Source organism: Pseudomonas sp. P4_D7 (genome assembly GCF_056401755.1).
On record NZ_JBFUIR010000016.1, the window covers coordinates 57672 to 158706 of the forward strand.

The window sequence follows — 101035 nt, forward strand, 5'->3', positions numbered from 1 at the left end:
GGAAGCACCGGCCGGGTTTGCTTTCGACTACGGCGGCGCCTCACGCCAGTTCGTGCAGGAAGGCAGTGCCCTGTGGGTAACCTTCGCGCTGGCCCTGGCGATTATCTTTCTGGTGCTGGCGGCGCAGTTCGAGAGCTTCCGCGATCCGTTGGTGATTCTGGTGACGGTGCCGTTGTCGATCTGCGGCGCGCTGATTCCGCTGTTCCTCGGCTGGTCGAGCATGAACATCTATACCCAGGTCGGGTTGGTGACGCTGATCGGGCTGATCAGTAAACACGGCATCCTCATCGTCGAGTTCGCCAACCAGTTGCGCAAGGATAAAGACCTGACGGCGCGTGAAGCCGTTGAGGAAGCGGCAGCGATTCGTTTACGCCCGGTGTTGATGACCACGGCGGCGATGGTGTTTGGCATGGTGCCGTTGATTCTCGCCACGGGTGCCGGCGCGGTCAGTCGGTTTGATATCGGCATGGTGATTGCCACGGGGATGTCGATTGGCACGTTGTTTACGCTGTTTGTGCTGCCGTGCGTTTACACCCTGCTGGCGAAACCCGATCCCAAACAAACCGCATAACCCTGTGGGAGCGAGCTTGCTCGCGAAAGCGGTCTTTCAGTTAATACTTATAGTGCCTGACACACCGCCTTCGCGAGCAAGCTCGCTCCCACATTTGGTTGGCGTTTATCCATAAAATCCGGGCATAAAAAAAGGCCTCGCATCTGCGAGGCCTTTTATATGGGCTTCAATCGGTTCAACTCTGCGGCCTCATCCCTTGAGAAAGTCCGAACATGAACAACAACAGATCATGATCGGGTTTGGTCGCCACGGAGGCTTTTGCCACCCGTGGGACTGCGCAGTGGGCGTCGTCTACGGACGAGCCCACTACCTGCATGCGGGGCTGCTCCCAGGCAGCCACCGCCAATGACGCAACTGCCAAGGCTCCAACCAAAAACAAACCTCGTGCAATTTCTAGTTTCATCGCTATAAACCTTTGATAGCGCTGCCAAACGCCGTCTCATAAAAGTAGACGAGTTTTTTCCAGTCCGTGTCGCGGAACGACGAATGGCGGCGCAATTGCTTCATGTCGTGGGAAGCGGCGCGATAGGCGGTCAGACGCTGGCGGCATTTCTCCAGATCGATCAACGCGACTTCGACCTTGGCCGACTCGCCTTCGCCCGTCACACGCACAAACACGTGTTTGATGTAGATGCAGCTGTGCTGCCAACGGCCCTTGTGCATGCGCGCCAGGTTCTCGGCGAGGTCCTTGAGCACGCGCTCATAAACCACATCACCGCACTGATCGCGACCGCCGGCAGCCGCCAGCCAATGTTCCAGTTCCTGGAAACCGTCCAGGGACTTGGTGACCAGCAGAGCGCGCCATTTGTGCTGCGGATCAGGCTGAGCGCCGCAGAAAACGATTTGCGGCACGCGCACACCGAGCTTGCTCACGCCGGTCAGCGCATCAAGTTCACGCAAAACAGTAGGACGGCCAAAAGGGTGCAACCAACTGCGATAGATGTGACCGGTCTGGCGCTTGGCATACAGCAGTTGACCATCGCGCCCCACGACCCTTTGCACGCCACTTTCCCCGCCACGTCGAACATTGGGTTCTTCCACCCACTCGCCGCGCTGGTTCCAGTAAAAGTCAAAGCGATCTTGCGAAGCGACATCCGTTTCTGCTGCAAATTGCACTGCCATCCTGTTACCTCTTGCGTAATACGTAAACCCGCCACATGGCGTAGAGCGGAATAAAGTCCAGTTGTTCCTGAATCCGAAAACCTGCTTCCTCGAACTCCTTTTCCACCGTAGCGGCCGGTAACACAAAGCGATTCTGATACTCGCGTTTGTCACGGTTGCGCTCGGCTCGCTGGCGTTTCCAGGCTTTGAAATTGCCATCAACCCACAGCGAAACGATCACACTGTCCCGGGTAACGCGCTCGAATTCGCGCAGAATCGCCCGGCGATGCTCGGCTTCACCGATGTGGTGGAGCAGACGCATACAGAAAATGCTGTCGACGGCGTTGTCAGGCAAGGCAATGTCGAAGGCAGAGGTGTGCAAGGGTTGTACCCGTTTCACTACATCCGCCGGTTGCGACTCCATGGCCGTCTTGATCATCGACTCGGAATTGTCCGCGCCGATAATCACCCGGTTGGCCTTTTCGCCCAACAACGGCCAGAAACGCCCGGCACCGCAAGGCAGATCCAGCACCAGTCCCGGTTCACCCACCGACGCCAGCGCCTTGCGGGCCAGCTGTTCGTCACGCCAGTGGGAGAGACGCCGTCCAAGGCTTTCTTTGTGCTTGCGCAGGTATTTCTGCGCGTGTTGATCGTCGTACTTCTCGGAAAAATCGAGTTTGATCGGACCGGCCATCACCTGGACTCCTGAATTGCTGATGTCACCACCTTAAGGAGCGGCGTGTCAGCGTCAGGTCATCCATTTGTGAAAAAAATGTCCGGTAAACAGACAAATTATTACAGCGTTATACAGGAATTAGACAGGTAGGAGGGAGTAGCATCGAGCCACTCCGTGCATCAGATTTTGCCCAGATCCACCTCGAAGCGGCAGCCATTGGGTTCCATCGTGCTCAGGCTGACGGTCCAGCCCTGGTTCTCGCAGATCCGCTGCACCAGCGACAACCCCAACCCCAAGCCTTCGCCGCGCTTTTCGCTGCCACGCACGAAAGGCTCGAACATGGCTTCGCGTTTTTCTTCCGGAATGCCGACACCGGAGTCTTCCACCACAAAGCCGTTGGCCGTGAGTGTCAGGCGAATGAAGCCCTTCTCGGTGTAGTGACAAGCGTTGCGCAACAGGTTGCCCATCACCGCGGTCAACAACGTTGCGTTGTAGCACGTGGTCGGCGGATTTCCCGGCTCGAACTGCAAGGTCAGCCTTTTGCTTTCGATCGGCTCACGCCACACGCACAACAAGCTGTCCGCGACTTGAGCGAGATTCTGTTGCGGCGCCGAACCAGCATCTTCGCGTTGAGAGCGGGCGAGCATCAGGAAGGTCTGCACCAGCTCGCGCATTTCCTCACTGGCCCGGGCAATGCGCTCGACCTGATTGCGCCCACGCTGATCGATGGCCGGGTTTTCCATCAGCAGTTCACAGGAGCTGGCCAATACCATCAACGGCGTGCGCAACTCATGACTGACATCGCTGGTGAACAATCTTTCACGTGTCAGCGCCTGACGCAGACGCCCCAGCGTGGCATCGAACGCCACCGCCAGTTCGCCCACTTCGTCTGCCGCGTAATCCGGTGCCAGCGGCGGCGCCAGACCGAGCAACTGATCGCGATGGCGAACCTGCCGGGCCAGGCGCACCACCGGCGCCATTACCTTGCGCGCCAGCACCCAACCGAGGAACACCGCCAGGGCCAGGCTGAGCACAAAGCCCACCAGCACCACGGCAAACAGCACCCGCTCGCGCTCTTCGAAATCGCTTTGATCCTGCAGCAGCACATAACGCCGACCGTCGACGACTTCGACCATCGCGTGATACGACAGCTGCTCGCGGAACACTTCATGGAAACCCGCATCGAGGTGACGCAGGTCCTTGGGCAGCTCGAAATCGCCCGGGCCGCCACTGAAATAGAACAACTGGTCGGGTTCCGGGCGATGGCTCCAGTCCGAAACGTTGTCCATCAGCAGAAGCCGTTGCAGATCGCCGCCCAGCCCCGCCGAAATCAGTTTTTCTTCCACCAGGTGCACGGTCGCGACGATGCCCATGGCAAAGGCCCCCGCGACCAGCGCGCTCATCAGCGCAAAGGCAATGATGATCCGCTGGGAAAGGCTTTGCTTAAACTCCATCGCGGCCCTCGGCCAAGCGATAACCGACGCCGTGCACGGTTTGCAGCAATGGCTTGGCAAACGGTTTATCGATCACCTGACGCAATTGGTGGACGTGGCTGCGCAGGCTGTCGCTGTCCGGGCAATCATCGCCCCACAGCGCTTCTTCGAGAATTTCCCGGCGCAGGACGTGCGGGCTCTTCTGCATCAACACCGCCAGCAGCTTGAGGCCGACCGGATTGAGTTTCAGCAGTTTGCCTTCGCGGGTAACCTCAAGCGTGTCGAGGTCATAGCTCAGATCACCGACCTGCAACGCCCGGCGCCCGCCACCCTGGGTCCGACGCATCACTGCTTCGACGCGCGCGGCCAGCTCGGACAAGGCGAAGGGTTTGACCAGGTAATCGTCAGCCCCGGACTTGAAACCCTGGAGACGATCGTCCAGTTGATCGCGAGCGGTCAGCATGATCACTGGCGTGTCCCGACGAGCGTCTTCACGCAGACGTTTGCACAGGGTGTAGCCATCGATGCCGGGCAACATGATGTCGAGCACGATCAGGTCGTAATGCTCGGTGGCCGCCAGGTGCAGACCCGACAGACCGTCCTGGGCGCAATCGACGGTATAGCCTTTGAGCCCCAGGTAATCGGCCAGATTGGCGAGGATATCGCGGTTGTCTTCAACCAATAGAATTCGCATGGGCACTCCTCCGTACACAGTAACGGCCGTCATGGCTCGCGCAGCTTAAGGCCATCGCCAGCTCAGAGCTAGGGCTGAAAGCCTCGTAAATCAACTCTCTCAAGCAAATTCAAACCTTAACGAGTTTTTCACTATTGGTTCACAACCTGACTACAGTGACAACGCGAGACTCTCGCGCCATTAGATATAAGGAAATGTAGACAATGGACTTTTTCAAGACGGCGCCTATGCGCCTTCTGTTGCTGGTCACCGGTGTGTGGCTGCTGGTATTTCTCCTGACTCGAACCGTTCTGTTGCTGACTCATCTGGATGAGGCCGGCGGTGGCACGCTTTCGCTGTTTGGTATCGGCTTGCTGTATGACTTGGGGTTTCTTGCCTATGCGGCGTTGCCGATGGGCCTGTACCTGCTGCTCTGCCCGCCGGCCCTGTGGCGCCGCCGTGGCCATCGCTGGTTTCTGCAAGGGCTGCTGACCGTCAGCCTGTTCGCCATGCTGTTCGTGGCGGTGGCCGAGTGGCTGTTCTGGGACGAGTTCGGTGTGCGCTTCAACTTCATCGCGGTCGACTATCTGGTGTATTCCGACGAAGTGCTGAACAACGTGCTGGAGTCTTACCCGATCGGCACGCTGCTGAGCATTCTGGCGTTGCTGGCCGTCGCGCTCGGTTTTGCCCTGCGCAAACCGTTCAATGCCGCGCTGAATGCGCCATTGCCGCCGCTGCGTGGGCGCCTGCTCAATGCCCTGGGGCTGTTGATCATTGCCGGTCTGAGCCTGCAACTGCTCAGCCAGGATGCGCCACGTGCGCAAGGTGGCAATGCCTATCAGAACGAACTGGCCAGCAACGGCCCGTATCAGTTCTTCGCCGCGTTCCGGAACAACGAACTGGATTACACGCAGTTCTACAGCAGCCACACGCCCGAGGTGGTCGCCCGACAGATTCGCGCCGAACTGAGCGAGCCCAACGCGCGCTTCATCGGTCAGGACCCACAGGACATCCGCCGGATGATCGACAATCCCGGCACTGCGCGTACACCCAACATCGTCCTGGTCACCATCGAAAGCCTCAGCGCCAAATACCTGGGCAGTAACGGCGACAAACGCGACCTGACGCCCAATCTGGATGCGCTGCGTAAACAGAGCCTGTATTTCAGCAATTTCTACGCCACCGGCACCCGCACCGACCGCGGCCTGGAAGCCATCACACTGGCCATCCCACCAACCCCGGGGCGTTCGATCGTCAAGCGTATCGGTCGCGAGAGCGGTTTTGCCAGCCTTGGCCAGCAACTCAGCGCGGTGGGTTACGACAGCGTGTTCGTTTACGGTGGGCGCGGCTACTTCGACAACATGAACGCGTTCTTCAGTGGCAACGGCTATCGGGTGGTCGACCAGAGCAGCGTTGATGAAACCGAGATTCACTTCAAGAACGCCTGGGGCATGGCCGACGAGGATCTGTACAAACAGACGCTGAAGCTGGCCGATGCCGACTATGCCAAACAGCAACCGTTTCTGTTGCAGTTGATGACCACCTCCAACCATCGTCCCTACACCTACCCGGACGACCGGATCGACATCAAATCCGGTAACGGTCGCGATGGCGCGGTGAAATACACCGACTATGCGATTGGCCAGTTCCTCGACCAGGCGCGGCAAAAACCGTGGTTCGACAACACGATCTTCATCTTCGTCGCCGATCACACGGCGGGCAGCGCCGGTAAAGAAGACTTGCCGATTGCCAACTATCAAATTCCGCTGTTCATTTATGCACCGAAGCTGATCGAGCCTCGCGAGAATGGCCAACTGGCGAGCCAGATCGACCTGGCACCGACGCTGCTGGGCTTGTTGAACATGGATTACGAGTCGACGTTCTTCGGGCGCAACCTGCTACAGGACAACCCACTGCCACCACGCGTCGTGGTCGGCAACTACCAGCATCTGGGCCTGTTTGACGGCAAGGATCTGGCGATCCTCAGCCCGCGCCAAGGCTTGCGTCGGCATGACGATGCGCTGACCGAGAGCCGCGAATCGCGGGCCTCCAGCGATGATCCGTTGATCAGCCGCGCCATCACCTATTACCAAACCGCCAGTTATGGCTTCAAGCAACAGCTGCTTGCCTGGAAAGCACCCAAGGAGGGTGTTCCACAAGTCAGCGAACGTTAATTGAAACGCCCCGGGCTGATGCCCCGGGGCGTTTTCTTTTGTTCAGGATCCGACATGTCATCAAGTGTTGTACGCCCTACCCCTCGCCCGCTGAATCTGTGGCTGTATCTGGGTATTCCAATCATCGCGGCGATAAGCCTGATTCTGCTGGAAATGACCGACCTGGACATGGTGCTGGCGCGGTTGTTCTATGACCCGGTGGCCGGCGACTTCATTGGCCGCCACAGTTTTTTCCTGGAAGACATCCTGCACGATCGCGCCAAGCAGGTGGTGATCGCGTTTTCGGTGTTTGCGGTGCTGGGGTTTCTCGGCTCGTTCTTCGTCGGCAGACTGAAACCGTTCAAGCGCGAACTGGGTTGTCTGGTGCTGTCGCTGGGCCTGGCGACCTCGTTCGTCACCCCGGTCAAAGCCGTAACGGCGGTGCAGTGCCCATGGAGCCTGGAGCAATTTGGCGGCCATGAAACCTACAGCAAACTGATGGAACATCGTCCACAAACCGACAAACCTGGCCGTTGCTGGCCTGGTGGTCATGCGGCGACGGGGTTCACCTTGTTTGCGCTGTTCTTTGTCCTGCGTGATCGCCGTCCGCGTCTGGCCCGTCAGGCGTTTATCTTTGCCTTTGCGCTGGGTTCGGTGTTTTCGATCAGCCGGATGATGCAGGGTGCGCACTTCTTTTCGCACAACGTGTGGACGGCGATTTTCTGCTGGCTGATTTGCCTGGGGTCGTATTACTGGGTGCTGTATCGCCCGGCGGTGAAAACCGAGGCCGTGGTCAAGGCACAACCGGTCAGCGCCTGACATATAAATCCAATTGTGGGAGCTAGCCTGCTCGCGAATGCGGTGTGTCATTCAACATTAATGTTGGCTGATCCGACGCCTTCGCGAGCAGGCTCGCTCCCACAGGGGATTGGTGTGAAGCTGAAATTTGGGCAATAAAAAACCCCGCTGGCTTGCGCCAGCGGGGTTTTGCGTTACAGGGGTAAGGCTGGCTTACATCATGCCGCCCATGCCACCCATGCCGCCCATGTCTGGCATGCCGCCGCCTGCAGCGCCGTCTTTCTTCGGCGCGTCAGCTACAGCTGCTTCGGTGGTCAGGATCAGACCGCCGATCGACGATGCCGCTTGCAGAGCGGAACGAGTCACCTTGGTTGGGTCCAGGATGCCCATTTCGATCATGTCGCCGTATTCGCCAGTCGCAGCGTTGTAACCGAAGTTACCTTTGCCGTTCTTGACTTCGTTGACGACAACGCTTGGCTCGTCGCCGCTGTTGGCAGCGATCTGACGCAGCGGTGCTTCAACAGCGCGACGCAGCACAGCGATACCCACGTCCTGATCAGCGTTGTCGCCTTTCAGGTCAACCAGGGTTTGCAAAGCGCGGATCAGCGCAACGCCACCGCCAGGTACCACGCCTTCTTCAACGGCTGCACGGGTTGCGTGCAGGGCGTCTTCAACGCGGGCCTTCTTCTCTTTCATTTCAACTTCGGAACCAGCGCCAACCTTGATCACTGCAACGCCGCCGGACAGCTTGGCCAGACGCTCTTGCAGTTTTTCACGGTCGTAGTCCGAGGAAGTTTCAGCAACCTGAGCACGGATCTGAGCGATACGCGCCTGGATGTCGGAATCTGCACCGGCACCGTCAACGATGATGGTGTTTTCCTTGGAAATGGTCACACGCTTGGCGCTGCCCAGGTTTTCCAGGGTAGCGGCTTCCAGGCTCAGGCCGATCTCTTCGGAGATAACGGTACCGCCGGTCAGAACTGCGATGTCCTGCAGCATGGCCTTGCGACGGTCGCCGAAGCCTGGCGCCTTGACGGCTGCGACTTTGACGATGCCACGCATGTTGTTCACAACCAGAGTCGCCAGGGCTTCGCCTTCAACGTCTTCGGAAACGATCAGCAGTGGACGGCCGGCTTTGGCAACGGCTTCCAGCACTGGCAGCATTTCACGGATGTTCGAGATCTTTTTGTCGACCAGCAGGATCAGCGGGCTGTCCAGCTCGGCAACCATGGTCTCTGGCTTGTTGACGAAGTACGGGGACAGGTAGCCACGGTCGAACTGCATGCCTTCAACAACCGACAGTTCGTTTTCCAGGCCAGTGCCTTCTTCAACGGTGATCACGCCTTCTTTACCGACTTTTTCCATGGCTTCGGCAATGATGTCGCCGATGGAGTTGTCGGAGTTGGCGGAGATGGTGCCTACCTGAGCGATTGCCTTGGTGTCAGCGCATGGCTTGGACAGGTTCTTCAGCTCTTTGACGATAGCGATGGTCGCTTTGTCGATACCGCGCTTCAGGTCCATCGGGTTCATGCCGGCAGCGACGGCTTTCAGGCCTTCGTTGACGATCGACTGAGCCAGAACGGTAGCGGTGGTAGTACCGTCACCAGCGTCATCGTTGGCACGGGAGGCAACGTCTTTGACCAGCTGCGCGCCCATGTTTTCGAAGCGATCTTCGAGTTCGATTTCTTTGGCGACGGAAACGCCGTCCTTGGTGATGGTCGGAGCGCCGAAGCTCTTCTCGATGATCACGTTACGGCCTTTCGGGCCCAGGGTCGCTTTTACTGCGTCAGCCAGGACGTTGACGCCCTTGAGCATTTTTTTACGGGCGGAATCGCCAAACAGAACTTCTTTAGCAGCCATGATCGATATTCCTTAAATACTTTGTAGTAGCGGGAAAATGAACGGGGTTATCAGCCTTCGATAACAGCGAGGATTTCGTTCTCGCTCATTACCAGCAGGTCTTCGCCGTCGACTTTCACTGTGTTGCTGCCGGAGTAAGGACCGAACACAACCTTGTCGCCTTCTTTAACGGACAGTGCGCGCACTTCGCCGTTTTCCAGAGCTTTGCCCGGGCCTACAGCGAGAATCACACCGTGGTTGGCTTTTTCAGCAGCCGAACCTGGCAGGACGATACCGCCAGCGGTTTTCTTTTCTTCTTCGCTGCGACGGATTACGACGCGGTCATGCAGAGGACGAAGCTTCATTGTCGATCTCTCCTAATTGTGGTTTTCATCGGCCGGTGTAGTCCCGGCGGGTTTAACAAATCCGGCCTGCGCCGGTTGCGATTCGTCGAGCGAACCGCGGAAGTCTGTCCGGTTCAAATACCGGAAACCTTTCGGTGACCGATACATAAGGGCGCATAAGCTGATTACAAGGGCGAGGCGAAAAATTTTTCACCGATGTGTTGCACAAAAGCAGCCCATAAACGAACACGGCACCCGAAGGTGCCGTGTAGATAGAGCAGTTACTTGTTGTCGCGGTGTTCGAACTCGCCTTCGATCACATCACCCTCGCGGCCCAGAGGCTGGCGCGGTGCAGGACCGCCACGGGGTTGCAGGTCATCGGCGAACGCACGCTGGCGCATGGCCTGTTCTTCAGCGCGCTGGCGCATTTTGTTCGCCAGCAATCGACGGCTGACTGGCAACAACATGACCAGACCGACCACATCGCTGATGAAGCCTGGCAGGATCAACAGGCCACCGGCCAGAGCCAGCATCAGCCCTTCGAGCATGGTTTGCGCGGGCAGTTCGCCGCGGTTCAGGCTTTCACGGGCACGCAATGCAGTGGCCAGACCGGCGACGCGCAGCACGAAAATGCCGAACATCGAGCCGACAATGATCAGCAGCAGGGCCGGGAAAAACCCGATAGCCCCTGCCACTTTGACGAATACGAACAGCTCCAGCACCGGAAACAGCAGAAAGAGCAACAGAAAAGGGCGCATCAAAGTTTCCTCAACGCAAGAAATGCCTTGCAGTAAGCCTTAGATGACGTCGCCCTTTCGTGAATTCAAGCACCAGCCACCTCATTTTTTGGCCAGACCTCGGCGTGAGCCAGAGAAACCAAGGCTTCGCGCACTTGTGTCGGCGTATTACAAGGTGCCGGGAACGGCAGCCAGTACAACGCCTGACCGATGCGCAGGTGCATGCCCTCGGTGTCGATCCCGGCCAGTTGCGCCGGCACGGTTTTCGGCAGACCGGCCAGGTCGACGTAGTGCGCGATGGCTTTGGCGTGGTCGCTGTTCATGTGTTCGACCATGCTGATTTCAGCCTTGCCGGCAAACGGATTGGCCAGGGTCAGTTGATCGACCCAGTGAATCGCGCCGAAACCGCCGATGTAGCGGTGACGTACCGGGTTCAGCACCCAGAAGTCAAAATCATGGGCCTTGTGATAGTTCTGCGAATCGGGGAAATAACGGTAGTAACGCTCGGCGGCGGCTTCGATCGCGGCAACGTCTTCGAGCTTTTGCGCCTCCGCCAGATAGGTCAGGCGACCAACGGCTTGCACATCATCTGCCTCGCGCTCGCCGACGAGCATCGAGCATTTCGGGTCTTTTTGCAGGTTGTGGGTGTGCTGGGCGATGCGGCTGATCAGGATCAGCGGCCGACCCTGCTCGTCCAGGCAGTACGGCACCACGGAGCCAAAAGGAAAACCGGGCATCGATTTGGAGTGGGTCGACAGCACTCCACGGTATTCCTTGAGAAGCAATTCTCGGGCATTCTTCGCCACTTCAACGCTCAATTTATGACTCCTTAAATAGTATCCGTCGAAAAAACGGACGGGCGTCCGGGATCAAGTCCCAGTCTCGCCAGCGGGCAATTCTCATGTGCAACCCTGCCACGGCCGGTGCAGATCGGGAGTCGCTGAAAACAAAAAACTACTCAGACCTGCTATCGGGGCATGCGAATGCAACTCAACGACAAAGTAATCATTATCACTGGCGGTTGCCAGGGTTTGGGCCGCTCGATGGCCGAGTATTTCGCCGGCAAAGGCGCCAAGCTTGCGCTGGTCGACCTCAATCAGGAAAAACTCGACGACGCGGTCGCGGCCTGCAAAGCCAAGGGCGTCGAGGCGCGCAGCTATCTGTGCAACGTCGCCAATGAAGAGCAGGTCGAACACATGGTCGCCCAGGTCGCCGCCGACTTCGGCGCGATCCACGGCCTGATCAACAACGCCGGGATCCTCCGTGATGGCCTGCTGCTCAAGGTCAAGGACGGCGAAATGACCAAGATGAGCCTGGCACAGTGGCAGGCCGTCATCGACGTCAACCTGACCGGCGTGTTCCTCTGCACCCGTGAAGTGGCGGCAAAAATGGTCGAGCTGAAGAACAGCGGCGCGATCATCAATATCTCGTCGATCTCGCGTGCAGGCAACGTTGGCCAGACCAACTATTCGGCGGCCAAGGCCGGTGTAGCGGCGGCGACGGTGACATGGGCGAAAGAACTGGCGCGATATGGCATTCGTGTGGCGGGGATTGCCCCGGGCTTCATTGAAACCGAGATGACCCTGGGCATGAAGCCGGAAGCGCTGGAGAAGATGACTTCGGGGATTCCGCTCAAGCGCATGGGCAAGCCGGAAGAGATCGCCCATTCGGCGGCGTATATTTTCGAAAACGACTACTACACCGGGCGGATTCTGGAGATGGATGGCGGGCTGCGCATCTAACTGCCAACACAAAACAAATGTAGGAGTGAGCCTGCTCGCGATTGCGGATGCATCAATCGTCGCTGATGGTGATGTTCGGCATCGCCGGCGTCGCCGCTTCCTGCAACACAATCCGCGCGCCGACATGGCGGGCCAGTTCCTGATAGACCATGGCAATCTGGCTGTCCGGCTCGGCAATCACCGTTGGCTTGCCGCCATCGGCCTGCTCGCGAATCAGCATCGACAGCGGCAGTGAAGCCAGCAGTTCGACGCCGTACTGGGTCGCCAGTTTCTCACCACCGCCCTCACCGAACAGATGCTCGGCATGCCCGCAGTTCGAGCAGATGTGCACGGCCATGTTTTCCACCACGCCCAGCACCGGAATGTTGACCTTGCGGAACATTTCCACGCCTTTGCGCGCGTCGAGCAAGGCCAGATCCTGTGGTGTGGTGACGATGACCGCGCCAGCCACCGGGACTTTCTGCGCCAGGGTCAGCTGGATATCGCCGGTGCCGGGCGGCATGTCGATGACCAGATAATCCAGATCGCCCCACGCGGTTTGCGTGACCAGTTGCAGCAACGCCCCGGAAACCATCGGCCCACGCCAGACCATCGGCGTGTTGTCGTCGGTCAGGAACGCCATCGACATGACTTCCACGCCGTGCGCCTTGAGCGGCACAAACCACTTCTGGTCCTTGACCTCCGGACGGGTGCGCTCGGGAATGCCGAACATGATGCCTTGGCTCGGGCCGTAGATATCGGCGTCGAGAATGCCGACCTTGGCGCCTTCACGGGCCAGGGCCAGGGCGAGGTTGGCGGCGGTGGTCGATTTGCCCACGCCGCCCTTGCCGGACGCTACGGCGACCACGTTCTTGACGTTGGCCAGCCCGGGAATCTGCGCCTGCGCCTTGTGCGCGGCGATCACGCTGTTCACTTCAACCTTGGCGATCACCACGCCGTCGAGGTTTTCAATGGCCAGTTGCAGCAGTTGCGCCCAGCCGCTCTTGAACAGGCCGGCGGCGTAACCGATTTCCAGCTGCACGTTGACGCGATCACCGACGATCTCGATGTGCTTCACGCAACCGGCGCTGACCGGATCCTGGTTAAGGTAGGGGTCGGTGTATTGGCTGAGGACGGCTTCCACCGCTGCGCGAGTGACGGCGCTCATGGGCAACTCCGATAACAAGACTGGGAATAGATGCCGGGTATCGTACCTGAAAAAGATCGCAGCCTTCGGCAGCTCCTGCAGGAGATCGACGTACATCTGCAGGAGCTGCCGCAGGCTGGGATTTTTTCCGTCTGCTCATCCAATGAAACAGGCGCACAGGGTGAAAAATATGCGCCAGCGCTTTATAGTGGCCGACCTCCGTTTCATCAAGTAGCGAAGCCCCACATGTCCGAACCACGCAAGATCCTCGTCACCAGCGCCCTGCCCTACGCCAACGGTTCGATTCACCTTGGCCATATGCTGGAATATATCCAGACCGATATGTGGGTGCGCTTCCAGAAGCATCGCGGCAACCAGTGCATTTATGTCTGCGCCGACGACGCCCACGGTTCGGCGATCATGCTGCGCGCGGAAAAGGAAGGCATCACCCCGGAACAACTGATCGCCAATGTACAGGCTGAACACAGCGCCGACTTTGCCGAGTTCCTGGTCGATTTCGACAACTTCCACTCCACTCACGCCGAAGAAAACCGTGAGCTGTCGAGTCAGATCTACATCAAGCTGCGTGACGCCGGGCACATTGCCCAACGCTCGATCACCCAGTATTTCGACCCGGAAAAGAAAATGTTCCTGGCCGACCGCTTCATCAAGGGCACCTGCCCGAAATGCGGCACTGAAGACCAGTACGGCGACAACTGCGAGAAATGCGGTGCAACCTACGCTCCAACCGATCTGAAGGATCCGAAGTCGGCGATCTCTGGCGCCACGCCGGTGCTCAAGGATTCCCAGCATTTCTTCTTCAAACTGCCAGACTTTCAGCAAATGCTGCAGACCTGGACCCGCAGCGGCACACTGCAAGACGCCGTGGCCAACAAGATCGCCGAATGGCTGGACGCCGGCCTGCAGCAGTGGGACATCTCCCGCGATGCGCCGTACTTCGGTTTCGAGATTCCGGGCGAGCCGGGCAAGTATTTCTACGTGTGGCTGGACGCGCCGATCGGTTACATGGCCAGCTTCAAGAACCTTTGCGACCGCACGCCGGAGCTGGATTTCGACGCGTTCTGGGCCAAGAATTCCACCGCCGAGCTGTACCACTTCATCGGCAAGGACATCGTCAACTTCCACGCGCTGTTCTGGCCAGCGATGCTTGAAGGCGCCGGCTACCGCAAGCCGACCGGCATCAACGTGCACGGCTACCTGACCGTCAACGGCCAGAAAATGTCCAAGTCGCGCGGCACCTTCATCAAGGCCCGTACGTATCTGGATCACCTGTCGCCGGAATACCTGCGCTACTACTACGCGGCCAAGCTGGGCCGTGGCGTCGATGACCTCGACCTGAACCTCGAAGACTTCGTGCAGAAGGTCAACTCCGACCTGGTCGGCAAAGTGGTCAACATTGCCAGCCGTTGCGCCGGTTTCATTCAAAAAGGCAACGCGGGCCTGCTGGTCGACCAAAACGCTGCGCCAGAGCTGACCGAGGCTTTCCTCGCTGCAGCGCCAAGCATTGCCGATGCTTATGAAGCCCGCGACTTTGCCCGTGCCATGCGTGAAACCATGGCCTTGGCCGACCGCGCCAACGCCTGGATCGCCGACAAGGCCCCGTGGTCGTTGAATAAACAGGAAGGCAAGCAGGATGAAGTCCAGGCGATCTGCGCCACCGGCATCAACCTGTTCCGCCAACTGGTAATCTTCCTCAAACCGGTGTTGCCGCTGCTGGCCGCCGATGCCGAGGCGTTCCTCAACGTCGCCCCGCTGACCTGGAACGACCATACCACGCTGCTGGCCAACCACCAGTTGAACGAATTCAAACCGTTGATGACCCGCATCGACCCGGTAAAAGTGCAAGCCATGAGCGATGCCTCGAAAGAAGACCTGACCGCCAGCCAGACCGACACCGGCGCCGCCGCCCCGGCCGGCAATGGCGAACTGGCCAAGGATCCGCTGTCGCCGGAAATCGACTTCGACGCCTTTGCCGCGATCGACCTGCGCGTCGCACTGATCGTCAAAGCCGAACACGTCGAAGGTGCTGACAAGCTGCTGCGCCTGACCCTGGACATCGGTGACGAGCAACGCAACGTGTTCTCCGGGATCAAGAGCGCGTACCCGGATCCGTCGAAACTCGACGGGCGCCTGACCATGATGATCGCCAACCTCAAGCCACGGAAAATGAAGTTCGGCATCTCCGAAGGCATGGTGATGGCCGCCGGTCCTGGCGGTGAAGAAATCTACCTGCTGAGCCCGGACAGCGGCGCCAAGCCGGGTCAACGCATCAAGTAAGGCTCTGCAACAAATCGATCCCACCGGCGTGCCCCGCATGCCGGTGGGATTTTTCATATCTGGCCCACCCTGCGTGGCTGCCGGATAATGCCTAACCTTATGAGATAGCCGCCCGTTTCTCTGGCAGAACCATGACCGAACTCGTGCTTACGCTTATCAGTGCTGCGCTGCTTAACAACTTCGTGTTGCACTGGCCCCTGGGCGTCGATCCGCTGCTGGCGGGCAGTCGTCGCCAGGTGCATGCGCTGGGACTGGCGACGTTGTGCCTGATGTTGGTTGTGGGTGTAACCGGTTACGGGATCTGGCATTGGCTACTGGTGCCGCTTCACCTTGAAGCACTGCGGCTGTTCGTGTTTCTGCCATTGAGTGTGTTGCTGATCGCACCGCTGCTGAAACTGTTGTCCGGCGGCTTTCCCGGTCTGCCTTTCGACGGGCTATGGCCATTGTTGCTGGGCAATGCCGGAGTGCTCGGGCTGGCACTGATCAACGCGCAAAACGATCAAGGCCTGCCGCAGGCAATAGCGCTAAGTCTTGGCGCCGGGCTGGGTTTCTGGCTGGTGCTGAGCCTCTTCAGCGATTTGCGCGAGCGCACGGGCGACAACGATATCCCCCTGCCCTTTCGTGGCCTGCCGATTGATCTGATCGGCGCCGGACTGATCGCAGTGATTTTTCTCGGATTCAGTGGACTGATCAAAACATGAGTCTGATTCAACGCATCGATGCCCTCCTGCCGCAGACCCAATGCGGCAAGTGCGGCCATCCCGGATGCAAACCGTACGCACAAGGCATCGCCGAGGGCGAGCCGATCAACAAGTGCCCGCCGGGCGGTGACGAAACCATCGCGGCGCTGGCTGAACTGTTGAAAGTGCCGGTGCTGGAACTGGACATCAGTCGCGGCTCGGCACCGCCGCAAGTGGCGTTTATCCGTGAAGCCGAATGCATTGGCTGCACCAAGTGCATTCAGGCCTGCCCGATCGACGCGATCGTCGGCGCGGCGAAACTGATGCACACGGTCATCGTCGACGAGTGCACCGGTTGCGATCTGTGTGTCGCACCGTGCCCGGTGGATTGCATCGAAATGCATCCATTGTCGCCGGGCACGTTGCCGGTGGTGGGCGGCCTCGCCGTCAGTCTCGACGAGCAGCGCGCGCGCGCGGCCAAACGCGATCACGCGCGTCAACGCTTCGAGCGCCGAAACGAGCGCTTGCACCGCGAAGAACAACAGAAACAGGCTGAGCGTGAAGCGCGGGCGAAACGGGCGGCGCAGCCTCAAGTGACCGCGACCGATCCGGTGCAGGCAGCATTGGAACGCGTGCGTGCGCAGAAAGCCGCCACCGTTGACGCGGCGCTAAAGAAAGCCAAAATCGATGTAGCGATGAGCCGCGCGCAATTGCACAAATCGTTGAAAGCCTTCGGTCATCCACCGACGTTCGAGCAGCAGGCACAATTGATCGTGTTGCAGCAGCAGTTCGACGCGGCTGAGGAGGCCTTGGCGAAACTTGAAAGCAGCGCCCCGCCTGCCCCGCCTGCCCCGGCAGTCACGGCTCCGGCGAAAGATGCCGACTTGAAACGGGCAAAAATCCAGTTGGCAATGCGTCGTGCCGAACTGAAAAAAGCCCAAACCGCCGAAGCGGCGCCCGAACAGATCGCCGCGCTGGAACAAGCACTGTGCGATGCCGAACAGGCCCTGCACGCCGCCGAAGCTACAAGCGATCAGCCGTTGCCTGACCTGGTGCGCGTCGAAAAACGCCCGGTCAACAGCCAGCTTCGCCAGTTGAAAACCGAATTGGCCTACGCCCGCGCCGACCTCAACAAACTCGAACGGCGCGCCGACACGCCCACCGAAATCCTCGCCAAGGCCCGCGCCCGTCTGCAAGACGCCGAGCGCCAGGTGCAAGATCATGTTGCCCCTTGAGGCACCGGACAATCGCCTGCAACAGGCAATGAAGCTGGTGCTGCTGGCCGCTTTGCCGGGGCTGCTCGGACTGTTCTGGCTGTACGGTTGGGGGATGTTGATCAATCTGATTCTGGCGGCCACCACAGCATTGATTGTCGAAGCAGCGGTCCTGCACCTGCGTCGACAGCCCCTGCAGCCTGCGCTGAGCGACGGCAGCGCGCTGGTCAGTGCGACATTGCTGGCTGCTGCCCTCCCACCTTATTGCCCCTGGTGGCTGACGGTAACGGCCATGGCTGCGGGTCTGCTGTTCGGCAAGCACGTGTACGGCGGCGTCGGCAAAAACCCGTTCAATCCGGCAATGCTCGGGTTTGCCCTGGCCATGGTGATGTTCCCGCAACCGATGACCCATTGGCCGGCTCATGGCCTGGATCTGACGGCAACGTTTCAACAAGTGTTCGGCGCAGGTCAGGCGCCGGATGCTTGGGTCCAGGCCACCGTACTGGACAGCCTACGCATCAATAAAAGCCTGACCATGGACGAGTTGTTCACCAGCAATCCAGGCTTCGGTCGATGGGGCGGACACGGTGTGGAATGGGTGAATCTGGCGTTCCTCGCCGGTGGGGTGTTTCTGCTGCAGCGCCGCGTTTTCAGCTGGCATGCGCCAGTGGGCATGCTCGCCAGCCTGTTTGTCATCAGTCTGCTGTGCTGGAACGGTTCCGGGTCGGACTCGCATGGGTCACCGCTGTTTCACCTGCTCAGTGGCGCGACCATGCTGGGGGCGTTCTTTATCATCACTGAACCGGTCTCTGGCGCTAAGAGCGCGCTTGCCCGTCTGCTGTTCGGAGGCAGTGTCGGGCTGCTGACTTACGTGATTCGAACCTGGGGTGGATACCCGGATGGCGTGGCGTTCGCAGTGCTGCTGATGAATCTTTGCGTGCCTGCGCTGGAGCGATTTGCCGCGAGCCGCCAGTCAGAGGTGCGCCCATGAATCGCACGGCCAGCGCGTCTATTGTGCTGCTGTTGGCGGTCATCGGCGTCGCTGCGACTTATGTTGTATACCGTAGTACTGCAGCGCAAATTGCCAGCGAGCAGCGCTTGATCGAAAGCCGCAAACTGCTGGATTTGCTTCCACTCGATGCCTACGACAATCAACCGCTCGAGCAGCCTTTGGCCTTGGCAGACTTGAACTTGAGCCATAGCACCTTGACGGGTGGCTATCGCGCGACCAAACGCGGCCAGACCGTCGCAATCTTGCTACACAGTCAGACCCAGGGTTATGCGGGCGCCATCGAACTGTTGATCGCCATCGATACCAACGGCAAATTGCTCGGTGTAAAAACCCTTAAACAAAGCGAAACGCCAGGACTCGGCGGGCATCTGGGTGACTGGCCGAATACCTGGCTACAGTCGTTTATCGGCACATCAAGCAAGGAGCCGACTGATGCGGGATGGGCGCTGCAAAAGGATCAGGGACAATTTGATCAAATAGCTGGCGCGACCATCACCTCGCGCGCAGCCATCAGCGCGATCCATGATGCCCTGCGCTACTTCGATGAACATCGGGCCGCGCTGCTGGGGAGCGGAACATGAACCGATCAGCAGTCCTCTCGAACACTTTGATGCTGACATTGCTGCTTGGCACCAGTGACTCACTGGCAGGTGGTGTGGGGACATTATTGATGTTCGTTACTGTCGCAGGCTTGTATGGCCTGTGCATGGCTGCTTTGCGACCACGGCTCACAGAAAAAAGCGTGTTGCTCGCCAGCGTGTTGCTCGCCGCGACCCTCACCAATTGCGCAGATCTTTTGGCGCAACGCTGGTTTCTGCCCTGGCAGCAAACCTTCGGCCTCTATGTCGGCCTGATCGCCTTGCAATGCGTGGTGCTGGAGCACAACGGTTTCTGGCGGCAGTCGTGGATCGAGCGGCTCAAACTCTGCGGCATGTTCGGCGGATTGCTGCTCGGGCTCGCCGGGCTGCGTGAACTCGTCGGTCACGGCAGTCTCGGCCGGGGACTGTTCGAACACTGGCCAGGTCTTGTTGTATTTGGCGAAGGGCTGCACCTGATCACGTTGATCCCCGGTGCTTTTATTTTGTTGGCGCTGCTGCTGGCGGCGCGTCAGGCGATAGTTCGCCCGAACTCGATATCCAAGGAAAAACATCGCTCATGAATGCAGCAAAACGCCTGGAGATTTTCCGCCGCCTGCACGAAGACAACCCGGAACCGAAGACCGAACTGGCCTACTCCTCGCCGTTCGAGTTGTTGATCGCGGTGATTCTTTCGGCGCAATCGACAGACGTCGGCGTCAACAAGGCCACGGCAAAGCTGTTCCCGGTTGCCAACACGCCAGCGGCGATCCACGCTTTGGGCGTCGAGGGGCTATCCGAATACATCAAGACGATCGGGCTCTACAACAGCAAGGCCAAGAACGTCATCGAAACCTGCCGCTTGCTGGTCGAACGCCATGGCAGCGAAGTCCCGCAAACCCGTGAAGAGCTCGAAGCCCTGCCGGGAGTGGGCCGCAAGACCGCCAACGTCGTACTCAACACGGCTTTCCGCCAACTGACCATGGCCGTCGACACTCATATCTTTCGGGTCAGCAACCGCACCGGCATTGCACCGGGTAAAAACGTGGTCGAAGTGGAAAAGAAGCTGATGAAGTTTGTACCCAAAGAATTCCTTCTCGACTCCCATCACTGGCTGATACTTCATGGCCGTTATGTGTGTCTGGCCCGCAAGCCACGCTGCGGCAGTTGCCGGATCGAAGACCTGTGCGAGTACAAGGACAAAACTTCGGACGATTGACCGGCTATTGGAATAATTGATAAGTCGATTGAAAAAATCTTTTTTACCCGCCGCAGGAATATCGATATAAGGAGCGCCAAAGGCATTCTTAGCCGGGAGTTAGCTGATGAGTAGCGACAAAGAGCCACTTGATGTAGATGATGATATCGCTGCGGAAACTGAGGACACCGAACCTGTGGTCGAAGTCGCCAAGACCAATCTCAGCAAGCGCCGTACGATCGATAACCTGCTTGAGGAGCGCCGACTGCAAAAGCAATTGGCCGATTACGATTTTGATGACTGATATTTGAAAGCCTCCCGAAATGGAGGCTTTTCACTTTCTGCGGCTAGCTGAGTTCGACCGGCCCATCACCCTGTCAGCCATCGATACATTCAGACCAGACCATTACGCTGCGCCAACTCGATCAGATCAACCAGGGATCGCGCATTGAGCTTCAACAACAAGCGCGTCTTGTAGGTGCTTACGGTTTTGTTGCTCAAAAACATGCCATCGGCAATTTCCTTGTTTGTCTTGCCTCGCGCCAACTGCTGCAACACCATCATTTCCCGACCGGACAGACGATCCACCATGTCGGCTTCACTGGCATTGCCCAGACTGGTGCGGACTGTATGCAAAGCCTGATTGGGAAAATAACTATAGCCCGACAATACCGCCTTGATCGCACTGAGCAACTCGGTCAGGTCCTGTTGTTTACAGACATAGCCGGCCGCTCCCGACTGCATACAGCGCATTGAAAAGTGCCCGGGAGCCTGGGAGGTCAACACCAGAACTTTAATAGGCATGGCCGTCGTAGTCAGGCGCGCGATAACTTCCAGACCATCAAGCTTTGGTATTCCAATATCCAGAATGACAATATCCGGCATTTGTTCTCGAGCAAGTTGTAACGCATCCACACCGTTATCAGTTTCTGCGATGACTTCGTAGCCATGACGTTCCATCAGCATACGTACCGCAAGACGAATGACAGGGTGATCATCCACGATCAGCACTTTATTCATGGGCAAGTCCAGTTTCGCTGTTCGAATTTTTAGAACACGCACAATAGCCCAGTCACTTGCTCTATGGCATGCCAGTGTTAACACGCACCTGCATCGAGAGACATACCCTACAGTCATTGCGGACTATTCCTACAAAAAGCCGCTACCCCCAGTAAACATCCGACGTTATTTCCTTCTCCACTCACGGAAATATTTCGCTTCTAACTAGTTACAGACTACGACTAACGACACAGAAATCATGCCTTGTCGCTGAGTTTCACTATGCCCGAACGGCCATGACACGTGCAAATCTGCGCTCGGCCGAGAACTTTGATTATCAACCCGAAACACCATGCAACAGCCGACACACCAACCTCACAACTTCAAACCCGCTATAAACACTTGAAACAAGATATTTATACCTAACACAATACTTTTGCTATAAATACAAGTATTTGAAAGCCGATTACCAAGCTACTCAATCCACACATACTTACCACCAACGAGACAGATCAAACACAAGAGTACAAGCATGCTGAAAATAAAAAACAAAATCACTAACCCAATGACGGTAATTGCCATATTTGCAGCTATTTCGGAAACATCAGCCGCCATTTCACTGCCTTTTCTAGACAACAAGGACAGAGAGATCTACGTATGGTTTCTGATCAGCTTTCCGTTCTACTTGCTGTTTCTATTTTTTATAACTTTAAACTTTAACTACCGTTCCCTCTACTCGCCCTCGGACTTCGGCAAGGACAAAAACTTTCTTAAAGTAATCGATAACAACGATCGCGAGAACAAACGAAATACACCGCCCTTGGAGCCAGCCACGCAAGGGGCATTTGGACTATCAAGTTGTATCGTGCCCAGCGAGTCAGGCCCAACCGAATGCAAGGACGCGTGCAAAGTCCACAACGCGCCTGACCCGCCATCGGCCATCAACTCAAAACCGAACCTGATTGTTCAGCACAACATTCAGTTGCCCGCGTGGGTCAGTGACCTGCACCTCATCGACGTTCGGGGTGTCGATGCATCGAGAGAGTTAGCCACGATTCTGGAAAACATCCGGAACCTGGACCGGAAAACTCCCCGGGTGGTGGTGTTTCTTTCCAATCATGTATCGGATGTTTTACTGACGCAGCATTCATTGCTGAAGATCAGGCACGTCAGGAAAGGCTCAGGCAAAACGATTTGTATTGTTTATAACCTTTGCACACAGGCGGTAACGTTGCTGGGACGGGCATGAAAGATGAGTCGTAGCCACAGATGCCAAGATCAGGAACAGGCTTCAATCAGACGCAAACAAAGAATCATGCAAAAAGGGCGGCCTTGTCTCGATGACAAGGCCGCCCTTTTCATTACGCTTCAGACCAGAACGCTTAGAACAGCTTGCGGCCCTTGTTGGCAGCAATGCGCATGCGCAGSGCGTTGAGCTTGATGAAGCCCGCGGCATCAGCCTGGTTGTAAGCACCGCCGTCTTCTTCGAAGGTCGCGATGTTGGAATCGAACAGCGAATCGTCGGACTTGCGGCCGGTAACGATCACGTTGCCTTTGTACAACTTCAGGCGCACAACGCCGTTCACGTTGACCTGCGAAGCGTCGATCATCTGCTGCAGCATCAGACGCTCTGGGCTCCACCAGTAACCGGTGTAGATCAGGCTGGCGTATTTCGGCATCAGCTCGTCTTTGAGGTGAGCGACTTCGCGGTCCAGGGTGATCGATTCGATGGCGCGGTGAGCGCGCAGCATGATAGTGCCGCCCGGGGTTTCGTAGCAGCCACGGGACTTCATGCCGACGTAACGGTTTTCGACAATGTCGAGACGGCCGATACCGTGAGCGCCACCGATCTTGTTCAGCGTCGCCAGCACGGTGGCCGGAGTCATTTCGACGCCGTCCAGTGCAACGATGTCGCCGTTGCGGTAGGTCAGTTCCAGGTATTGCGCTTTGTCAGGAGCGTTCTCCGGGGAGACGGTCCATTTCCACATGTCTTCTTCGTGCTCGGTCCAGGTGTCTTCCAGCACGCCGCCTTCATAGGAGATGTGCAGCAGGTTGGCGTCCATCGAGTACGGGGACTTCTTCTTGCCGTGACGCTCGATCGGGATCGCGTGCTTCTCGGCGTAGTCCATCAGCTTCTCGCGGGACAGCAGGTCCCACTCACGCCAAGGCGCGATCACTTTCACGCCTGGCTTGAGCGCGTAGGCACCCAGTTCGAAACGCACCTGGTCGTTACCCTTGCCGGTGGCGCCATGGGAAATGGCGTCAGCGCCGGTTTCGTTGGCGATTTCGATCAGACGTTTGGCGATCAGCGGACGTGCGATGGAAGTACCCAGCAGGTACTCGCCTTCGTAAACGGTGTTGGCGCGGAACATCGGGAACACGAAATCACGCACGAACTCTTCGCGCAGGTCGTCGATGTAGATTTCTTTGACGCCCATGGCCTGAGCCTTGGCGCGGGCCGGCTCGACCTCTTCGCCTTGACCGAGATCAGCGGTGAAGGTCACCACTTCACAGTTATAAGTATCCTGCAGCCACTTGAGGATCACCGAAGTGTCCAGGCCGCCGGAATACGCCAGAACGACCTTGTTTACGTCCGCCATGCCATCACTCCACGGGGTTCTACGGAAAGCCGAGGAGTCTACCGCCCAAACGCGATAATTTACAGAGGCGCGACAGCTTAAGACGACAAAGCGACAGAATCTGTCGAGAGCGCGACGATGACCGGAGGGTCAGGAAGTCGCCGCAGTATTGGCTGGCGTGCTCGCTTGCGGTGCCGGAGCCGCGACCGGCGCCACGCGCGCCAGTTTGACATTGACCCGACGGTTCTTCGCGCGATTGGCCGCGTTGGTGTTCGGCACAATGGGATATTGCTCGCCATGGAAACGCACGGTGATCTGCGATTCCTGAATGCCGTTGGCCTTGAAGAAGTCGACCACCGCCAGCGCGCGGCGGCGCGACAGTTCACGGTTGGTCAGGCGATTACCGCTGTTGTCGGAATGGCCGTCGAGTTCGATGTGATTGACCGTCGGATCGGCTTTCATGTATTCGAGCATCACTTGCAGCTTGGCTTTAGCGGCAGGATCCAGGTCAACGCCTTCGCCGGGGAAGCCGATCTGCGACTGTTTGATCTGGTCGAAATTCTGCGGCAGCAATTTCGCCACACATGTCTGGTAATCGTTGAAGGCTTTGCTGAACTTGACCGGCAACAGGCGTACTTCAGAGACACGGCCATCGCCTGAAGCGCGCCGTACGACCGGGCTGCGCCCGTCCAGCAGGCCGCTGATCAAACCGCCGGCCTGGGACTGCGAACTGCTGAACAAGACGTTGCCGCTGCCGAGCCTTACAGAACCCAGATTGATGTCACCACGGCCCGGCTGCCAAGGCGCAGCCGCTGCCAGCAACGTTGCAGAGCCGCCGCCGAGCATGGCGTTGTAGGCGTTCAGACGAAATATCGCCTGCTCGCCGGCCTTGCGCACGAACTCACCCGAGCCGAAATCAGTGATCGGTTGGGTCAGACGACATTCGAACTTGTCGCCGGCGACCGTCCACTCAATGTTCTCCAGACGGGTCTGGTACGTGAGCGCCATCGCCGGAAGGCTGGCAAACACACTGAGCAAGGCTAAATAACGCTGGCGCACGGGAGGCTCCATTGGCTTCTGAAACACAAAGACCGATTCACACTATGTTTACGGCATACCTACGGGATATCGGAAGGTTCCGGCAAAACTTGATAGCGAGTGCCTGCAAGAGTCTTTTCCGGTAGCATTCGCCTCAGTTTGACCCGCCTGGAATCCCCTCATGTCCGACCGCCTGACCCTGCTGCGTCCCGACGACTGGCACATTCATCTTCGCGATGGTGCCGTGTTGACCAATACCGTTGCCGATGTTGCGCGCACTTTTGGCCGCGCCATCATCATGCCCAACCTGGTACCACCGGTGCGCAACGCCGCTGAAGCCGACGGCTATCGCCAGCGGATTCTCGCTGCCCGCCCGGCCGGCAGTCGCTTCGAACCGCTGATGGTGCTGTACCTCACCGACCGCACCCAGCCCGAAGAAATTCGTGAAGCCAAGGCGAGTGGTTTTGTGCACGCAGCCAAGCTGTACCCGGCCGGCGCGACCACAAACTCCGATTCCGGGGTAACCAGCATCGACAAGATCTTCCCGGCACTGGAAGCCATGGCCGAAGTCGGCATGCCGTTGCTGATCCACGGTGAAGTCACCCGTGGCGACGTCGATGTGTTCGACCGCGAAAAGATCTTCATCGACGAGCACATGCGCCGCGTGGTCGAGCGCTTCCCGACGCTGAAAGTGGTGTTTGAACACATCACCACCGGTGACGCCGTGCAGTTCGTCAACGAGGCTTCGGCCAACGTAGGCGCGACCATCACCGCGCATCACCTGCTGTACAACCGCAACCACATGCTGGTGGGCGGGATTCGGCCGCACTTCTATTGCCTGCCGATCCTCAAGCGCAATACGCACCAGGAAGCCCTGCTCGACGCCGCCACCAGTGGCAGCGCGAAGTTCTTCCTCGGCACCGACTCGGCGCCGCACGCCCAGCACGCCAAGGAAGCCGCTTGCGGCTGTGCCGGCTGCTACACCGCGTACGCCGCCATCGAGATGTACGCCGAAGCCTTCGAACAGCGTAATGCGCTGGACAAACTCGAAGCCTTCGCCAGCCTCAACGGCCCGCGTTTCTACGGCCTGCCGGCGAACACCGATCGCATCACCCTGGTTCGTGAAGAATGGACCGCCCCGACCAGCCTGCCGTTTGGCGAGCTGACCGTTATCCCGCTGCGCGCCGGTGAAAAACTGCGCTGGCGCCTGCTGGAGGAACACGCGTGAGTGAAGACCATTTCGACGACGAACTGGACGGTCAAAGTGGTGGTGGCGGTTCCCGTCACCCGATGGCAGCACGCTTTCGCGGCTACCTGCCGGTTGTTGTTGACGTAGAAACCGGCGGCTTCAACTCGGCCACCGATGCGTTGCTGGAGATTGCTGCGACCACCATCGCCATGGATGAAAAGGGTTTTGTATACCCGGATCACACCTACTTCTTCCGCGTTGAGCCGTTCGAAGGCGCCAACATCGAAGCAGCGGCGCTGGAGTTCACCGGAATCAAGCTGGACCATCCACTGCGCATGGCGGTCAGCGAAGAAACCGCGCTGACCGACATCTTCCGTGGCATTCGCAAGGCGCTGAAGGCCAATGGCTGCAAGCGTGCGATTCTGGTCGGGCACAACAGCAGCTTCGACCTTGGCTTCCTGAACGCAGCCGTTGCGCGTCTGGACATGAAACGCAACCCATTCCACCCATTCTCCAGCTTCGACACTGCGACGTTGGCTGGTCTGGCATACGGTCAAACCGTGCTGGCGAAAGCCTGCCAGGCCGCCGACATCGATTTCGACGGTCGTGAGGCGCACTCGGCGCGATACGACACCGAGAAAACCGCTGAGCTGTTCTGCGGCATCGTCAATCGCTGGAAGCAGATGGGCGGCTGGGAAGACTTCGACGACTGATTGAGGGTTGTCGGGTGAATCCCGCGCATAAAAAAACCGGCCACGTGGGCCGGTTTTTTTGTACCTCGACGTTGCGCCTTACAGGGCTGCAGCGTTCTCGGTCAGGTAAGCCGCAACGCCTTCTGGCGAAGCGTTCATGCCTTTGTCGCCTTTTTTCCAGTTGGCAGGGCAGACTTCGCCGTGCTCTTCGTGGAATTGCAGAGCGTCGACCAGACGGATCAGCTCTTCCATGTTACGGCCCAGCGGCAGGTCGTTGATGATCTGCGAACGGACAACGCCTTTGTCGTCGATCAGGAACGCGCCACGGAAAGCCACGCCGCCTTCGGATTCAACGTCGTAAGCCTTGGCGATGTCGTGCTTCATGTCGGCAGCCATGGTGTATTTCACCTGGCCGATGCCGCCATTGTTCACTGGGGTGTTGCGCCATGCGTTGTGAGTGAAGTGCGAGTCGATCGACACAGCGATCACTTCAACATTGCGAGCCTTGAAGTCGGCCATGCGGTTGTCCAGAGCGATCAGCTCGGACGGGCAGACGAAGGTGAAGTCCAGTGGGTAGAAGAACACCAGGCCGTATTTGCCTTTGATGGCCGCGGACAGGGTGAAGCTGTCAACGATCTCGCCATTGCCGAGTACGGCCGGGACGGTGAAGTCAGGGGCTTGTTTGCCTACGAGTACGCTCATTGATATCTCCTGGTGTAAAAACTTGAAGTTCAGGGTCCGCGCCAGCCTGCCACCCTCAGGCGACAGCCCTGTGACACGAACCCCCTTCGCAAGGGCCGACCATCATACACTGCGAATTTGGCCTGTCCTTAACGGTTTTTCAAAGCAGGCGCAGAACGGCACTGCATTTACGGGGCCAGGCAAAACGCCAGCAAATACCGTTCGTCAGTCACGGCTGAGAATCAGCAAAAGCCTTCCGAAAGCACTTTGACAATCATTCTCGTTAACATTAAGATCCATCGCAATTGAGTCACAACCAGCGACGGTTCTCACTTATGTATGTTTGTCTCTGCACTGGCGTCACCGACGGACAGATCCGCGATGCGATCTATGAAGGTTGCTGCAGCTATAAAGAAGTCCGCCAGGCCACCGGCGTCGCCAGCCAATGCGGCAAATGCGCGTGCCTTGCCAAGGAAGTCGTTCGCGAAACCCTGACCAAGCTGCAAACCGCTCAGGCTGCGATCCCCTACCCCGTAGAATTTACCGCCGCTTGATTGCCCCCCATTTCAAAGAACCGGACTTATGTCCGGTTTTTTTATGCCTGTAAATCAACTGCTTAGCACCCAGACGCGGAACACAAACATTCTTATTCCGATTAATTTTCATATATTATTCAATAACTTAGGTTTGACACTTATAAGTACGAAGCTCAAACTCCGCCGTATATACAGCTAATACAGGGCAGGACTCCGATCATGAAAGGCGACATTACAGTCATCCAGCATCTCAACAAGATCCTTGCCAATGAGCTGGTCGCGATCAATCAGTACTTCCTGCATGCACGCATGTATGAAGATTGGGGCCTGAACAAGCTCGGCAAGCACGAATACAAAGAATCCATCGACGAGATGAAACACGCGGACAAGCTGATCAAGCGCATCCTGTTCCTCGAAGGCCTGCCGAACGTGCAGGACCTGGGCAAGCTGCACATCGGCGAGCACACCAAGGAAATGCTGGAGTGCGACCTGCGTATCGAGAAGACCGGCCATGCTGACCTGAAGACCGCAATCGCCCATTGCGAAACCGTTGGCGATTTCGGCAGCCGTGAACTGCTCGAAGACATTCTCGAATCCGAAGAAGAACATATCGACTGGCTGGAAACCCAACTGGGCCTGATCGACAAAGTCGGTCTTGAGAACTATCTGCAATCGCAGATGGGCGAAGAGTAGGAGCTGCCGAAGGCTGCGATCTTTTCAGATTGCACCGGCAACTTGCAGTAACTTTTCGAACCCACTAAAAAGCCCCGCCCTCTTTCGAGTGGCGGGGCTTTTTATTGGCTGAAGATCAAAAGATCGCAGCCTCGTTTCACTCGACAGCTCCTACACAAGCAGCAGCTGTCGCATGAAACCTGGCCGATCAGGCTTCGGACTTGTTCGCCGCTGCCGCTTCAACAGCCGCCTTGATGGTGCTTTGCAGCGAACCGTCTGCAGCCATCTCGGTCATGATGTCGCTACCGCCGACCAGTTCACCGCCGACCCACAGTTGCGGGAAAGTCGGCCAGTTGGCGTACTTCGGCAGGTTGGCGCGGATTTCCGGGTTCTGCAGGATGTCCACGTACGCAAACTTTTCGCCACAAGCCATCACAGCCTGCGCAGCTTTCGCAGAGAAGCCACACTGTGGGGCATTCGGCGAGCCTTTCATGTAAAGCAGAATGGTGTTGTTGGCAATCTGCTCTTTAATCGTTTCGATGATATCCATGGAGCACCTCGGCTGAACTTTCCGACTCATGGGTCGGCACGGTGACGCATTGTAACGGAATCCCGAGCGCCATGCTCGGTCTCCCCGACGGTCACATTCAGGCCGCCGCCACCGTCACCGGCACACCATTAAGTGCGGCGTTACCCGACAGCTCATCTAGCTGGCATTCATCGGTCAGATCGTTTGCGCTCGACCCGGGCTGACTGCTGGCAATCGCCATTTGCACGCCCGGCCGCGCATGCCCCCAACCATGCGGCAGGCTGACCACGCCTTTCATCATGTCCAGACTGCCGAGCACCTCGACCTCGATCTGCCCCACCCGCGAGCTGACGCGAACCAACTGACCATCGTTAAGCCCACGGCTGGCGAGATCATCCGGGTGCATCAGCAGTTGATGGCGCGGCTTGCCCTTCACCAGACGGTGATAGTTGTGCATCCACGAGTTATTGCTGCGCACATGACGACGGCCAATCATCAACAGCTCATCGGCGGCCGGCGCCTGCAATGCGGCAAAGCGTGCGAGGTCAGCAAGGATCTCTGGCGGAGCAGCCTGCACGCGCTGATTCGGCGTTTTCAGGCGCGCAGCCAGGTTCGGCTTCAACGCGCCCAGATCAATCCCGTGGGGATGATCGAACAACGTCGCCAACGAAAGCTTCTGTTCGGACGCGTCACCGTACAGGCCCATGCGCAGGCCCATATCGATCATCTTCGCCGGTGGCATGGTCGGTTTCAGTTCCTTGCCAGTCTTCTCGGCAAAGGCCTTGGCCAGGCCCACGAAGATCTCCCAGTCATGCAAGGCGCCCTCGGGTTTGGCGAGGATCGCGCGGTTGAAGCGGGTGACGTTGCGCACCGCGAACAGGTTGAACGTCGTGTCGTAGTGATCGTTTTCCAGCGCCGAGGTCGACGGCAGAATCAGGTCGGCATAGCGCGTGGTTTCGTTGATGTACAGGTCGACGCTGACCATGAACTCCAGGCCATCCAGCGCCTGCTCCAGTTGCCGCCCGTTCGGCGTCGACAACACCGGGTTGCCAGCGACGGTGATCAGCGCACGAATCTGGCCCTCACCTTCGGTAAGCATCTCTTCGGCCAGGGCCGAGACCGGTAGCTCGCCGCCGTACTCGGGACGCCCGGAAACGCGACTCTGCCATTTGTTGAAATGCCCGCCCGAAGTCGACGCCACCAGATCCACTGCGGGCTCAGTGCACAGTGCACCGCCGACGCGATCAAGATTACCGGTGACCAGGTTGATCAATTGCACCACCCAGTGACACAAGGTGCCGAAGGCCTGCGTCGAAACGCCCATGCGCCCGTAGCACACGGCACTCGGCGCGGCGGCGAAATCCCGGGCCAGTTGGCGGATCTGCTCGGCAGGAACCGCACACAACGGGCTCATGGCTTCAGCGGTAAACGCAGCGACAGCGGCGCGCACGTCATTCAGCCCATCGACCAGCAAATGACTTTCGCTGGTCAAGCCTTCGCTAAACAGGGTGTTCAGCACACCAAACAACAACGCTGCATCGCCCCCCGGACGCACGAACAAATGCTGATCAGCCATGGCCGCCGTCTCGCTGCGCCGTGGATCGACAACCACCACTTTGCCGTCGCGCGCCTGAATCGCTTTCAAACGCTTCTCGACATCCGGCACGGTCATGATGCTGCCGTTGGACGCCAGCGGATTACCGCCGAGAATCAGCATGAAGTCGGTGTGATCAATATCTGGAATCGGCAACAGCAACCCATGGCCGTACATCAGATAACTGCTCAGGTGATGCGGCAACTGATCGACCGAGGTCGCCGAGTAGCGATTGCGCGTCTTCAGCAACCCCAGGAAATAATTGCTGTGGGTCATCAGCCCGTAGTTATGCACGCTCGGGTTGCCTTGATAGACCGCCACGGCGTTCTGGCCATGACGGTCCTGGATGGCCGCCAGCTTCTCGGCCACCAGCGCAAAAGCCTCGTCCCACTCTATTGGTAGCCATTCGCTGCCCACACGGCGCATTGGCTGGCGCAGGCGATCAGGGTCGTTCTGGATATCTTGCAGGGCCACAGCTTTGGGGCAGATGTGTCCACGACTAAACGTGTCGAGCGCGTCACCCTTGATTGATGTGATCGCGACGTTGCCATCGGTTTCGGTGGTTTCGATGGTCAGCCCGCAAATGGCTTCACACAGATGGCAGGCACGGTGATGGAGAGTCTTGGTCATGGCCAGTCTCTGTCTTGTTCTGGGCAGGCATTCACGCCCGCGGGAACAAAACTATGGCCCCGGCGCCGATCCTGCGCCAGCGACGTTCGTCCTGTGAATCGGCGGTTATCAGGCGAGCCGATAAACCGCCATGATCAGTTCGACGGCAGCTGAGGCGGTGCGGCCAGCTGAATCTCCTGAATGGTTTCAATCTGCTCGTGGGCGACATGTACGCCGGTGAGCTCGCCGATCAATCGCCAGTGTTCGTCGAGCCCGGCACTGATGGTCGCCATGCGATCGATCATGTGGCGGCCGGCGCTCTTCACCACTTCGTCTTCGCTGCGCAGCAGTTCGAATGACATTGAAGTGACTGAGGCGGTGAGATGGGTCAGTGAGCGAGCCGTGTGGCCCAGCAGTTCCATTAACAGTTTTTCTTTCGATTCCATGCGGAGGCTTCCTGCGTCGCTCGAAACTTATTTATAACCCAGCACTTTGCTTTAGCAAATGTTTCAGCCTGAGCATCCGACCAAGTGATGGCATGGCGCCACGGTGGTAAACCGACCCAAGCGACGCGATCCCCGCCACGCCGCATTGCCAAGCCCTGCAAGGCCAGTGTACAAAGAGGCTCGCTGCTGTCCTGAACCCGGCTTCAAATGCGCGACTGCAACATTCAGTGCGCCCTCCGAATCCCGCAAAAACCGTAGCCTATTGGAAAAACGCGACATTTAGTGTCAATATCGCGCCTTCCCCTATTTCGTCGCCCCGTGCGGCTTACGCCGCAGGTCTCGCCCGTTGTTCCGTTAAACAAGGCTTTGAGCATCTGCGGTTTGTAGCAAAAGGTAGTCAATGATGAGCGCAAGGCACTTTCTCTCCCTGATGGATTGCACGCCCGAAGAGCTGGTCAGCGTGATCCGTCGAGGCGTTGAGCTCAAGGACCTGCGTAACCGCGGCGTACTGTTCGAGCCTCTGAAAAACCGCGTGCTGGGGATGATCTTCGAAAAATCCTCGACCCGCACCCGGATCTCGTTCGAGGCCGGCATGATCCAGCTCGGCGGCCAGGCAATCTTCCTGTCGCCGCGCGATACCCAACTGGGCCGTGGCGAGCCGATCGGCGACTGCGCCATCGTCATGTCGAGCATGCTCGATGCGGTGATGATCCGAACCTTTGCCCACAGCACCCTGACCGAATTCGCCGCCAACTCGCGCGTGCCAGTGATCAACGGCCTGTCCGATGACCTGCACCCGTGCCAGTTGCTGGCCGACATGCAGACGTTCCTTGAACACCGTGGCTCGATCCAGGGCAAAACGGTCGCCTGGATCGGCGACGGCAACAACATGTGCAACAGCTATATAGAAGCGGCGATCCAGTTCGACTTCCAGTTGCGCGTTGCCTGCCCGGAAGGCTACGAGCCAAATCCTGAGTTCGTCGCCAGAGCCGGCGATCGCGTGACCATCGTCCGCGACCCGCAAGACGCCGTGCGCGGCGCGCATCTGGTGAGCACCGACGTCTGGACTTCGATGGGTCAGGAAGAGGAAACTGCCAAGCGCCTCAAGCTGTTCGCGCCGTTTCAGGTCAACCGCGCCCTGCTCGACCTCGCTGCCGAGGACGTGCTGTTCATGCATTGCCTGCCGGCGCACCGTGGCGAAGAAATCAGCCTCGACCTGCTTGATGACCCGCGCTCCGTCGCCTGGGATCAGGCAGAAAACCGTCTCCACGCACAGAAGGCCCTGCTCGAGTTCCTCGTTGAACCGGCATATCACCACGCATGAGTCATGAATTACTGCTGAACCTGCGCAACCTCGCTTGCGGCTATCAAGATCAACGTGTGGTGCAGAACCTCAATCTGCACCTCAACGCCGGCGACATCGGCTGCCTGCTCGGCTCGTCCGGCTGCGGCAAGACCACCACCCTGCGTGCCATTGCCGGATTCGAGCCAGTGCACGAAGGGGAAATCACCCTCGGTGGCGAAACCATTTCCAGCGCCGGCTTCACTCTCGCCCCGGAAAAACGCCGGATCGGCATGGTGTTCCAGGACTACGCACTGTTCCCGCACCTGAGCGTCGCCGACAACATTGCCTTTGGCATTCGCAAGCACCCGAACAAGGAACGCGTCACCGAAGAGCTGCTCGAACTGGTCAACCTGAAAAACCTCGGCAAGCGCTTCCCGCACGAGTTGTCCGGCGGCCAGCAACAGCGCGTCGCCCTCGCCCGTGCGTTGGCGCCAGAGCCGCAATTGCTGCTGCTTGATGAGCCGTTTTCCAACCTCGATGGCGAACTGCGGCGCAAGCTCAGCCATGAAGTACGCGACATCCTCAAGGCGCGTGGCACCAGCGCAATTCTGGTGACCCACGACCAGGAAGAGGCTTTTGCCGTCAGCGATCACGTTGGCGTGTTCAAGGAAGGTCGACTGGAGCAGTGGGACACGCCGTACAACCTGTATCACGAACCGGCAACGCCTTATGTGGCCAGCTTCATCGGTCAGGGTTACTTCATTCGTGGTCAGCTCGGCAGCCCGGAATCGGTGCAGACCGAACTGGGTGAACTGCGTGGCAATCGAGCCTATACGTGGCCGATTGGCGGCGCGGTGGATGTGTTGCTGCGCCCGGATGACATTGTTTATGCACCGGACAGTGGGTTGAAAGCGCGGATTGTCGGCAAGACGTTCCTTGGCGCTTCGACGCTGTATCGCCTGCAATTGCCAACGGGTGCGCAGCTGGAATCGATTTTCCCCAGCCATGCGGATCATCAGGTGGGTGCGGAGGTGGGGATTCGGGTTGCCGCTGAGCATCTGGTCTTGTTCCAGGCTTCCGGCAGCACCGCCGCACAGATCCCGGCATTGGAAAACGGTGTTCGCCGCTACAGCGCTGCGCTCTGATCCAGCCCGGATCAAAACTGTGGGAGCGAGCCTGCTCGCGAATGCGATGTATCAGTCACAGATGATTTGACTGACCGACCGTATTCGCGAGCAGGCTCGCTCCCACAGGTTTTTTTGGGCTAACCCAACAACAATGTACCGCTCGCAACCAGCGTCGCATTACCGCCGATCTTCACCCGCTCTCCTTCCAATCGACAGAACAACTCCCCGCCCCGCGCCGAGCGCTGGCAAGCGGTCAGGCTCGACTTGCCCAGACGCTTGGACCAATACGGGATCAGGCTGCAATGCGTCGAACCGGTCACCGGATCCTCATTGATGCCAATCGCCGGCGCAAAATAGCGCGAGACGAAGTCGTGCTGATTGCCGCGCGCGGTGACGATCGCGCCCAGCCACGGTAGCTTGGCCAACGCCACCATGTCCGGTTTGCAATCGAGCACCGCCTGCTCCGACTCCAGCACCACAAACAGTTCGTTGGAGCCGAGCACATCCACCGCCTCGACCCCCAGCGCTCGCTCGACATCCAGCGTCACGCCAATTTCCGAGGGCACGATCGACGGGAAGTCCAGCCACAAACGGCCCTCTTCACGGCTGACACTCAACGGCCCGGACTGGCTGGTAAAGTCGATACGCTCGGCGCTCTCCTTGTAGATCTCGAACAGCACATAAGCACTGGCCAACGTGGCGTGCCCGCACAACGGCACTTCAGTGGTCGGGGTAAACCAGCGGATATGCCAGGCCTGACCTTCGCGCACCAGAAATGCGGTTTCCGCCAGATTGTGTTCGGCGGCGATCTTCTGCATCAGCTCATCCACGAGCCACGTCTCCAGCCGATAAACCATCGCCGGATTACCACTGAACGGCCGATCACTGAACGCGTCGACCTGATGAAACTCGAGCTGCATAACTTTCTCCCTGAGTCAGTCGGCAGAGGATGCAGCCACGCCGTGATCAGCGCCAGTGACAGAACCCATCATTTTTTTACATACAGCATTAATGACTAAGGACGGCCGATGTCGGCAAATTTGGCCTGGGTGTGTTCGGCGAGCACTGCGGGCGCCAGTTCCACTTCCAGGCCACGCCGGCCGGCGCTGACATAAATAGTCGCAAAACCCTGAGCCGAGTTGTCGATAAAGGTACGCAGGCGCTTCTTCTGTCCCAACGGGCTGATGCCGCCCAACAGATACCCGGTGGAGCGCTGAGCGGCTGCCGGGTCAGCCATCTCGACTTTTTTTACGCCAGCGGCATGGGCCAGACCTTTGAGGTCGAGGCTTCCGACGACTGGCACCACCGCCACCAGCAACTCGCCTTTTTCACTGGCCGCGAGCAGGGTTTTAAACACCTGTGCCGGTTCAAGTGCCAGCTTCTCTGCGGCCTCAAGGCCATAGGACGCGGCCTTCGGGTCATGTTCGTAACTGTGCACGCGATGTTCGGCACGAACTTTTTTCAACAAGTCCAACGCAGGGGTCATGGCAGCTCCAGGCTCGGCAATGGCAAAAAAACCTCCGCCGGATTCTAGGTGATCAGCCTCCAAAAGGCTCTATCCCAAGCCACGATTCCCGCGGCTCGCAGACATTCAGCGCACGTTGTCGCACCTGGGCCACAAAGGATCATTCACCCAGCGAATAGTTTTATTGTGACCGACGGTTCACTTTCGACCTTTGACAGGTTTGTTTCTTGTCTATATTTTTTCGAATCTGAATAATGTAAGAATTGTCGTCACAGCGACACCCAGCAGTAAACCGGGAACGGAATGGGGATTCCTACTCGGGGAAAATCGCGCCTTGCCCTGTTGGCAAACGCGCCAGACAACAACAAAAACGAGGTTTTCAATGACAACTGCTTTACAGCAACCATCGCTCTCGAGCCAATGCATGGCCGAGTTTCTGGGTACTGCTCTTCTGATCTTTTTCGGCACCGGCTGTGTCGCCGCGCTCAAAGTCGCGGGTGCCAGCTTCGGCCTGTGGGAAATCAGCATCATCTGGGGCGTCGGCGTGAGCATGGCGATCTACCTCACCGCCGGAGTTTCCGGCGCGCACCTGAACCCGGCCGTGAGCATCGCCCTGGCGATCTTCGCCGACTTCGAAAAGCGCAAACTGCCGTTCTATATTCTTGCCCAGATCGCCGGCGCCTTCTGCGGCGCGCTGCTGGTTTACACGCTGTACAGCAATCTCTTCTTCGATTACGAACAAACTCACCAAATGGTCCGTGGCTCGGCCGCCAGCCTTGAGTTGGCCTCGGTGTTCTCGACCTTCCCGAACCCGGTGCTGTCCACCGCCCAGGCATTCCTGGTCGAGATGATCATCACGGCGATCCTGATGGGCGTGATCATGTCCCTGACCGATGACAACAACGGCCTGCCGAAAGGCCCGCTGGCGCCGCTGCTGATCGGCTTGCTGATTGCCGTTATCGGCAGTTCGATGGGGCCGTTGACCGGTTTCGCCATGAACCCGGCGCGTGACTTCGGTCCGAAACTGATGACTTTCTTCGCCGGCTGGGGTGAAATTTCCTTCACTGGCGGCCGTGATATTCCGTATTTCCTGATTCCGATTTTTGCACCGATTGTCGGTGCCTGCCTCGGCGCTGCCGGGTATCGCGGGCTCATCGCCCGTCACCTGACCGGCGCCACACCTGCTACAAAGGATGCAGAACCGGCCATTGACGGCAAACCAAGAACTTCTTGAAACAGTCGGCGCCGGCTCCTGCCCTATAGAGCCTGCGCCACGGCCCACTCTCCCTTATTTCGTCCAAGGCAATCGACATGACCGACATTCAGAATAAGAACTACATCATTGCCCTCGATCAGGGTACGACCAGCTCCCGCGCGATCATTTTCGACCGCGACGCGAACGTGGTCTGCACCGCGCAGCGCGAATTCGCCCAGCATTACCCGCAAGCCGGTTGGGTTGAACACGACCCGATGGAAATCTTCGCCACCCAGAGCGCGGTGATGGTTGAAGCCCTGGCCCAGGCTGGCCTGCATCACGATCAGGTGGCTGCCATCGGCATCACCAACCAGCGTGAAACCACCGTGGTCTGGGACAAGACCACCGGCCGCCCGGTGTACAACGCCATCGTCTGGCAGTGCCGCCGCAGCACCGAGATCTGCCAGCAGCTCAAGCGCGATGGCCACGAAGACTACATCCGCGACAACACCGGTCTGGTCACCGACCCGTACTTCTCCGGCACCAAACTGAAGTGGATCCTCGACAACGTCGAAGGCAGCCGCGAACGAGCGCGCAACGGCGAACTGCTGTTCGGCACCGTCGATAGCTGGCTGATCTGGAAATTCACCGGCGGCAAGGTGCACGTCACCGACTACACCAACGCCTCGCGCACCATGCTCTTCAATATCCATTCGCTGGAATGGGATTCGAAGATGCTGGAAATCCTCGACATCCCGCGCGAGATGCTTCCGGAAGTGAAGGCTTCTTCGGAAATCTACGGTCGCACCAAGAGCGGCATTGCCATCGGTGGTATCGCCGGTGACCAGCAAGCCGCGTTGTTCGGGCAGATGTGCGTGGAGCCGGGTCAAGCGAAAAACACCTACGGCACCGGCTGCTTCCTGCTGATGAACACCGGCGACAAAGCGGTGAAATCCCAGCACGGCATGCTCACCACCATCGCTTGCGGCCCGCGTGGCGAAGTGGCTTATGCGCTGGAAGGCGCGGTGTTCAACGGCGGTTCGACCGTGCAGTGGCTGCGCGATGAACTGAAAATCATCAACGACGCCCACGACACCGAATACTTCGCCAATAAAGTGAAGGACAGCAACGGCGTGTACCTGGTGCCGGCCTTCACCGGTCTGGGCGCGCCGTACTGGGACCCATATGCCCGTGGCGCGCTGTTCGGCCTGACTCGCGGCGTGCGCGTGGATCACATCATCCGCGCCGCACTGGAGTCGATTGCTTACCAGACTCGCGACGTGCTCGACGCCATGCAGCAAGACTCCGGCGAACGCCTCAAAGCCCTGCGCGTGGACGGCGGCGCGGTGGCGAACAACTTCCTCATGCAGTTCCAGGCCGACATCCTCGGCACGCAGGTCGAGCGTCCGCAAATGCGCGAAACCACGGCACTTGGCGCCGCGTATCTGGCCGGTCTGGCGTGCGGTTTCTGGGGCAGCCTGGACGAACTGCGCGGTAAAGCGGTGATCGAGCGTGAGTTTGAACCGAGCCTGGACGAAACCGAGAAAGAGAAGCTGTACAAAGGCTGGAAAAAAGCCGTCAGCCGCACCCGTGACTGGGCGCGTGAAGACGCTGAATAAGCCAACCTTCAGATCCAGATAGGCATCTAACTGGTCGGGAGCGGATTCCTGCGGCATCATGGGCAAATTTTGCACGGCAGCCCAAAGGAAGCCCCATGAATCTGCCTCCCCGTCAGCAGCAAATCCTCGAGCTGGTCCGCGAACGCGGCTATGTGAGCATCGAGGAAATGGCCACGCTGTTCGTTGTTACCCCGCAAACCATCCGCCGCGACATCAATCAGCTCGCGGAAGCCAATCTGTTGCGTCGCTACCATGGCGGCGCAGCCTACGATTCCAGCGTCGAAAACACTGCCTATGCGATGCGCGCCGACCAGATGCGCGATGAAAAACAACGCATCGGTGAAGCCATCGCCGCCCAGATCCCCGATCACGCCTCGCTGTTCATCAACATCGGCACCACCACCGAATCGATTGCCCGCGCCCTGCTCAACCACAATCATCTGAAGATCATCACCAACAACCTGCATGTGGCGTCGATGCTCAGTGCCAAGGATGATTTCGATGTGCTGCTGACCGGCGGCAATGTGCGCCGTGATGGCGGCGTGGTCGGTCAGGCGAGCGTGGATTTCATCAATCAGTTCAAAGTTGATTTCGCCCTGGTCGGAATCAGCGGTATTGATGAAGACGGCAGCTTGCTGGATTTCGATTATCAGGAAGTGCGGGTGTCGCAGGCGATCATTGCCAATGCGCGGCAGGTGATTCTGGCGGCGGACTCCAGCAAGTTCGGGCGTAACGCGATGATTCGCCTGGGGCCGATCAGCCTGATTGATTGCCTTGTAACCGATCAGCAGCCGGTGCCGGCGCTGGCGCAGTTGTTGAGTCAGCACAAGATTCGCCTGGAAGTCGTCTAGTTACTCGTTCCCACGCTCCGCGTGGGAATGCAGCCCGGGACGCTCTGCGTCCCACCTCAAAGCCGACGCAGAGCGTCGATGGATGCATTCCTTTGCTGCGCATGGGAACGATCTGCCCGTAAATGTTCGAAAATTTTCTTTTAACTGCCCTTCGATGAGTTTTTTCAATCGAACGTGACTGGCTGCGCGGGTGTTTATGGGCTACCATTTTCGCAAATGAACATTCATGTTCGATTTCCAATATAGAAAATCAAAAGAACCCGAGGCCAGCCGATGTCCACCTCTACCTTGCGTACGCCCCCAATCTCCGAGATCTACGACATCGCCGTCATTGGCGGCGGGATCAATGGCGTGGGGATCGCAGCGGATGCCGCCGGTCGCGGGCTTTCGGTGTTCCTTTGCGAAAAAGACGATCTGGCTAGCCACACCTCGTCGGCCAGCAGCAAGCTGATCCACGGCGGCCTGCGCTACCTCGAACATTACGAATTTCGTCTGGTGCGTGAAGCGCTGGCTGAGCGCGAAGTGTTGCTGGCCAAGGCGCCGCATATCGTCAAACCGATGCGTTTCGTGTTGCCGCACCGTCCGCACTTGCGTCCGGCGTGGATGATCCGCGCTGGCCTGTTCCTGTATGACAACCTCGGCAAGCGCGAAAAACTGCCAGGTTCGAAAAGCCTCAAGTTTGGTGCCGACAGCGCACTGAAAAGCGAAATCAAGAAAGGCTTCGAATATTCCGACTGCTGGGTCGATGACGCCCGCCTCGTGGTACTCAACGCCATGGCCGCCCGCGAAAAAGGTGCCCACGTGCACACCCAGACCCGGTGCGTCAGCGCCCGTCGCACCAAAGGCCTGTGGCACCTGCATCTGGAACGAGCCGACGGCAGCCTGTTTTCGATCACCGCCAAAGCGCTGGTGAACGCCGCCGGCCCGTGGGTTGCCAAGTTCATTCGTGACGACCTGAAGATGGAATCGCCTTACGGCATCCGTTTGATCCAGGGCAGCCACATCATCGTGCCGAAATTGTATGAAGGCGATCACGCGCACATTCTGCAAAACGAAGATCAGCGCATCGTCTTCACCATTCCGTACCTGAACCACTTCACCCTGATCGGCACCACCGATCGTGAGTACACCGGTGATCCGGCGAAAGTGGCAATCACCGACGCCGAAACCGACTACCTGTTGAAAGTGGTCAACGCCCACTTCAAGCAGCAGATCAGCCGTGACGACATCCAGCACAGCTACTCGGGCGTACGCCCACTGTGCAACGACGAATCCGACAACCCGTCGGCCGTCACCCGTGATTACACCCTGGCCTTGTCGGGCAGCACTGAAGAGGCACCGCTGTTGTCGGTGTTCGGCGGCAAGCTGACCACCTACCGCAAACTCGCCGAGTCGGCGATGGCGCAGTTGATGCCGTTCTTCACCCAGATGCGCCCGAGCTGGACCGCCACCGCTACCCTGCCCGGCGGTGAGGACATGACCACCCCGCAAGCCTTGTGCGCGCAGATCCGCGACAAGTTCGACTTCGTGCCGACCGAGATCGCCCGCCGCTGGGCCACCACCTACGGCAGCCGGACCTGGCGCATGCTTGAAGGTGTGGAAAGCCTCGCGGACATGGGCGAACACATCGGCGGCGGGCTCTACACCCGCGAAGTCGATTACCTGTGCAGCGAAGAGTGGGCAACCACGGCGCATGACATTCTGTGGCGTCGTAGCAAGCTGGGGCTGTTTACCACTCCGGCCGAGCAGGAGAAGCTTGCGGCGTATCTGGGTAAGGTTGAGCAGAACCGTAGCAAGATTGAAGCGGCGTGATGTGAACATCGCTTAAACGAAAGCCCCTGAATTGAGAGATTCAGGGGCTTTTTGTTTTGTGGATTCTGTTGAACCTGATTGTGTCAGTCAGATCCTTCCCCCTCACCCCAGCCCTCTCCCCCAAGGGGTAGAGGGGGAAAGGGAGCCGATCTTCATGGGGTTCGAAACTTGAGTTCGACTCGACATCTCACGTCGGCATAAATCGACCATCCACCGCGTTCAGTCCCCTCTCCCTCCGGGAGAGGGCTAGGGTGAGGGGCTTTTTATCGTTCGGCTTTCCGAACGCGACTTCCCGGTCGATTCGGTAAACCGGATCAGTTACGCCAAAACAAACCATCACAAAACTTTAATAACGTTATAAATCATAAAGTTAAGTACATCACCCTGGTCTGGCACGAGTCATGCTCTACACTCTCTCGACGAATGCTTGTTGTGCCAACACTTCAGGAGCCGTCAGGCATTCGAAGCACAAAAGGGCCGACGAACTGGCTCCATAAAAAAAACAATTCGAGGAAAATTTGATGCGCATCGTTCCCCATATCCTGGGCGCAGCCATTGCGGCCGCTCTGATCAGCACGCCAGTTTTCGCCGCCGAACTCACCGGCACCCTGAAGAAAATCAACGATTCGGGCACCATCACGCTCGCTCACCGCGACAGCTCCATTCCGTTTTCCTACATCGCGGATGCTTCCGGCAAACCAGTGGGCTACTCCCACGACATTCAAGTGGCCATCGTTGAAGCCCTGAAAAAAGACCTGAACAAGCCCGATCTGCAGGTCAAGTACAACCTGGTGACCTCGCAAACCCGTATCCCGCTGATCCAGAACGGCACCGCGGATATCGAGTGCGGCTCCACCACCAACAACGCCGAACGCGCTCAGCAAGTCGACTTCACCGTCAATATCTTCGAAATCGGCACCCGTCTGTTGGTCAAGAAAGACAAGGATGGCAAGCCGTCCTACGCTGACTTTGCCGACCTGAAAGGCAAGAACGTCGTGACCACCGCTGGCACCACGTCCGAGCGCATCATCAAAGCGATGAACGCCGACAAGCAGATGGGCATGAACATCATCTCCGCCAAAGACCACGGCGAATCCTTCAACATGCTGGAAAGCGGCCGCGCCGTAGCCTTCATGATGGACGACGCACTGCTGGCCGGCGAAGAAGCCAAGGCCAAGAAGCCTGCTGACTGGATCATCACCGGTACGCCGCAGTCCTTCGAAGCCTACGCGTGCATGGTTCGCAAAGATGACCCGGCCTTCAAGAAGGCTGTCGATAACGCCATCGTTGCGCTGTACAAGTCCGGCGAGATCAACAAGATCTACAGCAAGTGGTTCGAGAGCCCGATCCCGCCAAAAGGCCTGAACCTGAACTTCCCGATGAGCGACAAGGTAAAAGATCTGATCGCCAACCCGAGCGACAAGCCGGCGCCTGACGTAAAAATCTGATTCCTGACTAACCTTGTCTCCTGAGGGGGCGACCCTCCCTCAGGCGTTTGTTACTACCTGCTGGCTTCACTGTGGAACACTCGACCTGGCGGTTTCCGAGCCGATCGCGTGTGCCTGACGTTCAACGTCAGGCGGGAAAGGATCTTCCCCAAGCGGGTGCTTGTACATCGATCGATCTCGAGGGGAGACCCTAATGAATTACAACTGGGACTGGGGCGTGTTCTTCAAGTCCACCGGCGTCGGCAGCGAGACTTATCTCGACTGGTACGTCACCGGTTTGGGCTGGACCATTGCCATCGCCATCGTGGCATGGATCATCGCCTTGCTGCTGGGCTCCATTCTGGGGGTCATGCGCACGGTGCCAAACCGTATCGTATCGGGCATCGCCACCTGCTACGTCGAGCTTTTCCGTAACGTGCCGCTGCTGGTGCAACTGTTCATCTGGTACTTCCTGGTGCCCGACCTGCTGCCGCAAAACCTGCAGGACTGGTACAAACAGGACCTCAACCCGACCACCTCGGCTTACCTGAGCGTTGTCGTGTGCCTGGGCCTGTTCACCGCCGCCCGTGTCTGCGAGCAAGTGCGTACTGGCATTCAGGCGCTGCCACGCGGCCAGGAATCCGCTGCTCGCGCCATGGGCTTCAAACTGCCGCAGATCTACTGGAACGTGCTGCTGCCCCAGGCCTACCGGATCATCATTCCGCCGCTTACCTCGGAATTCCTCAACGTCTTCAAGAACTCCTCCGTGGCGTCCCTGATCGGTTTGATGGAACTGCTGGCGCAAACCAAACAGACCGCTGAGTTCTCGGCCAACCTGTTTGAAGCCTTCACCCTGGCCACGCTGATCTACTTCACCCTGAACATGAGCCTGATGTTGCTGATGCGCATGGTCGAGAAGAAAGTCGCAGTGCCCGGCCTGATCTCCGTGGGGGGTAAATAATGGACTTCGATTTCAGCGGCATCATCCCCGCCATTCCGGGCCTGTGGAACGGCATGGTCATGACCTTGCAGTTGATGGTCATGGGCGTGGTCGGCGGCATCGTGCTGGGGACCATCCTCGCACTGATGCGCCTGTCGTCGAGCAAACTGCTGTCGCGGGTGGCCGGCGCTTATGTGAACTACTTCCGTTCGATCCCGCTCCTGCTGGTGATCACCTGGTTCTACCTGGCGGTGCCGTTCGTGCTGCGCTGGATCACCGGTGAAGACACGCCGATCGGTGCGTTCACCTCCTGCGTCGTGGCCTTCATGATGTTCGAAGCCGCGTACTTCTGCGAGATCGTCCGCGCCGGTGTGCAGTCGATCCCCAAAGGCCAGATGGCCGCCGCACAAGCGATGGGCATGACCTATGGCCAGACCATGCGTCTGATCATCCTGCCCCAGGCGTTCCGCAAGATGACGCCGTTGCTGCTGCAACAGTCGATCATCCTGTTCCAGGACACCTCGCTGGTTTACACCGTGGGTCTGGTGGACTTCCTCAACTCCGCCCGCTCCAGCGGCGACATCATTGGCCGGTCCAACGAGTTCCTGATCTTCGCCGGTGTCGTCTACTTCATCATCAGCTTTTCCGCCTCGCTGCTGGTCAAGCGTCTGCAAAAAAGGTTCGCCGTATGATCTCTATCAAGAACATCAACAAGTGGTATGGGGACTTCCAGGTGCTGACTGATTGCAGCACCGAGGTCAAAAAAGGCGAAGTGATCGTGGTCTGCGGCCCGTCGGGTTCCGGCAAATCGACCCTGATCAAATGCGTCAACGCGCTGGAGCCGTTCCAGAAAGGCGACATCGTCGTCGACGGCACCTCGATCGCCGACTCGAAGACCAACCTGCCGAAACTGCGCTCGCGCGTGGGCATGGTGTTCCAGCATTTCGAACTGTTCCCGCACCTGACCATCACCGAAAACCTGACCATCGCGCAGATCAAGGTGTTGGGCCGCAGCAAGGAAGAAGCGACCAAGAAAGGCCTGCAACTGCTCGAGCGCGTCGGCTTGTCCGCTCACGCCCACAAACATCCGGGGCAATTGTCCGGTGGTCAGCAACAGCGTGTGGCGATTGCCCGTGCGCTGGCGATGGACCCGATCGTCATGCTGTTCGACGAACCGACCTCGGCGCTCGACCCGGAGATGGTCAACGAAGTGCTCGACGTGATGGTGCAACTGGCCCACGAAGGCATGACCATGATGTGCGTAACCCACGAAATGGGCTTTGCGCGCAAAGTGGCTGACCGGGTGATCTTCATGGACGCCGGCAAGATCATCGAAGACTGCCCGAAAGAGGAATTCTTCGGCGACATCAGCGCCCGCTCCGAACGCGCGCAGCACTTCCTCGAGAAAATCCTGCAGCACTAAAACCGAGTACTTGCGCCATCACACTTATCCCTGTGAGAGCGAGCTTGCTCGCGAAAGCGGACTGACATTCAACATTGATGTTGACTGATCCGGCCTCTTCGCGAGCAAGCTCGCTCCCACAGGGACAGCGGTGAGCCTGCAAGTGTGGTGGTTGACCCAAGGCAACTGTGATGAAATGCGACCCCAATCTCTATCGCGCCGCGCCGCCATCACTTGCCGTGAAGCCTCGTCTGATTCGCCATCTGTTTCTGCCGCCGCTGGTCATCATCCTGATGATCGGGCTGGGTTACGCCGGCTTCTGGACCAGTGAGCATTTTGGCATTCGCAGCCTCAGTGAAAACGGTCAGCGTCAGCTCGAACTGAACGCCCGCGCCGTCGAAAGCGAAATCAGCAAATACACCTACCTGCCCAGCCTGCTGGAACTCGAAACCAGTGTGTCGCAGTTGCTGGCCGACCCGACCCCGGAACACCGGCGAACGGTCAACGATTACCTTGAAGGCCTGAACCGGCGCAGTCGCAGTCGGGCCATCTACGTGATGGACACCACCGGCCGTGTCATGGCCACCAGCAACTGGCGCGATGTCGACAGTTATCTCGGTGAAGACCTGTCCTTCCGCGCCTATTTCCAGAAAGCCGTACGCGGCGAGCCGGGGCGTTTCTACGGCATCGGCAGCACCAACGGCGAGCCCGGCTATTACCTCGCCCACGGCCTCGAAGAGCATGGCAAGATCATCGGCGTCGCCGTGGTCAAAGTGCGCCTGGAAGCCATGGAAGAACGCTGGCAACGCGCGCGTCTAGAAGCCTTTGTCAGCGATGAGAACGGCATCATCATTCTCTCCAGCGATCCGGCCCGACGCCTCAAGTCAGTGATCCCGCTCACCGACGAAACCAAAGAAAAACTCGCCCGCAGCCTGCAGTACTACTGGTTCCCGCTCAACGAGCTGCAACCGCTGGCCCGGGAAACCCTGTCCGAAGGCGTGGAAAAACTGACCTTCCCCGCCAACAGCGAAGTGCGCTCCGACGATGACGACATCAGCTATCTGGCACAGACCCGGCCACTGAGCGACACACCGTGGAATTTCACCCTGCTCACGCCGTTGCAGGACCTGCGCCGCGAAGCCATCAACCAAGGAATTCTGGTCGCCGTCGCGTTTGCGCTGGTGGCATTCCTGTTGATCGCCTGGAACGAGCGGCGCAAGGTCATCGCCACCCGTCTCGCCGCCCGCGAAGCCTTGCAGGAAGCCAACAATCAACTGGAGCGTCGGATTACCGAACGCACCACTGATCTGCGCGCCAGCAACGAGCGCCTGAAGAGCCAGATCCGCGAACGGCGTCAGGCCGAAGAGACGTTGCGCCGTGCGCAGGATGAACTGGTGCAGGCCGGCAAGCTCGCTGCCATCGGTCAGATGTCGACCAGCATCGCTCACGAATTGAACCAGCCGCTGGCGGCGATGCGTACGCTATCGGGCAACACCGTGCGCTTCCTCGAAAGAGGTCAACTGGATGTCGCCAGCACCAATCTGAAAACCATCAACGAGCTGATCGACCGCATGGGCCGGATCACCGCCAGCCTGCGTTCGTTCGCCCGGCGCGGTGACAACCAGGGCCAGGCCAGCCTCGGCAAAGCCGTGGAGGCTGCGCTGCAATTGCTCGGTGCACGCCTGGAGAGTTCGGCGGTCAACATTCACCGCCAGTTCATCGATGTCCAGGTGCAGATCGACCAGACCCGCCTCGAACAGATTCTGGTCAACCTGATCGGCAATGCCCTCGACGCCATGCAGGCGCAACCCCTGCCCGAGCTGTGGCTGGAGGGTGAAGAATTCAACGCCAAATACCGCCTGCGTGTACGTGACAACGGTCACGGCATCGACGCTGAAGCGCGCAAGCATCTGTTCGAACCGTTCTTCACCACCAAACCCGGCGAACAAGGCCTGGGCCTTGGCCTGACCCTTTCCGCCAGCCTCGCCGCCGCCACCGGCGGGCATCTGGGTGTCGAACACCCGGCCAGCGGTGGCACCACCTTCGTCCTCAGTTTACCGTTGGTAAGCCCTACTCCTGCCGAGCCAATATGAACCACGACCTTAGTGTGCTGATCGTCGAAGACGACCCCCATGTGCTGCTCGGCTGCCAACAGGCGCTGACCCTCGAAGACATTCCCTGTGTCGGCGTCGGCAGTGCAGAAGAAGCGCTGGAGCGCGTCGGCGACAACTTTGCCGGCATCGTCATCAGCGACATTCGCCTGCCGGGCATCGATGGCCTCGAACTGCTGACCCGCCTCAAGCAACGTGATCGCAGCCTGCCGGTGGTGTTGATCACCGGCCACGGCGACATTTCCATGGCCGTCGGCGCGATGCAGAAAGGCGCCTACGACTTCATGGAAAAACCGTTCTCGCCGGAGCGTCTGGTCGACGTCGCACGGCGGGCGCTGGAGCAACGCAGCCTCGCCCGCGAGGTCTCATCGCTGCGCCGGCAACTGGCCGAGCGCGACTCCCTTGAGGGGCGGATCATTGGCCGCTCGCCGGCGATGCAGAACCTGCGCGAACTGATTGCCAACGTCGCCGACACTTCGGCCAACGTGCTGATCGAAGGCGAGACCGGCACCGGTAAGGAACTGGTCGCCCGCTGCCTGCACGATTTCAGTCGTCGCCACAGCAAGCAATTCGTCGCGCTGAACTGCGGCGGGCTGCCGGAAAACCTTTTTGAAAGCGAGATTTTCGGCCACGAGGCCAACGCCTTTACCGGTGCCGGCAAACGCCGTATCGGCAAGATCGAACACGCCGACGGCGGCACGCTGTTCCTCGACGAAGTGGAAAGCATGCCGCTGCCATTGCAGATCAAACTGCTGCGCGTGTTGCAGGAGCGGACCCTCGAACGTCTCGGCTCGAACCAGAGCGTGGCCGTGGATTGCCGGGTGATCGCAGCAACCAAATCCGACCTCGACGGAGCGAGCAAGGCTGGCGAGTTTCGCAGCGACCTGTACTACCGCCTCAACGTCGTGACCCTGGAACTGCCGCCATTGCGCGAGCGCCGCGAAGACATCCTGCAACTGTTCGAACACTTCACCCAGCAGTCAGCCCTGCGTTTCGACCGCGCGCTGCCGGAACTGGACAACCAGACCCTGTCGAACCTGATGAGCCACGATTGGCCAGGCAATGTGCGCGAACTGCGCAACGTCGCCGAACGTTTTGCCCTCGGCCTGCCGGCGTTCAAAAAGTCCGGCGCCAGCAGTGGCGGACAAGGCCTGGCGTTTGCCGAAGCGGTGGAAGCGTTCGAGCGCAACCTGCTCAGCGACGCCCTGCAACGCAGCGGCGGTAACCTGACTCAGGCCAGCCTGGAATTGGGCATGGCCAAGACCACGCTGTTCGACAAAGTGAAAAAGTACGGGTTGAGCCATTAAGCGAGAACGATGTGGATCTGTTTTTCAAAGCCCTGTTGGGCGCCGCGGTAGTACTGATCATCGCGGCGCTGTCGAAAACCAAAAACTACTACATCGCCGGATTGGTGCCGCTGTTTCCGACGTTTGCGCTGATTGCGCATTACATCGTCGGCAAGGGGCGTTCGATTGAGGATTTGAAGACCACGATTGTGTTCGGCATGTGGTCGATCATTCCGTACTTTGTGTATCTGGCGACGTTGTATGTGATGGTGGATCGGCTGCGGCTGGAGGCTTCGTTGGCGGTGGCGGCGGTGGCCTGGTTGATGGCCGCCACGGTGTTGGTGACTGTGTGGGTTCGGCTGCACAGCTAAGGTTAAAAGCCACCCTCACCCCAGCCCTCTCCCGGAGGGAGAGGGGGCCGACCGAGGTGTCTTGCATTTGACATTGACCTGAAAGATCCAGTTGATTATGGATTCGGTACAGCACGTTTAGGTCGGTGTACAACTCCAGCATCCCCCAATCAGTCCCCTCTCCCTCTGGGCGGTCCGACGTTTCGGGAGGGTTAGGGTGAGGGGTTTTTGGCTCCCACCGATATCAGCTGACAGTGCCGCCCTTGGACTCAGCCATGATCTGCCGGATTGCCCCGACAAACGTCTCCACCGGTTGCCCGCCGGTCACCGCATACTGACCGTTGAACACCACGGTCGGCACCGAACTCACCCCGCGCTGCAACCACAATTGCTCGTCTTCACGCACCTCATCGGCAAACTCGTCGGACGCCAGAATCGCCTCGGCTCGCTGACGATCCAGCCCGACACTTTCCGCAATTTGCACCAGTTGCCGATGATCCGACGGATTGCCGCCATCGCTGAAATACGCCTTGAACAGCGCCTCTTTCAACAGCAGTTGCACACCTTCGAGCCCGGCCCAGTGCAGCAAGCGGTGCGCATCAAAAGTGTTGTAGATACGGCTGTTGCCGTCAGTGCGAAACGCAAACCCGAGTTCAGCGCCACGGGCACGAATAGCTTCGCGATTTTTCTGCGATTGCTCCGGGGTCGAGCCGTACTTCTCTTGAATGTGCTCAGCGATGTTCTGCCCGTCTGCGCCCATTTTCGGATTGAGTTCGAACGGCTGAAAACGGATCTCGGCCTGCACTTCGTTGCGTAGGATCTCGAGTGCCTGTAACAGGCCACGCAAACCGACGACACACCAGGGGCAGGAGACGTCGCTGACAAAATCGATTTTCAAGGCAGAACTCATCACACACCTCGCGGGGGGAAATCGTGCGGGAAAATTTGCACGATACACCCCGGCCGGATTTTGCGGTGCCCCCTTCGCGAGCAAGCTCGCTCCCACATTTAGATCGCATTCCCCTGTGGGAGCGAGCTTGCTCGCGAAGAGGCCATAACCAACACCGCCCACTTTTGGTTACAGCAGATTCCCGCCCACCACCGGCTCAATCTGCGCCCAATGCGAAGTGTCTTCACGATGCGCCTGCAAATACGGCAGCACCGCCGCCAGCAACGGCTCCTTGAACGCCTCCTGAAAGCGATGCGCCAACCCCGGAATCAGTTTCAACTGGCTGCCGCGAATATGCGCCGCCAGATGAACCCCGTGCATCACCGGCAACAACGGATCCGCCGTGCCATGCACCACCAGCGTCGGTACCCGCAATTGATTGAGCAATGCCACCCGGCTCGGCTCGGCAAGAATCGCCATGATCTGCCGCTTCACGCCTTCGGGATTGAACGCGCGGTCATACGACAGCGCAGCCTGATGCAGCAAGACCTGGCGATCATCGGTGACCGCCGGGCTGCCCAGCGCGGCCAGCAGATCAGCCTGCTGTTCCAGCGCCACCTGTCGATTCGGTGCGCCGCGACGCGACAACAACTGCACCAGCGCCGCGCTGGGTGCCGGCAGACCTTCGGCGCCCGAGGTGGTCATGATCAATGTCAGACTCTCGACCCGCTGCGGTGCCATCGCCGCCATGTGCTGGGCAATCATCCCGCCCATGCTCGCGCCCAGCACGTGGAATTGCTCGACATGCAACGCGTCCATCAAGCCCAGCGCGTCGTCTGCCATGTCGGTCAGGCTGTAAGGCGCTGCCACCGGTAGACCGAGCTTGTAGCGCAGCACTTCGAAGGTCAGATTGGCGTCAGCCGGCGCCTGCCGCCAGGTCGACAGACCGACGTCGCGGTTGTCATAGCGAATCACCCGAAAACCCTGCTGACACAGCGCAACCACTACTTCGTCCGGCCAGTGGATCAACTGTCCACCCAAGCCCATGACCAGCAACAACGCCGGATCCGACGCGCGACCAATGCTCTGGTAAGCCAGGCTCACCTGCTGCAGATCAGCGTGCTCGGTCGGCACATTGACGTCGCAACGCGCCGCCGCCCAAGACGACGATCCGAAAAAAATCGCGACCAGAACAGCCGCGACCGATACAAAACCCTTGACCATGAAAAACACCGAAACGCAGAACCCCAGTAGAGCGCGAGTCTGATGAAGTTTGTTCAAGCGCGCTGCCACACTTCGATGACAGTTTGATGAAGAGTGCCGAGTGGTCATGGGCGGTGGTTGCAAACAATATCTATGTACCGCCATCGCCTTGCGCGATTTCTCTTGAATGACCCGCTCAGGGACGGATTCCCCGCCCCGCCAATGCGAGTCACGCCACCATGCTCGAGCGTCTTATTCTGGATGAGCTCCCCGCACCGTCACCGTTGCCCGAGGCCGTCGAACAGCTACCGAAAACGATTGATGACAGCCTGCTGCTGCAGGCTTGCCAACGCTGGCGCGCCAGCAGCGAGGGTTTGCGCGATTTGTTTGCCGCCAGCCCGGCACTGCGCGACAGCGTCAATGAATTGCTGCGCCAACAACTGCAACTGGACGGCGAAAAGACCGGCCTGCGCTTTGCGGCCACCGCTGACCAGCCGGAGCACATCGTCAGCCTCACCGACGCCTGTGCCTTTGTCGTTCAACACCCGACACTGGAAACCGATCTGGATCAGCGTTGTGTCCTCACCGGTATCCGCGCGGGCCATCTGTTATCCAACCTGAAGCCCCTGCAGCTCCTGGAAAAACTCAAAGCCCTCGACCCACGCCAAAGCCACGAGATTCGCTGGGCAGAATTCTGGGACGCGCGAGCGCCGCGCACACCGGTGTCACGACGTACCCGCGCCACGCAGCTTTACCGCGAGCATTTCGAAGCCACTGCGCACATGGCTCTCGCCCATCAGACGATTACCCCGGCGCAACTCAAAACGCTGCAACTGATCATTGATTCAGGTGCTGGCGCGCTGACAATCGAGGGTCAACCTGTGCACACGGAAAAGTTGGCCCTGGTGCTGAGCAACGACAGCAAAATCAAACTCCCCGGTGCATGGGTCGTCAGCGTCGGCGATTTGGCCACGGCGGCGCCTTTGCTTTATCTGCCCGGAAACGCCACATCGATCCAGGCCTTCACCACCCGCGCAGACATGCAGACGTGGCTGACCCATCAGGTACAGATCCCCACCGGACTGCCCAAGGAAATCCTTCGCGTTGACTACAGCACAGCGCTTGACCCGATGGTCACTGGCGCCAGCGATCTGTTCGCCGACCGTCACCACGCGCAGCTCGACGCCTTGAGCAATACCAACAAAGGCCATCCCGGGCTCAGGGCGCATGGCGCGCGCTCACTGGTGCATGTCGACCTGATTGATCATCAGCGCAGCAGCGCGATCATCGTGGCGGCGCCGCCAAAACCGCTCAACTCCGCCAGCGATGTCGAGACCGACGAAACACCGCTGTTCGGCAGCCTGTCCGCCGGGATTCCACTGGCGGTGCGCCACGCGGCGCTCAAACGCCAACGCGAGGCGCTTGAGCGCTTGCAGGCCAATGACAGCGACGGCTCTCGATACCGAGAATGCCAGGACGCCCTCAAAGCGCTGGAAGCCGCCGAACAAACTGGCGCGACCACTGCCACAACCCTGCTTTACCGCGAAACGGCCCTCGACGCGAATACCTTCAACACCGCGCTCAGTGCCCTGCGTCAGGCACACCGGGACGGCCTGGATGCCGAAGGCAGACTGCAAGCAACCCTTGGCCAACTCGACAGCGCCGAACACGATCTGCTCAAGGCCGTGCTGGACACCCCCGTCGCGGCCGAGCGCGACACGGATATCACGGCGGCCAGCCTGACCTTGTCACTGAGCGAAACCAGGGACGGAATCACAACAACGCAAAGCGAAGTGCTCAAGGGCGCACTCGTCATCGGACGCCAGGCGGCACTCTCGGACACTTCCAGTCTGATGCTCTACTGGCCGGGCAATGGCGGTGGCCTGCAACGCTTTGCCGATCGCCGGACACTGGCGCGCGAGGTGTTCAGGATTCTCGACGACGACAACGACCTGGCCCTGCAACTGAGTCCGATCACCACCGACCCGTTGCTTTATTGCCTCAACGCGCTGGTGAGCGACTTCGAAGCGAAAGCCACACCCCTGCGCGGCAAACCCGAACAGGCTGACGCGCTGGAGGTTCTGCGCCAGGGCTGCCTGGCCAATCTTCAGGTTCCGCTGCACGCCGCCAGACACCTGGCTTTCACTCATCTGCAGGAACAGCAACGCAGCGGCACCCTCGCCGGCAACCTGCCGGGCTGGCTGGTCAAACTCAAGGAAAACGAGCGTAGCGCGCTGAAACAGAACATCGAGGCGTACGTCGCGGCGATGCGTCAAAGCCACGCCCTCATGACCCTTGCGCTGGAACCTCGTGATGACTTCACCCGCCGTCATCTGCACGCCCGATTGCGCAGGGACTTTTCCCTTGAGGGCGACTTTTCCATACAAGTCGAACTGCCCGACTCGACCAAAACCGAACAGGTCCCGGAGTCGGGGCCGGGTGGCGTCAGAAAGATCACGACCATTGTGCCCAGCAAAGCACGCAGCAAAATGTCACTGGAGGACCTGGCCCAGCTCAATATCGATAACGTGCAATCGGTGCTCAATGACTCGCTGTCACAACGCTTGATCTTCTTGCGTCTGGAGATCACCGCGACGCATAAAAAGGATCGGACGCGCCTGCTCAACGGCATCAACCTGACCTATCTGCGCAAGGTTCTGCCGGAGCTGGACCTGCCCAAAGTCTATGAGCAGAAGATCCGTGATGCCTTTCAGGGCGCCGCCAGCGAGTCAGCATTCGTCAAACAACATCGCCGGGAAAGCCTGATCGAGCCGTGGCGCCTGATGCTGAAAATACAGAGCGAAAATGCACGCCTGCAAAAACACCTCAGCGCTGATGAAGCGGCACTGCTGAACATCGCCATCGACGCCGACACCCCACAAGCGTGGCAAGCCAGCGACAAGCGTCTTGTGCTGTTGCCGGTGTCGCTGAAAGTCGGCGGCAAGGACACTCCCGGCGAAGGCCCGGTGACCCTGTCCGGCGTCAGCTTCATCGAAGAGCAGATCAGCGGCGTCACCCTGCTGTACCTGCCGGACAGCCACGACGGGCAGTTCTTGCGCCGCTACGACACGCTCGAAGCGGCGCGCAAAGGACTGTTCACCTTGTGCGCAAGTGACAAGTGGATCGAGTACCTGGCGCACAGAACGTTGCAAGGTAACGTCAGGGCCCATGTCAACCGAATCGGTCAGGCCGTGGAAAAAAACTTCGATGCGATCATCAAAGTCGGTGTGCGCTGGCCGGCCAGTACCTCGCTGGCCGCACACCTGCTCGATGCGCACATGGGACGCTTGATCGAGGCCCATCGCGGCACGTCGCGCTCCAACGATGAACTGTTCTTCGAGCGCTACGCCCTGAAAGGCCCGCGCGCCTTCAACTACATCAAAATGGCCTTGGGCATGGTGCCCTTCGTCGGCAGTGTGCTGGCCCTCTATCAGGCCTGGACCGCTGCCAATCAGGCAGCCGCCGCGTTCTTGCGTGGTGACGTGGCTGACGGTCTGGTGGAAATCGAGTCAATGCTGCTGTCGCTGATCGACGCCTTCATGGATCTGCTCCCGGGTGAAGCCGCGGCCTCGACGCTCTCCCGGACGACCCGCGCGTTGACTCGGGCGCGTCAGCTGCACGCGGTGGTGCGCGATGTGGCGACACTGCAGGTCAAGTCGCAGCGCCACGCACGACATGTGCTGGCGCGCTTCAAGGATTACGACTATGAAAAACCGATTTCCCTGGGCGGCACAGAACCGGCCAGCCACGGCCTCTACCGCGGGATCTACCGGCTTGCCGACGGCGACTTCATCGAACGTCAGGGCCGCGTCTACCAAGTGGAGCTGAGCCGGGATTCGCGCAGCTGGCGTCTGTCCGGCAACTCGCGAAAAACCTACAAGCAGCCGATCGCACTGGATGAAAGCGGGCAATGGGATACCTGGTTTGGCGTCTATGGCACAGCCCTTGAAGGTGGCGTGGTGGGGGGTGGCAATGTCGGCGGGCGCCTGGTCGATACACTCGACCCTTACTGGCCGTCGGTGATTCGGCAACGCCTGCCGCGCTGGCTGGTAGATCGAAACTTCCGCCGCCACCATCAACTGGCCGCCACCGCAAACAATTTGGGCCGCCAATTGCAACTCAGGGGAGCGAAAAGTGACCAGGTGATCAATGCCTACGCCGAAGCCACGGAAGCGCAACGCCTGACCATGTTGCCAACGGCCGAAGCCGCATGCATTGGCGATATCCAACTGGCCAGGCAACGTTATGAGGCGTTGACCGAGTTGACTGCGCTGACCCAAGGCAGAAAACACAGGACTGTCGCCAAAATGCAAAGCAAGACCGCATGGCTGTTGACTGATCGTTACCAGCGGCGCGCCTTTCACCTGTCGCATAAAATTCATGGCATGACACGAGCAATCGACCGATTGAAGCAGCTACACAATGCGCTGCCGGGTGATGCTGTGGCTGAACGTTTGAAACACATTGAAAACATACACAGGTTTCGTGTCGAGATCGTCAACCAGCTCGATCAGTTGGGCGAACTCAGGGACCAGGTCAATCACTGGTATGGACGCATGCTGGCTAAAGACCGGCCGAAAATGTCGGCGCTGGTCGATAACACTAACAGCCGTCACAGTGAACCCATCCTGCTGTACCTGAAAACCTCCCAACGCCTGGAAATCGTCAGAAAAGCCGGCAGCCCCGACGATGCCTCGTGGCGCTATTTTGTGACGATGGCAGAGTCCCTGCGCAACAGAATCGATCTGCATCTGTACCGCCAGTACGACTTGCCGAATATGCAGAACACGACCGCCCAACGTAATCGCATTCTTCAGGAAAGCATCGACACTTGCGTCGAGTATCGGCGCGAGATGGCGGTATGGACCGCCAGCTGTCCGCAATTCTTTCATCTGGACGTAGTCGAGCCCTTGCTGGAAGGCGTTGATCGCCTGGCGGATCGAGCGCGTGCCGCTATCAACAGGCCACCCGAACCGAGGGTCGCGGGGCGACCCCTGCAGCGCGTGTTCATCACTGATGACAACCAATTGCGCCATGGCGTGGAGCAATGGGATAACCTGACCAACGCCCGTCAATACAGAAGTACCGGGATTGGAGGCTATGAAGAAATCTGGGAACATGGCGCCGATGGCGTCGTGCGCCTGACCAACCCGCAAAACCTGGCAGTTCCCTCCCCCGCCGAGCTGAGTCTGGCCACCCTGGTAACCGAGGCACAGCAACGTCTGGAGAACGTGGCCACTTACCGCACCACGGTGCAGAGCAACGCCAATCGCGGCATGCTGCCCGTCGACCTGCAGCACATGATGGACAGTCATGCGAGTGAACTCACCACCCGTGCCGACGGTATCGCTGCCAAATCGGCAGAGCAACCGATCATCCAGCAATTGCGCGATCAGGCCGCCGAGCTGATCGTCGAAGGTCGCGCCTTGCGCACCCAACGCTCGATGACCAGTCAAAAGCCCACCGACGGCATGCTTGATGACCTCATCGGACAGAACGCGGTGGAGATCCGCAAACCCCTTGCGATCCGAAAACTGGCGGATCATCAGGGGCGCCCCAACTACCTGCAGGAATATGAGGTCTGGAACCTCACACAGGAGCCCGCGCAATTACTCTGGTACGTGCATTTCCATTACCGTTCGGCGACCCGCCCCTTGCGCCAATTCGAAAGAGCCCACCTGAAACTGCCGGCGCATCGCAAGCTGACTCACGCTGACGACCCGACCCTGCTTGATTCCAGAATCACTGCACAGTCCATTGTCCTGCGGCATTTCGAGGGACTCTGAGCATAAGGCACTGTAGTCATAGGAAGAACTGCCGAGCCATCACTCGGCGGTTCTGCCGTAAAAGAACGCGTCGATGTCGACAGCGCTATCATCATGAGACAAACTCACCCTCTTTGCGCTTATCACAAGTTTTCCTCATGGAGCCTTCGGTGCTTGAAATCCGTCACCTGAAAACCCTGCACGCCTTGCGTGAAGCCGACAGCCTGGTCGATGCCGCCGACCGTTTGCACCTGACGCAGTCGGCGCTGTCCCACCAGTTCAAGGAGCTTGAGGAACGCCTGGGCATGGCGTTGTTCGTGCGCAAGACCAAACCGGTACGGTTCACCAGCGCCGGTTTGCGCTTGCTGCAACTGGCTGACGCAACCCTGCCGCTGTTGCGCGCCGCCGAGCGGGATATCGGCCGTCTCGCCGGTGGTACGGCCGGGCGTTTGCACATGGCCATCGAATGCCACAGCTGCTTTCAGTGGCTGATGCCGACCATCGACCAGTTCCGCGATGCCTGGCCGGAAGTCGAACTCGACCTCGCTTCGGGTTTCGCCTTCGCACCGCTGCCGGCGCTGGCGCGTGGCGATCTGGATCTGGTGGTGACTTCCGATCCACTGGAAATCGCCGGCATCACCTATGTACCGCTGTTCACCTACGAAGCCATGCTTGCCGTGGCCAATCAGCATGCGCTGGCGAGCAAGCCGTACATCGTCCCCGAAGACTTGCTGACGGAAACGCTGATCACCTACCCGGTGGAACGCGACCGTCTCGACATCTTCACACGCTTCCTGGAACCGGCCGACATCGAGCCGGCGCAGGTGCGTACTTCGGAACTGACGGTGATGATGATGCAACTGGTCGCCAGCGGCCGTGGCGTCTGTGGCATGCCGCACTGGGCGCTGCACGAATACAGCTCGCGCGGTTACGTGAAGGGTAAACGGCTGGGGGAAAAAGGCCTGTTCGCAACGTTGTACGCGGCGATTCGCACCGACATGCTCGATGCACCGTACATGCGGGATTTTCTCCTGACGGCGAAGGACACGTCGTTCTCGACCCTGGACGGTGTCAGCGCGGTTCGCTGAGTCACTTGTGGGAGCGAGCTTGCTCGCGAAAGCGATGTATCAGACACACAAATAGTGACTGTCAGATTGCCTTCGCGAGCAGGCTCGCTCCCACAGGGATCAGCGCAATATCAGAGTTGACGCCACATGTGGATCTTGTCGAAGTAGTCTTCGCCCACCCGCACCGCCAACGGTTCGAGGCCGAACTGGATAAAGCCGCAGCGCTGGTAGAGATTGAACGCGGCGTCATTGCCGGCGGTAACGGTAAGCTGGAGCAGTTTCAGTGCCGGGTGGTTTTGCGCTTCGGTAATGGCCGCCTGTACCAGTTCATGGCCCAGACCGTGCTGACGAAAATCCGCCGAGACGTACATGCCGAACAACGTGGCCTTGTGGCGAGCCTTCTCGCGCGGTTCGAGGGCCAGGCCGACGATGCCGGCCAGCGCGCCGGCTTCAAACGCGCCAAGCACCACATCGAGCTTGCTGGTCAGACGCCCCTCCCACCAGCTCAATGGCATCACCGCGCGTTCGCGAACGCTGGAGGTGAACGCCTGCGGATGGCGGTCATAGGCTTCGAGCATCAGTTCGCGGTAAGCCAGGGCATGACTGGCGTCCAGCCGTTCGATCCACATGTTCACGCCGTCCTGCGTTGCTCAAGCATCAGCCGCACAGCGAGGCCGCCGAGGACGAAGCCCATGAAATAACGCTGCAGCGCCAGCCACGTCGGGTTACGCACAAACCACGAAGCGATGCCCGCGGCGAACAGCGCGATCAGCAAATTGACGCAGAAACTGACGCTGATCTGGGTCAGGCCGAGAATGATGCTTTGGGTGAACACCGAGCCGTGTTCAGGGGAGATGAACTGCGGAAACACCGAGAGGTAGAACACGGCGATTTTCGGGTTCAGCGCGCTGGTGAGAAAGCCCATGGTGATCAGCTTTCGCGACGAGTCCGGCGGCAATTGCTGCGCCTCGAACGGTGAGCGCGCACCGGGTTTCACTGCTTGCCAGCCCAGCCACAGCAGGTACAGCGCACCGGCCCACTTCAGCACTTCATAGGCCATCGGCACTGCCAGAAACACCGCAGTCAATCCCGCAGCCGCGGCGAACATATGCACAAAGAATCCACTGACCACACCGAGCAACGACGTGACCCCGGCCTTGCGTCCCTGACAGATCGAACGCGAAATCAGATAGATCATGTTCGGCCCCGGCGTCAGCACCATCAGCAATGCGGCAGCGGCGAAAATCAGCAAGTCTTGAAGCGGGATCATGGCAAAGTCCTTTGCGTGGATGATCAGGCGATTGCGCTCAGCGATTTGCGATAAAACGGCAGGATCAGGTCACGTGTCAATGGCGCCAGAACCACAGCAGGATCAGTGGCCGGATCGACCCAGATCACTTCTTCGATTTCCGCCGCCGGTGTGACGTCGGCCTCGATCGTCAGTTGAAAGATCTCGGCCTGCACGACACACCCCGGCTCGTTGGCCGCAGGCGCCGAGAACTGGCCGAGAAAAGCTGCCTGCGCCGAATCGATCTGCAAGCCCAGCTCTTCTTCCAGCTCGCGGGCCAGCGCGTGCACCGGCAACTCGTGCGCCTCGATCTTGCCGCCCGGTTGCATGAACGCCGTGGTGCCGCGCTTGCGCACCAACAGAGTCTGGCCTGCGGGATTGAGCAACAGCGCGGCGGCTATATGAATGAGGTTTGCAGAGACAACGGATGCAGAAGTCATGGATCAGCCACCGGCCTGGAAAAACCGCAAGGATCCCATGCCCGGCCCAATGACGTCACCTCACCGATCATTCCCCCTGCGCCTTGAGCGTGGCTTCAACCTCCTCCGGCACCTTGACGAAAATCGTGTACTTGCCGCCCTCCATGGCTTCAAACGCAATCAGCTTTTCCACCAACAGCGCGCTGAGCACCTTGCCGGCATTGAGCAGCAGCATGCCGTTATCGGCATTGAGGTTGCGCGCCAGAATCATCCCCGCCGCCAGATCCCGAGTGGACAGCACCTTGACCGACGGATCCGCCAGCGTCACGTCGCTGAGGAACGCGGCACACACCTGAATGAAATCCTCGACCAGATCGGGATCGTACAAACGCCCGGCGTACTGGCGCAGGTACAGCAGCGCTTCATCGCTGTTCATCTGCCGCTCGAGGATCAGACCGCGCTGCAACTCGACGAAATCCACTGCCAGTTTCAGCAAGCGTGAGCCGAACGGAATGCCCTCGCCCTTGAGCCGGTCGGGAAAGCCGCTGCCGTCCCAGCGCTCCTGATGATGCAGGATCAGACGCGCCGCATCCTTCATCGGGTCCAGGGTCATGAGCAACGATTCGCTCTGCTTCGGATAGCTGCGATAGCGCTCGCGTTCGGTATGGCGCAGCAGATCCGAGGGCGTGGTCATCATCGCGTCGGTCCAGCTCAGTTTGCCAATGTTGTACAGCGCCGCCGCCATGGTCAGATCACGGCTGGTGGCCTCGTCCAGCCCATGCTGTTTGCAGTAGCTGCGCACCAGTTCAATGATCTGCCGGTTGGTCTGTTTGGCAGGTGGCAAGCGCAGATTGGCCAGCAGCGAGAACACTTCGGTACCGGTGACATAGCTGTGTTTGAGCTCTTCGTATGCCAGATCAAGCATGTCGGCGGTCTGCTGCAGTTCGGCGGTGCGCGCTGCGACATGCTTTTCCAAAGTGCTGTTAAGCAGTTTGAGCTGATCGTTCTGCACCCGGGTCAAGCGCTCCAGCCGTTGGCGCTCCTGCTCGGAATGCTGGTGTTCGAGGGACTGGCGCAGAATCAGCAGCAGCTCTTCGTCATTCCACGGTTTGCTGATGTACCGGTGAATCTGCCCGTCATTGATGGCTTTGATGATCGCCGCCGGGTCGGCATAGCCGGTGAGCATGATCCGCGCCGTCGCCGGAAAACGTTCACGGACATGCGCCAGTAACGACGCACCGTCCATGCCCGGCATCCGCGCATCGCTCATCACCAGGTTCACCGGCTGCTGCGCGAGGATCTCCAGCGCCTGGGCGCCGCTGGTGGCCAACAGCAGATCGTAGGGTTGGCCGCGTAACAGGCGGCGCAGGCTGTTGAGGATCGACTCCTCGTCATCGACCAGCAGCACTGTGGGTCGATGCGCCGGCAGCGGCGCGGATGGCTCTTCCATGGCATGGCCTCAAGCAAACAGGGAAATTACGACGCACCGAGCCAACACTTCGCCGGTCCGCGCCTGAGTCCAAGGCTAGATGATTTTGGCCGGCATTCACGCCGATCTTTGTCCGGGGCCGAAAGCGCAGTGCCGGGGAGCCGACTATGCTGAAGACAGCGCAAGACTCCATCGGCGGATACAAACAGGCAAATGGCGAGGGAAAAGGATGCCCCGGATCACCACAGCATGCCTCCCCACGGGTGGCGCGGCATGACAGCGCCAACCGTGCACATCAATCGCCGCGTGCTGATCGTTGACGACAGCCCGGCGATCCATGGCGATTTCGCCAAGATTCTCAGCCCGGTCATCCCCGGTGACGATGGCTTGGGCGAAACCGAGAGCCTGCTGTTCGGCACGCCGTCCGCACCGCAAACCCAACATTTCGAACTGGATTCGGCGTTTCAGGGCCGCGAAGCCCTGGAAAAACTCGAGGCTGCGCTGGCAGAAAACCGTTCCTACGCCATGGCCTTCATCGACATGCGCATGCCACCGGGCTGGGATGGTCTGGAGACCATTGAACGGCTGTGGCAGGTCGACCCCAAGCTGCAAGTTGCGCTGTGCACGGCCTATTCCGATTATTCCTGGGAAGACATCGACCGGCGTCTGGCGCTGAACGACCGCTTGCTGATCCTGAAAAAGCCCTTCGACGCCATCGAGATCCGCCAGATGGCCAGCGCCCTTACGGTCAAATGGCAGATGACCGAAGACGCCGAACTGAAGATGAGCCTGCTGGAAGCTGCGGTGCAGGAACGCACCCGGGAGCTGTCCGACGCCAATGTGATCGTGCAGAACAGCCCGACCATTCTTTACCGTTTGCGCGGCGAACCCTCGTTTGCGCTGATGTACATCTCCCACAACATCACCCGTTACGGCCATGTCGCCGCCGACCTGGTGGGTTCGCCCGACTGGGCGCAGGCGCTGATTCATCCGGACGATCAGGCGAACGTCGATGCGGCCATGGCCCGGGTGCTGGATCGGCATGCGTCGGGCGCGTCCATCGAGTTCCGCATGCGCACCGGCCAGGGCACCTGGCGCTGGGTGGAGAACCGCTACATCCCGGTGCGCGATGATGACGGCCGTCTGCTGGAAGTCGAAGGCATCATCCTCGACATCACCGAGCGCCGCCTGGCCGAGGACAAGCTGGCCTTGCTCGCCCGCTCCGATGGCCTCACGGGGCTGGCCAATCGCGCCACGCTGATCGAGCGCCTGCATCAAGCGTTCGCCGCCGCACGACGAGGCGCCATGCCGTTCGCGGTGTTCTACCTGGACCTCGACCATTTCAAGCGGATCAATGACACCTTCGGCCACCCGGTGGGCGATCTGCTGTTGCAGGAAGTCGCCCGGCGCATCAAGTCCGATGTCCGCGAAAGTGACGTAGTGGCGCGCCTGGGCGGTGACGAATTCGCGATCCTGCAACTGGACGTCAGCGACCCGACCCAATCGGCCGCGATGGCCGCCAAGATTCGCGACACGCTGCTGGCGCCCTACCACCTGGCCGGTAATGCGCTGCATATTTCGGTGAGCATCGGCATCAGCAGTTACAGCGACCTCAGCCTCGATGCCGACGCGCTGCTCGGGCAAGCCGACATGGCGCTGTACCGCGCCAAGGAAATGGGCCGCAACCAGTACCACTTCCACTCCGAGGAAATCTCTCGGGAAGTGGCCGAACGCATGACCCTCGTCAGCGAGTTGATGACCGCCCTTGAGGGCAATGAGCTGATGCTGCGCTATGCGCCGGAGGTCGATCTGCACAGCGGCAGGATTCTCGGCATGGAGGCACAAGTCCTCTGGCAGCATCCTCGTCGCGGCCTGCTGCAGGCCTGCGACTTCGTGCCGATTGCAGAGAAAACCGGCGCAATCATTCCGCTCGGGCGCTGGGTGCTGGATCACGCCTGCCACCAGATGCATCTGTGGCGTAACGAAGGCGTCGCGCCGCCCGTAATGGCAATCAAACTTTCGCTGGCCCAACTCAAGAGCGGCCCCGAGCTGATCTACAACGTGCTGCGCACCACCGCCCGTTGGGAACTCGCCCCTTGGGACCTGCGTTTCGATGTCACCGAGGCCACACTGGCCCAGACCAAGTGGACGCACAACGACGCGTTGCCGCGCCTGCGTGAACTGGGCGTGAGCATCGCCATCGATGATTTCGGCACCGAATACTCCTCGTTCGACTACCTGAAAACCTACCGGGTCAATCACCTCAAACTGGCGCAGAGTTTCGTCGACAGTGCCGCCCACGATGTTGCCAGTGCCAACGCCCTGCGCGCGATGGTCAACTTCGCCCGGGATCTGGACATCGACATCATTGCTGAAGGCCAGCCGTCGTCGGATCAACCGTGCACGCCGCCCTCCGCGCCCCCGCTGCCCAGCGCCCGGGGCATGTATTTCAGCGCAGCGGTCAGCGCCGAACAAGCCGGGCATTTGCTCAAGGACAGTTGCCGGCTGACGCCAAAGGAGGACGAGGCATGAAAACGCCTTTTCCGCAGACCAACCGGCGCATCCTGATCATCGACGACACGCCGGCGATCCACGATGACTTTCGCAAGATCCTCGCCCCGCAGGTGGCGGACGCCGTCGATTTGCAGCAACTGGAGCAGACGCTGTTCGGCACCCAGCAGACGCCACACCTGAGCTTCCAGCTCGACTCCGCCTATCAGGGCCAGGAAGCGCTGGCGCTGGTCAACCGCGCACTGGCCAGTGGCAATCCCTACGCCCTCGCCTTTATCGACATGCGCATGCCGCCCGGCTGGGATGGCCTGGAAACCATCGAGCAACTGTGGCGGGTCGACCCAAACCTGCAAATCGCCTTGTGCACGGCGTACAGCGACTACAGCTGGGAAGCGATGGCCGAACGGCTGGAGTTCGGCGATCAGTTGCTGATCCTGAAAAAGCCGTTCGACAGCCTGGAAATCCGTCAGATGGCCAACGCCCTGACCTGGAAATGGCAACTGGCGCAGGACGCGGCGCTGAAGATGCTCAGCCTTGAGCGGACCATCGAAGCGCGGGTGCACGAACTGCTCAAGGTCTCGCACCTGCTGCAATACGACAGCCTCACGGAACTGCCCAACAGCACCTTGCTCGGTGATCGCCTGAGTCAGGCCATGGCCGTGTGCCGACGGCATGACAAACAATTGGTGGTGATGTTTCTCGGTCTGGATCGCTTCAAGCGCATCAACAATGCGCTGGGCCATCCGGCGGGTGACGAGATGCTCAAACGGGTCGCCCGGCAACTGTTGTCCTGCGTGCGCGATTCGGACTCGGTGTTTCGCTACGGTTCCGATGAGTTCGTGGTGATCCTCGGCGACATCAACCACCCTCAGCAAACCCACGGCATCGCGGAAAAACTCCTCGCCGCCATTCGCCTGCCGCAGACGATTGCCGGCCACGACGTCAGCGTCACCGCCAGCCTCGGCATCAGCGTCTACCCCGAAGACGGCCTCGAAGCCACCGAGCTGATCAAGAAAGCCGAGACCGCGATGCGCAACGTCAAGGAACAGGGGCCTGACAACATCGGCTTTTTTATCGAAGCCATGAACCAGCACGCCCGGGAACAGCACAGCATCGAGTCGGGCATTCGCCGCGCCCTGCAGGCGCATGAGTTCGTCCTGCACTACCAGCCGAAAATCGACCTGCGCAGTGCCAAAGTGGTGGGTGCCGAAGCACTGCTGCGCTGGCAGAAACCCGGGCATGGCTGGGTCTATCCGTCGGACTTCATCCCGGTGGCCGAGGACAGCGGCCTGATCGTGCCGTTGAGCAAATGGGTGCTGGCTGAAGCTTGTCGTCAGACCCGTGCCTGGCAACTGGCCGGACTGCCGCCGATCCGCATGTCGGTCAACACGTCACCCATCGATTTTCGCCAGCGTGACTTCGTTGCCGGCATCGAGCGCGTACTTGAACAGACAGGTCTGGCCCCCGAATGGCTGGAGCTGGAAATCACCGAAGGCGTGCTGATGCAAAACGTCGAGGCGACGATGACGGCGCTCAAGCGCCTGAAAACGCTGGGCACGCGTCTGGCCATCGATGACTTCGGCACCGGCTATTCCAGCCTGAGCTACTTGCGGCGATTTCCCATCGATGTGCTGAAGATCGACCAATCGTTCATTCGCAACCTGTGCAACGACCGCAACGATGCCGCGCTGGTGAGCGCGATCATCAACCTGGGCAAGAGTCTGGAACTGGACGTCATCGCCGAAGGCATCGAAACCGCTGAGCAACTGGCCTTTCTCAAGGCCCATCACTGCGAAGAAGGCCAGGGCTACTTTTTCAGCGAAGCCCTGCCCGCAGACGCATTTGCGCGGTTGCTGGCCGGTACGCAACCCGCGCCCTGGACGATTGCATGATCACTGTGAAACCAGCCTGGAGTCAGGGAGACAATTGCCGATGAGCCTTTTCCATTACGGCATCGCGTTGCTGCTGTGCGGAGTCTGTATCGGCGCCAGTGCCGAGCCGCTGGACGAGCCGCTCAAACCGCTGCCCGCGGTGCCGCAGCAGGATCCCCGGCGCGTGGAACTCGGTCGACGGCTATTCCACGAACCACGTTTGTCGATCAACAACACGCTGTCCTGCGCCAGCTGCCATCAACTCGACAAGAACGGTGCCGACAGCCGCGCCTTGTCGCTGGGCTTCGACGGCAAACCGGTGGCCGTCAACACACCGACCGCGTTCAACGCGGCCCTCAATTTCCGTCAGTTCTGGGATGGCCGCGTCGAAACGCTGGAGGAACAGAGCAACGTCGTCATCACCAGCCCCCATGAAATGGGCAGCGACTGGCGCACCGTGATCGAACGCATCGGCAACGACCCCGACTATCGTCGTGATTTCGCCGCCACCTACCCGGACGGCGTGACCCAGGCCAACGTCCAGCAGGCGCTGGCCAGTTTTGAACGCACCTTGCTGACGCCCAACTCACGCTTCGATCAATACCTGCTCGGCAACACCGACATCCTCACTCTGGAGGAAAAGTACGGTTACCAGCGCTTCAAGGAGTACGGCTGCATTGCCTGCCATCAGGGGGTCAACATCGGCGGCAACATGTTCCAGAAATTCGGCGTGTTCGGCGATTACATTGCCGATCGCGGCAACCCGACCGTGGCCGACCAGGGCCGCTTCAACGTCACCGCCGATGAAGCAGACCGGGCCGTGTTCAAAGTGCCGAGCCTGCGCAATGTCGCGATCACCGCGCCGTACTTTCACGACGGTTCGGCCCCCACCCTCGAACGCGCTGTGGATGTGATGTTCCAGTACCAGTTGGGGCGGATGCCGAGCGCTGAGGACAAACGGCTGATCATGCTGTTCCTCACAACCCTGACCGGCCAAAGGGAGGTCCAGCCATGATCAACATCTCGCGACGACGCAGCCTATTGTTGCTGACCCTGGTGGCCCTGGCGCTGGCCTCGATCCTGCTGTTCCTGTACTTCAAATCCAGCTCCGACCAGAGCATGACGTACACCGAATCGCGGGATCTGATCCGGCAGATCAAACAGCAGAATTCGCAGTGGGAGAACGAGATCCTCAAGGCCAGGGTGGCACTGACCCACAACTACGATCCACTGGTGTCACCGATGAATGAGATGAACCGGCTCTGGGCGCGCTTCGACGCGATCGAATCCGGGCATGGGCGCAACGACTCGACGCAATGGAACGATGCTCACGAAAGCTTCCTGCAGGCGATGCAGGAAAAGACCCGTCTGGTCGAACAGTTCAAATCGCACAACGCACTGTTACGCAACTCCCTGGCTTTTTTGCCCACCGCTGAAGACGACATCCAACAGCAACTGGCCAGCCTGTCGGACTTCGATAAATTGCAGTTGCAAAACATCACCACCGACACCTACGACCTGCTGCTCAGCGCCCTCGAATTCGCCCAGGTCACCTCCGACGACCGGGCCGCCGACATCGAGGTCGGTCTGAACAAGCTGAAGGTCAATGCACAACGCCTGCCGCTCGCGTTTCAGACCCCGATCAGAATCCTGAGCAGCCATATCTCGCTGATTGCGCGCGAGCAGCCAGTGGTCAATCAGTTGCTCGAAAGCATCGAAAACATCCCCGTGGCCGAGCGCCTCGACAACATCACCACCATGCTCGATCACGACCAGCAAAGCGCCGATCGGGTCGACCGGCAATACCACTTCTACCTGCTGTTGTTTTCGGTCTTGCTGGTGTTGTCACTGGTGTGGCTGGCCATTCGTTTGATCGGCAGTTTCGCCGAAATCAATCGGGTCAATAACGCCCTGCAAACGGCCAACGATGCACTGGAACAAAGAGTCGAAGAACGCACCCGGGAACTGCGGGACGCCCAGAGCGAACTGCTCGACGCGGCACGTCAGGCCGGCATGGCGGAAATCGCCACCAATGTGTTGCACAACGTCGGCAACGTGCTCAACAGCGTGAACATTTCCAGCGACCTGATCACGCGCAAGCTGCGCAACAGCAAGGCCCAAGGCCTGGGCAAGGCCATGCAACTGATCAACGAACACCCGGATGACCTCGGCGTGTTCCTCAGCGAAGACGCCAAGGGCAAATTGCTCCCCGGCTACCTCAACCAATTGGTGGTCGCCATTACCCAGGAACAGCAGGAAATGCTCGACGAGTTGAACCAGATGAACAAAAGCGTCGACCACATCAAAGACATCGTCGCCACCCAGCAATCCTATGCCGGCGCCAACAGCATGACCGAACCGCTGTTCATCAACGAATTGCTCGAAGACGCGTTGCGCATGAACGCCGGGGCACTCACCCGGCACCACGTCACGGTGGTCCGGGAGTACGCTGACGTGCCGCAGGTGATGGGCGACAAACACCGTTTGCTGCTGATCCTGATCAACCTCATCAGCAACGCCAAATACGCCATGTCCGACCTCAGCAACCGCCCCCGGACCATGACCCTGGCGGTCAAAATTGTCGATGACACCTTCCTTGAAATCAGCGTCAAGGATGACGGCGAAGGCATTTCGCCGGAAAACATGACGCGAATCTTTGCCCACGGTTTCACCACCCGCAAGGAAGGCCACGGCTTCGGTCTGCACAGTTGCGCCCTGGCCGCCATCGAGATGAACGGCCACCTCACCGCGCACAGCGACGGCCCGGGCCAGGGTGCATTGTTCACCTTGCAGATCCCCCTGATCAGCGTCACGGAGAGCGCATGAGCGAGCTGTCGAACCGCCGCATTCTGCTGATCGACGACATGCCGTCGATCCATGAAGACTTTCGCAAGATTCTCGCGCCGCCGGCGGCGCAGTCCGTGGAACTGGACGAGATGGAAGCGGCACTGTTTGGCGCTCAGGTGCGCGCCGAACGTCCGCCGTTCGAGCTGGACTCGGCCTATGGCGGCGAGGAAGGTCTGGGCAAGCTGAACCAGGCCTTGGCGGAACTACGCCCCTATGCGCTGGCCTTTGTCGACATGCGCATGCCCGACGGCTGGGACGGCGCGAAAACCATCGAGCATCTGTGGCAGCAGGATCCACAGTTGCAAGTGGTGGTCTGCACCGCCTACTCGGATTATTCCTGGGATGAACTGCTGGAGCGTCTGCAGGCGCATGACCGCTTGCTGATTCTTAAGAAACCGTTCGACAACATCGAAGTGCAGCAGATGGCCAACACCCTGCTGACCAAATGGCAGATGACCGAACGCGCGTCACTGCAAATGCATCACCTGGAACATCTGGTCGATCAGCGCACGGCCCAGTTCAAGCAGGCCAGCGAAGACCTGCAGCGGGAAATCGATGAGCGCAAGCAACTGGAAAGTCAGCTGGTACAGTCGGAAAAACTCGCCTCACTGGGGCAAATGGCGGCGGGCGTGGCCCATGAAATCAACAACCCGATCGGCTTCATCTCCTCCAACCTCGGCACCCTCGACGGCTACTTCAAACAATTGCTCAGCGTACTCGATGCCTGGCAGACGCTTGGGCCAACACCAGACAGCGAATCCGTGGCGCGGCTTGAGCAATTGCGCAAAGACGCCGATCTGGATTTTCTCCTCGAAGACATTCCGGTGCTGATCCGCGAATCCAAGGAAGGCATTGGCCGGGTCGGGCAGATCGTCAAGGACCTGAAGGATTTCTCCCGGGTCGATAGCCAGCAGCAATGGCAGTGGGCCAATCTGCAACAAGGCATCGAGTCGACCCTGAACATTGTCGCCAGTGAACTCAAGTACAAGGCCGACCTGATCAAGGAGTACCAGCCCCTGCCGGACATCGAATGCCTGCCGTCGCAAATCAATCAGGTGATCATGAACCTGGTGGTCAATGCGGCGCAGGCCATGGGCCCCGAACGCGGCACCATCACCTTGCGCACCGGGCAACAACAAGACACGGCGTGGGTGGAAGTCGCCGACACCGGCGCGGGGATTGCGCCGGACATCCTGCAGAAAATCTTCGATCCGTTCTTCACCACCAAACCCGTCGGCCAGGGCACCGGGCTGGGCCTGTCCCTGTCCTACGGCATTGTGAAAAAGCACGGTGGCGACATTTCGGTACGCAGCGAACCTGGGGTGGGCACGACCTTTCGCATCGAGTTGCCGATGCGCCAGAACCGGCCCGCGGCCTGAAGACGCCTCAGGTCGCTTGCTGAAAGTCCATTTCCGGTGGCTGGCGACGGAAACCACCGGTGAGTACTGCCAGGTAAACTACGCCGATCGCCAGCCAGCTCAAGCCCAGGTACACCGCCAGGTGATCGAGGCTGACCATCAGCCACAAGTCCGCCACCAGCCCGATCAACGGGCAGAGCAGCGCGCGGGATGGTGCGGCGTGGATCGCGGGTTTCTTCGGTCAGCGTGCTGACCGCATCGAAGCCGAGGAACGAGTAGCAGGCGGTGGCCGCGCCGCTCATGATCAGCGGCATCTGCAGGTCGCCGTTGAAGAACCGCTTGATCGACCACAACGGCGTGCTCGCATCGCCACCGATGTAGTGCACGCACAGCGCGACGAAAGCGATCAGCACGAGGAACTGCACCAGCATCAGCAAGGCGTTGATGCCGTTGGCCAGTTTCAGGCCAATGATGTTGATCGCGCTGGTGATGCCGATAAAGCCCAGCACCCAGATCCATTGCGGGATCGACGGGAATGCAGCGGCCATGCGCCCGTAACTCATGGCGGTGAAGAACATCGCCACCAGCGCCGCCAGATACGCGGCGGGGACCATGCTGGCGGTGGACTGGGCGAGGATGCCGAAGGTGCCGAGGACAATGATCGGCGTCATGTAGGCGATGCCGAACAGCACCACCGACCCTAATGAAAGGGTGCGTTGCAAACGAGCCATGGGCGACTTACTCCGAATGTTATTGGATTTATGGCAGAGCCGGGTTCGGCGAATGTTTTCGGGTGTGGCTGATCGTTCCCACGCTCTGCGTGGGAATGCCTCAATGGACGCTCTGCGTCCGCTCTTGGGACGCGGAGCGTCCCGGGCTGCATTCCCACGCAGAGCGTGGGAACGATCGGGTAAAACCTGAGTTCGACCCGTTGCTTCAGGTCGGCGTAACTCGAGCAATCAACTCGATCAGTCCCCTCTCCCTCCGGGAGAGGGCTAGGGTGAGGGCAGCGGTCAACGGCGTGGAATCAACAACTCACGAACACCATCACCGTGCTCCAGCACCTCCCCCGGCAACTTCAAGCGCTGATCATCCAGATAGCGGTAATCCCTGCGCGCAATCTCCAACCGCGCGAAATCCAGTTCAACGCAGAACGTCCCTTCCTCACGCCCGGCCTCGAACAACAACGTCCCCAGCGGATCGACCAGCGCACTGCCACCGGCAAACATCAAACCGTCATCCCCCGCCTCGACGCGATTGACCATCAACGCAAAGGCCTGATTCTCCTGGGCACGGGCCATGATCGCGGTGCGGTGAGTCGGCGCGTACGGGTCCATGTTGCCGTTAGTCACGATCAGCAACTCGGCACCCAGTTGCGCCAAGGCACGGGCCGACTCCGGAAACTCGATGTCGTAGCAGATCAGCAGGCCAACGCGCACACCGTTCCACTCGCAGGTGGCGTAACGGTCGCCGGCCTCGAACACGCCGCGATCCGACGCCCACAGATGAGTCTTGCGGTATTTCAGGGCAATGCCTTCAGGAGTGATCAGCAACGTGGTGTTGTAGAAGCGACCGTTGTCGTTCTCGGCCATGCCGATCACCACGGCGATGTTGTGTTCACGCGCGGCGGCCAGCACCGCGCTGACGGTCGGGCCGTCGAGCGGTTCGGCGGTTTGCGCCACGGTTTCGGCTGTCGGGAAGCCCATCAGGTGGGTCTCCGGGAACACGATCAATTGCGTGTCGGCCGCACACGCGGCAATCGCTGCCAGTGCGCGTTCGAGGTTGTAGGCCGTGGCATTGTCTCGGCCTGCCAATTGCGCGAGTTCGACTTTCATGGGAATTCCTTGTGATAAGCGGCGGGCGCTGAAAGATTGCCCGGTGGCTGTCTGTGGGCCAGTATGCGCAGCAAGCAGCCGGCCAGGGAATTACGCGGCCGGGGTAACCCGATAGGGGTAGATCGATGACACTTTCGTTTGACGACATCACCTGGCACCGCGCCGTCGGGCAACTTATCGATGCGCTGGACAAGCCGAATTTCTGGGCGCAACTGGTGCGTCTGCTCGACCAATACGTGCCGTTCGATAGCTGGGTGGCGCTGCTGTTCAGTGCCGATCAACACCCACAGGTCTTCGCCGAATGCCCCGGCGAAGACGGCAGCCCCGATCAGTTGTTTCAGGATTATCTGCGTGGTCTGTACCTGCTCGACCCGTTCTACATCGCCTGTCGCGAGCAAACCCGCACCGGTCTGTATCGCCTCTCGGAAGTGGCGCCGGAGCATTTCGAACTGACCGAGTATTACCAGCGATACTTTCGTCTGAATGTCGTGGCCGATGAAATCCAGTTCAATTGTCAGCTCGAAGGTGATCGCACGTTGTGTCTGTCGCTGGGCAGTGAAAAACGTTTCACTGGCGAACAGATTGCCCTGCTGTCATTGATTCAGCCTTGGGTGCTGGGCCTGTTGCGCCAGCGCCTGCCCTACGAGATCAACGAAACCGTGGCCCTCGCCGCCCCTGCCCGGGCTGACTGGCGGGTGCAACTGGAGGCGTCGGTGCAGCAACTCAAGGGCACGCAGTTGACTGCCCGGGAACTGGATGTCGGGCGTTTGATGCTCAGCGGTTGCTCCAGTAAAGAAATCGCCCGTAAGCTGGAAATCTCCGTAGAAACCGTGAAAGTCCATAAGAAACACATGTACAGCAAGCTGGGAATCAAATCCCAGTCCGAGCTGTTTTCGATTTTTCTTCAGGCGCAAAACGCCTTAAACAGCGCGATTTAAGTTTTTTTGTGGGAGCGAGCTTGCTCGCGAAGGGGCCATCACATCCAACATTCATGTTGGCTGATCCACCGCATTCGCGAGCAAGCTCGCTCCCACAAGGAACTGCGGCGCTGATTATTCCGAGTCCGAACCAAGGAAACCGTATGAGCCTGTCACTCCTGAGCCGCTACGCCTTCTTTGCCGTCTGCGTGATTTTCACCCTCGCCAGCCTGCCTTTCCTCGAACATGACTGGCTGTGGCCGATCACCGCCGTCACCGGCGTACTGAGCCTGATCGGTCTGTTCGACCTGCTGCAAAGCCCGCACGCGGTACGGCGCAACTACCCGATCCTCGGTAATATCCGCTATCTGGTTGAAGGCATCCGCCCGGAGATCCGCCAGTACCTGCTGGAGTCCGACAGCGATGCCCTGCCCTTCTCCCGCGCCCAGCGCTCGCTGGTCTATTCGCGAGCGAAAAACGAAACCGCCGACAAACCGTTCGGCACGCTGATCGATGTCTATCAATCCGGTTTCGAATTCATCGGCCACTCGATGCGTCCGGCGCCGCTGAGCGACCCGAGCAGTTTCCGCGTCACCGTCGGTGGCCCGCAGTGCAGTCAGCCGTACTCGGCCTCGGTATTCAACATCTCGGCGATGAGCTTCGGTTCGCTCAGCGCCAATGCCATTCGCGCGTTGAACCAGGGCGCGAAACTCGGCAACTTCGCCCACGACACCGGTGAAGGCAGCATCAGCCCGTATCACCGCGAACACGGCGGCGACCTGACCTGGGAGCTGGGCAGTGGCTACTTCGGCTGCCGCACCAGCGACGGCCGTTTCGACCCGGAACGCTTCGCCACCCAGGCACAGAACCCGCAAGTGAGGATGATCGAAATCAAGATGAGCCAAGGCGCGAAACCCGGCCACGGCGGCATCCTGCCCAAACACAAAGTCACCAAGGAAATCGCCGAAACACGCGGCATCCTGATGGGCGAAGATTGCGTCTCGCCGTCACGTCACAGCGCGTTTTCCACGCCGATCGAAATGATGCAGTTCATCCAGCAACTGCGTGAACTGTCCGGCGGCAAACCGGTAGGCTTCAAGTTCTGCCTCGGCCATCCGTGGGAGTTCATGGGCATCGCCAAAGCCATGCTGGAAACCGGCATCCTCCCGGACTTCATCGTCGTCGACGGCAAGGAAGGTGGCACCGGCGCCGCACCGGTCGAGTTCACCGACCACATCGGCGTACCGATGCGCGAGGGCCTGCTGTTTGTCCACAACACCCTGGTCGGCCTGAACCTGCGCGACAAGATCAAACTCGGCGCCAGCGGCAAGATCGTCAGCGCCTTCGACATCGCCAGCGTGCTGGCCATCGGTGCCGACTGGGCCAACTCCGCGCGCGGCTTCATGTTCGCCATCGGCTGCATTCAATCGCAGAGCTGCCACACCAACAAATGTCCGACCGGCGTCGCCACCCAGGACGCCCTGCGCCAGCGCGCCCTCGTCGTCCCGGACAAGGCGCAGCGCGTGTTCAACTTCCACCGCAATACCCTCAAGGCACTGGCGGAAATGCTGGCCGCAGCTGGGCTGGAACATCCGTCGCAACTGTCGGCCAAGCACTTGGTGCGGCGCATGTCGGCGACCGAGATCAAGTTGTTCTCGCAGTTGCATGTGTTTCTGAAACCGGGGGAATTGCTCACCGGGGAAGTGAATGGCGAGTTTTACTCGCGGATGTGGCAGATGGCACGGGCGGACAGTTTTGAGCCGCAGGAAGTGGTGGCGGCGTAACGGCCAATGCGCCAGTCTGCGCAACGGACTGGCGCGTTACTGCTGATTTTGGCGCAACAAGACAAACCGGAAAAACAGGTAGCCCGACGACAGATTGAACAGTGTGAACGACGCCACTGTGGCCAATCCATGCCAGTGCTGCGCATCGGCAAGCAAACCGATGGCAAAACTCACCCCGCCCATCCCGCCGATAAACAAAAGATAACCAAGCATCGACGTATTGCGCTCAAAGGTATACAGCACATTCACGTAAAACGAGAACGCCGCGGCCACGCAAAACGCGGCGAAATTACTCGCGGCTTGAGTCAGCCCCGCGGCGGTGCACAGGACAAAAAATATTTGCCAGTGAATCAGTCCATCGGCGAGGCCGATCACACTCAATGCAGAGAATCCTTTCATCTCGGTTCCTTGCCAAAGCCGTTTTTGGCGAACAGCCAACCTAGGTCATCACGCGCTGGCGGTCTACTGTCAGAAATTACAGGTCAAGGGTCGATTACGACGAATGGTCAGCACTTCACCCCATGGCGGTTATGTATCGCCGGGCTACGACAGTGCCAACAAAAAAGCCCCGGTCTCGCGACCGGGGCTTGGTTGATGCAGACGCTAAAACTTACGAAACCGAACGCGCAGCACCTTGCGCTACGTTGCTCGGTTGCAGCTTGAACACGTAGAACAACACCGTCAGCAGCACCAGGAACGCAGGCCCCACATACAGCGCCACGCGCGTGTCCGGGAAGTACGCCATCAGGCCGACCACCAGCACCAGAAACGCTAGCGCAAAGTACGAGCTGACCGGGTACAGCCACATCTTGTACTTGAGGCCGGCACGTTCGCTGGCGCTCAGGCCTTTACGGAATTTCAGTTGCGCCAGCAGGATCATCACCCAGGTCCAGATCGCGCCGAAGGTGGCAATCGAGGTCACCCAGACAAAGACTTTTTCCGGCACCAGATAGTTGAGCAGCACGCCCAGCAACAACGCACCGATCGACAGCAACAGCGCACGACGCGGTACACCGTTATTCGAAGTCTTGGCAAAACCGGCCGGTGCCTGGCCGTTCTGCGCCAGGCTGTAGAGCATGCGTCCGGTGCTGAAGATACCGCCGTTGCACGACGACAACGCGGCGGTGATCACCACGAAGTTGATGATGCCGGCGGCAGTCTTGATGCCCAGACGCTCGAAAGTCATCACGAACGGACTGCCCTGGGTGCCGATTTCGTTCCACGGGTAGATCGACAGAATCACGAACAGTGCGCCGACGTAGAACAGCAGAATCCGCCAGAACACCGAGCCGATCGCATCGGGAATGGTCTTCTGCGGGTTCTTCGCTTCACCGGCGGTCAGGCCGATCATCTCCACGCCGAGGTAGGCGAACATGACCATTTGCAGGGACATCAACACGCCGGTCACGCCGTTGGGCATGAAGCCGCCGTGGGCCCACAGGTTGGAAATCCCCAGTGCCACGCCGTCATTGCCGAACCCGAAGGCGATGATGCCGACGCCGCCGATCACCATCGCAATGATGGTGACGATCTTGATCAGGGCGAACCAGAATTCGAACTCACCGAAGGCCTTTACCGCGATCAGGTTGACCGAACCCATGCTGATCAGCGCCGCGAGAGCCCAGATCCAGCGCGGTACATCGGGAAACCAGATGCCCATGTACACGGCCACCGCGGTGATTTCCGCGACGCAGGTCACCAGCCACAGGAACCAGTAATTCCAGCCCGTGAGGAAGCCCGCCAATGGGCCGAGGTAGTCTTGCGCGTAACGGCTGAACGAGCCGGCGACCGGGTTGTGCACGGCCATTTCGCCGAGAGCGCGCATGATCACCAAGATGGCCAGACCACCCAGAATGTACGACAGCATGATCGCCGGGCCGGCCATTTCGATGGCCTTGGCGGAACCTAAAAACAGACCGACGCCGATACAGGCACCGAGTGCCATGAGGCGAATATGCCGTTCGCCGAGTTCGCGTTTGAGCGGACCGCCCTGAGCGGTGTCGCCGTGAGGCAGTTGATTGCCGACTGGCATAGGGGTGCAACCTCGTCTTGTTATTGGATATGACCACCGAGTGTCGAAGCGTCGGCCGATAAGCCCTGGCTTGAAATGAAACCGCGCCTGCTTTGTGAGCAGACACGTCTTGCAGGACAGCCTGCAAGATCAGCGGGACGTGCAGTATAAAAAGCCTTTGGCAGGGCATTTCACTCTATAAATCACAAGATTAAGGGGGAGTTACCGCAAAGAAGGCAGTTGATCGAGCAGATCAACTGGTAGCTGTAGGAAAACTCGCCACTAAAAGCGGTGGCGAGTATTGCACAACCTTGGTGCATCGTCTTTTCAACGTGCGTTTTTTATCCAGAGCAATCCGCTATCAGGCCGCGCTGCTTTGCCGCGCTGGGTCGGTCACGGTTTTCACGACTTTGGAACCGGTTCTGATGATCTTGTTCTGAGGAAAGGCTTTCGCCTGTCGGGTTGGCTTGTCAAAAAAACCGGGATCTTTTACGGAATATTGTGCAATGGTCGGGGCACCGTACTGGGCTTGGTAGTGAAGCATCCATTCACCCGTCGTCCGCTCATATTTCATGTAGGCGAACCCCGTCAGAATCATATACGCGTTGCCGCTTTCATCATTACGCAACCCGTAATCCGGAAACTCCATGGCGGTACTCAACCCCCAACCATGTTCGTGGTCGGGTAGATCGTTGTATTGAGCAGCCTCTTTGCCCGCTTCCACGTGTCTGACGCGCAGGACATTTTCCCCCATCTGATCCACGGTAAAAGAGCAGCCGCTGAACCCGGGCGTAAACACATGATCGGGCTCACCCCATCGCGGGTGAACGGGTATGTCTACGTATCCTCCCTGAGGAGCCCAATACCCCAACAACGCATTGCTCTGATGTGGCAGTTCGTTAGGGGTGCTCCACACGCTGATGGCATTGAACTCACTCTCCACCGCGCCGGACGTGGTCATCCGTTGCATGGAAAAAATCATCTGCCCTCCTCCTTGGGTATTGGTCATTTGCGGGTCTACGTTGAGGACATCCGACCAGAACTGCGACTTGAAAAGATCAGTGCTGACAGGAAGATGATCAAATTGTGGGGCGGCCAGAGCCTGATGAATATTCGTCGGCCTGCCCGTGAAAGGGACGAATTCAAATGGCCCCCAATCATAGGAAAGATGGCGAACATCGTTGAGCGTCACCACTTCGATCCGCGGCTCCCACAGGCCGTTGGGCAAAAGTTCGCGGCTGAAAGGCGGGCGCAGCCAGACGGGTCTGTCGGAGGTACCTGGCTGCTGTCCGCTGACAACGTCCGTTTCATGCAGATCATCGGTAATATTGCCGCCGAACAGCGACTGCTGTTGCCATTGATCCGGCGCCACTTGCCGGTATCTGCGAGGCGCAAGTTCGTTGAAAGCCGAATCGACGAGGAGGACGTCGACACTTTCCGCGTTCAGGGTGAAATCATTCTTGACCCGGTACACCGCGACCTTGCCACGCTCATCTATATTGCGGATATAACGGCGCAGTCCATCAGCACTTTGCAAGATGCCTTTGCCTGCCGGGCTGAGACGCGCGAGTTCGGATGGTTTGACGGCATAGCGACGAAACTGCCTGTTACTGAACCCGGCCGGTGTCGGTTCGACTGATGTCGAAGGCGGCGGCAAGGCATGCTGCCATTCGCCGGCGCCATCTTGTTCAACAATCGGCTGATAAGCCTGCGGTTTGTTCGGGTGCAGAATTCTCGATTGCCCGGTGGCCGGTTCGATGACTTTCTCGAAGACGCCGTCCTCGACCTTCACATAGTGTCTGGCGCCGACCGCAAACTGATTCTGTGGATCAGGCTCCACGTCTGCCAACGACACATCGCTTCGATAGGGCACAAGGTCAGGCTTCCACAAACGCTTCTGTCCACCGGGCATTTCAATCGGCGTGAATTCCGAATGAACGCCGGCCAGCAACGGCAGCGTCGCCACACCAATGCCGATGTTTTCCAGTACGTCGGTGATGTGTTCCCAACCGGCTTCCCTATCGCCCTTGCTGAGATCTTCAAGCCCCTCCAGCACTTCGTCCATCAGTTGCACGGCGGACACTCCGAGCATGACCAAGCCCAATGGAGGTACGGCAAAAGACAGTACATTCAGCGCGGCCAGGCCGACTTCGAGGAATATCGCGAGCAAGGATTGCTCATCCCGCACATCGGCATCGGCATTGGACACGGCAGCGTCGCGGGCATCGCTGAAAATCCGCTGGTTGAACTCCCGCTGCAATGTTGTCCAGATGTCATAGTGCTGGACCCAGGGATCACCTGAAGGGTCCAGCACCCTGAGCTGCAGAAGAAAATCGGGATCATGCTTTTGCCGACGGGTTTGATGATCCCATAGCCGCGGCTTGCCTGACGCCGTTGGAATCTCTTCGGTAAAGCTGTAGTAAAACGTCGACCGATCCCTGTAACGCAAGAAGCGGCTGAAGAAATGCTGATAGGCCGTTGGCGCCTTGGGCGAGTCACTTTCAGCGCGGCGCACGAACTGTTCGGTCAATCGGGCCTTGAGTGCCGTCACTGTGGCGTAGTGCTTTACGGGATGATCGGGGTCGTCGGGAATGTAGGCGATGAAATCGTTATTGGCGAAACCGTCAACGGTCGGCAGCAGGTCATCCAGAATGCTTTCGTCGTCCGGATCGGCGATCTCGAAAATGATACAGCTGTGTACGGGCAACTCATTGAAACTCAAGCTGCGATACCACAGCGTCTTACCGTCGACGTGAACAGGTTCCTGCCCTGCTGCACTCGACATCAACGCTGCAAAATGTTCCGGGCGAATATCACCCTTACATAAGGCAATATAACTCGCAGCCTTCAGTGCTGCTTTCTGGTAATTGACGAACAGCTTATTCAGTTTGTCGCGAGCATTGCCGTCAGCCCAATGAAGTTCATCATGCAAATAGGCCTGATACTGTTTGCCGATATCCAGTTGTCGGCATAACCCGATGAACTCATGAACATCAAGTCCGACGTCGACTGTCTTTCCACCTGAAACTGTCACATAGCAATTCGGCTTGAAAAAGAACATTGCCTTTTTATCAGGCGAATGGTTATGCAGGGCGGCGTCAAGCAGCGAAGCGGGTGGAACCTGCGAGCTGTGAAAATCACTTTTACCGGACAAATCTACCTGTACCCGATTGACGTCCAGATCCAGCCCGGCGCTTTCCTTTATGGCCTTTGCCAGCAATGGCGCGGCGAATTCATGAGGTGTTTGCACGGAGGCCATGGCGCTATTCAGCAACGTATGCGCCGCGACACTTTCTTCGATCAGGTGTCGCGCTTCTTCGCGTTGTTTCGGCGACGCAACCTTTAACCATTGTGGCGCATCGGCATCAAACGTCTTTAACATCTCAAGGTTTTCTTTTGACATACCCAACAGTGCTGACGGCGTTGCAGCCTTAACAATATCAATATGCTCGGCAATACTGAAAACCTGACCACGAGATTCCAACATGACTTCATCCCAGACAAATAAAATTGAAGTCCGAGTTAACAACAAAACATTCAACAGGCGAAGCCCATGAGTACTACCAGACTTTAGCAACTTACATTCATATAAATAACCTTCACTGAAAAGTTACATATGTGTTTTCTTGATTCGCGGTCTCTCAAAGCGCCACGTCGCACCGCACTCTCCGTACCGGGGCTGCCAGCCGGCCCCCGATCGCACATTTTTTTCACCAGCCCCAACCACCGTCTAAGCTTCAGACAAGTCCGATCAATCTGCGTGAATGGATCAATCGACTATGGGCGCTTTGTGGCAAACCGATTCGAGTAAAGCCGTGGTTCCGACTGAACGAGTGGATGAAGCGCCTGTCCCTGAAAAACCCCGCCGCAACCGGCATGGGTGGAAGGCTTTCTGGTTGTTGCTGGTGATTATCGCGATCGTCGTGGGGCTGGCTGCGTCCAAGGAAATGCGCACTTCGCGCTTCCAGTCGCGTGAGCTCAGCCAATACGCCGCGTCGCTGACGTACACCCTCGAACCCGGTCCCAGCGAAGCCATTCGCTATCCGGGCAATGGGCCGTTCGATCTGCGCCTGGGTTACAGCTCGCTGGATGAATTCCTGCCGCGCCTGCTCAAACGCAACTACGTCATCACCGAGCAGGCGCGGTTTTCCCCGGCACTGCTCAGCTACACCGACAAAGGCCTGTTCGTGCCGTATTCGGAAAAGATTCAGGCCGGGCTGTCGATCACCGATTGCCGCGCCGCACCGTTGTACAAGTACAACTACCCACAACAGCTGTATTCAAGTTTCGAATCCATCCCGCCGGTGGTGGTCAGCAGCCTGCTATTCATCGAAAACCGCTTCCTGCTCGACCCGAAACAGCCGCTGGCCAACCCGGCGGTGGACTGGCCGCGCTTCGGCATGGCCGCGTGGTCGCAAGTGGCAAAATTGCTGCACCTGCCGGGGCAGTCGGCGGGCGGCAGCACGCTGGCGACGCAATTGGAAAAGTACCGGCATTCCCCGGATGGCCTGACGGTGTCCGGTGCCGAGAAACTGCGGCAGATGATGTCGGCCAGCGTGCGCGCCTATCAGCCCGGCCCGCAAACCCTCGGGGCACGGCAGAATATCGTGCGTGACTACCTCAACAGCGTGCCGCTGTCGGCGGTGCCGGGGCACGGCGAAGTGCATGGCATGGCCGAAGGCCTGCGCGTCTGGTACGGCAGCGACTTCAATCAGGCCAACGAACAACTGAACAGCCCGGCCACCGATGCGAAGACCATGGCTGCCAAAGGTTTGGCCCTGCGCGAGATGTTGTCGCTGATGATCGCCCAGCGCCGTCCTTCGCATTACCTGACCAAGGGCCGCGAAGAGCTTGCCGACCTCACCGACAGCCATTTGCGCCTGCTCAAACAGAACAGTGTGATCGACAACGCCCTGGCCGATGCCGCGCTGACCAGCAAAGTCACCTACCGCGACTGGCAGACCCAGCCGACCCTTCAGCCGATCGAAACCAACAAAGGCATCAGCGTCGCCCGCAGTCGTCTGGCGAGCATGCTCAACCGGCCGCTGTACGACCTCGACCGCCTCGACCTCTCGGCCACCAGCACCCTGCAGGGCGACCTGCAAACCCAGGCCACCGCTTACCTGAAAAAACTCGCCGACCCGGCCTACGCCGCCGAAATCGGCTTGCTCGGTGAACGTTTGCTGACCCCGACCAGTACCACCCAAGTGCGCTACAGCTTTACCCTCTTCGAACTGACCCCGGACGGTTCCCGCGTGCGGGTGCAGACCGATAGCACCGACCAGCCGTTCGATATCAACGAAGGCAGCAAACTCGAACTCGGCTCCACCGCGAAAATGCGCGTGCTCACCACTTACCTGCAAATCATCGCCGAACTGCACGACAAGTACGGCGCCATGAGCGTGCCGGAACTGAAGAAAGTCGAAGTCCCCGATCAGGACCGCTTGAGCCAGTGGGTCATCGAATACCTGATCCAGAACAAGGATCACGACCTGTCGAAGATGCTCGGCGCAGCCCTCGACCGTAAATACTCGGCCAGCCCCGGCGAGGCGTTTTTCACCGGCGGCGGCCTGCATGTGTTCCACAACTTCCGCAAGGAAGACAACGGCCGCATACCGACCCTGCGCGATGCCCTGCGTGAATCGATCAACCTGCCGTTCATTCGGCTGATGCGCGATGTGGTGCGTTATGTCACTTATTCAGGGCCCAACAGCAGTGCCGAACTGCTCAAGGACGATCGCGATCCGCGCCGGCAGGAATACCTGGCAAGTTTCGCCGACCGCGAAGGCACGGCGTTCCAGCTCAAGTTCTGGAAAAAATACAGGAACAAAGACACACAGGCGCGTCTCGACACCTTCCTCGACAGCATGCGCCCGACACCGATCCGCATGGCCGCCGTGCATCGCTACCTGCTGCCCGATGCCAGCCAGGAAGACTTCAACACGTTCGTCCGCTCGCACCTCAAAGGCACCAAGCTCACCGAAAAACTCACCGATGATCGCCTGATCCGCCTCTACGATTCCTATGGTCCCGGCAGTTACGATTTGCCCGATCAAGGCTTCATCGCCAAGGTGCATCCGCTGGACCTGTGGATGATGGGCTACTTGTTGAACCACCCGGACGCGACCTTCAGCGAGATCGTCAAGGCCAGCCACTTCGAACGTCAGGAAGTCTACAGCTGGCTGTTCAAGAGCAAGCACAAGGGCGCCCGCGACAGCCGTATTCGCACCATGCTCGAGATTGAAGCGTTCCTCGAAATTCACCAGCGCTGGCAGAAAGTCGGCTACCCGTTCGACCATCTGGTGCCGTCGCTGGCCACCGCGATTGGCAGCTCCGGTGACCGCCCTGCCGCACTGGCCGAGTTGATCGGCACCATCCTCAATGACGGCGTGCGCATGCCGACGCTGCGCATCGACAGCCTGCATTTCGCCGCCGGCACGCCTTACGAAACGCAACTGGTCAATGACCCGCACGTGGGTAAACGAGTGATGCCGTCCGAGGTCGCCACAGCCATGCGCGAGGCACTGTCGCAAGTGGTCGACGCCGGCACGGCAAAACGTGTTTCCGGCAGTTTCAAACTGGCTGATGGCAGCCCACTGGCCATGGGTGGCAAAACCGGGACCGGTGACAACCGCATCGAAGCCATCGGTTCGGGCGGACGCATCCTCAGTTCGAAGTCGATCAACCGCACGGCGACGTTCGTTTTCTACATCGGCGATCACCACTTCGGCACCCTCACCGCGTTCGTTCCGGGGCGTTCGGCAGAGAACTTCAAGTTCACCTCGGCCCTGCCAGTGCAGGTGCTCAAGGGCATGGCGCCGATTCTGACGCCGTATCTGCAACCGGGCAGCGACTCACAGTGCAACCCGACGCAGACCGCCAGCGTGGCGATGCTCGAAGCGCCGCGCCCTACAGCGAGGTAACAAATCGTGTCGGCTTTTTCTGCATCAGGGTGACGAATTTTCGCTTCAGCGGGTGGTATTTATATATTTTTCAGATTCGAATTTTCGTCGAATTGGCGCTGCGCAAAGCCGTTTGCCTCCCGATCTTTGAACTTTTGTTTTGCCCTGCCCTGAGTAGGCTGATCACTCCTCAACAATCAAGGATGATTGGCCATGTCTCTCTCTCCCCTGCCTGCGGAAAACGCGGACAAAGGACGGCACTACGAATTCATCAAGTCCGCCGTCAACGACAACTTCAAAAGCGCCACCGTCACCCGGAGCCTCGCCTTGGCAGTTTCGCCACTGAAGAACGAAGCCTGGTACACCAAAGCACCTTCCGCGTATCTGAACAAACTCGCTGCGGCCAACCTCAAGGCCTGGGGATCGCAGAACCAGGTTGATCATCTCTTGGCGAAAATCGATCTCCATGCCTTCGCCGAGCCGCTGCTCAAGGCAAAAATCAAGGAGCGGCACGGCATCGAGCCGGACGTCAAAAGCACCTTTCTGCGCCTGTACCTGCCCAAGGACAAACCGTGGTACGCCATCGACCTTTCCGCAGGCGTCGTGACCCGCACCGTCTCGCTGCTGGATGCCGCCCTGCACAATTTCGCCAGCAGTGAAACGGTCGACCATGGCTCGGACTACATCAGCGAGCCCGATGAGCGCGGTCTGTTCGATGTCGTACCGATCAAAAGCGCCATGCCCATCAGCCAGTTTCAGGCGCTGTGCCGCGATCTGGATATCGGCGCGCGGTATAAAAAACACCTGGAAAGTTACCTGCTGCCCGGCGAACCGCTGGCCGAGAGCGTGCTGCAGTACAAGGTCAACCAGAGTCAGAAGGACGCCCTCGCCGTCGCCGCACATTTGGCCCTGATCAAGGACGATATCCAGTACGACGCCTACAAAATGCTCTTGAGCCTGACCGAGGAAAAACCGCAACTGCTGCTCAATGGCCGCGCGATGCAGTGCGCTGACCTGTCACTGCTAGGCACCCGGCTGACCGGGATTCTGCTACTGACGCACACGGCATCGGACAGCCGCGGCGTTCGACGCCTGATCGTCTACATTCCCCACGACCCGGATCACCCGGTCAAGGAGTACAACTCTCTGAAAGCCTTCCGGGAGGAGTTGGTGCGCCAGCTTCGTGAAGACCGATTCAGCGAGTGGACCGAACAGACCTACCGTCAGTTCTTCAGCCAGTTTGTCGACCATCAGCAGCGCGGGCATTTCTTTGCCGAGCTTGAGCAACGCCTGTTCATTGTCAGGTATCACCCGCGTCAGGATCCCACCGATCAGCAACCACCGTGGCGCAAGGACCCGCTGGACAATCCCAACCTGCAGTTCGGTCGGGTGAAATTGCAGGGCGATTACTGGCGCCACGCCTATCAGCAAAAGCTCAACAAGATCCTCAACGACGCCCGGGAGATCGCCGTCTCCACCGCCGACACCGACAGCAAGGCGCGCTGGGCGTGGTGGGACAACTTCAAGAAAATCCTTTCGGACATTTTCAACGTGGCGCTGTTGATCGCCACACCATTCGTGCCGGGGCTGGGCGAATTGATGATGGCCTACACGGCCTACCAGCTGACCAGCGATGTGATCGAAGGCATCGTTGATCTGGCCGAAGGGCTTTGGCAGGACGCTGCCGGGCATGTCATCAGTGTGGTCACCGACATCATTCAGTTGGCCGCCTTCGCCGCCGGCGCGCAGATCGGCAAAACCTTTCGCGTCAAACTGTCGTCGCTGGTAGACGGCATGAAACCGGTCAGGCTGCCCAATGGCAAAAACAGCTTATGGCACCCGGACCTGAGTCCCTACGAGCGCAATGAACTGATGCTCTCGCCCGGCGCCAAACCCGATCGCCATGGCCTGCATCAGTACCGCAACGAACACGTCCTGCCGCTGGAAGGCAAGCTGTATGTCGTCGAAAAGGCCACGACTGATGCGACGTCCAACACCCACCGTATCAAGCACCCGAGCCGCGCCAACGCCTACCGGCCGAAAATCGAACACAACGGCCACGGCGCCTGGGTGCATGAAGCGGAGACCCCGCACAACTGGCCGAATGACGCGCTGATGCGACGACTTGGCCACAGCGTCGAACGCTTTTCGCCCGCGGAACTTGAGCAGATCCGCATCGGCAGCGGCACCGATCACGACGCCCTGCGTCAGATGCATATCGACAACAGCCCGCCTCCGCCGCTGTTGGCCGACACAGTCAAGCGCTTCAGCGCCTACGACGATGTACTCACGGCGACTGCCGACATCCGCGCAGGCCGCCCTATCGATCCACAGGCCGTCTGGCTGGAACCGGTGTTGACCGGTTTGCCGGGCTGGCCTTACAGCAAAGCGCTGGAGGTGTTTGCCGATGCCAGCCTGAGTGGTTACTCGCGCAAGTACGGCAATCCGCAGGCTGCGCCGGCGGAGACGTTGCGCATCAGCCAGGCCGATCTCAATACTGGCCGGCTGGCGGAGCGGGTGGTGGACTTTCTCGGTGGCGAAGATCTGAATAATCTGACCGGTCACGCCGCCGCCCGCGACGAACGTATCGCCCGCTTGCGCAATCGGCTCGCGGACGCGGTGGACGAGCGTCGCAGCGCCGTCGCGCATCATATTTACCTGGCCGGTGAACGCTCCGCAAACGCCGACATCCGCGTGGTCAAACAGACCTTTCCAAAACTTCCGGTCGTGCTGGCGGAGGAAGTCGTGGCCCAGGCCAGCCGGGCCGAATTGCAAAGAGTCGCGGACGAACAACGCCTGCCTCTGCGCCTCAAAAACCAGGCCCGGGAACTGGATTTCGAAGCCAGCGCCGCCCGCGCCTACGACGGCTTTTTTCACGATGACCTGATCACCGTCGACACCGAACGACTGGCCCTCAACACTCTGAAATTCAACACTGACAGCTTCAGCAACCTGCTCATCGAAGTCCGCGACGGCACTTGGGATGGGCCTTTGCGCTGCAGTGCCGGAGCGCCGGATGCGACCAGCGTCCGACGCCTGATCCGCGATGAACAGGGGCGCTATGCCGTGCTCGACGGCAACAACCGCGAGCTGCATGAGGCCGACGACTTCTATACATCGCTTCTGCGCGCGGTGCCCGAACAGACCCAATCGGTCCTGGGCCATCGACGCGGCCAGAGTCATGCACTGAAACGCTGGATCATGGAAAAAGCCGCGCCGGCGGCCGAGCGCCGGACCGTGCTGGCCGAACCGCCCATTCGCCCGGTGGCAAGCATTGAAACTGCCACCCTGGTGCGCGGCTGGCCACGGCTTTTCCGTCGATCGACACCGGAGGAAAGAGTCAGCGACCTGTACCCCAAAATGAGTGCAAGGGAAGTAACCGCGTTCATCGAGGCATTGGCACGCAAGGGCGACCCCGTCGACGCCATCGTGCGCCTTGAAAACGATCGTAAGGAATTGCACGAAGAACTGGCGAGTTGGGGTAACAGGTATCGCGAATCGGACCCCGAATCAGAATACATGCCCTTGTCATCGGACTACTTGCACGAAGGCGGTCAATTTATTGCAACACGGCTGATTGATTGCTTTGATCGCCAAAGCGAGTTTTCAGGTGAGCGCAGCGTGCATCCTGCGCAAGGCTATACGCTGGACTTGTCTTCCGAGTTTCTGGGTCACGACCTCGAGCGCTGGTGGAATGACCTGCGCAGCCGTCCGAAAATGAAGAAATACTTTGATCGCATCACCGCGTTGAAACTTGACCGGGCGCGCCTTTCCCCGGAGCCCAGCGCTCTGCTGAGTAACTTCCCTGACCTTCGCCAATTGAGCGCCCGCCAGTGCGGGCTGAAAAAAATGCCCTCCATCCTCGGGTTGATGCGCCAACTCAGAGATCTGGATCTGGCCGATAACGCCATTACACTGACCGGCGAATCCAGCCAGGACCTGGCCAGGCTGGATCAACTGCGAACGCTGGACCTGAACGGCAATCCCCTGCTTCAGCCACCGGATGTCGGGCAAATGGATCACTTGACTGAACTGCGCCTGGCCAAAACGAAAATCCAGACCTGGCCGAAAGGTTTGTTTCACGTCAAGGGTGTCGAAAAACAGCGACCACAAAGTTTCTTTCTGGATCTGCGCGAGGCGCCAATCGACACCTTGCCCAAGGTCACTTCCGGATCCGTTCAGGCCAAAATCCTGAGCCGAGCGCGCTTCGATCTGGAACGTTTGTCCATGGAAGATCGCATACGCTATGGCAAGTACCGAGAGTCCGTAGGCCTCTCTTTCGTGCAGGATTCCTTTCCGGCCGCCGAAAACGAGTTGAGCTATTGGCGATTGTTCCCGAAGGATTCCATTGACTTCAGTCCGTCGGGATCACTCAGCAAATATCGTGAGGATTCCTGGCATGACCTGATGGCCGAACCCTATTCGGACGGTTTTTTCAGTGTGATCCGCAAGCAGCGAGAGAGTGCCGAATACAGAACGGATCACGGTCGCAGACGCTTGACCCAAAGGGTCTGGGACATGGTCGATGCGGCCGCACTGGATGCCCGGTTGCGAGAAAAACTGTTCAAGCAGATTGTGTCACCGCAAGATTGCGGGGATCTCGGCGCCCAGTTGTTCAACTCATTGGGAATGAAAGTGCTGGTATCGAAGGCCTATGCCGGGTCGACCTCAGCCAGCGAACTGGACACCAGGCTGGTCCGTTTGGCACAAAGCGCAGCCCGGCTGGACCGGGTTGCCGATGAAGCCGGGGTCGAGTACAAAAATCAGAAGCAACAAAAGCGTATGGACCCCGGTAACCCCGAGCCGGACGAAGTGGAAATCCATCTGGCTTTCGAGATAGGCCTGGCTGAGAAACTGGGGCTGCCCTGGCAGTCCGAAAGCATGCTGTACCCCCGTGTCTCCGGAGTCTCTGCGGAAAACATCGAGACCGCCTACAAGTTAATCATCAAAGACGAACAGGGTGACGGACTGGTCAACGGGATGATCAACCTCACCTCCGAAAACTTCTGGGAGGAATATTTATACCGTACCCACCCGCAAGAGTACGAAGCCAATGACCGTTTGTTCGACGATAAATCAGCGCAGCTCGAAGACCTGCGCAGCGCGCAGGCGGAGTATGCCAGCTCCGTCCCTCAGACACCCCTGAATGAGCTGATACGAAAAATGGAAAGGCTCGTCGATCTGTTGGGTGCTTCCCAGGCAGAAGTGTTCAGCGGCGACGCCATGAGCGAGCAGTTTTACAAATCCTTGATCGAAAAAATCGCTTATGAGCGCAAAGCGCTTTCCAGAAAACTGACCCGTGAAGCCATGGCCAGGGCCGGTCTCTGACTACGACGATTTACAACCCGGCCAGCCCCGACAAAGACTGGCCGCACTGCCCGGCGACTTGACCGCTTACAAATGCCGGGGGCATACCGATATTGCTCGAGCAGTACCGGGCTTGCGTGCTCTGGGTCAGGCCAAACCGCGCTCATTCTGCACCCGGCGCCCTGGCGGTGAACATCAGCACCACCGTGCCTTGGTAATCCCCGGAGAGATACCCCCCTTCCGGCTCGATCGGATCGATCTTCAACGCCACGCGTTTGCTCCTGGCGGCTTCTTCCTCGGACAGCACCTGGCGCGGAGTGGCGTGCGAACTCAGCTCGACATCATTGAAAGAGACCCGCAGATCGATCACTCCGCCGGGGCGGCCATTATCCAGATAGGGGTCAAAGACCAAACGCGCTTCGATCGCGCTGCTGTCATGGTGCACATCGAAATTGCGCATCAGCCCGCTGAGGGTCGAGCGCTGATAGTCCCACTCAAGCCGCTGTGGCCGGTGAATCCAGTCCGGTTCTGCCGGAATGATGTAGAACGGGCGGCTGGGAATGGTCAGGGACACTTCGAAAGTGTGCTCTTCGCGCGCGGCCCACGCCCCGGCGCCGGTCAGCGCAGTGGCGACCACCAGCGCGGCGGCGGTGCATTGCTTGATCATGTTGGTTACCCGATGGGTCAATGGAAAACGAACCTAGCGACTGGCGGTCTTCATGCTTTTTTTCTCGCTGCCTTCGATCAGGAAGAAGCGGTATTCGCGGCCCTTTTCCTTGTCGAAGGCAAAGGTCTTGCCCGCCAGCACGTGGTGTTTGGTGGTCGCGCCGCAGTCACTTTCCTTGCTCAGTGAACAGCTCTTGAACTCATCGACAATCAGCACGGTGTTGCCATCGTTGCGCAGTTCATAGCGTTTTTCGGTGTCATTGATGACGGTGGCAAAACGCGCGTCCTTCGGCCGCACAAAGAAGATCGTGCCGAACCCGGTCATTACGTTGACCCCGGCTGAAAGCGAGTTTTTGTAGTCTTCGCGCTCCTCGCTGCTGACCACGAATTCGTCTTCCTTTTCCGGTACCACCGGGACGAAGCGCACGCGGAAATAGCGCTCGCGATCGCGCTCGCCCATGTACAGCAAACGCGTACCCTGCATGCCCTGCGCCGGGACGATCAGCCGCGCCGGACTGGCCATCACGCCATTGCGTGAAGCGCCGTCGGCCGCGTTTTGCACGGGCACTTCCTGCGGCACACCATCGGCGCCGTAGATGATCTCCAGCACATTGACTTTGACGAAAGCCGTCGCATCGCCGCTGTTGAATACGCGTTTCAGGTAAGTACTTTTATCAGCGTCGAGATAGTCGTAGACGGTGCCGACGTTGATTTGCGGGCCGGCCTGCGCCGTCAGGCAACACACGCTGAGCACGCCCAGCAGAAAACCACGTTTCATCGCGTTCAACTCCATGAAAATCGAAAAGGGCCGGACTGGAGCGCTCACGCATCCGAGTCCCAGATAATGGTGATGTTGCCGCGCAGCCGGTCGTTCTTGCCGGGGCGCAGGAGGAATTCGATCGCAAACGGGTCCAGCTCGAAATGCAGCGTGCCGCCCTTGCGCTCTACGTACATGTTTGGCTGGAACGGCCCCATCCAACTGTTGAAATGCAGTGGAATTTTGCTGACGGGGCCACCGCCGGGGCCGTCGATTCCCGCAGGCAAGGACATCGAGACCTTGACCTGAACGGAATCGCCCGAAGGGCTGCCGAGGTTGCAGTACGCCGCGCCCTGGGAACTGCATAGCATCATCACCTTGAAGCGCGAAGATGCCGAGATGAAGAACGGTTGGTCGCGGAAGATCCGCGACGGCTTGCGCCCGCTGTCGATCCACGGCGCCCATCCGCCTTCGGGTTCCAGCGACACTTTGTTGCCACCCGGCGGGAGATCGACTTTTAGGGTGTGCTGAACGTCCAGTACGAAGTCGAGGGTCAGGTTGGAGTCATCAGGTTGAAAACTCTGGCCCATATCGAAATCGCCGCCATTGCCCAGGCGGTAGCTCAGTGACCCGGTGTAAAGGCCCGATGACATGCCCAACGGATTTGGCGTGCGCAGTTCATAGGCGAAGTCGAGGGTATCGAAGTACATGGACGGAATGGTCGCCAGGGTCTTTTTGACGCAGAAGTCTTCGACGGGGGTTTTCCAGAAAAACCGGTAGTCGGTCGGGGAGTAAGCGCCGACGCCGCTGTACAGGCACGGCGGGGACGCATACACCCAACTGCTGCCTTCCCAGAGCCGTTGATGGCCGTCCAATGGATCGCTCACTCCGACCAGTTCGTGGGCCGGCTGGCTCAGGACGTATTTGGAACCGACGCCCGTAATACGCACTTCCACGGTTTCCGTTTCCATCGTATCGGTATTGGTTACTGTCAATCGGCGCCAATTGGCGGGCACCTTTATGCCGACGCCCCAATTGGGCGGAAGGGTCAGGGTGGAGTTGAACCGGACCGGCGTCTGAATGCTGAACATCGAGTTTTCCGCGCATTGATCCGGGTAAGTGGCGCAGTAACCGCTGTTGGGGGTTTTGTTGACGAATACGTTCTTGCCCGGCTGCGAAGAGTCGGGCTGAAACAACGCGCGGATCTCGTGGCTGGCCGCCTGCGCCGAGGACACACCCAGCGCCAATGCCAGCGCACAACCACCTGTCATCATTTTCATAAGATCAACCTGCCTTCTGTTCGGTGGAGGTGGCGTCAGCGAGGGTGTCCGGCGTGCAGCGCAGATCGCCGATCATCAGCACATTGTTTTCGCTGCGATGGTCGGACTCGTTGAGGCGGAACTGGCAGAGCAACTGGTTGCCCTGACGCACTTCCAGGGTCGGTGAGCCGGCGTTCATTTCCATCGAGAAGAACCCGTCGACTTCGCTCACCCCACGGCTGGCGTGGTTGATCACGTGGTGGCCCTTGAGCGGCCGCCCCTGGCCATCCACCAGTCGGCCGAGCACGGTCATGGTTTTCATCACGCGGACCTTGCGGTACTCCACGCCACCCTTGTTCAGGTGATAGCGGGTGCGCGGCGGTTCGATGGATGCGGCCGGTACGTGGTTGCCCTCGAAGTCGAAACTCACCGAGCTGTTCTGGTACGCGGTGATCGGGATGAAATTGCGCCCCGGCTTCAAGGCCGCACCGCCACCGCTGAAATCGTCGGCCCGCAGGACGATGTCCTCGATGTCCGACTCGACATCGACAATCAGCCCGGCGCCACGCACTTCGGTCTGACTGGTCATGAGCATCTGCTGCGCACCGACCACCAGCGTGCTGTCGAGGTTGAGGCCGCCGGTGAAATTGCCGTTGTAGGAGGAGCGCTGAATAAAGCCGTCACCATTGACCGCGTCGGTGCGGAAGTTGGCCAGGCTGGCGACGCCCACCCCGTAGGTGTCGGTGAGTGCCGTGACCGACACGTTCTGCAAGACGTGATCCCGGAAATCCTTGCGCCAGCCGAGCGAGGCGTTGTTGTCACGCGCACCGTCACGGGCCGTGCGTGAGCCAATACTGCCGCTGATCTGCTGACCGGGGGCGCCGAGCGCCATGTTGATGCTCAGGTCGACCCCGCGATTGCGCGCATCGCCGCTGCTGAAACTGCCCGGCCGATCAAAAATCGACAGGCGCCAACTGGCATCGCTGCCCAGCACCATCGTGCGCTGGGTCCAGCCCAGATCGACGCCCATGCCTTCGACATTGCCCTCGCTGTGCGAGACCCGCGCGTTGACCGAACTCTTGCTGCTGAGGCGATGGTTGAGCGCCAGCGAGGAATTGCTGGTCTGGCCGATGAACACATTGCGCGGGCGCACCCGGGTGCCGTCCGGCAACGTGTCGTAGGTATTGGTGGTGTCGAGCCAACTGCGGTTATGGCTGACGACAAGACTGCCGGCGCCATAGTTGTAGAGGCTTTGCAGATCGAGACCGGTGCCGTAATCCTCGGTCTTGTAAACGTTGGCGTAGAGGCTGATGTGATTGGCCAGGGTCCAGTCGATGGACGTGCCGTATTGCAGCTTTTCGCGAATCTGCCGCGCCGACAGCCCGAGGATGACGCGCGGATGCAACAGGTAATTCAGCGAGGCACCTGCGGTCGGGCTGCCGCTGGCCTGGGTGTCCCAGTTGCTCAGCAGTTTCTGTTCTTCGCCGGCAAAGACGTTATAGCGCCAGCGCTCGTCGAGGTTGCGCCAGTTATTGGGCTTGTACACCAGCTCCTGAGTAGTGGAGGTGATCTGGCCGTCTTCGATCAGCCGGACTTCCACCTCATAAATACCACCGGGCAGCGGCCGGGTGTCGAGGGTCTGCAAACCGGCCGGCACCGATTGGGTATTGATCAGCAGGCCATCGCGCCAGATCTCCACCGAACCCTGGCGGTTGGCGGTGACATAGATCGGATAAACGCTGGGCATCGGGCTGTTGATGGCCAGGCTGTCGGAGCTGCCGTACATCACGCCGACGGCGGTGTCGGGACTGTTGCCGAACGTACGCGGCTGGCGTGTCAGCCCTTCGGAATTGGGGGTGAAATAGCCCAGGCGGAAAAAACTGCCTTGCAGTTCGCGCTGGGTGTGCAACTCATGAACGGAGTGATAAAGCTTGTCGTCCGGACCGCCGAGACGGGCCACTTGCAGGTTCAGCGTCTGACTCCAGCTGCCCAGACTTGAGCTGGCTTCGAGGCCGAAACGCCCGCCGAGATCCTGATCCTGGCCGCCATTGAGGTTGAGCTGGTTACGCACCATCAAGCCATGACTGCCACCATCAGGCTGTTCGTAGTAACGCTTGGCCTCAACGTCGCGTTCGGCATTTTCAGTGAGAATCGAGACCAGCGAGTTTTCCAGGTTGTAATGCACCGCCAGAAACTGGTCCGGGCAGGAACCGCTGCACGCCCCCAAGGGCACGCCGGGTTTCAGATAGCTCGCCCATTTTTCCCGCTCGGCGGGGCCAAAACGATTTTCGCTGGTGTCAGTGAATTCGAGCAGGGTGAGGCGATCGTCGCGGGACAACACCACCATGGCCTCACCCAGTGGTTGCTGATCGACTTCGACCCGTACCGCCAGCGGCACATCAAAGAAATGCTCCTCGAAATCCGCCGGCAAACCCTTGGCCTGCGCCAGCAGACTGCGGGGTGTGGTGCCGGTGGAGTTGGAAGCCACAGCTGCGCTGGCACAAAACAACAGCGCAAGCGCAGCCGCGATGGGTGTCATCGGGAACATGAACGCGTACTCGGATAACAAACAATGGAAGTCCGTCGAGGCAAACAAATCGTCAGCCCCGACGGTCAAGCGACAACATCGAAGTTGGGCTTAGTGCCTGATCGATCGATCAAGTGACTGCTGTTATGGCGTCACGGCGTCGAAGATCATCGCCACGGCCCCGGTGTAGTCACCTGGCTGGAAGTTGCTGCCCACCGCGCTAATTTTCAGCGGTGCACGGTAGTTGTCGTTGGACTCGGCGTCATCCACGACCATTTGCGGAGTCAGGGTCAGTTCCTTGTTATTGAACAGCACGCGCAGTTCGATAGAAGTACTGCCCGAGACCAGTTTTGGCAGGCTCTCGAGGCTGGCGTGTACCGAGCCGTTATTGTTGCGCACATCGAAGAAACCATCGACGTCACGCATCTTGCCGGTGGTTGGCTGATAGCTCATGTCCTGGTCCTTGTTGACCAGATCCGGATCGGTCGGCACCACATAGAAACCGTTGGTCGGCACATGCGCGACAAGGCTGATCGAGTGCGACGCTTCACCAGCGGCGAATGCGCCAGTGGAACCCAGTGCCAGAAGAGCCAGTGGAGCGGCGATTGCGAGTTTCTTGAACATCGTTATGTACCTGTTTTCTTGATAGGGGGATAAACATTAAAAGTTCAGGTAAATCATTGCCCGAGTTGAGCCAGATCAACTTGAACGTTCAACGCCTAGGCATCATCGACTGTTGCCTCTGGAAAGTAAGCAAGCAACTTCCGATAACCTCGTAGTTAAACAACCCCATGACCCGCCAGAAAAAAGAACAAAATAACGATATTCGAAACTGTAACTGTAAGTTATCCCCTACAGACAGTTTAAATTAAAAAACCATACAGCAACTTCGCCCCGACAGTACGGCAACTCAGGGTTATTTAGAACATATACTCTACATCAAATAGAGTGATGACTTTAACTTTCAAGTTATCGCTGACTTACACCCCCCTGAAAAATCATCGCTTGCATTGGCGGGTGGGCTGCCGCTCGTCAGCCGAGGTCGCGACGCGGGGAAAAACGTCTTGCGCAGACCTTAAGATATATCTTAAGTTGTATCTAAACACGACGAGAGAAGACCGAAATGAGAGACCATCATTCCCCCCACCGCGAACACGGCGACGGCCGTGACGGCTTCGAGAAGCGCCCCGGGCGTGAGCGCGGCGGCCGTGGCCCACGGGTATTCGCCCCCGGTGACCTGAAATTGCTGCTGCTGGCGCTGGTGGCCGAACAGCCGTGCCACGGCTACGACCTGATCCGCCAGATCGAAGGCATGTTCGACGGCGCGTACAGCCCCAGCCCCGGGGTGATCTACCCGACCCTGACCTTTCTCGAAGAGAGCGAACTGATCACTGGCGACGCCGAGGGCGGTAAAAAACGCTACAGCGTCACCGAGGCCGGACGTTTATCACTCAGTGAGCAAGCGGTCGCGCTGGACGGCGTGCGCATGCGCATCGACGTCAGCAAACGCTCGTTGCGCGGCCATGATCGGCCGCCGGAAATCCACGAAGCCGTGCACAACCTGCGCCATGCCCTGCAAATGCACCACGGCCGCTGGAGCGCCGCAGAAATCCTGCGCGTGCGTGACCTGCTTAACGACACCGCCAAAGCCATCGTCGACGGCCCTGCCGTTCAACCTGCCCCGGAGAAAGCCGAATGACTGCAGTCGATACCCAAACCATTCACCGTGTGATGCACGAAATCAAACGCCGCAAGCTGGAAGTCCTGCGCGTGGTCGACCTGACCCCGCGCATGCGCCGCATTACCCTCGGCGGGCCGGAGCTGGCCGGGTTTATCAGCCTGGGCACTGACGATCACGTCAAACTGTTGTTCCCGCAGAACGCCGAACAAGCCGCCGCGCTGGAGACCATGGTGCTCGGCGCCGGCAAGGACGATGGACCAAAACCGGAAATGCGTGATTACACGCCGCGTCGCTACGACCTCGATGCGCTGGAACTGGACATCGATTTTGTCCTGCACGGTGACGGCCCTGCGTCGACCTGGGCTGAGCAAGCCAAGCCAGGACAATTCCTGCACATCGGCGGCCCGCGCGGCTCGATGATCGTCCCGGATATTTTCGACAGCTACTTGTTGATCGGCGACGAAACCGCCCTGCCCGCCATCGCCCGCCGCCTCGAAGGCCTGGCGGCCAATCGCAAGGCCTTGGTGGTGATCGAAGTGGAAAACGGCGCCGAACAGCAAGTGCTCGAAAGCGCGGCGCAAGTCAATGTGATCTGGGTGTTGCGCGAGGGTAGCAAGGACAACCTGCTGGCGACGGTGAAGCAACTGCAGGTGCCTAAAGGCAATCTGTATGCGTGGGTGGCGACCGAAACGAAAGTCTCGCGACAGATTCGCCGGGTGCTGATCGATGAGCATGGGCTGGATGAACAACTCATCAAAGCCGTCGGCTACTGGCGCGCTGAAGGATCGGAAGAAGAGTGATATCCCTTGTAGGAGTGAGCCTGCTCGCGATAGCGGAGCCTCCAGCGGTCGAGGCCAATGACCAGCAAACCAATCCCCACAAACCCCAGCAATATCCCCCCCGCATTGAGCAGCACCTGTGGATAACCCAACACCGCCACATCAATGAACGGATACGCATACGCGCCGAGCAGATGCCCGCGCAGCAAGGCGTAGATGAAATACACCAGCGGATAGATCAGCCACACCGGCAGATGCCCCAACCGCAGCGTACCTTTCGGTACGCAGAGCCACCAATAGCCAAGAAACAGCAGCGGCATCACGTCGTGCAGCAACTCGTCAGCAATAAATTGCCAGCCTTCCGGGTGCCACAAATGCCGCAGCAAAAGGCTATAGGCAAGGCCGACCACAGCAATACTCACGGCAATGCCACTGCTGACCCACGGCTGCAAAAACCAGCGGCGCGCGGCGGATTCGCGAGCGGTCACGGCACAGGTCAGCACCGTCGCCACCAGCGTGTTGGTCAGAATCGTGAAGTAGCTGAAAAAGCTCACCAGCCCGCCCAACAGGCTGGCGCCGACGCTTAAACGTGCGAAGAAAATCAGATAAAGCTGAATGCCCAACCCCGCCCAGCCCAATATGGCTGCGCAGGTGATCAGGCGGCGGCGCCAACAACCGGCATGCATTTCAGAGCGGTCGCTTGGTGCGCATCAATTTCACGTACAGACGCTCGACCTTCTCGCGCGCCCATGGCGTTTTACGCAGGAACGTCAGGCTCGACTTGATGCTCGGATCACTCTTGAAGCAGCGAATATCGATGCGCTCGGCCAATCCCGACCATTCGTAATGGCTCACCAGTGCATTGAGGATCTGTTCAAGGGTGACGCCGTGCAGCGGATCGGGAGTTTGTTCGTTCATGCCAGGCCTATGGGCGAAGTGAAAATGCGGAAGCCGCGCACCTTAGCCGAGGGGCTGACCGGGTGGAAGGCCTGACTTCAAATGTAGGCCAACCCGGAAAGATCGCAGGCCACGATCCGGCCGACAATGCGCCCGTTTGCCGCACTGTTACCGAATCCGAAACGCTGCATGTTCACAAAAGGCCTTTGTCTTTTTGTAACAGATCTTTATCCTGCCGCCCTTCCGCTGAATCGCTTCACTGCCTGCGACATATTGAAGCGCTCGAATTGCACCCCGAAAACACCAAAAAAAGACTGAGCCATGCCCGATTTTTCCTTCTCCCGAGACAGCGCTATCTCAACCCTGCGCACCCTTGGCGGCTTTACCGCCCTCGGCCTCGCCACTTGCGTTCAAGCGGCGCCCGCGTTCGACAGTGAATCACCGTACATGCTCGGTGACTGGAACGGCACGCGCACCGAACTCTCGGAAAAAGGCTACGACTTCAAGCTCGACTACACCGGCGAAATGGGCAGCAACCTGCACGGCGGCTACGACCACGACCGCACTGCACGCTATAGCGATCAGTTCGGCCTGGGCACGCACCTGGATTTGCAAAAGATCCTCGGCTGGGACGACGCCGAGTTTCAACTGACCATCACCAAGCGCAGCGGCAACAACATCAGCAACGACCGCATCAACGATCCGCGCGTTGGCGGCTTCACCTCGGCCCAGGAAGTCTGGGGCCGTGGCCAGACCACACGCCTGACGCAGATGTGGTATCAGCAGAAATTCTTCGATCAGAAACTCGACATCAAGGTCGGTCGCTTCGGTGAAGGCGAAGACTTCAACAGCTTCCCGTGCGACTTCCAGAACCTGGCGTTCTGCGGCTCGCAGGTCGGCAACTGGGTCGGCGGCATCTGGTACAACTGGCCGGTCAGCCAGTGGGCGCTGCGCGTCAAATATCACCTCACCCCGGAACTGTACGCACAGGTCGGCGCTTACGAGCAGAACCCGTCGAACCTTGATCGCGGCAACGGTTTCAAACTCAGCGGCAGCGGCACCCAGGGCGCGATCCTGCCGATCGAACTGGTGTGGACGCCGAAACTCAACGGCCTGCCGGGTGAATACCGTGCCGGTTACTACTACAGCAACGCCAACGCCAGCGACGTCTATAAAGACAGCCACGGCCAACCGGCGGCCCTGAGCGGTGAAGCCTATCGCAGCGCGTCGAGCAAACACGGCGTGTGGCTGGGTATTCAGCAGCAAATCACCAGCGTGGCCAGCGATAACGCGCGCGGCTTGAGCGTGTTCGCCAATGGCACCATGCACGACAAGAAAACCAACGCGATCGACAACTACGTGCAGGCCGGCATCACCTACAAAGGCCCGTTCGATGCGCGCGCCAAGGATGACATCGGTTTCGCCCTCGCCCGCGTGCACGTCAACCCGGCCTTCCGCAAAAACGCCGAAGCCAGCAACCGCGCCAACGCCGTGTACGACTACGACGATCCGTCCTTCCTGCCGCCGCAAGACACCGAATACAGCGCCGAGCTGTATTACGGCGTGCACGTGACCAACTGGCTGACCGTACGCCCGAACCTGCAATACATCCGCCACCCCGGTGGCGTGAACAACGTCGACGACGCCTTGATCGGCGGGATCAAGATCCAGTCCTCGTTCTAAAGATTTACGTAAATCCATTGTAGGAGTGAGCCTGCTCGCGATAGCGGTGTTTCAGGCGACATCTCCAGTGACTGAAACACCGCCATCGCGAGCAGGCTCACTCCTACAAAAAAGAAATTCGTTAGCTAGACAAGTTTTTATCTGAACCATGCCTGTGCCAAATCGTCATCTAAAGTGACTACAGCGCGGGACTACATAAACGTCACGGAGAATCACACTATGAGCACCGTAAGTGCTTCGAGTCGGGGCCGTCTGCTACCGAGCCTGCTCGGCATTCTGCTTCTACTGATGGGCCTGGCCATGTTGGCCGGTGGGGTCAAGCTGAGCATGCTCGGCGGCTCGCTGTACTACCTGCTGGCCGGTATCGGTATCGCGCTGTCCGGCATTCTGATGTTGATGCGCCGTCGCGCGGCGCTGGGCCTGTACGCCATCGTCTTGTTTGCCAGCACCGTTTGGGCGCTGTGGGAAGTCGGTCTGGACTGGTGGCAACTGGTGCCACGTCTGGCGCTGTGGTTTGTCCTCGGTTTCGTCATGCTGCTGCCGTGGTTCCGTCGTCCGCTGCTGCTTAACGGCCCGGCGCCAATGGGCACTGGCGGTCTGACCGTTGCTGTGGTGCTGGCCGGCGTTACCGCTCTGGCCAGCCTGTTCACCCACCCGGGCGAAACCTTCGGCGAACTGGGCCGCGACACCGCGGACACCACCAGCACCGCGCCAGCCATGCCCGATGGCGACTGGCAGGCCTACGGCCGCACCGAATTCGGTGACCGCTACTCGCCGCTGAAGCAGATCACCCCGGCCAACGTCGGCAAACTGCAAGAAGCCTGGCGCATCCAGACCGGCGACTTGCCGACCGCTGATGACCCGGTCGAGCTGACCAACGAAAACACTCCGCTGAAAGCCAACGGCATGATCTATGCGTGCACCGCGCACAGCAAAGTGTTGGCCCTGGACCCGGACACCGGCAAAGAACTGTGGCGCTTCGACCCACAGATCAAGAGCCCGGTCGGCTTCAAAGGCTTTGCCCACATGACCTGCCGTGGCGTGTCGTACTACGACGAAGCTGCTTACGCCAAGTCTGAAAACGCTGCCTCGGCGGTAATTTCCGAAGCTGGCAAAGCCGTTGCGCAGGCTTGCCCGCGTCGTCTGTACCTGCCCACCGCTGATGCCCGCCTGATCGCCCTGAACGCCGACACCGGCAAGATCTGCGAAGGCTTCGGCAACAAAGGCGTGGTTGACCTGACCCAAGGCATCGGCCCGTTCACCGCTGGTGGCTACTACTCCACCTCGCCAGCGGCGATTACCCGTGATCTGGTGATCATGGGCGGTCACGTGACCGACAACGAATCGACCAACGAGCCATCGGGCGTGATCCGCGCTTTCGACGTGCGCGACGGTCACCTCGTATGGAACTGGGACAGCGACAAGCCTGACGCCACCGAGCCTTTGGCACCGGGCGAAACCTACAGCCGCAACTCGGCGAACATGTGGTCGCTGGCCAGTGTCGACGAAAAACTCGGCATGGTTTACCTGCCACTGGGTAACCAGACCCCAGACCAGTGGGGCGCTGATCGCACCCCGGGCGCCGAGAAATTCAGCGCCGGCATCGTGGCTCTGGACCTGGCCACCGGTAAAGTGCGCTGGAACTACCAGTTCACCCACCACGACCTGTGGGACATGGACGTTGGCAGCCAGCCAACCCTGCTCGACATGAAAACCGCCGACGGCGTGAAACCGGCGCTGATCGCTCCGACCAAACAGGGCAGCCTGTACGTCCTCGACCGTCGTGACGGCACGCCGATCATTCCGATCAAGGAAATCCCGGTCCCGCAAGGCGCCGTCAAAGGCGACCACACCGCACCGACCCAGGCCCGTTCGGACCTCAACCTGCTGGCCCCGGAACTCACCGAAAAAGCCATGTGGGGCGCGAGCCCGTTCGACCAGATGCTGTGCCGCATCCAGTTCAAGGAACTGCGTTATGAAGGCCAGTACACCCCGCCGTCGGAACAGGGCAGCCTGATCTACCCGGGTAACGTCGGTGTGTTCAACTGGGGCGGTGTTTCGGTCGACCCGGTTCGCCAGATGCTGTTCACCAGCCCGAACTACATGGCCTTCGTTTCGAAAATGGTGCCACGCGAGCAAGTCGCCGCCGGCAGCAAACGCGAAAGCGAAACCGCTGGTGTGCAGCCAAACACCGGCGCGCCATACGCGGTGATCATGCACCCGTTCATGTCGCCATTCGGCGTACCGTGCCAGGCCCCGGCCTGGGGCTACGTTGCCGGTATCGACCTGACCACCAGCAAAGTCGTGTGGAAACGTAAAAACGGCACCAGCCGCGACAGCTCGCCCATCCCGATCGGCTTCACTTTGGGCGTGCCTAGCATGGGCGGCTCGATGGTCACGGCTGGCGGCGTCGGCTTCCTCAGCGGCACCCTCGACCAGTACCTGCGCGCGTACGACGTGAACAGCGGTAAAGAGCTGTGGAAATCGCGTCTGCCGGCGGGTGGTCAAGCGACCCCGATGACTTACACCGGCAAGGACGGCAAGCAATACGTGCTGCTGGTTGTCGGCGGTCACGGCTCGCTGGGCACCAAGATGGGCGATTACATCATTGCCTACAAACTGCCGGAATAAGCTTTAACGGCGGTAAATGAAAGGCGATGCCCCGCAAGGGACATCGCCTTTTTTTGTGCACACCCATTTTGAATCCACCGGAGAACCCTGTGGGAGCGAGCCTGCTCGCGAAGGCGTCAGCACATTCAACATCTACGGTGCCTGACAC

The 101035-nt window shown here is 59.2% G+C and carries 81 protein-coding genes and 2 pseudogenes (1 of these 83 running past the window's edge); 45 read left to right on the forward strand and 38 right to left on the reverse strand.

Annotated features, from left to right (window positions below; translation table 11 throughout):
• Nucleotides 1-571: the final stretch of a multidrug efflux RND transporter permease subunit gene (locus AC1DVF_RS12805; RefSeq protein ID WP_477782539.1), read on the forward strand. It extends 2465 nt beyond the left edge of the window; only the last 571 of its 3036 coding nucleotides appear in the window; the start codon falls outside the window, past its left edge; its stop codon occupies nucleotides 569-571.
• Nucleotides 572-746: 175 nt separating this feature from the next.
• On the opposite strand, the gene AC1DVF_RS12810 is transcribed toward AC1DVF_RS12805, so the two are convergent.
• The 5 genes from AC1DVF_RS12810 to colR all read right to left on the reverse strand — a co-directional run bounded on the left by AC1DVF_RS12810 (nucleotide 747) and on the right by colR (nucleotide 4475).
• Nucleotides 747-974 carry a hypothetical protein gene (locus AC1DVF_RS12810; RefSeq protein WP_093430557.1) on the reverse strand — a complete coding sequence of 76 codons (228 nt, stop codon included), beginning with the start codon at nucleotides 972-974 and terminating at the stop codon, nucleotides 747-749.
• A 2-nt stretch (nucleotides 975-976) separates the two neighbouring features.
• Nucleotides 977-1693, reverse strand: coding sequence for a lipopolysaccharide kinase InaA family protein (locus AC1DVF_RS12815; RefSeq protein ID WP_477782540.1), 717 nt, complete (start codon nucleotides 1691-1693; stop codon nucleotides 977-979).
• A gap of 4 nt (nucleotides 1694-1697) precedes the next feature.
• Entirely contained in the window at nucleotides 1698-2366 is a 669-nt protein-coding gene (locus tag AC1DVF_RS12820) for a class I SAM-dependent methyltransferase (RefSeq protein ID WP_116255106.1), read from the reverse strand.
• A gap of 161 nt (nucleotides 2367-2527) precedes the next feature.
• Nucleotides 2528-3802: a sensor histidine kinase gene (locus AC1DVF_RS12825; RefSeq protein WP_116255107.1), complete on the reverse strand. Its 1275-nt coding sequence runs from the start codon at nucleotides 3800-3802 to the stop codon at nucleotides 2528-2530.
• Nucleotides 3792-4475, reverse strand: coding sequence for a two-component system response regulator ColR (gene colR / locus AC1DVF_RS12830; protein ID WP_041068401.1), 684 nt, complete (start codon nucleotides 4473-4475; stop codon nucleotides 3792-3794). The genes AC1DVF_RS12825 and colR overlap by 11 nt, the downstream gene beginning before the upstream one ends.
• A gap of 203 nt (nucleotides 4476-4678) precedes the next feature.
• Here colR and AC1DVF_RS12835 point away from each other — a divergent pair, with 203 nt between their 5' ends.
• Together AC1DVF_RS12835 and AC1DVF_RS12840 are read left to right on the forward strand one after the other, a co-directional pair.
• Nucleotides 4679-6628, forward strand: a complete 1950-nt coding sequence (locus tag AC1DVF_RS12835) for an LTA synthase family protein (protein ID WP_477782541.1) — start codon at nucleotides 4679-4681, stop codon at nucleotides 6626-6628.
• Between the two features lie 54 nt (nucleotides 6629-6682).
• The gene (locus AC1DVF_RS12840; protein WP_093430562.1) at nucleotides 6683-7426 is read left to right on the forward strand and encodes a phosphatase PAP2 family protein; all 744 of its coding nucleotides are present in this window, start codon (nucleotides 6683-6685) and stop codon (nucleotides 7424-7426) included.
• 28 nt (nucleotides 7427-7454) lie between these two features.
• On the opposite strand, the pseudogene AC1DVF_RS12845 reads toward AC1DVF_RS12840, so the two are convergent.
• The 5 genes and pseudogenes from AC1DVF_RS12845 to AC1DVF_RS12865 all read right to left on the reverse strand — a co-directional run.
• Nucleotides 7455-7562, reverse strand: a pseudogene (locus tag AC1DVF_RS12845) (metal ABC transporter ATP-binding protein); the annotation flags it as partial.
• A 56-nt stretch (nucleotides 7563-7618) separates the two neighbouring features.
• A complete protein-coding gene (gene groL / locus AC1DVF_RS12850; protein ID WP_093430563.1) occupies nucleotides 7619-9265 on the reverse strand; it encodes a chaperonin GroEL in 1647 nt (548 codons plus the stop codon).
• 50 nt (nucleotides 9266-9315) lie between these two features.
• On the reverse strand, nucleotides 9316-9609 hold the full coding sequence (locus AC1DVF_RS12855; protein WP_007916610.1) for a co-chaperone GroES: 294 nt from the start codon (nucleotides 9607-9609) through the stop codon (nucleotides 9316-9318).
• Nucleotides 9610-9869: 260 nt separating this feature from the next.
• A complete protein-coding gene (locus tag AC1DVF_RS12860; protein ID WP_093430564.1) occupies nucleotides 9870-10346 on the reverse strand; it encodes an FxsA family protein in 477 nt (158 codons plus the stop codon).
• 65 nt (nucleotides 10347-10411) lie between these two features.
• On the reverse strand, nucleotides 10412-11143 hold the full coding sequence (locus AC1DVF_RS12865) for a DUF2470 domain-containing protein (protein ID WP_476335506.1): 732 nt from the start codon (nucleotides 11141-11143) through the stop codon (nucleotides 10412-10414).
• A 165-nt stretch (nucleotides 11144-11308) separates the two neighbouring features.
• Between AC1DVF_RS12865 and AC1DVF_RS12870 the strand changes: the two genes are divergently transcribed.
• The gene (locus tag AC1DVF_RS12870; protein WP_053123391.1) at nucleotides 11309-12067 is read left to right on the forward strand and encodes an SDR family oxidoreductase; all 759 of its coding nucleotides are present in this window, start codon (nucleotides 11309-11311) and stop codon (nucleotides 12065-12067) included.
• Between the two features lie 52 nt (nucleotides 12068-12119).
• On the opposite strand, the gene apbC is transcribed toward AC1DVF_RS12870, so the two are convergent.
• On the reverse strand, nucleotides 12120-13214 hold the full coding sequence (gene apbC / locus AC1DVF_RS12875) for an iron-sulfur cluster carrier protein ApbC (RefSeq protein WP_095123282.1): 1095 nt from the start codon (nucleotides 13212-13214) through the stop codon (nucleotides 12120-12122).
• A gap of 225 nt (nucleotides 13215-13439) precedes the next feature.
• On the opposite strand from apbC, the gene metG reads away from it, so the two are divergent.
• The 8 genes from metG to AC1DVF_RS12915 all read left to right on the forward strand — a co-directional run bounded on the left by metG (nucleotide 13440) and on the right by AC1DVF_RS12915 (nucleotide 20474).
• Nucleotides 13440-15491 carry a methionine--tRNA ligase gene (gene metG / locus AC1DVF_RS12880; RefSeq protein WP_477782542.1) on the forward strand — a complete coding sequence of 684 codons (2052 nt, stop codon included), beginning with the start codon at nucleotides 13440-13442 and terminating at the stop codon, nucleotides 15489-15491.
• A gap of 131 nt (nucleotides 15492-15622) precedes the next feature.
• Nucleotides 15623-16192 (forward strand): electron transport complex protein RnfA, encoded by a 570-nt coding sequence (locus tag AC1DVF_RS12885; protein WP_460130022.1) that lies wholly within the window; start codon nucleotides 15623-15625, stop codon nucleotides 16190-16192.
• Nucleotides 16189-17406: an electron transport complex subunit RsxB gene (rsxB, locus tag AC1DVF_RS12890; protein WP_477782543.1), complete on the forward strand. Its 1218-nt coding sequence runs from the start codon at nucleotides 16189-16191 to the stop codon at nucleotides 17404-17406. The genes AC1DVF_RS12885 and rsxB overlap by 4 nt, the downstream gene beginning before the upstream one ends.
• Nucleotides 17393-18376, forward strand: a complete 984-nt coding sequence (locus tag AC1DVF_RS12895; protein ID WP_320336409.1) for an RnfABCDGE type electron transport complex subunit D — start codon at nucleotides 17393-17395, stop codon at nucleotides 18374-18376. Before rsxB ends, AC1DVF_RS12895 begins: the two co-directional genes overlap by 14 nt.
• Nucleotides 18373-18978 (forward strand): RnfABCDGE type electron transport complex subunit G, encoded by a 606-nt coding sequence (locus tag AC1DVF_RS12900; protein ID WP_460092099.1) that lies wholly within the window; start codon nucleotides 18373-18375, stop codon nucleotides 18976-18978. Before AC1DVF_RS12895 ends, AC1DVF_RS12900 begins: the two co-directional genes overlap by 4 nt.
• Nucleotides 18975-19556, forward strand: a complete 582-nt coding sequence (locus tag AC1DVF_RS12905; RefSeq protein ID WP_477782544.1) for an Rnf-Nqr domain containing protein — start codon at nucleotides 18975-18977, stop codon at nucleotides 19554-19556. The genes AC1DVF_RS12900 and AC1DVF_RS12905 overlap by 4 nt, the downstream gene beginning before the upstream one ends.
• Nucleotides 19553-20191: an endonuclease III gene (nth, locus tag AC1DVF_RS12910; RefSeq protein WP_008079405.1), complete on the forward strand. Its 639-nt coding sequence runs from the start codon at nucleotides 19553-19555 to the stop codon at nucleotides 20189-20191. The genes AC1DVF_RS12905 and nth overlap by 4 nt, the downstream gene beginning before the upstream one ends.
• A 106-nt stretch (nucleotides 20192-20297) precedes the next feature.
• Entirely contained in the window at nucleotides 20298-20474 is a 177-nt protein-coding gene (locus AC1DVF_RS12915; RefSeq protein WP_093430574.1) for a PA3496 family putative envelope integrity protein, read from the forward strand.
• An 89-nt stretch (nucleotides 20475-20563) separates the two neighbouring features.
• Here AC1DVF_RS12915 and AC1DVF_RS12920 read toward each other — a convergent pair whose 3' ends face one another.
• The gene (locus AC1DVF_RS12920; RefSeq protein ID WP_064119001.1) at nucleotides 20564-21190 is read right to left on the reverse strand and encodes a response regulator transcription factor; all 627 of its coding nucleotides are present in this window, start codon (nucleotides 21188-21190) and stop codon (nucleotides 20564-20566) included.
• 511 nt (nucleotides 21191-21701) lie between these two features.
• Between AC1DVF_RS12920 and AC1DVF_RS12925 the strand changes: the two genes are divergently transcribed.
• Nucleotides 21702-22418 carry a hypothetical protein gene (locus tag AC1DVF_RS12925; protein ID WP_460092103.1) on the forward strand — a complete coding sequence of 239 codons (717 nt, stop codon included), beginning with the start codon at nucleotides 21702-21704 and terminating at the stop codon, nucleotides 22416-22418.
• 133 nt (nucleotides 22419-22551) lie between these two features.
• Here the strand turns inward: AC1DVF_RS12925 and AC1DVF_RS12930 are convergent, their stop codons facing one another.
• Together AC1DVF_RS12930 and AC1DVF_RS12935 are read right to left on the reverse strand one after the other, a co-directional pair.
• Nucleotides 22552-23769, reverse strand: coding sequence for an argininosuccinate synthase (locus AC1DVF_RS12930; protein WP_007916658.1), 1218 nt, complete (start codon nucleotides 23767-23769; stop codon nucleotides 22552-22554).
• A 129-nt stretch (nucleotides 23770-23898) separates the two neighbouring features.
• Nucleotides 23899-24807 carry a flagellar protein MotY gene (locus AC1DVF_RS12935; protein WP_186622884.1) on the reverse strand — a complete coding sequence of 303 codons (909 nt, stop codon included), beginning with the start codon at nucleotides 24805-24807 and terminating at the stop codon, nucleotides 23899-23901.
• A gap of 160 nt (nucleotides 24808-24967) precedes the next feature.
• On the opposite strand from AC1DVF_RS12935, the gene pyrC reads away from it, so the two are divergent.
• Together pyrC and rnt are read left to right on the forward strand one after the other, a co-directional pair.
• The gene (gene pyrC / locus AC1DVF_RS12940; protein ID WP_093430577.1) at nucleotides 24968-26014 is read left to right on the forward strand and encodes a dihydroorotase; all 1047 of its coding nucleotides are present in this window, start codon (nucleotides 24968-24970) and stop codon (nucleotides 26012-26014) included.
• Nucleotides 26011-26688: a ribonuclease T gene (gene rnt / locus AC1DVF_RS12945; protein WP_007916667.1), complete on the forward strand. Its 678-nt coding sequence runs from the start codon at nucleotides 26011-26013 to the stop codon at nucleotides 26686-26688. Before pyrC ends, rnt begins: the two co-directional genes overlap by 4 nt.
• Nucleotides 26689-26766: 78 nt before the next feature.
• Here the strand turns inward: rnt and AC1DVF_RS12950 are convergent, their stop codons facing one another.
• The gene (locus tag AC1DVF_RS12950; RefSeq protein ID WP_477782545.1) at nucleotides 26767-27369 is read right to left on the reverse strand and encodes a peroxiredoxin; all 603 of its coding nucleotides are present in this window, start codon (nucleotides 27367-27369) and stop codon (nucleotides 26767-26769) included.
• Nucleotides 27370-27683: 314 nt separating this feature from the next.
• On the opposite strand from AC1DVF_RS12950, the gene AC1DVF_RS12955 reads away from it, so the two are divergent.
• A complete protein-coding gene (locus AC1DVF_RS12955) occupies nucleotides 27684-27902 on the forward strand; it encodes a bacterioferritin-associated ferredoxin (RefSeq protein WP_093430580.1) in 219 nt (72 codons plus the stop codon).
• Between the two features lie 201 nt (nucleotides 27903-28103).
• Entirely contained in the window at nucleotides 28104-28577 is a 474-nt protein-coding gene (bfr, locus tag AC1DVF_RS12960) for a bacterioferritin (protein WP_007916671.1), read from the forward strand.
• A 187-nt stretch (nucleotides 28578-28764) separates the two neighbouring features.
• Here the strand turns inward: bfr and grxD are convergent, their stop codons facing one another.
• The 3 genes from grxD to AC1DVF_RS12975 form a co-directional block, all read right to left on the reverse strand.
• Complete coding sequence (grxD, locus tag AC1DVF_RS12965) at nucleotides 28765-29106, reverse strand: Grx4 family monothiol glutaredoxin (protein ID WP_016773402.1); 342 nt, start codon at nucleotides 29104-29106, stop codon at nucleotides 28765-28767.
• A 97-nt stretch (nucleotides 29107-29203) separates the two neighbouring features.
• Nucleotides 29204-31309 (reverse strand): molybdopterin oxidoreductase family protein, encoded by a 2106-nt coding sequence (locus AC1DVF_RS12970; protein ID WP_460092108.1) that lies wholly within the window; start codon nucleotides 31307-31309, stop codon nucleotides 29204-29206.
• Between the two features lie 134 nt (nucleotides 31310-31443).
• On the reverse strand, nucleotides 31444-31734 hold the full coding sequence (locus AC1DVF_RS12975) for a hypothetical protein (protein ID WP_016986650.1): 291 nt from the start codon (nucleotides 31732-31734) through the stop codon (nucleotides 31444-31446).
• Nucleotides 31735-32137: 403 nt separating this feature from the next.
• On the opposite strand from AC1DVF_RS12975, the gene argF reads away from it, so the two are divergent.
• Both argF and AC1DVF_RS12985 read left to right on the forward strand, forming a co-directional pair.
• Nucleotides 32138-33058, forward strand: a complete 921-nt coding sequence (gene argF / locus AC1DVF_RS12980; protein ID WP_093430582.1) for an ornithine carbamoyltransferase — start codon at nucleotides 32138-32140, stop codon at nucleotides 33056-33058.
• Nucleotides 33055-34164: an ABC transporter ATP-binding protein gene (locus tag AC1DVF_RS12985; RefSeq protein WP_099757053.1), complete on the forward strand. Its 1110-nt coding sequence runs from the start codon at nucleotides 33055-33057 to the stop codon at nucleotides 34162-34164. The genes argF and AC1DVF_RS12985 overlap by 4 nt, the downstream gene beginning before the upstream one ends.
• Nucleotides 34165-34283: 119 nt before the next feature.
• Here AC1DVF_RS12985 and AC1DVF_RS12990 read toward each other — a convergent pair whose 3' ends face one another.
• Both AC1DVF_RS12990 and ybaK read right to left on the reverse strand, forming a co-directional pair.
• Nucleotides 34284-35066 (reverse strand): PhzF family phenazine biosynthesis protein, encoded by a 783-nt coding sequence (locus tag AC1DVF_RS12990; protein WP_477782546.1) that lies wholly within the window; start codon nucleotides 35064-35066, stop codon nucleotides 34284-34286.
• A 95-nt stretch (nucleotides 35067-35161) separates the two neighbouring features.
• Entirely contained in the window at nucleotides 35162-35632 is a 471-nt protein-coding gene (gene ybaK / locus AC1DVF_RS12995) for a Cys-tRNA(Pro) deacylase (protein ID WP_090285884.1), read from the reverse strand.
• A 361-nt stretch (nucleotides 35633-35993) separates the two neighbouring features.
• On the opposite strand from ybaK, the gene AC1DVF_RS13000 reads away from it, so the two are divergent.
• The 11 genes from AC1DVF_RS13000 (at nucleotide 35994) to AC1DVF_RS13050 (ending at nucleotide 48625) form a co-directional block, all read left to right on the forward strand.
• Nucleotides 35994-36845: an MIP/aquaporin family protein gene (locus AC1DVF_RS13000; RefSeq protein ID WP_007916695.1), complete on the forward strand. Its 852-nt coding sequence runs from the start codon at nucleotides 35994-35996 to the stop codon at nucleotides 36843-36845.
• A 77-nt stretch (nucleotides 36846-36922) separates the two neighbouring features.
• Nucleotides 36923-38425, forward strand: a complete 1503-nt coding sequence (gene glpK, locus AC1DVF_RS13005; protein WP_093430586.1) for a glycerol kinase GlpK — start codon at nucleotides 36923-36925, stop codon at nucleotides 38423-38425.
• Nucleotides 38426-38520: 95 nt separating this feature from the next.
• Nucleotides 38521-39276: a DeoR/GlpR family transcriptional regulator gene (locus tag AC1DVF_RS13010; RefSeq protein ID WP_007916700.1), complete on the forward strand. Its 756-nt coding sequence runs from the start codon at nucleotides 38521-38523 to the stop codon at nucleotides 39274-39276.
• Between the two features lie 273 nt (nucleotides 39277-39549).
• Complete coding sequence (gene glpD / locus AC1DVF_RS13015; RefSeq protein ID WP_093430587.1) at nucleotides 39550-41088, forward strand: glycerol-3-phosphate dehydrogenase; 1539 nt, start codon at nucleotides 39550-39552, stop codon at nucleotides 41086-41088.
• A gap of 521 nt (nucleotides 41089-41609) precedes the next feature.
• A complete protein-coding gene (locus AC1DVF_RS13020) occupies nucleotides 41610-42536 on the forward strand; it encodes a glutamate/aspartate ABC transporter substrate-binding protein (protein ID WP_477782547.1) in 927 nt (308 codons plus the stop codon).
• Nucleotides 42537-42729: 193 nt separating this feature from the next.
• Nucleotides 42730-43476, forward strand: a complete 747-nt coding sequence (locus AC1DVF_RS13025; protein ID WP_016986630.1) for an amino acid ABC transporter permease — start codon at nucleotides 42730-42732, stop codon at nucleotides 43474-43476.
• Nucleotides 43476-44147 carry an amino acid ABC transporter permease gene (locus AC1DVF_RS13030; protein ID WP_003227756.1) on the forward strand — a complete coding sequence of 224 codons (672 nt, stop codon included), beginning with the start codon at nucleotides 43476-43478 and terminating at the stop codon, nucleotides 44145-44147. Before AC1DVF_RS13025 ends, AC1DVF_RS13030 begins: the two co-directional genes overlap by 1 nt.
• Nucleotides 44144-44878: an amino acid ABC transporter ATP-binding protein gene (locus tag AC1DVF_RS13035; protein WP_007963947.1), complete on the forward strand. Its 735-nt coding sequence runs from the start codon at nucleotides 44144-44146 to the stop codon at nucleotides 44876-44878. Before AC1DVF_RS13030 ends, AC1DVF_RS13035 begins: the two co-directional genes overlap by 4 nt.
• A gap of 170 nt (nucleotides 44879-45048) precedes the next feature.
• A complete protein-coding gene (gene aauS, locus AC1DVF_RS13040) occupies nucleotides 45049-46950 on the forward strand; it encodes a two-component sensor histidine kinase AauS (protein ID WP_093430589.1) in 1902 nt (633 codons plus the stop codon).
• A complete protein-coding gene (gene aauR / locus AC1DVF_RS13045) occupies nucleotides 46947-48275 on the forward strand; it encodes a two-component response regulator AauR (RefSeq protein WP_099757057.1) in 1329 nt (442 codons plus the stop codon). Before aauS ends, aauR begins: the two co-directional genes overlap by 4 nt.
• Nucleotides 48276-48286: 11 nt before the next feature.
• The gene (locus tag AC1DVF_RS13050) at nucleotides 48287-48625 is read left to right on the forward strand and encodes a GlpM family protein (protein ID WP_007916734.1); all 339 of its coding nucleotides are present in this window, start codon (nucleotides 48287-48289) and stop codon (nucleotides 48623-48625) included.
• A gap of 223 nt (nucleotides 48626-48848) precedes the next feature.
• Here the strand turns inward: AC1DVF_RS13050 and AC1DVF_RS13055 are convergent, their stop codons facing one another.
• Both AC1DVF_RS13055 and AC1DVF_RS13060 read right to left on the reverse strand, forming a co-directional pair.
• On the reverse strand, nucleotides 48849-49514 hold the full coding sequence (locus AC1DVF_RS13055) for a DsbA family oxidoreductase (protein ID WP_477782548.1): 666 nt from the start codon (nucleotides 49512-49514) through the stop codon (nucleotides 48849-48851).
• Between the two features lie 168 nt (nucleotides 49515-49682).
• Nucleotides 49683-50717, reverse strand: coding sequence for an alpha/beta fold hydrolase (locus AC1DVF_RS13060; protein WP_093430592.1), 1035 nt, complete (start codon nucleotides 50715-50717; stop codon nucleotides 49683-49685).
• Nucleotides 50718-50935: 218 nt separating this feature from the next.
• Here AC1DVF_RS13060 and AC1DVF_RS13065 point away from each other — a divergent pair, with 218 nt between their 5' ends.
• Both AC1DVF_RS13065 and metR read left to right on the forward strand, forming a co-directional pair.
• Nucleotides 50936-56482 carry a dermonecrotic toxin domain-containing protein gene (locus AC1DVF_RS13065; RefSeq protein WP_477782549.1) on the forward strand — a complete coding sequence of 1849 codons (5547 nt, stop codon included), beginning with the start codon at nucleotides 50936-50938 and terminating at the stop codon, nucleotides 56480-56482.
• A gap of 149 nt (nucleotides 56483-56631) precedes the next feature.
• Nucleotides 56632-57549, forward strand: a complete 918-nt coding sequence (gene metR / locus AC1DVF_RS13070) for a transcriptional regulator MetR (RefSeq protein WP_007916739.1) — start codon at nucleotides 56632-56634, stop codon at nucleotides 57547-57549.
• A gap of 110 nt (nucleotides 57550-57659) precedes the next feature.
• Here metR and AC1DVF_RS13075 read toward each other — a convergent pair whose 3' ends face one another.
• From AC1DVF_RS13075 to nosR, 4 genes are all read right to left on the reverse strand, one after another.
• Complete coding sequence (locus AC1DVF_RS13075) at nucleotides 57660-58157, reverse strand: GNAT family N-acetyltransferase (RefSeq protein WP_099757062.1); 498 nt, start codon at nucleotides 58155-58157, stop codon at nucleotides 57660-57662.
• Between the two features lie 2 nt (nucleotides 58158-58159).
• Nucleotides 58160-58798 carry a LysE family translocator gene (locus AC1DVF_RS13080; RefSeq protein WP_460130042.1) on the reverse strand — a complete coding sequence of 213 codons (639 nt, stop codon included), beginning with the start codon at nucleotides 58796-58798 and terminating at the stop codon, nucleotides 58160-58162.
• A gap of 23 nt (nucleotides 58799-58821) precedes the next feature.
• Nucleotides 58822-59256, reverse strand: a complete 435-nt coding sequence (locus AC1DVF_RS13085; protein ID WP_477782550.1) for an NUDIX hydrolase — start codon at nucleotides 59254-59256, stop codon at nucleotides 58822-58824.
• A 67-nt stretch (nucleotides 59257-59323) separates the two neighbouring features.
• Entirely contained in the window at nucleotides 59324-60685 is a 1362-nt protein-coding gene (nosR, locus tag AC1DVF_RS13090) for a response regulator c-di-GMP phosphodiesterase, NosR family (protein ID WP_095048305.1), read from the reverse strand.
• Between the two features lie 252 nt (nucleotides 60686-60937).
• Between nosR and AC1DVF_RS13095 the strand changes: the two genes are divergently transcribed.
• Genes AC1DVF_RS13095 through AC1DVF_RS13115 form a run of 5 tightly spaced genes read left to right on the forward strand, consistent with a single transcriptional unit; the run spans nucleotide 60938 to nucleotide 69272 of the window.
• Nucleotides 60938-63196 (forward strand): GGDEF/EAL domain-containing response regulator, encoded by a 2259-nt coding sequence (locus AC1DVF_RS13095; RefSeq protein ID WP_477782551.1) that lies wholly within the window; start codon nucleotides 60938-60940, stop codon nucleotides 63194-63196.
• Nucleotides 63193-65067, forward strand: coding sequence for a putative bifunctional diguanylate cyclase/phosphodiesterase (locus tag AC1DVF_RS13100; protein WP_460130046.1), 1875 nt, complete (start codon nucleotides 63193-63195; stop codon nucleotides 65065-65067). The genes AC1DVF_RS13095 and AC1DVF_RS13100 overlap by 4 nt, the downstream gene beginning before the upstream one ends.
• Before the next feature lie 40 nt (nucleotides 65068-65107).
• Nucleotides 65108-66061 carry a cytochrome-c peroxidase gene (locus tag AC1DVF_RS13105; RefSeq protein ID WP_460092127.1) on the forward strand — a complete coding sequence of 318 codons (954 nt, stop codon included), beginning with the start codon at nucleotides 65108-65110 and terminating at the stop codon, nucleotides 66059-66061.
• On the forward strand, nucleotides 66058-67872 hold the full coding sequence (locus AC1DVF_RS13110; RefSeq protein WP_414927011.1) for a DAHL domain-containing protein: 1815 nt from the start codon (nucleotides 66058-66060) through the stop codon (nucleotides 67870-67872). The genes AC1DVF_RS13105 and AC1DVF_RS13110 overlap by 4 nt, the downstream gene beginning before the upstream one ends.
• Nucleotides 67869-69272 (forward strand): ATP-binding protein, encoded by a 1404-nt coding sequence (locus AC1DVF_RS13115; RefSeq protein WP_477782552.1) that lies wholly within the window; start codon nucleotides 67869-67871, stop codon nucleotides 69270-69272. Before AC1DVF_RS13110 ends, AC1DVF_RS13115 begins: the two co-directional genes overlap by 4 nt.
• 7 nt (nucleotides 69273-69279) lie before the next feature.
• Here the strand turns inward: AC1DVF_RS13115 and AC1DVF_RS13120 are convergent.
• Both AC1DVF_RS13120 and AC1DVF_RS13125 read right to left on the reverse strand, forming a co-directional pair.
• Nucleotides 69280-69982 (reverse strand): annotated as a pseudogene (locus tag AC1DVF_RS13120) (APC family permease).
• 282 nt (nucleotides 69983-70264) lie between these two features.
• The gene (locus tag AC1DVF_RS13125; protein WP_477782553.1) at nucleotides 70265-71086 is read right to left on the reverse strand and encodes a carbon-nitrogen hydrolase family protein; all 822 of its coding nucleotides are present in this window, start codon (nucleotides 71084-71086) and stop codon (nucleotides 70265-70267) included.
• A gap of 125 nt (nucleotides 71087-71211) precedes the next feature.
• Here AC1DVF_RS13125 and AC1DVF_RS13130 point away from each other — a divergent pair, with 125 nt between their 5' ends.
• Together AC1DVF_RS13130 and AC1DVF_RS13135 are read left to right on the forward strand one after the other, a co-directional pair.
• Nucleotides 71212-72024 (forward strand): helix-turn-helix transcriptional regulator, encoded by an 813-nt coding sequence (locus AC1DVF_RS13130; protein WP_460092132.1) that lies wholly within the window; start codon nucleotides 71212-71214, stop codon nucleotides 72022-72024.
• 143 nt (nucleotides 72025-72167) lie between these two features.
• Nucleotides 72168-73787 (forward strand): FMN-binding glutamate synthase family protein, encoded by a 1620-nt coding sequence (locus AC1DVF_RS13135; RefSeq protein ID WP_093430605.1) that lies wholly within the window; start codon nucleotides 72168-72170, stop codon nucleotides 73785-73787.
• Between the two features lie 36 nt (nucleotides 73788-73823).
• Here AC1DVF_RS13135 and AC1DVF_RS13140 read toward each other — a convergent pair whose 3' ends face one another.
• The 3 genes from AC1DVF_RS13140 to AC1DVF_RS13150 form a co-directional block, all read right to left on the reverse strand.
• Nucleotides 73824-74186 (reverse strand): polysaccharide synthesis protein GtrA, encoded by a 363-nt coding sequence (locus tag AC1DVF_RS13140; protein ID WP_093430606.1) that lies wholly within the window; start codon nucleotides 74184-74186, stop codon nucleotides 73824-73826.
• Between the two features lie 211 nt (nucleotides 74187-74397).
• Nucleotides 74398-75819, reverse strand: a complete 1422-nt coding sequence (locus tag AC1DVF_RS13145) for an amino acid permease (protein ID WP_477782554.1) — start codon at nucleotides 75817-75819, stop codon at nucleotides 74398-74400.
• Between the two features lie 340 nt (nucleotides 75820-76159).
• The gene (locus AC1DVF_RS13150; RefSeq protein ID WP_477782555.1) at nucleotides 76160-79285 is read right to left on the reverse strand and encodes a dermonecrotic toxin domain-containing protein; all 3126 of its coding nucleotides are present in this window, start codon (nucleotides 79283-79285) and stop codon (nucleotides 76160-76162) included.
• A gap of 292 nt (nucleotides 79286-79577) precedes the next feature.
• Here AC1DVF_RS13150 and AC1DVF_RS13155 point away from each other — a divergent pair, with 292 nt between their 5' ends.
• Both AC1DVF_RS13155 and AC1DVF_RS13160 read left to right on the forward strand, forming a co-directional pair.
• Nucleotides 79578-82721: a transglycosylase domain-containing protein gene (locus tag AC1DVF_RS13155; protein ID WP_477782556.1), complete on the forward strand. Its 3144-nt coding sequence runs from the start codon at nucleotides 79578-79580 to the stop codon at nucleotides 82719-82721.
• A 192-nt stretch (nucleotides 82722-82913) separates the two neighbouring features.
• Complete coding sequence (locus AC1DVF_RS13160) at nucleotides 82914-88028, forward strand: dermonecrotic toxin domain-containing protein (protein ID WP_477782557.1); 5115 nt, start codon at nucleotides 82914-82916, stop codon at nucleotides 88026-88028.
• A gap of 142 nt (nucleotides 88029-88170) precedes the next feature.
• On the opposite strand, the gene AC1DVF_RS13165 is transcribed toward AC1DVF_RS13160, so the two are convergent.
• From AC1DVF_RS13165 to AC1DVF_RS13185, 5 genes are all read right to left on the reverse strand, one after another.
• Nucleotides 88171-88674: a CS1 type fimbrial major subunit gene (locus tag AC1DVF_RS13165; RefSeq protein ID WP_186622944.1), complete on the reverse strand. Its 504-nt coding sequence runs from the start codon at nucleotides 88672-88674 to the stop codon at nucleotides 88171-88173.
• Nucleotides 88675-88707: 33 nt separating this feature from the next.
• Nucleotides 88708-89451: a pilus assembly protein gene (locus AC1DVF_RS13170; RefSeq protein WP_093430612.1), complete on the reverse strand. Its 744-nt coding sequence runs from the start codon at nucleotides 89449-89451 to the stop codon at nucleotides 88708-88710.
• 44 nt (nucleotides 89452-89495) lie between these two features.
• Nucleotides 89496-90710, reverse strand: a complete 1215-nt coding sequence (locus tag AC1DVF_RS13175; protein ID WP_186622946.1) for a hypothetical protein — start codon at nucleotides 90708-90710, stop codon at nucleotides 89496-89498.
• 4 nt (nucleotides 90711-90714) lie between these two features.
• Complete coding sequence (locus AC1DVF_RS13180; RefSeq protein WP_477782558.1) at nucleotides 90715-93237, reverse strand: CS1-pili formation C-terminal domain-containing protein; 2523 nt, start codon at nucleotides 93235-93237, stop codon at nucleotides 90715-90717.
• A 123-nt stretch (nucleotides 93238-93360) separates the two neighbouring features.
• Nucleotides 93361-93840 (reverse strand): CS1 type fimbrial major subunit, encoded by a 480-nt coding sequence (locus AC1DVF_RS13185; RefSeq protein ID WP_477782559.1) that lies wholly within the window; start codon nucleotides 93838-93840, stop codon nucleotides 93361-93363.
• A gap of 499 nt (nucleotides 93841-94339) precedes the next feature.
• Between AC1DVF_RS13185 and AC1DVF_RS13190 the strand changes: the two genes are divergently transcribed.
• A complete protein-coding gene (locus AC1DVF_RS13190) occupies nucleotides 94340-94915 on the forward strand; it encodes a PadR family transcriptional regulator (protein WP_093430616.1) in 576 nt (191 codons plus the stop codon).
• Nucleotides 94912-95697 carry a siderophore-interacting protein gene (locus tag AC1DVF_RS13195; protein ID WP_093430617.1) on the forward strand — a complete coding sequence of 262 codons (786 nt, stop codon included), beginning with the start codon at nucleotides 94912-94914 and terminating at the stop codon, nucleotides 95695-95697. The genes AC1DVF_RS13190 and AC1DVF_RS13195 overlap by 4 nt, the downstream gene beginning before the upstream one ends.
• Here AC1DVF_RS13195 and AC1DVF_RS13200 read toward each other — a convergent pair.
• Entirely contained in the window at nucleotides 95664-96362 is a 699-nt protein-coding gene (locus AC1DVF_RS13200) for a Pr6Pr family membrane protein (RefSeq protein WP_477782560.1), read from the reverse strand. The two genes, AC1DVF_RS13195 and AC1DVF_RS13200, sit on opposite strands and share 34 nt — an antisense overlap.
• A gap of 1 nt (nucleotide 96363) precedes the next feature.
• Nucleotides 96364-96594 (reverse strand): VF530 family protein, encoded by a 231-nt coding sequence (locus AC1DVF_RS13205; RefSeq protein WP_007916799.1) that lies wholly within the window; start codon nucleotides 96592-96594, stop codon nucleotides 96364-96366.
• Between the two features lie 300 nt (nucleotides 96595-96894).
• Here AC1DVF_RS13205 and AC1DVF_RS13210 point away from each other — a divergent pair, with 300 nt between their 5' ends.
• On the forward strand, nucleotides 96895-98256 hold the full coding sequence (locus AC1DVF_RS13210) for a carbohydrate porin (RefSeq protein ID WP_477782561.1): 1362 nt from the start codon (nucleotides 96895-96897) through the stop codon (nucleotides 98254-98256).
• 219 nt (nucleotides 98257-98475) lie between these two features.
• Nucleotides 98476-100887 (forward strand): glucose/quinate/shikimate family membrane-bound PQQ-dependent dehydrogenase, encoded by a 2412-nt coding sequence (locus tag AC1DVF_RS13215; protein ID WP_477782562.1) that lies wholly within the window; start codon nucleotides 98476-98478, stop codon nucleotides 100885-100887.
• The last annotated feature ends 148 nt before the right edge of the window (nucleotides 100888-101035 follow it).

What these genes read in the sequence shown, in the direction of transcription:
- AC1DVF_RS12810 (WP_093430557.1), bottom strand. Translation starts at nt 974, where the DNA reads ATGAAACTAGAAATTGCACGAGGTTTGTTTTTGGTTGGAGCCTTGGCA.
- AC1DVF_RS12815 (WP_477782540.1), bottom strand. Translation starts at nt 1,693, where the DNA reads ATGGCAGTGCAATTTGCAGCAGAAACGGATGTCGCTTCGCAAGATCGC.
- AC1DVF_RS12820 (WP_116255106.1), bottom strand. Translation starts at nt 2,366, where the DNA reads ATGGCCGGTCCGATCAAACTCGATTTTTCCGAGAAGTACGACGATCAA.
- AC1DVF_RS12825 (WP_116255107.1), bottom strand. Translation starts at nt 3,802, where the DNA reads ATGGAGTTTAAGCAAAGCCTTTCCCAGCGGATCATCATTGCCTTTGCG.
- colR (WP_041068401.1), bottom strand. Translation starts at nt 4,475, where the DNA reads ATGCGAATTCTATTGGTTGAAGACAACCGCGATATCCTCGCCAATCTG.
- AC1DVF_RS12835 (WP_477782541.1), top strand. Translation starts at nt 4,679, where the DNA reads ATGGACTTTTTCAAGACGGCGCCTATGCGCCTTCTGTTGCTGGTCACC.
- AC1DVF_RS12840 (WP_093430562.1), top strand. Translation starts at nt 6,683, where the DNA reads ATGTCATCAAGTGTTGTACGCCCTACCCCTCGCCCGCTGAATCTGTGG.
- groL (WP_093430563.1), bottom strand. Translation starts at nt 9,265, where the DNA reads ATGGCTGCTAAAGAAGTTCTGTTTGGCGATTCCGCCCGTAAAAAAATG.
- AC1DVF_RS12855 (WP_007916610.1), bottom strand. Translation starts at nt 9,609, where the DNA reads ATGAAGCTTCGTCCTCTGCATGACCGCGTCGTAATCCGTCGCAGCGAA.
- AC1DVF_RS12860 (WP_093430564.1), bottom strand. Translation starts at nt 10,346, where the DNA reads ATGCGCCCTTTTCTGTTGCTCTTTCTGCTGTTTCCGGTGCTGGAGCTG.
- AC1DVF_RS12870 (WP_053123391.1), top strand. Translation starts at nt 11,309, where the DNA reads ATGCAACTCAACGACAAAGTAATCATTATCACTGGCGGTTGCCAGGGT.
- apbC (WP_095123282.1), bottom strand. Translation starts at nt 13,214, where the DNA reads ATGAGCGCCGTCACTCGCGCAGCGGTGGAAGCCGTCCTCAGCCAATAC.
- metG (WP_477782542.1), top strand. Translation starts at nt 13,440, where the DNA reads ATGTCCGAACCACGCAAGATCCTCGTCACCAGCGCCCTGCCCTACGCC.
- AC1DVF_RS12885 (WP_460130022.1), top strand. Translation starts at nt 15,623, where the DNA reads ATGACCGAACTCGTGCTTACGCTTATCAGTGCTGCGCTGCTTAACAAC.
- rsxB (WP_477782543.1), top strand. Translation starts at nt 16,189, where the DNA reads ATGAGTCTGATTCAACGCATCGATGCCCTCCTGCCGCAGACCCAATGC.
- AC1DVF_RS12895 (WP_320336409.1), top strand. Translation starts at nt 17,393, where the DNA reads ATGTTGCCCCTTGAGGCACCGGACAATCGCCTGCAACAGGCAATGAAG.
- AC1DVF_RS12900 (WP_460092099.1), top strand. Translation starts at nt 18,373, where the DNA reads ATGAATCGCACGGCCAGCGCGTCTATTGTGCTGCTGTTGGCGGTCATC.
- AC1DVF_RS12905 (WP_477782544.1), top strand. Translation starts at nt 18,975, where the DNA reads ATGAACCGATCAGCAGTCCTCTCGAACACTTTGATGCTGACATTGCTG.
- nth (WP_008079405.1), top strand. Translation starts at nt 19,553, where the DNA reads ATGAATGCAGCAAAACGCCTGGAGATTTTCCGCCGCCTGCACGAAGAC.
- AC1DVF_RS12915 (WP_093430574.1), top strand. Translation starts at nt 20,298, where the DNA reads ATGAGTAGCGACAAAGAGCCACTTGATGTAGATGATGATATCGCTGCG.
- AC1DVF_RS12920 (WP_064119001.1), bottom strand. Translation starts at nt 21,190, where the DNA reads ATGAATAAAGTGCTGATCGTGGATGATCACCCTGTCATTCGTCTTGCG.
- AC1DVF_RS12925 (WP_460092103.1), top strand. Translation starts at nt 21,702, where the DNA reads ATGCTGAAAATAAAAAACAAAATCACTAACCCAATGACGGTAATTGCC.
- pyrC (WP_093430577.1), top strand. Translation starts at nt 24,968, where the DNA reads ATGTCCGACCGCCTGACCCTGCTGCGTCCCGACGACTGGCACATTCAT.
- AC1DVF_RS12950 (WP_477782545.1), bottom strand. Translation starts at nt 27,369, where the DNA reads ATGAGCGTACTCGTAGGCAAACAAGCCCCTGACTTCACCGTCCCGGCC.
- AC1DVF_RS12955 (WP_093430580.1), top strand. Translation starts at nt 27,684, where the DNA reads ATGTATGTTTGTCTCTGCACTGGCGTCACCGACGGACAGATCCGCGAT.
- bfr (WP_007916671.1), top strand. Translation starts at nt 28,104, where the DNA reads ATGAAAGGCGACATTACAGTCATCCAGCATCTCAACAAGATCCTTGCC.
- grxD (WP_016773402.1), bottom strand. Translation starts at nt 29,106, where the DNA reads ATGGATATCATCGAAACGATTAAAGAGCAGATTGCCAACAACACCATT.
- AC1DVF_RS12970 (WP_460092108.1), bottom strand. Translation starts at nt 31,309, where the DNA reads ATGACCAAGACTCTCCATCACCGTGCCTGCCATCTGTGTGAAGCCATT.
- AC1DVF_RS12975 (WP_016986650.1), bottom strand. Translation starts at nt 31,734, where the DNA reads ATGGAATCGAAAGAAAAACTGTTAATGGAACTGCTGGGCCACACGGCT.
- argF (WP_093430582.1), top strand. Translation starts at nt 32,138, where the DNA reads ATGAGCGCAAGGCACTTTCTCTCCCTGATGGATTGCACGCCCGAAGAG.
- AC1DVF_RS12985 (WP_099757053.1), top strand. Translation starts at nt 33,055, where the DNA reads ATGAGTCATGAATTACTGCTGAACCTGCGCAACCTCGCTTGCGGCTAT.
- AC1DVF_RS12990 (WP_477782546.1), bottom strand. Translation starts at nt 35,066, where the DNA reads ATGCAGCTCGAGTTTCATCAGGTCGACGCGTTCAGTGATCGGCCGTTC.
- ybaK (WP_090285884.1), bottom strand. Translation starts at nt 35,632, where the DNA reads ATGACCCCTGCGTTGGACTTGTTGAAAAAAGTTCGTGCCGAACATCGC.
- AC1DVF_RS13000 (WP_007916695.1), top strand. Translation starts at nt 35,994, where the DNA reads ATGACAACTGCTTTACAGCAACCATCGCTCTCGAGCCAATGCATGGCC.
- glpK (WP_093430586.1), top strand. Translation starts at nt 36,923, where the DNA reads ATGACCGACATTCAGAATAAGAACTACATCATTGCCCTCGATCAGGGT.
- AC1DVF_RS13010 (WP_007916700.1), top strand. Translation starts at nt 38,521, where the DNA reads ATGAATCTGCCTCCCCGTCAGCAGCAAATCCTCGAGCTGGTCCGCGAA.
- glpD (WP_093430587.1), top strand. Translation starts at nt 39,550, where the DNA reads ATGTCCACCTCTACCTTGCGTACGCCCCCAATCTCCGAGATCTACGAC.
- AC1DVF_RS13020 (WP_477782547.1), top strand. Translation starts at nt 41,610, where the DNA reads ATGCGCATCGTTCCCCATATCCTGGGCGCAGCCATTGCGGCCGCTCTG.
- AC1DVF_RS13025 (WP_016986630.1), top strand. Translation starts at nt 42,730, where the DNA reads ATGAATTACAACTGGGACTGGGGCGTGTTCTTCAAGTCCACCGGCGTC.
- AC1DVF_RS13030 (WP_003227756.1), top strand. Translation starts at nt 43,476, where the DNA reads ATGGACTTCGATTTCAGCGGCATCATCCCCGCCATTCCGGGCCTGTGG.
- AC1DVF_RS13035 (WP_007963947.1), top strand. Translation starts at nt 44,144, where the DNA reads ATGATCTCTATCAAGAACATCAACAAGTGGTATGGGGACTTCCAGGTG.
- aauS (WP_093430589.1), top strand. Translation starts at nt 45,049, where the DNA reads ATGAAATGCGACCCCAATCTCTATCGCGCCGCGCCGCCATCACTTGCC.
- aauR (WP_099757057.1), top strand. Translation starts at nt 46,947, where the DNA reads ATGAACCACGACCTTAGTGTGCTGATCGTCGAAGACGACCCCCATGTG.
- AC1DVF_RS13055 (WP_477782548.1), bottom strand. Translation starts at nt 49,514, where the DNA reads ATGAGTTCTGCCTTGAAAATCGATTTTGTCAGCGACGTCTCCTGCCCC.
- AC1DVF_RS13060 (WP_093430592.1), bottom strand. Translation starts at nt 50,717, where the DNA reads ATGGTCAAGGGTTTTGTATCGGTCGCGGCTGTTCTGGTCGCGATTTTT.
- AC1DVF_RS13065 (WP_477782549.1), top strand. Translation starts at nt 50,936, where the DNA reads ATGCTCGAGCGTCTTATTCTGGATGAGCTCCCCGCACCGTCACCGTTG.
- AC1DVF_RS13075 (WP_099757062.1), bottom strand. Translation starts at nt 58,157, where the DNA reads ATGTGGATCGAACGGCTGGACGCCAGTCATGCCCTGGCTTACCGCGAA.
- AC1DVF_RS13080 (WP_460130042.1), bottom strand. Translation starts at nt 58,798, where the DNA reads ATGATCCCGCTTCAAGACTTGCTGATTTTCGCCGCTGCCGCATTGCTG.
- AC1DVF_RS13085 (WP_477782550.1), bottom strand. Translation starts at nt 59,256, where the DNA reads ATGACTTCTGCATCCGTTGTCTCTGCAAACCTCATTCATATAGCCGCC.
- nosR (WP_095048305.1), bottom strand. Translation starts at nt 60,685, where the DNA reads ATGGAAGAGCCATCCGCGCCGCTGCCGGCGCATCGACCCACAGTGCTG.
- AC1DVF_RS13095 (WP_477782551.1), top strand. Translation starts at nt 60,938, where the DNA reads ATGACAGCGCCAACCGTGCACATCAATCGCCGCGTGCTGATCGTTGAC.
- AC1DVF_RS13100 (WP_460130046.1), top strand. Translation starts at nt 63,193, where the DNA reads ATGAAAACGCCTTTTCCGCAGACCAACCGGCGCATCCTGATCATCGAC.
- AC1DVF_RS13105 (WP_460092127.1), top strand. Translation starts at nt 65,108, where the DNA reads ATGAGCCTTTTCCATTACGGCATCGCGTTGCTGCTGTGCGGAGTCTGT.
- AC1DVF_RS13110 (WP_414927011.1), top strand. Translation starts at nt 66,058, where the DNA reads ATGATCAACATCTCGCGACGACGCAGCCTATTGTTGCTGACCCTGGTG.
- AC1DVF_RS13115 (WP_477782552.1), top strand. Translation starts at nt 67,869, where the DNA reads ATGAGCGAGCTGTCGAACCGCCGCATTCTGCTGATCGACGACATGCCG.
- AC1DVF_RS13125 (WP_477782553.1), bottom strand. Translation starts at nt 71,086, where the DNA reads ATGAAAGTCGAACTCGCGCAATTGGCAGGCCGAGACAATGCCACGGCC.
- AC1DVF_RS13130 (WP_460092132.1), top strand. Translation starts at nt 71,212, where the DNA reads ATGACACTTTCGTTTGACGACATCACCTGGCACCGCGCCGTCGGGCAA.
- AC1DVF_RS13135 (WP_093430605.1), top strand. Translation starts at nt 72,168, where the DNA reads ATGAGCCTGTCACTCCTGAGCCGCTACGCCTTCTTTGCCGTCTGCGTG.
- AC1DVF_RS13140 (WP_093430606.1), bottom strand. Translation starts at nt 74,186, where the DNA reads ATGAAAGGATTCTCTGCATTGAGTGTGATCGGCCTCGCCGATGGACTG.
- AC1DVF_RS13145 (WP_477782554.1), bottom strand. Translation starts at nt 75,819, where the DNA reads ATGCCAGTCGGCAATCAACTGCCTCACGGCGACACCGCTCAGGGCGGT.
- AC1DVF_RS13150 (WP_477782555.1), bottom strand. Translation starts at nt 79,285, where the DNA reads ATGTTGGAATCTCGTGGTCAGGTTTTCAGTATTGCCGAGCATATTGAT.
- AC1DVF_RS13155 (WP_477782556.1), top strand. Translation starts at nt 79,578, where the DNA reads ATGGGCGCTTTGTGGCAAACCGATTCGAGTAAAGCCGTGGTTCCGACT.
- AC1DVF_RS13160 (WP_477782557.1), top strand. Translation starts at nt 82,914, where the DNA reads ATGTCTCTCTCTCCCCTGCCTGCGGAAAACGCGGACAAAGGACGGCAC.
- AC1DVF_RS13165 (WP_186622944.1), bottom strand. Translation starts at nt 88,674, where the DNA reads ATGATCAAGCAATGCACCGCCGCCGCGCTGGTGGTCGCCACTGCGCTG.
- AC1DVF_RS13170 (WP_093430612.1), bottom strand. Translation starts at nt 89,451, where the DNA reads ATGAAACGTGGTTTTCTGCTGGGCGTGCTCAGCGTGTGTTGCCTGACG.
- AC1DVF_RS13175 (WP_186622946.1), bottom strand. Translation starts at nt 90,710, where the DNA reads ATGAAAATGATGACAGGTGGTTGTGCGCTGGCATTGGCGCTGGGTGTG.
- AC1DVF_RS13180 (WP_477782558.1), bottom strand. Translation starts at nt 93,237, where the DNA reads ATGTTCCCGATGACACCCATCGCGGCTGCGCTTGCGCTGTTGTTTTGT.
- AC1DVF_RS13185 (WP_477782559.1), bottom strand. Translation starts at nt 93,840, where the DNA reads ATGTTCAAGAAACTCGCAATCGCCGCTCCACTGGCTCTTCTGGCACTG.
- AC1DVF_RS13190 (WP_093430616.1), top strand. Translation starts at nt 94,340, where the DNA reads ATGAGAGACCATCATTCCCCCCACCGCGAACACGGCGACGGCCGTGAC.
- AC1DVF_RS13195 (WP_093430617.1), top strand. Translation starts at nt 94,912, where the DNA reads ATGACTGCAGTCGATACCCAAACCATTCACCGTGTGATGCACGAAATC.
- AC1DVF_RS13200 (WP_477782560.1), bottom strand. Translation starts at nt 96,362, where the DNA reads ATGCATGCCGGTTGTTGGCGCCGCCGCCTGATCACCTGCGCAGCCATA.
- AC1DVF_RS13205 (WP_007916799.1), bottom strand. Translation starts at nt 96,594, where the DNA reads ATGAACGAACAAACTCCCGATCCGCTGCACGGCGTCACCCTTGAACAG.
- AC1DVF_RS13210 (WP_477782561.1), top strand. Translation starts at nt 96,895, where the DNA reads ATGCCCGATTTTTCCTTCTCCCGAGACAGCGCTATCTCAACCCTGCGC.
- AC1DVF_RS13215 (WP_477782562.1), top strand. Translation starts at nt 98,476, where the DNA reads ATGAGCACCGTAAGTGCTTCGAGTCGGGGCCGTCTGCTACCGAGCCTG.